Annotated in this window: 103 protein-coding genes, 1 tRNA gene and 1 pseudogene (1 of these 105 cut by a window edge); 51 read left to right on the top strand and 54 right to left on the bottom strand. The window is 69.3% G+C overall.

What is annotated here, in order from left to right; genetic code table 11:
* Positions 1-48 precede the first annotated feature (48 nt).
* The gene (locus ACFVBH_RS16470; protein ID WP_379002306.1) at positions 49-987 is read right to left on the bottom strand and encodes a 4-(cytidine 5'-diphospho)-2-C-methyl-D-erythritol kinase; all 939 of its coding nucleotides are present in this window, start codon (positions 985-987) and stop codon (positions 49-51) included.
* Positions 988-1,102: 115 nt separating this feature from the next.
* A complete protein-coding gene (locus ACFVBH_RS16475) occupies positions 1,103-1,855 on the bottom strand; it encodes an SDR family oxidoreductase (protein ID WP_379002307.1) in 753 nt (250 codons plus the stop codon).
* A gap of 81 nt (positions 1,856-1,936) precedes the next feature.
* Here ACFVBH_RS16475 and ACFVBH_RS16480 point away from each other — a divergent pair, with 81 nt between their 5' ends.
* From ACFVBH_RS16480 to ACFVBH_RS16500, 5 genes are all read left to right on the top strand, one after another.
* A complete protein-coding gene (locus ACFVBH_RS16480; protein WP_379002308.1) occupies positions 1,937-2,545 on the top strand; it encodes a TetR/AcrR family transcriptional regulator in 609 nt (202 codons plus the stop codon).
* A gap of 103 nt (positions 2,546-2,648) precedes the next feature.
* Entirely contained in the window at positions 2,649-2,855 is a 207-nt protein-coding gene (locus ACFVBH_RS16485) for a copper ion binding protein (protein WP_354985196.1), read from the top strand.
* A complete protein-coding gene (locus ACFVBH_RS16490) occupies positions 2,856-3,725 on the top strand; it encodes a hypothetical protein (RefSeq protein ID WP_354985197.1) in 870 nt (289 codons plus the stop codon).
* Positions 3,725-5,965, top strand: coding sequence for a heavy metal translocating P-type ATPase (locus tag ACFVBH_RS16495; protein ID WP_379002310.1), 2,241 nt, complete (start codon positions 3,725-3,727; stop codon positions 5,963-5,965). Before ACFVBH_RS16490 ends, ACFVBH_RS16495 begins: the two co-directional genes overlap by 1 nt.
* Before the next feature lie 372 nt (positions 5,966-6,337).
* Positions 6,338-6,835, top strand: coding sequence for an LpqN/LpqT family lipoprotein (locus ACFVBH_RS16500; RefSeq protein WP_379002311.1), 498 nt, complete (start codon positions 6,338-6,340; stop codon positions 6,833-6,835).
* 114 nt (positions 6,836-6,949) lie between these two features.
* Here ACFVBH_RS16500 and rsmA read toward each other — a convergent pair whose 3' ends face one another.
* Together rsmA and ACFVBH_RS16510 are read right to left on the bottom strand one after the other, a co-directional pair.
* On the bottom strand, positions 6,950-7,840 hold the full coding sequence (rsmA, locus tag ACFVBH_RS16505) for a 16S rRNA (adenine(1518)-N(6)/adenine(1519)-N(6))-dimethyltransferase RsmA (RefSeq protein WP_379002312.1): 891 nt from the start codon (positions 7,838-7,840) through the stop codon (positions 6,950-6,952).
* Between the two features lie 158 nt (positions 7,841-7,998).
* Entirely contained in the window at positions 7,999-9,159 is a 1,161-nt protein-coding gene (locus tag ACFVBH_RS16510) for an alpha/beta fold hydrolase (RefSeq protein WP_354985201.1), read from the bottom strand.
* Between the two features lie 184 nt (positions 9,160-9,343).
* On the opposite strand from ACFVBH_RS16510, the gene ACFVBH_RS16515 reads away from it, so the two are divergent.
* Positions 9,344-10,108, top strand: coding sequence for an SDR family NAD(P)-dependent oxidoreductase (locus ACFVBH_RS16515; protein ID WP_379002812.1), 765 nt, complete (start codon positions 9,344-9,346; stop codon positions 10,106-10,108).
* Between the two features lie 62 nt (positions 10,109-10,170).
* Here ACFVBH_RS16515 and ACFVBH_RS16520 read toward each other — a convergent pair whose 3' ends face one another.
* Together ACFVBH_RS16520 and ACFVBH_RS16525 are read right to left on the bottom strand one after the other, a co-directional pair.
* Positions 10,171-11,298 carry a transglycosylase family protein gene (locus tag ACFVBH_RS16520; RefSeq protein WP_354985202.1) on the bottom strand — a complete coding sequence of 376 codons (1,128 nt, stop codon included), beginning with the start codon at positions 11,296-11,298 and terminating at the stop codon, positions 10,171-10,173.
* A 165-nt stretch (positions 11,299-11,463) separates the two neighbouring features.
* The gene (locus ACFVBH_RS16525) at positions 11,464-12,291 is read right to left on the bottom strand and encodes a TatD family hydrolase (RefSeq protein WP_379002313.1); all 828 of its coding nucleotides are present in this window, start codon (positions 12,289-12,291) and stop codon (positions 11,464-11,466) included.
* Between the two features lie 68 nt (positions 12,292-12,359).
* On the opposite strand from ACFVBH_RS16525, the gene metG reads away from it, so the two are divergent.
* Complete coding sequence (metG, locus tag ACFVBH_RS16530; protein ID WP_379002315.1) at positions 12,360-13,919, top strand: methionine--tRNA ligase; 1,560 nt, start codon at positions 12,360-12,362, stop codon at positions 13,917-13,919.
* Positions 13,920-14,008: 89 nt separating this feature from the next.
* On the opposite strand, the gene ACFVBH_RS16535 is transcribed toward metG, so the two are convergent.
* Complete coding sequence (locus tag ACFVBH_RS16535) at positions 14,009-14,938, bottom strand: SMP-30/gluconolactonase/LRE family protein (RefSeq protein ID WP_379002316.1); 930 nt, start codon at positions 14,936-14,938, stop codon at positions 14,009-14,011.
* 286 nt (positions 14,939-15,224) lie between these two features.
* On the opposite strand from ACFVBH_RS16535, the gene ACFVBH_RS16540 reads away from it, so the two are divergent.
* The 7 genes from ACFVBH_RS16540 (at position 15,225) to ACFVBH_RS16570 (ending at position 23,788) form a co-directional block, all read left to right on the top strand.
* A complete protein-coding gene (locus tag ACFVBH_RS16540; RefSeq protein ID WP_354985295.1) occupies positions 15,225-16,277 on the top strand; it encodes a 3-oxoacyl-[acyl-carrier-protein] synthase III C-terminal domain-containing protein in 1,053 nt (350 codons plus the stop codon).
* A 1-nt stretch (position 16,278) separates the two neighbouring features.
* Positions 16,279-17,190, top strand: coding sequence for a hypothetical protein (locus ACFVBH_RS16545; protein ID WP_379002317.1), 912 nt, complete (start codon positions 16,279-16,281; stop codon positions 17,188-17,190).
* Entirely contained in the window at positions 17,187-19,001 is a 1,815-nt protein-coding gene (locus tag ACFVBH_RS16550; protein WP_379002318.1) for a fatty acid CoA ligase family protein, read from the top strand. Before ACFVBH_RS16545 ends, ACFVBH_RS16550 begins: the two co-directional genes overlap by 4 nt.
* Entirely contained in the window at positions 18,998-19,270 is a 273-nt protein-coding gene (locus ACFVBH_RS16555; protein WP_379002319.1) for a hypothetical protein, read from the top strand. The genes ACFVBH_RS16550 and ACFVBH_RS16555 overlap by 4 nt, the downstream gene beginning before the upstream one ends.
* Entirely contained in the window at positions 19,267-20,319 is a 1,053-nt protein-coding gene (locus tag ACFVBH_RS16560) for an NAD-dependent epimerase/dehydratase family protein (RefSeq protein WP_379002320.1), read from the top strand. The genes ACFVBH_RS16555 and ACFVBH_RS16560 overlap by 4 nt, the downstream gene beginning before the upstream one ends.
* A 34-nt stretch (positions 20,320-20,353) precedes the next feature.
* Positions 20,354-21,586 carry a peptide synthetase gene (locus ACFVBH_RS16565; protein ID WP_379002321.1) on the top strand — a complete coding sequence of 411 codons (1,233 nt, stop codon included), beginning with the start codon at positions 20,354-20,356 and terminating at the stop codon, positions 21,584-21,586.
* A gap of 66 nt (positions 21,587-21,652) precedes the next feature.
* The gene (locus ACFVBH_RS16570) at positions 21,653-23,788 is read left to right on the top strand and encodes an MMPL family transporter (protein ID WP_379002322.1); all 2,136 of its coding nucleotides are present in this window, start codon (positions 21,653-21,655) and stop codon (positions 23,786-23,788) included.
* Between the two features lie 432 nt (positions 23,789-24,220).
* Here the strand turns inward: ACFVBH_RS16570 and rsmI are convergent, their stop codons facing one another.
* Positions 24,221-25,075 (bottom strand): 16S rRNA (cytidine(1402)-2'-O)-methyltransferase, encoded by an 855-nt coding sequence (rsmI, locus tag ACFVBH_RS16575; protein ID WP_379002323.1) that lies wholly within the window; start codon positions 25,073-25,075, stop codon positions 24,221-24,223.
* A gap of 369 nt (positions 25,076-25,444) precedes the next feature.
* On the opposite strand from rsmI, the gene ACFVBH_RS16580 reads away from it, so the two are divergent.
* Positions 25,445-27,049, top strand: a complete 1,605-nt coding sequence (locus tag ACFVBH_RS16580; protein ID WP_354985213.1) for a phospholipid carrier-dependent glycosyltransferase — start codon at positions 25,445-25,447, stop codon at positions 27,047-27,049.
* Here ACFVBH_RS16580 and ACFVBH_RS16585 read toward each other — a convergent pair.
* A complete protein-coding gene (locus ACFVBH_RS16585) occupies positions 27,046-27,414 on the bottom strand; it encodes a GntR family transcriptional regulator (protein ID WP_354985214.1) in 369 nt (122 codons plus the stop codon). The two genes, ACFVBH_RS16580 and ACFVBH_RS16585, sit on opposite strands and share 4 nt — an antisense overlap.
* A 6-nt stretch (positions 27,415-27,420) precedes the next feature.
* Positions 27,421-28,647, bottom strand: a complete 1,227-nt coding sequence (gene arcA / locus ACFVBH_RS16590) for an arginine deiminase (protein WP_354985215.1) — start codon at positions 28,645-28,647, stop codon at positions 27,421-27,423.
* A gap of 75 nt (positions 28,648-28,722) precedes the next feature.
* Here arcA and soxR point away from each other — a divergent pair, with 75 nt between their 5' ends.
* A complete protein-coding gene (gene soxR / locus ACFVBH_RS16595; protein WP_354985216.1) occupies positions 28,723-29,253 on the top strand; it encodes a redox-sensitive transcriptional activator SoxR in 531 nt (176 codons plus the stop codon).
* On the opposite strand, the gene ACFVBH_RS16600 is transcribed toward soxR, so the two are convergent.
* From ACFVBH_RS16600 to ACFVBH_RS16630, 7 genes are all read right to left on the bottom strand, one after another.
* A complete protein-coding gene (locus ACFVBH_RS16600; RefSeq protein ID WP_354985217.1) occupies positions 29,228-30,079 on the bottom strand; it encodes an SDR family oxidoreductase in 852 nt (283 codons plus the stop codon). The two genes, soxR and ACFVBH_RS16600, sit on opposite strands and share 26 nt — an antisense overlap.
* A 105-nt stretch (positions 30,080-30,184) precedes the next feature.
* On the bottom strand, positions 30,185-32,050 hold the full coding sequence (locus ACFVBH_RS16605; RefSeq protein ID WP_379002324.1) for a putative bifunctional diguanylate cyclase/phosphodiesterase: 1,866 nt from the start codon (positions 32,048-32,050) through the stop codon (positions 30,185-30,187).
* Between the two features lie 16 nt (positions 32,051-32,066).
* On the bottom strand, positions 32,067-34,229 hold the full coding sequence (locus ACFVBH_RS16610; RefSeq protein WP_379002325.1) for an Rv1355c family protein: 2,163 nt from the start codon (positions 34,227-34,229) through the stop codon (positions 32,067-32,069).
* A 2-nt stretch (positions 34,230-34,231) separates the two neighbouring features.
* Positions 34,232-34,987, bottom strand: a complete 756-nt coding sequence (locus ACFVBH_RS16615; protein ID WP_354985220.1) for a hypothetical protein — start codon at positions 34,985-34,987, stop codon at positions 34,232-34,234.
* Between the two features lie 253 nt (positions 34,988-35,240).
* The gene (locus ACFVBH_RS16620) at positions 35,241-35,675 is read right to left on the bottom strand and encodes an effector binding domain-containing protein (RefSeq protein WP_354985221.1); all 435 of its coding nucleotides are present in this window, start codon (positions 35,673-35,675) and stop codon (positions 35,241-35,243) included.
* Positions 35,672-36,115: a GyrI-like domain-containing protein gene (locus tag ACFVBH_RS16625; protein WP_354985222.1), complete on the bottom strand. Its 444-nt coding sequence runs from the start codon at positions 36,113-36,115 to the stop codon at positions 35,672-35,674. Before ACFVBH_RS16625 ends, ACFVBH_RS16620 begins: the two co-directional genes overlap by 4 nt.
* A gap of 99 nt (positions 36,116-36,214) precedes the next feature.
* On the bottom strand, positions 36,215-36,877 hold the full coding sequence (locus tag ACFVBH_RS16630) for a trimeric intracellular cation channel family protein (RefSeq protein ID WP_379002326.1): 663 nt from the start codon (positions 36,875-36,877) through the stop codon (positions 36,215-36,217).
* A 113-nt stretch (positions 36,878-36,990) separates the two neighbouring features.
* Between ACFVBH_RS16630 and ACFVBH_RS16635 the strand changes: the two genes are divergently transcribed.
* The 5 genes from ACFVBH_RS16635 (at position 36,991) to ACFVBH_RS16655 (ending at position 41,053) form a co-directional block, all read left to right on the top strand.
* A complete protein-coding gene (locus ACFVBH_RS16635) occupies positions 36,991-37,719 on the top strand; it encodes a uracil-DNA glycosylase (protein ID WP_379002327.1) in 729 nt (242 codons plus the stop codon).
* 109 nt (positions 37,720-37,828) lie between these two features.
* Complete coding sequence (locus tag ACFVBH_RS16640; RefSeq protein WP_379002328.1) at positions 37,829-38,473, top strand: TetR/AcrR family transcriptional regulator; 645 nt, start codon at positions 37,829-37,831, stop codon at positions 38,471-38,473.
* Between the two features lie 831 nt (positions 38,474-39,304).
* Positions 39,305-39,377, top strand: a tRNA-Ala gene (locus ACFVBH_RS16645).
* A gap of 262 nt (positions 39,378-39,639) precedes the next feature.
* Positions 39,640-40,062 (top strand): DUF4189 domain-containing protein, encoded by a 423-nt coding sequence (locus tag ACFVBH_RS16650; protein WP_354985225.1) that lies wholly within the window; start codon positions 39,640-39,642, stop codon positions 40,060-40,062.
* 562 nt (positions 40,063-40,624) lie between these two features.
* Complete coding sequence (locus ACFVBH_RS16655; protein ID WP_379002329.1) at positions 40,625-41,053, top strand: nitroreductase/quinone reductase family protein; 429 nt, start codon at positions 40,625-40,627, stop codon at positions 41,051-41,053.
* A gap of 300 nt (positions 41,054-41,353) precedes the next feature.
* Here ACFVBH_RS16655 and ACFVBH_RS16660 read toward each other — a convergent pair whose 3' ends face one another.
* A complete protein-coding gene (locus ACFVBH_RS16660) occupies positions 41,354-42,664 on the bottom strand; it encodes an FAD-binding oxidoreductase (protein ID WP_379002330.1) in 1,311 nt (436 codons plus the stop codon).
* Between the two features lie 132 nt (positions 42,665-42,796).
* A complete protein-coding gene (locus ACFVBH_RS16665; protein ID WP_379002331.1) occupies positions 42,797-43,723 on the bottom strand; it encodes a TIGR03564 family F420-dependent LLM class oxidoreductase in 927 nt (308 codons plus the stop codon).
* 1,217 nt (positions 43,724-44,940) lie between these two features.
* Here ACFVBH_RS16665 and ACFVBH_RS16670 point away from each other — a divergent pair.
* Positions 44,941-46,530 (top strand): ArnT family glycosyltransferase, encoded by a 1,590-nt coding sequence (locus ACFVBH_RS16670; RefSeq protein WP_379002332.1) that lies wholly within the window; start codon positions 44,941-44,943, stop codon positions 46,528-46,530.
* A 229-nt stretch (positions 46,531-46,759) separates the two neighbouring features.
* The gene (locus ACFVBH_RS16675) at positions 46,760-47,929 is read left to right on the top strand and encodes an alanine--tRNA ligase-related protein (RefSeq protein WP_379002333.1); all 1,170 of its coding nucleotides are present in this window, start codon (positions 46,760-46,762) and stop codon (positions 47,927-47,929) included.
* Positions 47,930-48,047: 118 nt separating this feature from the next.
* Here the strand turns inward: ACFVBH_RS16675 and ACFVBH_RS16680 are convergent, their stop codons facing one another.
* Positions 48,048-49,301: a family 2 encapsulin nanocompartment cargo protein terpene cyclase gene (locus tag ACFVBH_RS16680; RefSeq protein ID WP_379002334.1), complete on the bottom strand. Its 1,254-nt coding sequence runs from the start codon at positions 49,299-49,301 to the stop codon at positions 48,048-48,050.
* Between the two features lie 204 nt (positions 49,302-49,505).
* Here ACFVBH_RS16680 and ACFVBH_RS16685 point away from each other — a divergent pair, with 204 nt between their 5' ends.
* Both ACFVBH_RS16685 and ACFVBH_RS16690 read left to right on the top strand, forming a co-directional pair.
* Complete coding sequence (locus ACFVBH_RS16685) at positions 49,506-50,213, top strand: helix-turn-helix domain-containing protein (protein ID WP_379002335.1); 708 nt, start codon at positions 49,506-49,508, stop codon at positions 50,211-50,213.
* A gap of 130 nt (positions 50,214-50,343) precedes the next feature.
* Positions 50,344-51,621 carry an APC family permease gene (locus ACFVBH_RS16690; protein WP_379002336.1) on the top strand — a complete coding sequence of 426 codons (1,278 nt, stop codon included), beginning with the start codon at positions 50,344-50,346 and terminating at the stop codon, positions 51,619-51,621.
* Positions 51,622-51,654: 33 nt separating this feature from the next.
* On the opposite strand, the gene ACFVBH_RS16695 is transcribed toward ACFVBH_RS16690, so the two are convergent.
* Entirely contained in the window at positions 51,655-53,196 is a 1,542-nt protein-coding gene (locus ACFVBH_RS16695) for a DUF4185 domain-containing protein (RefSeq protein WP_379002337.1), read from the bottom strand.
* 164 nt (positions 53,197-53,360) lie between these two features.
* Here ACFVBH_RS16695 and ACFVBH_RS16700 point away from each other — a divergent pair, with 164 nt between their 5' ends.
* Positions 53,361-54,035, top strand: a complete 675-nt coding sequence (locus tag ACFVBH_RS16700) for a DNA alkylation repair protein (RefSeq protein ID WP_379002338.1) — start codon at positions 53,361-53,363, stop codon at positions 54,033-54,035.
* Here ACFVBH_RS16700 and ACFVBH_RS16705 read toward each other — a convergent pair.
* Positions 54,026-54,742, bottom strand: a complete 717-nt coding sequence (locus ACFVBH_RS16705; RefSeq protein ID WP_379002339.1) for a hypothetical protein — start codon at positions 54,740-54,742, stop codon at positions 54,026-54,028. The genes ACFVBH_RS16700 and ACFVBH_RS16705 overlap by 10 nt on opposite strands.
* Before the next feature lie 230 nt (positions 54,743-54,972).
* On the opposite strand from ACFVBH_RS16705, the gene ACFVBH_RS16710 reads away from it, so the two are divergent.
* Complete coding sequence (locus ACFVBH_RS16710) at positions 54,973-56,157, top strand: 4-hydroxybenzoate 3-monooxygenase (RefSeq protein WP_379002340.1); 1,185 nt, start codon at positions 54,973-54,975, stop codon at positions 56,155-56,157.
* 13 nt (positions 56,158-56,170) lie between these two features.
* A complete protein-coding gene (locus tag ACFVBH_RS16715) occupies positions 56,171-57,856 on the top strand; it encodes a methyltransferase (RefSeq protein ID WP_379002341.1) in 1,686 nt (561 codons plus the stop codon).
* 115 nt (positions 57,857-57,971) lie between these two features.
* On the opposite strand, the gene ACFVBH_RS16720 is transcribed toward ACFVBH_RS16715, so the two are convergent.
* A complete protein-coding gene (locus ACFVBH_RS16720; protein WP_354985239.1) occupies positions 57,972-58,616 on the bottom strand; it encodes a nitroreductase family protein in 645 nt (214 codons plus the stop codon).
* A 117-nt stretch (positions 58,617-58,733) separates the two neighbouring features.
* Here ACFVBH_RS16720 and ACFVBH_RS16725 point away from each other — a divergent pair, with 117 nt between their 5' ends.
* Both ACFVBH_RS16725 and ACFVBH_RS16730 read left to right on the top strand, forming a co-directional pair.
* Entirely contained in the window at positions 58,734-59,192 is a 459-nt protein-coding gene (locus ACFVBH_RS16725; protein ID WP_379002342.1) for a MarR family winged helix-turn-helix transcriptional regulator, read from the top strand.
* Between the two features lie 101 nt (positions 59,193-59,293).
* Positions 59,294-59,662: a nuclear transport factor 2 family protein gene (locus ACFVBH_RS16730; protein WP_379002343.1), complete on the top strand. Its 369-nt coding sequence runs from the start codon at positions 59,294-59,296 to the stop codon at positions 59,660-59,662.
* Positions 59,663-59,858: 196 nt separating this feature from the next.
* Here ACFVBH_RS16730 and ACFVBH_RS16735 read toward each other — a convergent pair whose 3' ends face one another.
* The 4 genes from ACFVBH_RS16735 to ACFVBH_RS16750 form a co-directional block, all read right to left on the bottom strand.
* Positions 59,859-60,344: a peptidylprolyl isomerase gene (locus ACFVBH_RS16735; protein WP_354985242.1), complete on the bottom strand. Its 486-nt coding sequence runs from the start codon at positions 60,342-60,344 to the stop codon at positions 59,859-59,861.
* Between the two features lie 112 nt (positions 60,345-60,456).
* On the bottom strand, positions 60,457-61,347 hold the full coding sequence (locus ACFVBH_RS16740) for a DUF5995 family protein (RefSeq protein ID WP_379002344.1): 891 nt from the start codon (positions 61,345-61,347) through the stop codon (positions 60,457-60,459).
* A 235-nt stretch (positions 61,348-61,582) separates the two neighbouring features.
* Positions 61,583-62,752: an NADH:flavin oxidoreductase gene (locus tag ACFVBH_RS16745; protein WP_354985244.1), complete on the bottom strand. Its 1,170-nt coding sequence runs from the start codon at positions 62,750-62,752 to the stop codon at positions 61,583-61,585.
* On the bottom strand, positions 62,752-63,333 hold the full coding sequence (locus tag ACFVBH_RS16750; RefSeq protein WP_354985245.1) for a helix-turn-helix domain-containing protein: 582 nt from the start codon (positions 63,331-63,333) through the stop codon (positions 62,752-62,754). The genes ACFVBH_RS16745 and ACFVBH_RS16750 overlap by 1 nt, the downstream gene beginning before the upstream one ends.
* 159 nt (positions 63,334-63,492) lie before the next feature.
* Between ACFVBH_RS16750 and ACFVBH_RS16755 the strand changes: the two genes are divergently transcribed.
* Positions 63,493-64,368, top strand: a complete 876-nt coding sequence (locus tag ACFVBH_RS16755) for an alpha/beta fold hydrolase (protein WP_379002345.1) — start codon at positions 63,493-63,495, stop codon at positions 64,366-64,368.
* 11 nt (positions 64,369-64,379) lie between these two features.
* Here the strand turns inward: ACFVBH_RS16755 and ACFVBH_RS16760 are convergent, their stop codons facing one another.
* The 4 genes from ACFVBH_RS16760 to ACFVBH_RS16775 all read right to left on the bottom strand — a co-directional run bounded on the left by ACFVBH_RS16760 (position 64,380) and on the right by ACFVBH_RS16775 (position 67,925).
* Complete coding sequence (locus tag ACFVBH_RS16760) at positions 64,380-64,979, bottom strand: TetR/AcrR family transcriptional regulator (protein WP_354985247.1); 600 nt, start codon at positions 64,977-64,979, stop codon at positions 64,380-64,382.
* A complete protein-coding gene (locus ACFVBH_RS16765; protein ID WP_354985248.1) occupies positions 64,966-65,832 on the bottom strand; it encodes an alpha/beta hydrolase in 867 nt (288 codons plus the stop codon). Before ACFVBH_RS16765 ends, ACFVBH_RS16760 begins: the two co-directional genes overlap by 14 nt.
* A 139-nt stretch (positions 65,833-65,971) precedes the next feature.
* Positions 65,972-66,682: a helix-turn-helix domain-containing protein gene (locus ACFVBH_RS16770; protein WP_379002346.1), complete on the bottom strand. Its 711-nt coding sequence runs from the start codon at positions 66,680-66,682 to the stop codon at positions 65,972-65,974.
* A gap of 298 nt (positions 66,683-66,980) precedes the next feature.
* Positions 66,981-67,925: an SMP-30/gluconolactonase/LRE family protein gene (locus ACFVBH_RS16775; RefSeq protein ID WP_379002347.1), complete on the bottom strand. Its 945-nt coding sequence runs from the start codon at positions 67,923-67,925 to the stop codon at positions 66,981-66,983.
* 279 nt (positions 67,926-68,204) lie between these two features.
* Between ACFVBH_RS16775 and ACFVBH_RS16780 the strand changes: the two genes are divergently transcribed.
* The 3 genes from ACFVBH_RS16780 (at position 68,205) to ACFVBH_RS16790 (ending at position 72,111) form a co-directional block, all read left to right on the top strand.
* Positions 68,205-69,656 carry a family 20 glycosylhydrolase gene (locus ACFVBH_RS16780; RefSeq protein WP_379002348.1) on the top strand — a complete coding sequence of 484 codons (1,452 nt, stop codon included), beginning with the start codon at positions 68,205-68,207 and terminating at the stop codon, positions 69,654-69,656.
* Between the two features lie 161 nt (positions 69,657-69,817).
* Positions 69,818-70,564, top strand: coding sequence for a ParA family protein (locus ACFVBH_RS16785; RefSeq protein ID WP_354985251.1), 747 nt, complete (start codon positions 69,818-69,820; stop codon positions 70,562-70,564).
* Entirely contained in the window at positions 70,564-72,111 is a 1,548-nt protein-coding gene (locus ACFVBH_RS16790) for a hypothetical protein (RefSeq protein ID WP_379002349.1), read from the top strand. The genes ACFVBH_RS16785 and ACFVBH_RS16790 overlap by 1 nt, the downstream gene beginning before the upstream one ends.
* 1,120 nt (positions 72,112-73,231) lie before the next feature.
* Here the strand turns inward: ACFVBH_RS16790 and glpR are convergent.
* The 4 genes from glpR to ACFVBH_RS16810 form a co-directional block, all read right to left on the bottom strand.
* The gene (glpR, locus tag ACFVBH_RS16795) at positions 73,232-74,413 is read right to left on the bottom strand and encodes a gephyrin-like molybdotransferase receptor GlpR (protein WP_379002350.1); all 1,182 of its coding nucleotides are present in this window, start codon (positions 74,411-74,413) and stop codon (positions 73,232-73,234) included.
* Positions 74,414-74,652: 239 nt separating this feature from the next.
* Positions 74,653-75,303 carry a GNAT family protein gene (locus ACFVBH_RS16800; RefSeq protein WP_354985255.1) on the bottom strand — a complete coding sequence of 217 codons (651 nt, stop codon included), beginning with the start codon at positions 75,301-75,303 and terminating at the stop codon, positions 74,653-74,655.
* Between the two features lie 9 nt (positions 75,304-75,312).
* A complete protein-coding gene (glp, locus tag ACFVBH_RS16805; protein WP_354985256.1) occupies positions 75,313-76,572 on the bottom strand; it encodes a gephyrin-like molybdotransferase Glp in 1,260 nt (419 codons plus the stop codon).
* Positions 76,573-76,620: 48 nt separating this feature from the next.
* Complete coding sequence (locus ACFVBH_RS16810) at positions 76,621-77,559, bottom strand: UTP--glucose-1-phosphate uridylyltransferase (RefSeq protein WP_354985257.1); 939 nt, start codon at positions 77,557-77,559, stop codon at positions 76,621-76,623.
* A gap of 821 nt (positions 77,560-78,380) precedes the next feature.
* On the opposite strand from ACFVBH_RS16810, the gene ACFVBH_RS16815 reads away from it, so the two are divergent.
* The 4 genes from ACFVBH_RS16815 to mscL all read left to right on the top strand — a co-directional run bounded on the left by ACFVBH_RS16815 (position 78,381) and on the right by mscL (position 80,857).
* Positions 78,381-79,112, top strand: coding sequence for a 5-formyltetrahydrofolate cyclo-ligase (locus ACFVBH_RS16815; RefSeq protein WP_354985258.1), 732 nt, complete (start codon positions 78,381-78,383; stop codon positions 79,110-79,112).
* Between the two features lie 70 nt (positions 79,113-79,182).
* Positions 79,183-79,491, top strand: a complete 309-nt coding sequence (locus ACFVBH_RS16820; RefSeq protein WP_354985259.1) for an FmdB family zinc ribbon protein — start codon at positions 79,183-79,185, stop codon at positions 79,489-79,491.
* 143 nt (positions 79,492-79,634) lie between these two features.
* Complete coding sequence (locus ACFVBH_RS16825; protein ID WP_379002351.1) at positions 79,635-80,294, top strand: SAF domain-containing protein; 660 nt, start codon at positions 79,635-79,637, stop codon at positions 80,292-80,294.
* A 152-nt stretch (positions 80,295-80,446) separates the two neighbouring features.
* The gene (gene mscL / locus ACFVBH_RS16830) at positions 80,447-80,857 is read left to right on the top strand and encodes a large conductance mechanosensitive channel protein MscL (RefSeq protein ID WP_379002352.1); all 411 of its coding nucleotides are present in this window, start codon (positions 80,447-80,449) and stop codon (positions 80,855-80,857) included.
* A gap of 105 nt (positions 80,858-80,962) precedes the next feature.
* On the opposite strand, the gene ACFVBH_RS16835 is transcribed toward mscL, so the two are convergent.
* The 7 genes from ACFVBH_RS16835 to ACFVBH_RS16865 form a co-directional block, all read right to left on the bottom strand.
* The gene (locus ACFVBH_RS16835; protein WP_354985262.1) at positions 80,963-81,634 is read right to left on the bottom strand and encodes an MspA family porin; all 672 of its coding nucleotides are present in this window, start codon (positions 81,632-81,634) and stop codon (positions 80,963-80,965) included.
* A gap of 64 nt (positions 81,635-81,698) precedes the next feature.
* On the bottom strand, positions 81,699-82,379 hold the full coding sequence (locus tag ACFVBH_RS16840) for an MspA family porin (RefSeq protein WP_354985263.1): 681 nt from the start codon (positions 82,377-82,379) through the stop codon (positions 81,699-81,701).
* A gap of 777 nt (positions 82,380-83,156) precedes the next feature.
* Positions 83,157-83,372, bottom strand: a complete 216-nt coding sequence (locus ACFVBH_RS16845; protein ID WP_354985264.1) for a hypothetical protein — start codon at positions 83,370-83,372, stop codon at positions 83,157-83,159.
* The gene (locus tag ACFVBH_RS16850; protein ID WP_354985297.1) at positions 83,369-83,911 is read right to left on the bottom strand and encodes a MogA/MoaB family molybdenum cofactor biosynthesis protein; all 543 of its coding nucleotides are present in this window, start codon (positions 83,909-83,911) and stop codon (positions 83,369-83,371) included. The genes ACFVBH_RS16845 and ACFVBH_RS16850 overlap by 4 nt, the downstream gene beginning before the upstream one ends.
* A gap of 137 nt (positions 83,912-84,048) precedes the next feature.
* Positions 84,049-85,815 (bottom strand): trypsin-like peptidase domain-containing protein, encoded by a 1,767-nt coding sequence (locus tag ACFVBH_RS16855; RefSeq protein ID WP_379002353.1) that lies wholly within the window; start codon positions 85,813-85,815, stop codon positions 84,049-84,051.
* 151 nt (positions 85,816-85,966) lie between these two features.
* Complete coding sequence (locus ACFVBH_RS16860) at positions 85,967-87,358, bottom strand: HAMP domain-containing sensor histidine kinase (protein WP_354985299.1); 1,392 nt, start codon at positions 87,356-87,358, stop codon at positions 85,967-85,969.
* A 74-nt stretch (positions 87,359-87,432) separates the two neighbouring features.
* The gene (locus tag ACFVBH_RS16865) at positions 87,433-88,119 is read right to left on the bottom strand and encodes a response regulator transcription factor (protein ID WP_354985265.1); all 687 of its coding nucleotides are present in this window, start codon (positions 88,117-88,119) and stop codon (positions 87,433-87,435) included.
* 330 nt (positions 88,120-88,449) lie between these two features.
* Here ACFVBH_RS16865 and ACFVBH_RS16870 point away from each other — a divergent pair, with 330 nt between their 5' ends.
* The 6 genes from ACFVBH_RS16870 (at position 88,450) to ACFVBH_RS16895 (ending at position 95,045) form a co-directional block, all read left to right on the top strand.
* Positions 88,450-91,497, top strand: a complete 3,048-nt coding sequence (locus tag ACFVBH_RS16870; protein ID WP_354985266.1) for an ATP-binding protein — start codon at positions 88,450-88,452, stop codon at positions 91,495-91,497.
* Positions 91,494-91,901, top strand: a complete 408-nt coding sequence (locus ACFVBH_RS16875) for a roadblock/LC7 domain-containing protein (protein ID WP_354985267.1) — start codon at positions 91,494-91,496, stop codon at positions 91,899-91,901. The genes ACFVBH_RS16870 and ACFVBH_RS16875 overlap by 4 nt, the downstream gene beginning before the upstream one ends.
* 10 nt (positions 91,902-91,911) lie before the next feature.
* A complete protein-coding gene (locus ACFVBH_RS16880; protein ID WP_354985268.1) occupies positions 91,912-92,286 on the top strand; it encodes a DUF742 domain-containing protein in 375 nt (124 codons plus the stop codon).
* The gene (locus ACFVBH_RS16885) at positions 92,267-92,974 is read left to right on the top strand and encodes an ATP/GTP-binding protein (protein WP_354985269.1); all 708 of its coding nucleotides are present in this window, start codon (positions 92,267-92,269) and stop codon (positions 92,972-92,974) included. The genes ACFVBH_RS16880 and ACFVBH_RS16885 overlap by 20 nt, the downstream gene beginning before the upstream one ends.
* 39 nt (positions 92,975-93,013) lie before the next feature.
* A complete protein-coding gene (locus tag ACFVBH_RS16890) occupies positions 93,014-93,832 on the top strand; it encodes an MHYT domain-containing protein (RefSeq protein ID WP_354985270.1) in 819 nt (272 codons plus the stop codon).
* Positions 93,833-94,025: 193 nt separating this feature from the next.
* Entirely contained in the window at positions 94,026-95,045 is a 1,020-nt protein-coding gene (locus ACFVBH_RS16895; RefSeq protein ID WP_354985271.1) for a DUF1906 domain-containing protein, read from the top strand.
* Positions 95,046-95,280: 235 nt separating this feature from the next.
* Here ACFVBH_RS16895 and rpmF read toward each other — a convergent pair whose 3' ends face one another.
* The 3 genes from rpmF to mrf are packed head-to-tail and all read right to left on the bottom strand — an operon-like array spanning position 95,281 to position 97,094.
* The gene (rpmF, locus tag ACFVBH_RS16900) at positions 95,281-95,454 is read right to left on the bottom strand and encodes a 50S ribosomal protein L32 (protein ID WP_379002354.1); all 174 of its coding nucleotides are present in this window, start codon (positions 95,452-95,454) and stop codon (positions 95,281-95,283) included.
* Position 95,455: 1 nt separating this feature from the next.
* On the bottom strand, positions 95,456-95,731 hold the full coding sequence (locus ACFVBH_RS16905) for a type B 50S ribosomal protein L31 (RefSeq protein WP_379002355.1): 276 nt from the start codon (positions 95,729-95,731) through the stop codon (positions 95,456-95,458).
* A 4-nt stretch (positions 95,732-95,735) separates the two neighbouring features.
* Entirely contained in the window at positions 95,736-97,094 is a 1,359-nt protein-coding gene (gene mrf, locus ACFVBH_RS16910; protein ID WP_379002356.1) for a ribosome hibernation factor-recruiting GTPase MRF, read from the bottom strand.
* A gap of 127 nt (positions 97,095-97,221) precedes the next feature.
* On the opposite strand from mrf, the gene rpmB reads away from it, so the two are divergent.
* Genes rpmB through rpsR form a run of 4 tightly spaced genes read left to right on the top strand, consistent with a single transcriptional unit; the run spans position 97,222 to position 98,233 of the window.
* On the top strand, positions 97,222-97,458 hold the full coding sequence (gene rpmB / locus ACFVBH_RS16915; RefSeq protein ID WP_354985275.1) for a 50S ribosomal protein L28: 237 nt from the start codon (positions 97,222-97,224) through the stop codon (positions 97,456-97,458).
* 11 nt (positions 97,459-97,469) lie between these two features.
* Positions 97,470-97,640: a 50S ribosomal protein L33 gene (rpmG, locus tag ACFVBH_RS16920; protein ID WP_354985276.1), complete on the top strand. Its 171-nt coding sequence runs from the start codon at positions 97,470-97,472 to the stop codon at positions 97,638-97,640.
* Between the two features lies 1 nt (position 97,641).
* The gene (gene rpsN, locus ACFVBH_RS16925) at positions 97,642-97,947 is read left to right on the top strand and encodes a 30S ribosomal protein S14 (RefSeq protein WP_379002357.1); all 306 of its coding nucleotides are present in this window, start codon (positions 97,642-97,644) and stop codon (positions 97,945-97,947) included.
* A gap of 31 nt (positions 97,948-97,978) precedes the next feature.
* On the top strand, positions 97,979-98,233 hold the full coding sequence (gene rpsR / locus ACFVBH_RS16930) for a 30S ribosomal protein S18 (RefSeq protein WP_354985278.1): 255 nt from the start codon (positions 97,979-97,981) through the stop codon (positions 98,231-98,233).
* A gap of 330 nt (positions 98,234-98,563) precedes the next feature.
* Here the strand turns inward: rpsR and ACFVBH_RS16935 are convergent, their stop codons facing one another.
* Entirely contained in the window at positions 98,564-99,121 is a 558-nt protein-coding gene (locus tag ACFVBH_RS16935) for a LysM peptidoglycan-binding domain-containing protein (RefSeq protein WP_354985279.1), read from the bottom strand.
* A gap of 205 nt (positions 99,122-99,326) precedes the next feature.
* Here ACFVBH_RS16935 and ACFVBH_RS16940 point away from each other — a divergent pair, with 205 nt between their 5' ends.
* Positions 99,327-99,788 carry a hypothetical protein gene (locus ACFVBH_RS16940; protein ID WP_354985280.1) on the top strand — a complete coding sequence of 154 codons (462 nt, stop codon included), beginning with the start codon at positions 99,327-99,329 and terminating at the stop codon, positions 99,786-99,788.
* A gap of 127 nt (positions 99,789-99,915) precedes the next feature.
* Here ACFVBH_RS16940 and purH read toward each other — a convergent pair whose 3' ends face one another.
* The 6 genes from purH to sucC all read right to left on the bottom strand — a co-directional run bounded on the left by purH (position 99,916) and on the right by sucC (position 107,490).
* Entirely contained in the window at positions 99,916-101,499 is a 1,584-nt protein-coding gene (gene purH, locus ACFVBH_RS16945) for a bifunctional phosphoribosylaminoimidazolecarboxamide formyltransferase/IMP cyclohydrolase (RefSeq protein ID WP_354985281.1), read from the bottom strand.
* Complete coding sequence (gene purN / locus ACFVBH_RS16950; protein WP_379002818.1) at positions 101,496-102,179, bottom strand: phosphoribosylglycinamide formyltransferase; 684 nt, start codon at positions 102,177-102,179, stop codon at positions 101,496-101,498. Before purN ends, purH begins: the two co-directional genes overlap by 4 nt.
* A 49-nt stretch (positions 102,180-102,228) precedes the next feature.
* Positions 102,229-103,767, bottom strand: a complete 1,539-nt coding sequence (locus tag ACFVBH_RS16955; protein ID WP_379002358.1) for a DUF6350 family protein — start codon at positions 103,765-103,767, stop codon at positions 102,229-102,231.
* Between the two features lie 448 nt (positions 103,768-104,215).
* The gene (locus tag ACFVBH_RS16960; protein ID WP_354985283.1) at positions 104,216-105,208 is read right to left on the bottom strand and encodes a DUF5336 domain-containing protein; all 993 of its coding nucleotides are present in this window, start codon (positions 105,206-105,208) and stop codon (positions 104,216-104,218) included.
* 186 nt (positions 105,209-105,394) lie between these two features.
* Positions 105,395-106,309, bottom strand: coding sequence for a succinate--CoA ligase subunit alpha (sucD, locus tag ACFVBH_RS16965; RefSeq protein ID WP_354985284.1), 915 nt, complete (start codon positions 106,307-106,309; stop codon positions 105,395-105,397).
* Between the two features lie 14 nt (positions 106,310-106,323).
* Positions 106,324-107,490 (bottom strand): ADP-forming succinate--CoA ligase subunit beta, encoded by a 1,167-nt coding sequence (sucC, locus tag ACFVBH_RS16970; RefSeq protein WP_354985285.1) that lies wholly within the window; start codon positions 107,488-107,490, stop codon positions 106,324-106,326.
* A 1,164-nt stretch (positions 107,491-108,654) separates the two neighbouring features.
* Here sucC and ACFVBH_RS16975 point away from each other — a divergent pair.
* Positions 108,655-109,401: pseudogene (locus ACFVBH_RS16975) on the top strand (M23 family metallopeptidase); the annotation flags it as partial.
* A gap of 76 nt (positions 109,402-109,477) precedes the next feature.
* On the opposite strand, the gene pcrA reads toward ACFVBH_RS16975, so the two are convergent.
* Complete coding sequence (gene pcrA, locus ACFVBH_RS16980; protein ID WP_354985287.1) at positions 109,478-111,901, bottom strand: DNA helicase PcrA; 2,424 nt, start codon at positions 111,899-111,901, stop codon at positions 109,478-109,480.
* A 330-nt stretch (positions 111,902-112,231) separates the two neighbouring features.
* Between pcrA and ACFVBH_RS16985 the strand changes: the two genes are divergently transcribed.
* A complete protein-coding gene (locus tag ACFVBH_RS16985) occupies positions 112,232-112,582 on the top strand; it encodes a chorismate mutase (protein WP_354985288.1) in 351 nt (116 codons plus the stop codon).
* A gap of 355 nt (positions 112,583-112,937) precedes the next feature.
* Here ACFVBH_RS16985 and ACFVBH_RS16990 read toward each other — a convergent pair whose 3' ends face one another.
* Positions 112,938-113,682 carry the 3' portion of an NAD-dependent succinate-semialdehyde dehydrogenase gene (locus tag ACFVBH_RS16990; RefSeq protein WP_354985289.1) on the bottom strand. The gene runs 707 nt beyond the window's last position, so the window shows 745 of its 1,452 coding nt (coding positions 708-1,452); its start codon lies beyond the right edge, outside the window; the stop codon is at positions 112,938-112,940.

The following is a 113,682-nucleotide window of genomic DNA, read 5'->3' on the forward strand; positions in this document are numbered from 1 at the left end:
TGCCCCAACCCTATCGGTTCGGCCTCGCGGGCTGTCCGGCAGTGAGGTTCAGCGCCCGGGTGCGTTCAGGGAGCCGCTGAGAATGCGGGCGCCGGGAACCGGGCCGTACGCGGTGCGCACGCTACGGCACACACCCGCGCCGGAGAGTTCGGCGGCAACCTCCACGGCGGCCTCCTCGTTCTCGCACAGGAAGGCGCAGGTGGGGCCGGACCCGGACACGATGCCGGCCAGCGCGCCCGCGGACACGCCCGCGCGCAGGGTCCGCCGGAGTTCGGGCTTCAGCGAGAGCGCCGCGGCCTGCAGGTCGTTGCCGAGGAGCGGGGCGAGCTGGCGCGGATCGCCCGAGGCCAGCGCCTGCAGCAGCGCCTGCGGGCTGTCCAGGCGGGGCGGATCACCGGCCGCGCGCAGGCGATCGAGCTCGTGGAAGACCGCCGGGGTGGAGAGCCCGCCCTTGGCCAGCGCCAGCACCCAGTGGAAGGTATTGCGGCACAGCACCGGTAGCAGTTCCTCACCGCGGCCGCGGCCCAGCGCGGTGCCGCCGTGCAGGGCGAAGGGCACGTCGCTGCCGAGTTCGGCTGCGATGTCGAATAATTCGGTGCGGACCAGGCCGAGCTCCCAGAGCTCGTTCAGCCCGAGCAGCGCGGCGGCGGCGTCGGCGCTGCCGCCGGCCATGCCGCCCGCGACCGGAATGCCTTTGGCGATGGCCATTTCCACCAGCGGCGCGCGTTCGCCCAGATCGGCCAGTCGCACGGCGGCCTTCCACACCAGGTTGCCCTGATCGGTGGGCACCTGGTCGGCGCCTTCGCCGCTCACCGTCACCGCGAGGGCGGGGGCCGGGGCGATCTCCAGATCGTCACTGAGCGAAAGAGCTTGGAAGACCGTGGTGAGGTCGTGGTATCCGTCGGGACGGAGGTCGCCCACCCCGAGGTGCAGATTCACCTTCGAGGGCGCGCGCACGACGACGGGACGGGGAACGACAGACAGCACACTCTCAGCCTAATCGGGGAAACCGGGTCCGGGTGCGCGCAGGGTGCGGAGTTCACCGAAGTTCACCGGGACGTCGGGGCTCCGACGAACTCCGCACCCGAATGTCGCTGCGCCGTCACAGGAGTGCGCCGCCGGTGGCGTCTATCCACTGCCCGGTCACCCAGCGCGCGTCGTGCGAGGCGAGAAAGCCGACGATATCGGCGATTTCGGCGGGCTGGGCCACCCGGTTGAGCGGCGAGCGCGCGGCGGTGGCGGCGTGGCCCTCGGGGGTTCGCAGCCAGCCGGCGTTCATATCGGTGTCGACCGCGCCGGGCGCGACGGCGTTGACGGTGATGCCGCGCGCGCCGAGTTGCTTGGCCAGCGTGCCGGTCAGCGCGTCGATGGCGGCCTTGGTCATGGTGTAGGCGATCAGTTCGGGCAGGTGTGCGCCCCTGGTCAGGCCGGTGGAAACGTTGACGATGCGCCCACGGTCCCGCAGCCGGTCCAGGCCGAGCTTGGTGACGAAGAACGGCGATTTGGTGTTGACGGCGAATACCCGGTCGAAGGATTGCTCGTCGGTGCCGCCGATGGGTTCGCGGATGCCGTCGGTGCCCGCGTTGTTGACCAGGATGTCGAGCCCGTCGGCGTGCGCGTCGAAGGCGGTCCACAGCGCGTGCGCGTCGCCGGGCACCCCGAGCGGGGTCGCGATGGCGAAGGCCGTGCCCCCGGCCGCCTCGATGGCCGCGACGGTGTCCTTGGCCGCGTCGGCGTTGCTGTTGTAGTGCACCGCCACGCGGGCGCCGTCGCGGCCGAGGCGCAACGCGATGGCCCGGCCGATGCCGCGTCCGCCGCCGGTGACCAGTGCCGTCTTGCCGGTGAGTGCGCTCATGTCGCCCCATCCCTTTCTCTATCGATCGTTACAGAAAGGGACCGTAGCACATTATTTAGTGAGCGCTATAGAATAGTTTCCATGGCACCGCCCACCCGGGGACGCCCCCGCTCCTTCGATCGAGATGCCGCCCTGGACAAGGCTTTACGCCTTTTCTGGCGGCAGGGGTACGAGGCCACCTCGATCAGCGACCTCACCGGCGAGCTCGGCATCGGCGCGCCGAGCCTGTACGCCGCGTTCGGCGACAAGAAACAACTCTTCGACGAGACGGTCACCGCGTACGGCGCGCGCTACGGCGGGTTCGCCGCGCGCGCCCTGGCCGAGGAGCCGACGGCCCGGGCCGCGGTCGCCCGGACCCTGCGCGAGGCCGCGATCGAATACACGATCCCGGGACAGCCGGGCGGATGCATGGTGATCAGCGCCGGGATCAACACGACCAACGCCGAGGTCGCCGCCCGGCTCGAGCGCATGCGCAACGCCAACGTCGACGCCTTCGAGCAGCGCATTCGCGCCGACATGGCGGCCGGGACACTCCCCGCGCAGACGAACGCGGCCGCGCTGGCACGCTATGTCGGCACGGTCATGCAGGGCATGTCCCAGTCCGCGCGCGACGGCGCGGACCGCGCGGAACTGCTGACCGTGGCCGAGTTGGCCCTGCGGGCCTGGGACGAGCCGGCCGCCGGGGGCTGAGACCGCGGCCTCGAGGCACTTGCGCCAGGTACCCATGGGGGGTATGTTTTCGGTGTCGGGGATACCCCCACACCGTATGAAGCGCGAGCCGAGGAGTCGAATCATGGCCACCAGCACCTACACCGTCACCGGCATGACCTGCGGCCACTGCGTCGGGTCGGTCAAGAAGGAGATCGGCAAGATCGATGGTGTGACCAGCGTCGATGTCGACCTGGCCAGTGGCCGGGTACAGGTCGAGTCGGCCGCGCCGGTCGCCGACGCCGACATCGTGGCGGCCGTCGACGAAGCGGGCTACGAGGTGGCGGTCTAAATGAACGATCGCCTCAAGTTCGCGGCCTTCGGCGCCGGACTGGTCGTCCTGTTCGGCGCGGCGCTCGGCATCGGCGCCCTGGTCGGCGATCCGACCGGGTCCGGCTCCGGCGAGAGCGACGCGGCGAACGGGTTGCGGCAGAGCGAATCCGGCTACACGCTGAGCGAAATCGCCGCGCCCACCACCCCGAATCAGCCGGGCGCGCTGAGCTTCCGGGTCGACGGGCCGCAGGGCACGGTGACCGAGTTCGACACGCTGCACGAGCAGAAACTGCATCTGATCGTGGTGCGCTCGGACGCCACCCAGTACCGGCACGTACACCCGAAACTCGCCGGCGACGGCACCTGGTCCCTGGACTGGAAGTGGGCCGAGCCGGGCGCCTACCGGGTCTTCGCCGACTTCTCCCCCGCCGGCGGTCCCGGCGAGCTCGTGCTGAGCCGGACCGTGAACGTCGCCGGGGACGCGGCAGCGGTGCCGCTGCCGCCCGTATCCAAGACCGCGACGGTCGACGGCTACCGGGTCACCCTCACCGGTGATCTGACGACCGCGGGCAGCGAACTGAAGTTCGCCATCAGCCGCGACGGCAAGCCGGTCACCGATCTGCAGCCGTACCTGGGCGCGTACGCGCACCTGGTCGCGCTGCGAGCGAGCGATCTCGCCTACCTGCACGTGCATCCGCAGGGCGAGGTCGGCAAGACCCCGCCGGGACCGGACGTGTCGTTCCACGCCCAGGCGCCCAGCGACGGGAAATACCGTCTGTACCTGGATTTCTCGCACAACGGCTCGGTGCACACCGCCGAGTTCACCGATGAGACGGCACCGGCCGCATCCACCACGGGTGGGCCCGCGCAACACGGAGGAGGTCACTGATGAGCGCACCGGCACCGGCACGGTCGATCGAACTCGAGATCGGTGGCATGACCTGCGCCTCCTGCGCGTCCCGAATCGAGAAGAAGCTCAACAGAATCGACGGCGTCACCGCGACGGTCAACTACGCCACCGAGAAGGCGAAGGTCAGCTTCCCGGATTCGGTGACCGCCGGCGACCTCATCGCCAAGGTCGAGGACACCGGCTACACCGCCGCGGTCCACAGCCCTGAACCGGTGAAAACGGTTACCCCGGAGGGTGACTCGGCGCCGAGCGCGACCCAGCAGCTGCGTCATCGGCTACTGGTGAGCCTGGCGCTGGCCGTTCCCGTGGTCGCCATGGCCATGATCCCGGCGCTGCAATTCACCAATTGGCAGTGGCTTTCGCTGACCCTGACCGCGCCCATCGTGGTGTGGGGCGGGGCGCAGTTCCACCGCGCGGCCTGGGTCAACGCCAAACACGGTGCGGCGACCATGGATACGCTCATCTCGCTGGGCACCGCGGCCGCCTTCGGGTGGTCGGTGTACGCGCTGTTCTTCGGCGACGCCGGCATGGCGGGCATGAAGCACCCCTTCAGCCTGACCATCGCGCGCGGCGACTCGTCCTCGGCGCTGTACTTCGAGGTCGCGGCGACGCTGATCACCGCGATCCTGGCGGGCCGCTACTTCGAGACCAGATCCAAGGAGAAGGCCGGCTCGGCGTTGCGGGCGCTGCTCGAACTCGGCGCCAAGGATGTGGCGGTGCTGCGCGACGGCGTCGAGGTCCGCATCCCGGTCGGCGAACTCCGCGTCGGCGCCGAGTTCCGGGTGCGCCCGGGCGAGAAGGTGGCCACCGACGGCGTTGTCGTGCACGGCAGTTCGGCGCTCGATATGAGCATGCTTACCGGCGAATCGGTGCCGGTCGAGGTCGGGCCCGGCGATCAGGTCGTGGGCGCGACGGTGAACGCGGGCGGTCTGCTGACCGTGCGCGCCACCCGGGTCGGCTCCGACACCCAGTTGGCGCAGATGGCGTCGCTGGTGGAGGACGCGCAGAACGGCAAGGCCCCGGTGCAGCGGCTCGCCGATCGGGTGGCCGGGGTGTTCGTGCCCATCGTCATCGGGATTTCCGTTGCCGCCCTGGGTTTCTGGCTCGGCACCGGAGCGGCGGTCTCGACGGCGTTCGGCGCGGCGGTGGCGGTGCTGATCATCGCCTGCCCGTGCGCCCTGGGCCTGGCCACCCCGACCGCGCTGCTGGTCGGCACGGGTCGCGGTGCGCAGCTGGGGATTCTGATCAAGGGCCCGCAGGTGCTGGAGTCGACGCGGCGCATCGACACCGTGGTGCTGGACAAGACCGGCACCGTCACCACCGGGCGCATGTCGCTGGATCGGGAGATCACGGCCGGCGGCGTGGACGCGGCGGAACTGCTGGCGGTCGCGGCCGCGGTGGAGCACGGCTCCGAACACCCGGTGGCCAAGGCCGTGGTGAGCGGTGCGGCCGAGCGCGGGCTCACGCTCGAACCGGTCGAGCAGTTCGTCAGCCACGGCGGCAAGGGCGTGCAGGGTCTGGTCGGTGAGCGCGCGGTCGTCATCGGGCGCACCGAGTTGCTCGCGGACTGGTCCATCGCGCTCCCGGACGACCTGGCCGCGGCCAAGACCGAGGCCGAACAGCAGGGCAAGACCGCCATCGTGGTGGCGTGGGACGGAACGGCGCGCGGCGTGCTCGTCATCGCCGACGCCGTCAAACCCACCAGCGCGCAGGCGATCTCGGAGATGCGGGAGCTCGGGCTCACCCCGGTCCTGCTGACCGGCGACAACGCCGCGACCGCGCGGACGGTCGCCGACCAGGTCGGCATCGACGAGGTCATCGCCGAGGTGCTGCCCAGCGACAAGCTCGACGTGGTCAAGCGGTTGCAGGAGCAGGGCAAGGTGGTCGCCATGGTCGGCGACGGCGTCAACGACGCAGCCGCGCTGGCCCAGGCCGATCTGGGCCTGGCCATGGGCACCGGCACCGACGTGGCCATCCAGGCCGCCGATCTCACGCTGGTGCGCGACGATCTGCGGTCGGTGCCCACCGCCATCAAGCTGTCCCGGGCCACCCTGCGCACGATCAAGGGCAACCTGTTCTGGGCCTTCGGCTACAACGTGGCGGCGATTCCGCTGGCCGCGGCGGGCCTGCTGAATCCCATGCTCGCCGGCGCCGCCATGGCGCTGTCCAGCGTGTTCGTGGTCAGCAACAGTCTGCGGCTGCGCCGCTTCAAGGGCTGAGCCCGGTTGGGCGGCGGCCGAGATCGCCTACCGCACGGGGCCGTTCGGATCGGATGATCCGAACGGCCCTTTCGCATGCGCCCGCCCGAGCGCACGCGGGCGCGCTCCCGGGAGGGGCCGGCCGAGCGGAGCGGCTGACCGCAAGCACGGCACGAGAGTCGGTAGGGCGCACCGCCACCGGGGTCATCGGGCGGCGACCCACGCGATGGGCGGATCTCGATGCCGTCGAGCGGCGGCCGCGCGGTTCCGGCGCGAGCGGCCGGCGGGGCGACCGGATTACGCGGGTGGCTGGTCACCCGCGGGTGTGCTGGTGTTCAATGGCTGCGACCGCGGTGGGGACCGCCTCGCCCGTGATGCCGAGGAGCGCGTTTCGTGACGACGATTGCCGAGTATTTGGTCGGCGGGGATGTTCAGATCACCCCGGTGGCGGTGGGAGAGGCCGGGGCGCCGGAGATTTCGATCTCGGTGCCCGAGGACTGGCTCACCGTCGACACCGCCATGTTCCCGGGCGCGTACGGGGTGTGGACGCTGCCGCCGGAGGACGGCTGGGCCGACAACGCGGTGCTGCTGCTGGGCCGGCTCTCCAAGCCGGTCAACGCCGCCGAACTGCTCGAATGCTCCTTCTCCGATGCCCGCCAGCTGCCGCAGTGGCAGGAGACGGGCGCGGAAATCGGTGACTACCAGGGGTATCCGTCGGCTTCGGTCTCCGGCACCTACGCGGTCGAGACGCTCACCCTGTGGGTGCACACCCGCTACGTGCTGGTGGCCGTGGGCACCTACGAATACCTGGTGCAGTCCACCTTCACCGCCCGCGCCGACGGTCCGGGCATCGACCCGGCCACCATCGACAGCCTGAAGGTCACCGTCTGACATGTCGCGCGGGCCATCCGCCCGCGCCGCCGGGGCGGTACGACAGGTACTTCCCCGGCCGGTTTGTCCGCCGGAACGCCACGGCGAGCGCGCGATTGCGCGATCGCCCGAGCGTCACTCCGTGGGAGCCTGCTGGGCCAGGCGGACGAAGGCCGCGGTGTCCAGGGTCTCGCCGCGGGCCGTCGGCGCGATTCCCGCTGCCACCAGCCGCCTTTCGGCCTCGACCGGGGAACCGGCCCAGCCGGCCAGGGCGGCGCGCAGGGTTTTGCGGCGCTGGGCGAAGGCGGCGTCGACGACCTCGTAGACGCGTTTGCGATGGGATTCGTCCATGGGCCAGGGGGATTCGGTGTAGCGGTCGATGCGCACCAGACCGGATTCGACCTGCGGGACCGGCCAGAAGATCTGGCGGCCAACGGTTCCCGCGCGCTTCACGGTGCCGAAGAATCCGGCTTTCACGCTCGGCACGCCGTAGATACGGCCGCCGGGTACCGCGGCGAGCCGGTCCGCGACCTCGAGCTGCACCATGACGAGGGTGGTTCGGATGCTGGGCAATTCGGCGAGCAGGTGCAGCAGCACCGGCACCGCGACGTTGTAGGGCAGGTTCGCGACCAGGGCGGTGGGGGCGGCGGGCAGGTCGGCGGCCTGAACCCGCAGCGCGTCGGCCTGCACGACGGTGAGCCGGTCGGCCAGGGTCGGCGCGCGGTCCTTCACGGTCTGCGGCAGATGCTCGGCCAGGTTCGGGTCGATCTCCACGGCGATGACCCGGTCGGCCGCGTCGAGCAGGCCCAGGGTCAGCGAGCCGAGGCCGGGGCCGACCTCGAGCACCACGTCGTCGCGGCCGACGCTGCCCGCCGCGACGATGCGCCGCACGGTGTTTGCGTCGTGCACGAAGTTCTGTCCGAGCTGCTTGGTCGGGCGCACCCCGAATCGCTCCGCGAGCACCCGCACTTCGGCGGGCCCCAGCAGGGCGGCTTCTCCTCGACCGGCGTTCTCTGGTTCGGACACCCTGGGAAACCTATCAACCTGCCCCCGGTCACCGCCCCGACACCCCGGCGCGGGAACGGCCGGGACGCTGCCCGGCCGTCGCGGCGGTGCGGGACCGCGACAATCCGTGGTCGCGCGCGGCCGGTCGCTGCACCGGCCGCGGCGGGTCATCCCGCGCGTCAGGCTTGGGTCGGGGTGGCGAGCACGCGGGCGATGAAGGCGTCGATCGCGGCCCACATCGGCGGATTGAGTTCGGTGTGGCTGCCGGTGCCGGTCACGGTGGTGAAGTCGACGCCGTTGGCGGCGAACTGGCCGGCGAGGGCGACGTGCAGCGGGGACGGCACGGTGACGTCGGTGAGGTTGAGCAGCAGCAGGATCGGCTCGTCGTAGCCGTTCACCGGCACCGCCATGTAGTCGGTGATGGCCGCGCGGAAGCGCGGGTCGGTGAGCGGGCGGTTCAGCAGATCGCCGATGGAGAGGCCGTTGGTGATCTTCATGATGTCCATGAAGCAGAGGCTGCCCGCCTGGTCGAAGACCTCGCGCCCGCGCGGGGTGAGGTAGCTGTCCAGATCCAGGTCCGGCCGGGTCTCGCGCAGGCCGACGAGCATGCTGACGATGAAGGTGTCCACGGCGTTGCCGTTGTCCCCCGGGATGTCCGGCACGTACGGTCCAGCGAGCGGGACGAACTTCTCCACATCCGAGGCGGGATCAACGGCGATGGTGCCGCGGAAGTCCAATTCCGGTGCGCGCGTGGACTGCAGGTGCGCCGCGCCGAGCGCCGCGTGCCCGCCCTGCGAGAACCCGATCACCGACCAGGTGCGCGAGAGTTCGGGCCGCGCCGCGCGGGCGGCCTGCACCAGATCGATGGTGGCGGTCGCCTCGCTGCGCAGTTCGAGATAGGGGTGCGGGCCGGTCTCGAAACCGCCGAGCCCCAGGTAATCCGGTGCGACGACGGCGAAGCCCTTGGACACCAGGTACTGCAGGAACTGATCTTCCTTGGCGCGCTTGACCCGGGTCGTGTCGCTCTGGCCGCCGCAGTTGGGGCCGAGACCCGAGGTGCCGTGGTCGTAGGCCATGATCGGCCAGCCGCCCTCGGGGGCGGGGCCGTCGGGCAGGATGAGCGCGCCGCTGGCCTGCACGGGAGCGCCGTTGGAGCGTTCGGTCCAGTAGTTCACCGCGTAGCCGTGCGCGAGCCCGCGCCAGCCGGGAGCCTGTGCGGTGACATCGATCAGCGTGCCGCTGTCGGCCGCCTGTGCCGGGGCCATCGGCAGGGCGAGCAGGCCGCTCGCCACCACCACCGCGGCGGTGACAACTCGGGTACGCCAATCGAACAACCGCATGAAACCTCCATCAGATGGCCCTCTCGCGTGTGTCGCGCGCCGGAAAGCTTAGCCATCGAAACGAATAACGCGATTAAGAGAACTCTATGATCGGCGACCGCGCGCGAATTCGGGACAAATCGACCGGTCATCGGTACCGCCCGCCATTGACGCCAAGTGAAACTTGTTCTAATTTCCCGTCATGTTGCGTAGATACGACGGACGTCGAGTACTCGTCACCGGAGCCGGTTCGGGCATCGGCCAGGGCATCGCCCTGCGCCTGCTCTCCGAGGGAGCACAGCTGGTCGCCGCGGACATCAACGACGAGGGCCTGAAGACCACCATCGAGGCCGCCACCGAGGAGCAGCGCGCGCGGCTGCACACCCTGACCCTGGACGTCGCGGATCCGGAGTCGGTGAGCGCCACCGTGAGCGCGGCCGTCGAATTCCTCGGCGGCCTGGACGTTCTGGTGAACGCGGCGGGCATCATGCGCGCCGGGCACACCCACGAACTGCCGCTGGACGTCTGGAACAAGGTGCTCACGGTGAATCTCACCGGCACCTTCCTGGTGACCCAGCAGGCCCTGCCGCACCTCATCGAGACCCAGCGCGGCGTGGTGGTGAACTTCTCCTCCACCTCGGCGTTCGGCTCGGTGCCGTACATGTCGGCCTACGCCGCCTCCAAGGCCGGGGTGAACGCATTCACCCACGCCATCGCCCTGGAATACGTGAAACAGGGTCTGCGCGCGGTGAACATCGTGCCCGGCGGAATCGGCACCGGCCTGACCGCGGGCCTGGACCTGCCCGCCGACGCCGACTGGAGCCTGCTCGCCCGCCTCCCCGGCTGGATCGAAGGCGGCATGCTCGGCAAGCCCGAGGATGTGGCGGGCGCGGTGGCGATGGTGGCGTCCGATGACGGCCGCTACATCACCGGCACGGAGATCCGCGTGGACGGTGGGGCACTGATGTAAGGGCCCGCCCTTACAACCCCTGCGAGGGAACGGGTTCGGGGGGCGCGGCCCCCGAACCCCGTTCAGCTGATGCCGAGGCGGCTGGTGCAGGCCGGCCACGCGCCCCAGCCCTGACGGGCGCGGGTGACCTCGGCGATCGCGATCTGTTCCTCGCGGGTCGCGAGGTCGGCGCGAGGGGCATAGCGGAGGCCGCCCTGGCGGGCCCAGGTGCTGGCGTCGAACTGGATGCCGCCGTAGTAGCCGTTGCCGGTGTTGATCGCCCAGTTGCCGTTGGACTCGCACTTGGCCAGGGCGTCCCAGGTGTGCCCGTCCCGGACCTCGGGGACCTCGGTGCCGGGCTTGGTGCCCTTGCGGACGGTCTTGGGCGCGGCGGCGACGATGACGGTGTGGGTCACCGGATCCTTGGCCGCCTCATGGCCGTTCACGATCGAGACCGCGAAAGTCACGTCCTGGGTGCCGGGTACGCCCGGGTTCTCCACGACCGTTCGGCTCTGGTTGAGCGAGGGATCCTCGATGACGTTCTCTTCGGGCTCCAAAGGCAAGCGCTCGGTGCGCTTTTCGACGTACTTGCGGGTGACGACGATCTTCATGCCGTCGGTGAGCGCGGTGTCCGCGCCCGGCACGACCGAATCCTGATTCGCGAGCGGACGGCCCTGCTCCTCGAGCAGCTTCCCGACCGTCGGCGCGGCCAGGCGCACGAGACCGGGTGCGCCGCCGTTGTCGGCCAGTTCCACCGTGCGCGGATTGGTGATCAGCAGCGACGCGCCCTCGAGCGGCAGCGGCGACGGCCGCGCGGGCGAGGTGTACACGTCGCCCGGCAGATTCAGCTTCACGATGGCCTCGGCCACGGTGAGCGCGGTGGTCCACGCCTTGGACGGCCGGCCGTCCACGATCATGGCGACCTCGCGCGCGCGATTCAGCGTGATGGTCCCGCCGTCGCTGACTTTCGCACCGGCGGAAGGGGATACGTCGTCACGACCGCCGATCCCGTAGCCCGCGTCCTTGAGCACGCCGCGCACGTCGCCGTACATGGTGTGCTGGGTGATGGTCAGCCCGTCGACCACCACGGTGACCGTCTTCTTGTTCACGATCGCCACGCCCGCACCGACGATGAGCGTGACGAGCATCGCCGCGATAGCGCCGTACAGCAGCGGCGATCGCGACGAATTGATCTTCGTCAGTGGCTTCATCGATAGTCTCGGCATGGTCACAGTACGATAACGAGGGCATCGGAAATTGACAATGGAAACGGGGCGACCCGCGGTTGCGAATATTACGAAGTCGTATAGCGCCGCAGGTGGGTCACGGCGCGGCCCAATCATAGTGAGCGACGCCACACCTCGCGAATCGGGCGGTCAGATGCCGTAAACCCGCCTCGCATTGGCGGTCGTGATCTTGGCCAGCGTCAACGGATCCTGTTCGCGGATCTCCGCGAGCGCGCGCACGGTGTACGGCAGCATGTACGACTCGTTCGGTGCGCCGCGGAACGGATGCGGGGTCAGAAAGGGCGCGTCCGTTTCCACCAGAATCTGGTCGTCCGGAACGACTTTCGCCGCTTCCCGCAATTCGTGGGCGTTCTTGAAACTCACCGTGCCGGAGAAACTCAGCACGTACCCCTCGTCCACGCACGCCATGGCCATATTGGCGTCGGAGGAGAAGCAGTGGAAGATCACCGTCTCCGGCGCGCCCTCGTCCAGCAGCACGGTGAGCAAATCATGATCGGCTTCGCGATTGTGGATCATGAGCGGTTTGCCCAGCCGCTTGGCGAGATCGATGTGCCAGCGGAAACCCTCGACCTGCGTCTCGACATCCGCGCACCCGTCGAGCTTGCCCGGCCAGTAGTAATCGAGCCCGGTCTCCCCCACCGCGACCACCCGCGGGTCGGCGGCCAGGGCTTCGAGCTCGGCCTTGGCCGCCTCGTCCAGCGCGTTCGCCCGGGTCGGATGCAGCGCGACGGCCGCGTATACCCGCCTGTCCCAATTCGCCGCCCGGACCGCGAAGCGCGCGGCGTCGAGATCGTCGGCGATGGTCACCACTTCGCGCACACCCGCGGCTTCGGCCCGATCCACAATCGCGGCAACCGATTCCGCGTCGGTCGCACCGCACGCGTCCAAATGCGTATGCGCGTCGATGAGCGGGAACAGCGGCTGCGGCGGTTCGGGGGCCGGTCGGGTGTTACGCATGGTCGACACCTGCGACGGGGATATTCACGCGAGTGGCTGAAGGCACGCAGATTAGAGTAGTCACCACCATGAGTGCATCCGACCGCCCCGCCTTCTACGTGACCACGGCCATTGCGTACCCGAACGGTGCACCGCACATGGGTCACGCCTACGAATACATCTCCACCGATGCCCTGGCCCGCTTCAAGCGGCTGGACGGTTTCGATGTGTTCTTCATGACCGGCACCGACGAGCACGGGCAGAAGGTGCAGCAGGCCGCGAAGGCCGCCGGCGTTCCGGAGCAGGAGTACGCCGCGCGCAACTCCGACGTCTTCGAACGCCTGGACAAGGCCCTCGACGTCTCCTACGACCGGTTCATTCGCACCACCGACGCCGATCACCACGCCGCGTCCATCGCGCTCTGGGAGAAGATCGCCGCCAACGGCGACATCTACCTCGACACCTACGCCGGCTGGTACTCCGTGCGCGACGAGGCGTTCTACGCCGAGGACGAGACCACCGTCCTCGACGACGGCACGCGCGTGTCCACCGAGACCCGGACCCCGGTCGAGTGGACCGAGGAGTCGAACTACTTCTTCCGGCTGTCCAAGTACCAGGACCGGCTGCTCGAGCTGTTCGAGAAGGACCCCGAGTTCCTCGCGCCCGCGACCCGCCGCAACGAGATCGTCTCGTACGTGAAGTCGGGCCTGAAGGATCTGTCCATCTCGCGCACCACCTTCGACTGGGGCGTTCCGGTGCCCGGCGATCCGGCGCACGTGATGTACGTGTGGATGGACGCGCTCACCAACTACCTCACCGGCGCGGGCTTCCCGGACGTCGAGTCCGAGCGTTTCCGGAAGTTCTGGCCCGCGGACGTGCACATCATCGGCAAGGACATCACGCGCTTCCACGCCATCTACTGGCCCGCGTTCCTGATGTCGGCCGAAATCGCGCTGCCCAAGCGCATTTTCGCGCACGGGTTCCTGTACAACAAGGGCGAGAAGATGTCGAAGTCGACGGGCAACGTGGTCGACCCGATGGAACTGGTGGACACCTACGGCCTGGACGCCGTGCGTTTCTTCCTGCTGCGCGAGATCTCCTACGGGCAGGACGGCTCGTACAGCCACGAGGGCATCGTGAGCCGCATCAACACCGACCTGGCCAACGAGTACGGCAACCTCGCCCAGCGCTGCCTGAAGATGGTGCTGCGCGATTTCGGCGGCGTGGTCCCGGCGCCCGGCGATTTCACCGACGAGGACAAGGCGCTGCTGGAGCGCGCCAACGGCATGCCGGAGAAGGTGCGCGCCGAATTCGACCAGCAGCTCATCCATCTGGGCCTGGAGCACCTGTGGCTGACCCTCGGTGAGACCAACCGCTACTTCTCCGCGCAGGCCCCGTGGACGCTGGCGAAATCGGGTACCCCCGAGGACATCGCGCGCGAGGGCACCATCCTCTACGTGACGATGGAGGTGCTGCGCATCGTGACCCTGCTGGTGCAGCCGGTGATTCCGGCCGCCGCCGGCCGGATCCTGGATCTGCTGGGCCAGACCGATCGCGATTTCGCCGCCGTCGCCACCCCGCTGACCCCGGGCCTGGCCCTGCCCGAGCCGGAGGTCGTGTTCCCGAAGTACGTGGAGCCCAGGGCTTAACGAGAAATTCATGACGGCGGCCCCGCATCCGGATTCCGGATGCGGGGCCGCCGTTCTCGGCATGGTGCGCGCGCGTTGCCGGTGCGCGCTCAGGGCGCCAGGCGGGTCACCGCCCCCAGGAAGCCGGTGGCGTACAACGACTTCGGATCCCAGCCGGGTCCGGCGCCGAAGCGCACCGAGGTGACGAACGGCAGGTCCCGCGCGATGGTGCAGTAGGTCCCGGCCTCCGGATCCACGCGGACCACCGTGCCCGCGGTGTTGAGCGCCACGTAGACCGCGCCGTCCGGGCCGACCGTCAGGTCGTCCGCCGAGTTCAGCGGCCCGAAACCGGGCAGGGTGATGCGCGCCGGGGCGGCGTCGGGATGCTCGAGGTCCACCGCGGCGATGACGGTGGCCGCGTCGAACGTCGTGGAGACGAACAGCTTTCGGCGGCCCGGATCGTAGGCCAGGCCGTTGGTGGAGGTCAGCTCCGGCGCGAGGGTGTGCGCACCGGAACCGTCGGCGGCCACCCGGGTGAGGGTGGTCGCCCCGCCCACGTCCCGGCTCACCACGAAGCCGCCGTCCGGTAGCTGCGCCAGGCCGTTGGGCATGCGCAGGCCGGTGACGGCCGTGTGAACGGCGCCGGTGGCCAGATCGACGGCGACGATCGCGCCGTCGGGGGTGTCCGAGACGCCGCTGGCGAAGGTATTCCCGGTGTTCACGTACGCGGTGCCGCCGGACACCACCAGGCCACCCGGCGTTTCGACGGGGGCCACGGTGACGCGGCTACCGTCCGGCGTCAGGCGAACCAGCCCGCCGCCGGCGCCGCCGAACGAGGTCTCCGAGAGCAGCAGACCGCCGGTCCCGTCGAAGGCCAGGTTCTCCAGGACGCCGAAGCCGCTCGCGACGGTGGACGCGGAGCGGACCGCACAGCCTCCGACTTCGTTTGCGGCAGTGGCGATTCCATTCGCCCCGAGGGTCAGCAGCGCTATCGATTGAGCGGTGACCACCCCGCTCACGAGGGCCTTCGCAAAGTGCATGCGCCCAACCTAACCGGAGCCGACATTCGAAATCCAGTGCCGCTCAGACAGTTTCGTTACGACATAGATGTAACTGTCAGTTACATTTTTCGTCGGACGGGTGATCAGGTGAAGTCCCTCACAGCGAACCATTCGGTATCTATGTTCTCACCGGCGCAGATGGTCGACGAGGTCGGTGTCCCAGACAGCATCCGGCAAACGGAGCGGTCGCTCGCGTCATTACCGTCGGGTAGCCTCAATCCGTCACCGATTCAGATTGCTTTTCTTCGCACTTTCAGGAGTCCCTGTGCCGCATTCTCGATTCGAGTCGATCGGCGCTTATCTGCCGTCGAAACGCGTCACCACAGAAGAGCTGGTCGCGCAATTGAAGCAGGCCCCTCCATTCGATCTCGAAAGAATCACGGGCGTTCAGGAACGACGATTCCGCGACACCAGCCCGGAGAACACCGAAGACTCCTTCACGCTCGCGATGAACGCGGCGCAGGACTGTCTTTCCAGGTCACAGTATGCCGCCACCGACCTGGACGTGATCATCTCGACCTCGATCACGCGCAGCAAGGACGGCACCAAGATGTATATGGAGCCGTCCTTCGCCGGTTCCATCGCGCGCGAACTCGGCGCTCGCGAAGACACTATTTCGTTCGATCTCTCGAATGCGTGCGCGGGAATGATGACCGGCACCTACATTCTGGATCGCATGATTCGCTCCGGTGCTGTGCGCCGCGGAATGGTGGTGAGTGGCGAGGCCATCACCCCCATCGCGGAAACCGCTGTCACCGAAATCACCGAGAAATACGATCTGCAATTCGCGTCACTCACGGTGGGCGATTCGGGCGCGGCCGTGGTACTGGACGAAGCCGTCGACGACAACGACAAGATCCACTACATCGAGTTGATGACCGCCTCGGAGTTCTCGCACCTGTGCCTGGGCATGCCGAGCGAGAAGTCGCAGGGCGTCGCGCTCTACACCGATAACCGCAAGATGCACAACGAGTCGCGCTTCCTGCTGTGGACCGATTCGCAGCGCAACCACCTCGAGCAGCAGGGCAACACCTTCGCCGAGGAGAACTTCGACTACATGATCCATCACCAGTTCGGCGCGGGCGCGATTCCCTTCATGAACGCCATCGCCGAGCGCGAGTTCGGCAGCCCCATGCCGCCGGACCTGAACGTGATCGAGAAGTACGGAAACACCTCCACCACTTCGCACTTCATCGTGCTCCACGATCAGCTGAGCCAGGAGGCCATCCCGGCCGGCTCCAAGATCCTGATGGTCCCCGCCGCCTCCGGCGTCGTCGGGGGCTTCCTGTCCACCACGATTTCATCCCTGAAGGTCTGACATGGGCGTGCGCATCAAATCCACCGGAACCAGCCGGGCCGGAGACACTTTCAGCATCGTGGAGCTCAGCGGGCAGGCCGCGCGCCAGTCCATGGAGCGGGCCGGGGTACGCCCCGATCAGGTCGGCGTGCTCATCAACGCCGGCATCTTCCGGGACTCCAATACCGTGGAACCCGCTGTGTCCGCGCTGATTCAGAAGGCCGCCGGAATCGGGCTCGACTACGAGAAGAACGATCCGCGTTCGTTCTCCTTCGATCTCATGAACGCCGGCGTCGGATCGCTCAATGCGGTGCAGGTGGCCCAGTCGATTCTGGAAACCGGTAGCGCCGAGCACGTTCTCGTGGTCTCGGGCGACACCCATCCCTCCACCAAGCGGGGCGCGGCGGACGCCGAATTCCCGTACGCCACCACCGGTGCCGCGCTGTTGCTGGAGCGCACCGACGAGCCCGAGGGCTTCGGCCGGGTGCACACCGTCTCGGGCGCGGGCACACCCGTCATCGAGTCCTACGTGGATGTGGCCACGATGGGTACCCGGGGCCGCGACCTCATGACCGTGGTGCGCGAACCCGACGCCGAGGACCGGCTGCTGACCGTGGCCGCCGACGCGGCGCGGCTGGCGCTCTCGGACGGCGAGCCGGATCAGGCCCGCACCGCGCTCATCGCCTCCACCCCGACCGCCGGTTTCGGCGAGCGGCTGGCGGCCGAGCTGGGCATCGCCCCCAACGCGGTGCTGCTCCCGGATCTGTCGCAGGGCGACCCGCACACCGCGGCCCTGACCCTCGCGTACGACCTGGCGGCACAGCAGGATTCGCTCGGCGCGTTCACCCACGTGCTGTTCGTCGCCGCCGGCGCGGGCCCCTCGGCCGCGGCGGTGCTCTACCGACTGCCGGCCGTCGTCGGAGCCGCGGCGTGACGACCGCTACCTACTGGCAGGCCATCGACCGCTTCCGCGCGGTCGCGGCCGCGGAGCCCGACCGGGAAGTCGTGATCTTCCCGGCGGGCACGGCGGCCTCCGGACTTCCGGAGTACCGCCACCTGACCTATCGCGAACTGGACGAGTGGTCCGACTCCATCGCGGCGCACCTCGTCGCCGCCGGGGTGGGCCGGGGCACTCGCACCATCGTGCTGGTCCTGCCGAGCCCCGAGCTGTACGCGATCATGTTCGGGCTCTTGAAGATCGGCGCGGTCCCGGTCGTCATCGATCCGGGCATGGGACTGCGCAAGATGCTCAACTGCCTGCGCGCGGCCGACGCCGAGGCGTTCATCGGGATTCCGCAGGCGCATGCCGCGCGCGTGCTGTTCCGCAAGTACTTCCGCGGGATTCGCGTCCCGATCACGGTGGGGCCGCGCTGGTTCTGGGGTGGGGAGACACTGCAGAGCTGGGGCGGACCCGCGGCCGTGGCGGCGGGGGCCGCCCCGGCGGCCGAGTCCGGCCGCGGCGGCGCGGCCCGGGCACGTGTTCGGTCCCTGCGCGCCAGGGTGGCCGGCGCGCGCGCCGAATGGGAGCGCGGCTCGGCCTCGCTGCCCACCGCCTACACCGTGGTCCAGCGCACCCCCGCGCCCGCGGACGAGCTGCTGCTCATCGCCTTCACCACCGGCAGCACCGGACCGGCCAAGGCCGTGGAGATGACGCACGGGAACCTCTCGGCCATGGTCGATCAGGTCGACGCCGCCCGCGAGCGCGTCGCCCCCGGCACCTCGCTCATCACCCTGCCCCTGGTCGGCATCCTGGACATGCTGCTGGGCTCGAGATGCGTACTGCCGCCGCTGATTCCGAGCCAGGTCGGCTCCACCGACCCGGCGCACGTGGTGGACGCGATCAACCGGTTCGGGGTGCGGACCATGTTCGCCTCCCCCGCCGTGCTCATTCCGCTGCTGCGGCATCTGGAATCGGCCGGGGTGAAGATCCCCACGCTGCACAGCATCTACTCCGGCGGCGCACCCGTCCCGGACTGGTGCATCGCCGGCCTGCGCGAGGTGCTCGAGCCCGATGCCCAGGTGCACGCGGGCTACGGTTCGACCGAGGCCCTGCCCATGTCGACCATCGAATCCCGGGAACTGCTCGGCGGTCTGGTGGAACGCGCCCATCGCGGCGAGGGCACCTGCATCGGGCGTCCCGCGGAGAACGTGCGCGCCCGGCTGGTCGCCATCACCGATGATCCGCTGCCGGACTGGTCCGACGCACAGGCCCGCGCGGACGAACTGATCGCGACCCGCGGCATCGGCGAACTCGTGGTCGCGGGCCCGAACGTGAGCACCCGCTACTACTGGCCGCGCGAAGCCAATCGCGCGGGCAAGATCCGCGAGGACGGCGTGGTCTGGCACCGCACCGGTGATCTCGCGTGGATCGACGACGAGGGCCGGATCTGGTTCTGCGGGCGCAAGAGTCAGCGCGTGCACACCGCCGGCGGCCCCATGTTCAGCGTGCAGGTCGAACAGGTCTTCAACACCCTGCCCGGGGTGGCCAGGACCGCGCTGGTCGGCGTCGGCCCGCGCGGCGACCAGCAGCCCGTGCTGTGCGTGGAGGTCGAGGCCGGCGCGAACCCGCTGAGCCTGACCGCCGAACTGCGCGATCGCGCAGCCGAATTCGAGGTCACCGCACCCGTGCGGCACTTCCTTTTCCATCCGAAGTTCCCCGTGGACATCCGTCACAATGCCAAGATCGGCCGCGAGCAGCTGGCCGTCTGGGCAACCGAGCAGCTCGGAGAGGACAGGGCACGATGAAGGTGACCGTACTGCGGGCGATTCCGATCCTGGGCTGGCTGTATCTGGCCGCCGGGGTGCTGGCCGCTCTCACCGGCAGCGCGCCGGCCAACCGGTTCCTGCGGGCGATCTTCTGGATCGACGCCTTCCTCAGCATCGTGGTGCACGCGGCCCAGATTCCGGCTGCCCTGCGCGCGAGCGCGGGCACCGGTCGCTCCCCGGTCCAGACCGCGGTGCTGACCCAGATCTTCGGGCTCACCTGGTGGAAAACGCAGGGGGCCGCCCGATGAGCACCAAGAAGGCACTGGTCACCGGCGCGTCCGGCTTCCTGGGCGGCGCCATCGTGCGCCGCCTGCTCGCCGAGGGCGACTACCGGGTGGCGATCCTGGCGCGGCCCACCAGCAACCTGCGCGATCTGGACGCTGTCATCGATCGGGTGGAGATCGTCACCGGCGATCTCACCGATCCGGCATCGCTGGATCGCGCCACCCGCGGCGTGGACGCGGTCTTCCACAGCGCGGCCCGCGTCGACGAGCGCGGCACCCGCGCCCAGTTCGTGGCCGAGAACCTCACGGCCACCGAGCAATTGCTGGCCGCCGCGCGCCGCAACGGCGCCGGCCGTTTCGTGTTCATCTCCAGCCCCAGCGCGCTCATGGATCGCGACGGCGGCGACCAGGTGAACATCGACGAATCGGTGCCCTACCCGCACCGGTATCTGAACCTGTACTCCGAGACCAAGGCCGCCGCCGAACGCGCGGTACTGGCCGCCGACGCACCGGGTTTCACCACCTGCGCGCTGCGGCCCCGGGCCATCTGGGGCGCGGGCGACCGGTCCGGGCCGATCGTGCGGCTGCTGAGCCGGGCGGCAACCGGCTCGCTGCCGGATCTGTCGTACGGCAAGCAGGTGCTGGCCTCGCTGTGCCACGTCGACAACATCGCCGACGCCGCGGTCAAGGCGGCGAGCTCGGAAAAGGTCGGCGGCAAGGCGTATTTCATCGCCGATGCCGAGCAGACCGACGTGTGGGGCTTCCTGGGCGAGGTCGCCGAGGGCCTGGGGTACGAACGACCCAGCCGGCAGCCCAACCCCAAGGTGCTGAACGCCGCGGTCGCCGTCATCGACACCGTCTGGCGGATTCCCTACGTCGCCACCCGCTGGTCGCCGCCGCTGTCCCGCTACGTGGTGGCGCTCATGACCCGCACCGCCACCTACGACACCGGCGCCGCCGCAGCGGATTTCGAGTACCGGGCGGTCATCGACCGTGCGACCGGGCTCACCGAATTCCTGGCCTGGCTCGAAACCCAGGGCGGCGTTACCGAATTGACCAAGGACCTACGGTAAGCACGCCGGCGGTCCGCGCGCAGCAGAGGCAGTTATGAGCACCTTCCGCCGGCCCATCTCTCCCACCGAACTCATCTATTTCCCCATGCGGGACCTCGCGCCGCCGTTCCTGATGCAGTTGGCCATCGAGGGCGAGGGCAGCCTCGACGCCGAACGGCTGCGGCGCGCGGTCGCCATCGCGTCAGCGGCCAATCCCGGTGCGCGACTGGTGCGTGACGGCTCGTACTGGGTGGACAGCGGGGTCGCGCCAACCGTGCGCGAGGTGCACCACGCGCTGCGGTTCCCGGCTCTCGAGGCGGATCCCGTGCTCACCAGCCCGATCGGGCCGACGCCGGAGTCCACCACCGAGGTGCTGCTGCTGACCGCCGATCCGGTGACCATCGTGTTCCGCGTGTTCCACGGGGTCATGGACGGCATGGGCATGGTCATGTGGGCCACCGACATCCTGCGCGTGCTGCGCGGGCAGGAGCCCGTCGGCGCGGCCGATCCCGTGGCCGATGCCGAACTCGTCGCGAAGGTGGGCGCTCCGGGGAAGCCCGCGCTCATGGTGCCGCGCTTCGGATCCGCCCTCGGGCGCGGCCGCCAGGACGCGGGCGAGCACCGGCACCTGTTGCGGCACCGGACCATTCACGCCGCGGGTCCGGGTGCGCTCATGCGGGTCGCGGCCATTCTCGCGGACGAAGGCGGACCGCTCTCGCGCATCATGATTCCGGTCGATCTGCGGCGGCACGATCCGGCGCTGCGGTCCACCGGCAATCTGGCGCTGCCGCTGTTCCTGGACGCGCGGCCCGGCACGGACTGGAAGCAGCTCAACGCCGAGAAGCGCGCGGGCCTCGCCGAGGGCCGCGAACTCAACCAGATGGACAACACCGGGCTGACCAAGCTCCCGCCCGCGGCGGGCCGGGCACTGGCCCGCTCGCTCAACTGGGTGGGCGCGCGGCTGGGCCGGAACCTGGCCTCGGCCACCGTCTCCCACATGGGCCGCTACGACCTCGAAGCCCTGGCGGTGCCGGGTTTCGCACCCACCTCGGTCCGGGTGCTGCCCCAGCACAGCGTGGCCATGCCGATTCTCATGGGACTGACCGAGGGCGGCGGCCGCACCGAGCTGACGGTCTCGGTGCGCAGCGGGCGCGGTATCCCGGATCGGCTGGACGCACTGCTGGACCGGATCGTGCGCACCCTGGAAAGCGAACTGACACCGGCGGATTCGGCGCAATCCCGGACCGTCGCCCCTGGGACCGACGCGACGGGGACCGCCGGGCGATGACCGGAATCCGCCGGGTGCTTCGAGCGGCCACGAATCTCGGCACCACCGAAACGGAGTTGTGAACCGATGAACACCTGGGCGCGGCTGGTTGTTTCGTGGCCGAAGACTGTTCTTGCGGCGGCGATACTGTTCGCGCTCGCGTGCGGGCTCTTCGCGACCGGGCTGGCCGACAAGGTCAGTGCGGCCGGATTCAGCGATCCGGCAAGCGAATCCAGCGAGGTCGATCGCTGGGTGACAGAGCAGCTCGGACCGCAGAATCCGGACATCCTCGCCATCTACACCGCGCCGGAGGGGCAGACGCTGGCCGACATCGGCCCGCGCGTGCTCGAGTCGGTGCAGCGCATCGATCCGGCACTGCTGGATCGCCCGGTCGAAACCTACTGGAACAGCACGCGGCAGCAGTACCTGCGCTCGCCCGACGGGCGGCAGGCGGTGGCCGCGGTGTTCGCGGCCGGCGACGACAACCGGCGCATCGCGGTGTATCCCGATATCGCGGAACACCTTCGGGTACCGGGCGTCGAGACGCAGCTGACCGGCTACAGCGCGCTCGCGGACACCATCAGCAACCAGTCGCGCCGCGATCTCGTGATCGCCGAATCCATTTCGATTCCGCTCACCGCCATCGTGCTGGTGCTGGTCTTCGGCGGGGTGGTGGCCGCGCTGCTGCCGGTGCTGGTCGGCACGCTGGCCGTCATCGGCGCGCTCGGCGCGGTGGGGCTCATCGCCCGATTCACCGAGGTCAGCATCTTCGCCATGAACGTGGTGTCGCTGCTCGGGCTCGGATTGGCCATCGACTACGGGCTTTTCGTGGTCAGTCGCTTCCGCGAGGAACTGGCGGCGGGGCGCACCGTGCCCGAGGCGCTCACCCGCACACTTACCACCGCCGGGCGCACCGTGCTGTTCTCGGCGCTGCTGCTCATGTGCGCGTTCGCCGGCACCTTCGTCTTCCCGCAGGCGGTGCTGCGCTCACTCGGCTTCGGGGCCATGGCGGCGGTCGCCCTGGCCGCGCTGCTCTCGCTGACCGTGCTGCCCGCCATCCTGGTGCTGCTCGGCCCGCGCGTGGGCAAATGGAGCTGGCGCGCGGACGCTTTCGAGCACGCCGAGGCGCGCGCGCAGCGCTTCTGGGGCCGGGTCGTCACCGCCGTCATGCGCCGTCCCGGCACCGTCGCCATCGCCGTGGGCGCGCTGCTGCTCGTGCTGGCCGCGCCGCTGACCAGCGTGCGCCTGGGCGACATCGACCACACCGCGCTGCCCGCGGGCAACGAAACCCGCGTCGCGGTGGAGGAATTGGCGGCGAACTTTCCCGCCGCGAACAGCGGTGCGACCGTGCTGCTGCGCGAAACCGGCGGCGGGACACCCACTCCCGCGCACATCAGTGCCGCCCTGCGCGAGCTGAGCGCGGTTCCCGGTGTGCGCCAGGCACTGTCGCTGGGCACCCGCGAGGACGCGGCCATCATCCACACCGCGCTGGCCGCACCCGACCGCTCCCCCGCCGCGCAGGACATCGTGAAATCCATCCGGGAGATTCGCCTCGACGGCACGGAACTGCAGGTCGGCGGCGAAAGCGCGGTGACCGCGGACAGCGTCACCGCCGTGCTCTCCAAGCTCCCGCTGATGCTGGTGGTCATGGTGAGCGTGACGCTGCTGATGCTGGCGCTGGCCTTCCGCTCGGTGGTGCTGCCGGTCAAGGCGGTGCTCATGGCCTTCCTCAGTCTCGCGGCCACTTTCGGCGTGCTGACCTGGATATTCGATCAGGGCCACCTGGCAGATGCGCTACGCGTCAGTCCAGGGCCACTCTCGGCGGGGATGCTGGTGCTGATCATCGCGGTGGTCTTCGGCCTCTCCACCGACTACGAGGTCTTCCTGCTCTCACGCATGGTGGAGGCGCACGACGCCGGTGCGGACACCGAGGAAGCGGTACGCGTCGGCACGGTCCAGACGGCCCGCGTGATCACCGCCGCCGCAACACTTCTGGTGCTGATCACCGGCGCGTTCACGATCTCCCCGCTGACCCCCATGCGGTTCCTCGGCCTCGGCATGGTGATCGCCCTGGTCATCGACGCGACCCTGGTCCGCATGCTCCTGGTCCCCGCGCTGGTGAAGCTGATGGGACCGGCCAACTGGTGGACCCCGTTCCGCCCCGGCCCCCGCAGCACGGAGGTACAACCGCTCGTGAAAACCGAAGAGTCCAGGGCCGTCTGATCGCTCGCCGCTTCGTCCCGCGCGGCGTCTCCGGCGGATACCGCATCCGGGACAACAAGATTCGCCGCTGGTGGGGCGACCTCTACGAGCTGTGCCCGGACGAACTCGTGGCCGAGTTGAACGGCGCGAAACGCCCCGACCGGATCACCGAACTGACCAAACAGGCCCGCGCTCGCAAACGCTGAGCTCGCGTGGCCCGCCCGAACGTCACCGACTCCCCGCCGGCCCAGGTCCGAACCGGCCGGGCGCGAACCCGCTCACGCCCAACAGGAAACAGAGCCGCTTCCGGCGGCGGGCGACGAGAAGAAGACCGGCAATTGCCGGGGGCGGCGGCGGGGCGTGGGGCAGCGGCTCTCTCATCGGGCACGATGAATGGCCCGGCGAAGCGGGCCGGGGTGGCTCGCGCCGATCACTCGTGAGCTGGGCGCGTGGCTACTCCGCGGCGCGAGCGGCGAGTACCGCGTCGTACAGCGCCTTGCGGGCGGTGCCCGTGTTCTGGGACACCTCGGCGCAGGCGTCCTTCAGGCGCAGGCCGGCGGCGGCCAGGGCCTCCACCCGTTCCACCAGGTCGGCCGGGTCTATCGAAACCGGTTGTGCGCCTTCGAGTACCACGGTGATCTCGCCGCGCGCGCCCTCGACCGCCCAGCCCGCCAGCTCGGCCAGGGTGCCGCGCACGACCTCCTCGTAGGTCTTGGTGAGCTCGCGGCAGACCGCGCCGCGGCGGTCGGGGCCGAGCACCTCCACCGCGTCGGCCAGGCAGTCGGCCAGGCGGTGCGGGGCCTCGAAGAAGGCGCAGGCGCGGGACTCCGTCGCCAGGGTGCGCAGCCACTCCTTGCGCTGGCCGGACTTGCGCGGGGCGAAACCGTCGAAGCAGAAGCGCTCCACCGGCAGCCCGGACAGCGCCAGCGCGGTGGTCACCGCCGACGGGCCGGGCAGGCAGGTGATCGGCAGGTCGCGTTCCACGCAGGCCGCGACCATGCGGTAGCCGGGATCGCTCACCGACGGCATGCCCGCGTCGGTCACCAGCAGCACCGTGCGGCCCGACTCGATCTCCTCGAGCAGCATCGGGATGCGCGCGGTCTCGACATGGTCGTAGAAGCTGACCACCCGCCCGGTGATCTCCACCTCGAGCGCCTTGGCCAGCGACCGGGTCCGGCGGGTGTCCTCGGCGGCGACGATCTCCGCCGACCCCAGCGCGTCCCGCAGCCGCTGCGAGGCGTCACCGATGTCGCCCATGGGCGTGGCGGCGAGCACCAGCCGTCCGGCTCGGATCGGCTCCGCACTCATCGCACTCCCGTTCGTCGTGGTTCCGGCCGCCGAGCGAACGGCGGCGGGCAGCGCCCGAATCCCGGCGCCCGCCCAGCATACGGCGGGCCGCCGCACCGCCCGGGCGGCCGTGCGCCACCGCGGCGATCGACCGTCGGCGTGCGGCGAACCGCCCGGCGCGGGGCAGTTCCCGCATCACCGTGCCCAGCGCGGCGTGCGGGTGGCACGTACCCGGCGAGCGCCGGCCGACTACGAACCCGCCGAACCAGCGGCATCTCCGGCGACCCGGGTCGACGCGAGCCCGGCGGGATGGCGAACCGCCCGTGCGGGCGCGCCGCCGGACTCACCGGGGCGCGACCGGCCGGGCGGTGACCGCATAACATCGGGGGCGTGACCCAGGTGACCGAGGCGCGACCGCCAGCGAGTGAGGCGGGGGTGGCGTTGTCGAGTCCCGCGCCACTACGACCGTCAGCCGAATACGGGCCCACCGACTGGGCACGCGGCTGGGTCGTCACGATCGTGCTGACCACGGTGGCCGCGCTGACCCGCTTCATCATGCTGGGCTACCCCACCGACGCCAAGACCCCGGTCTTCGACGAGAAGCACTACGCCCCGCAGGGCTGGCAGGTCCTGACCGGCGGCGGCACCGAGGACAATCCCGGCTACGGGCTGGTCGTGCACCCGCCGGTGGGCAAGCAGATGATCGCCATCGGCGAGGCCATCTTCGGCTACAACGGCTGGGGCTGGCGCTTCACCGCCGCGATCTGCGGAACCATCCTGGTGCTCTTGGTGATTCGCATAACCCGGCGCATGACCCGCTCCACCCTGATCGGGGCGTTCGCGGGCATCCTGCTCATCGTCGACGGGGTCACCTTCGTCTCCTCCCGCCTGGGCATGCTCGACATCTTCCAGACGCTGTTCGTGGTGGCGGCCTTCGGCTGCCTCATCGTCGACCGCGACGAGATACGCGCGCGCATGGCCCTGGTCGCCGCCGAGGGCCGCCTGGACGACAGCGAGTACGGACCGCGATTCGGCGTGCGCTGGTGGCGATTCGGCGCGGGCGTCCTGCTCGGGCTCGCCTGCGGCACCAAATGGTCCGGCATCTACTTCGTGGTCGCCTTCGCCGCCCTGAGCCTGGCCTTCGACCTGTCCGCGCGCCGCGGGTACCGGGTCCGGCGCCCCTGGGCCGGCACCGCGGTCCGCGATCTCGGACCGGCCTTCTACGCCCTGGCCATCGTGCCGATCGCGGTCTACCTCATGACCTTCTGGGCCTGGTTCGCCAACGAGACCGGCTACGACCGGTACGCGGTCGGGGTGCGCGTCGGCAACGACGGCATGTTCTCCTGGGTGCCCGCCGCCCTGCGCTCGCTGTGGTTCTACGGCGGCGAGGTCCTGACCTTCCACAAGGAGCTCACCAACTCCGCGGGCAACCACCACCCGTGGGAATCCAAGCCGTGGACCTGGCCGATGGGCCTGCGCCCCATGCTCTACTACTACGCCGACACCAACGTGACCGGTTGCGACGCATCGCAATGCGTGAAGGCCGTCATGCTGATCGGCACGCCCGCGCTGTGGTGGCTGGCGCTGCCCATGCTCGCCTGGGCGCTGTGGCGCAGCATCGTGCGCCGCGACTGGCGCTACGCGGCCGTCCTGGTCGGCTACGGCGCGGGACTGCTGCCCTGGTTCCTGACCCTGGACCGGCAGATGTACTTCTTCTACGCGCTGCCGCTCGCGCCCTTCCTGGTGATGGGTGTGGCCCTGGCCCTGGGCGACATCCTCGGGCACGCCCCGCCCCGCGGCCGCAGGCTGTCCGGCTCGCCGCACTGGCAGCAGTTCACCCCGCCCAGCGAACGCCAGGGCCTGGGCCTGCTGCTGGTGTGCATCTATCTGGCGCTGGTGATCGCCAACTTCATCTGGCTGTGGCCGATCCTCACCGGTATGCCGATCACCCCGGCGGACTGGCACGACCGGCTCTGGCTGGACAGCTGGCGCTAGCCCCGGCTCTCCCCCAGCGCCGCACGCAGATACCGCACCGCGGCCTCGTCGTCGAGACCGAGGCGGCGGATGACCGCGACGTACTCGGTCGCCGCGCGCCCGGCCACATCGCGGGTCGGGTCACCCGAGGACGCGATGAAAGAGCCCAGCCTGCCCCGGGTTTCGAGCACCCCGTCCTGTTCCAGCTCCCGATAGGCGCGAGCCACCGTGTTGGGGGCCAGCTTCAGATGCGCGGCCAGTGCGCGCACCGTCGGTATCTTGGTTCCCGCCGCCAGCTCCCCGGAACGCACCCGGGCCACGATGCCCTGGCGCAGTTGCTCGTACGGCGGAACCGTCGAATGGTGGTCGACCGGTATGTCGAGCATGTCTTCTCACACCTCGTCACGCGACAGCGGGCAGGACAGGCACCGTGGTCCGCCCCGGCCCGAGCCCAGTTCGGATCCCGGAATGGGCAGCACCTCGATGCCGGCGTCGACCAGGCGCGCATTGGTCATCTCGTTGCGTTCGTAGGCGATCACCACGCCCGGCGCCAGGGCGAGGGTGTTGTTGCCGTCGTCCCATTGTTCGCGCTCGGCGGTGACCCCGTCGAGGCCGGTGTCGATGACGCGCAGCTTCTCGATCCCCATGGCCTCGGCGGCGGCGGGCAGGAACGGATCCGGGCCCAGCATGGTCACCGTCCCGTCCGCCTCCTTGCGAATGGTGAACGCGCACAGGGAATCCTGCACCGCCGGGTACATGACCACCGCGTCCACGTCGACCATGGTGCAGACGGTGTCCAGATGCATGGTGGCCCGGGTCTGGGCGATCGGCACCACCAGCACGGTGTGGGCCAGATCGTCCTCGAACAGGCTGCGCGCCAGCGCTTCCGCGCCCGCCGGGGTGGTGCGCTCGCCCACCCCCACCGCGACCACGCCCTTGGCCAGCAGCAGCACGTCGCCGCCCTCGATGGGCGCGGTGTGCGATTCGTAGGCCCGGCGCACGCCGAGGAAGCGGGGATGGAAGGCGTAGATGAGATCGGTCAGCGAGGTCTCGCGCGCCCGCGCGGGCAGGGCGAGCGATGTGATCGCCACCCGCCGCCCGACCCAGAACGAGGAGTCGCGGGTGAACAGCAGGTTGGGCAGCGGATCGATGACGAAGTCGTGCCCGTGGTGCATGCGCCGCACCAGCGAGGCGGTGTTCCCGAACGGCAGCTCGTCGAAGGTCATCCCGGACATCAGGATCTGCGCCAGCTCCGGCGCGGGCACGGTGCGCAGATAGGCGGCCAGCTCGTCGGCCAGGGCGTGGCCGAGCCGGCGCGCGTCCACCGCACCGGAGATGCCCTGGATGCGCGCGGCGCCGCTGACCCCGATGGTCTGGGTCAGCAGATCGGCCAGCAGCAACACCTCCACGCCACGACCGCGCAACACCTCGGCGAAGGTGTCGTGCTCCTGCTGCGCCCGCTCCACCCACGGGATGGCGTCGAAGAGCAGCTGATCGTTGTTGCGCGGGGTGAGACGGCGCAACTCGTCGCCGGGTCGATGCAGGAGCACCGTATGCAGTGCGCCGACCTCCGAGGTCACGGAAAGCGGTCGCGCCGGGGGCGCAGCCTTGATTCCCATGATCTGACGGTAGTTGCCCGGGACAGAGATGGCATGCAATTCGACGCCGGGAAAAACCTCGAGTAACCTTCAGCTATGCAGACCACCCCGTGGCAGGCGAAGGAGTTGACACCGGGCCAGCTGGCACAACGCGCCGGAGTTGCGGTGTCCGCCTTGCATTTCTACGAACGTGAGGGTTTGATCACAGCCCGCCGAACCAGTGGCAACCAGCGCCGCTACCCCCGGGAAACCCTGCGCCGGCTGGCCTTCATCCGCATCTCACAGCGTGTCGGAATTCCGCTCGGCGAAATCCGCGGCGCGCTGGACCGGCTGCCCGACGGCCGCACCCCCACCCGCCGCGACTGGGAGGCGCTGTCCACCGCCTGGCGCACCGATCTCGACGAGCGCATCGAGCAGCTGATTCGCTTGCGCGACAGTCTCACCGGCTGCATCGGCTGCGGCTGCCTGTCCCTGGGCACCTGCAAGATCGTCAACGCGCACGACCACATGGGCGACGACGGCCCGGGCGCGCGTGTGCTGGACGTGCACGTCACCGAGCCGCAGGCCGCCGAGCCGTGCGTCGACACCTCGACCGGCTGCGTCAGCCCCTTGGCAGAAACGTCGTGAACAGGCCGTTGGCCTTGCGCATGGCGAACTCGTAGGGCCAGGCGAACTTGCGCGCCCACCAGTAGCCGAACCGGATGTCGAACTGGGTGTGCACCAGGTAGCGGTTCTTCTCGACCCCGCGCAGAATCGACTTGGCCACGTCCTCCGGCGATTTCGCGTGCCGGCGAAAACGGCTGATCCACGCCTGAATTCGCGGGTCCTCCCGGTCGACGCCGACGATGTCGACGCTGTGCACCAGCGGGGTGTCCACCGCGCCCGGCACCACCAGGTGCACGGAGATGTCGTGCCGCTCCAGATCGAACCGCAGCACGTCCGAGACCCCGCGCAGGCCGAACTTGCTCGCGCTGTAGGCCGCGTGCCAGGGCAGCGCCAGCAGCCCGGCCGCGGAGGACACGTTGACCAGCGACCCGCCCCGCCCGGCCGCGACCATCGGCGGCACGAAATTCTCGATCACGTGGATGGGGCCCATGAGGTTGACGTCCACCATGCGCTTCCAGTGCTTGTGCTCGAGGTTCTCCACGGTCCCCCAGACCGAGACGCCCGCGACGTTCATGACCACGTCCATCGAATCGCCGACCCGCTCGCGCACCTGCCCGGCGAAAGCGGTGACCGCGTCGTAGTCGCTGACGTCCAGGGCCTGCGCGTAATCCACGATGCCGCCCTGCGCGCGGATGAGGGCCACGGTCGAGTCCAGCCCCTCGGCGTTCACGTCCGTGAGCACCAGGCGCGCCCCCCGGCTCGCCGCCGCGGTGGCCGTGGCACGACCGATGCCGCTGGCGGCCCCGGTAATCAGAGTCTTCTTGCCGCTGAAGCTTCGATCACGCACGCCGGTTCCCACATCCCTCGATGGATTGCCCCTGTTATTCCCCGCACGCTACTACGCGGTAGCGCGCTCCCGCGAGCATCGACGCCCAGAGCCCGCCCCCAATTTCTAGGGCGCGCCGGGACGCCCGGCGCCCGGAAGATCCAGGTCCAGCGCGATCCGGCCGGCCGCCAGATGCTCGGCCACCTCATCGGCCGGCATCGGCCGCGCGATCAGGAAGCCCTGTGCCCGATAGCATCCCAGCGCCACCAGGGTCCGGGCGGCGACCGTGGTCTCCACCCCTTCGCCGACCACCCCGAGCCCGAAGGAACCGGCCAGTCCCACAATGGATTTGACGATGGCCAGATCGTCGGCGCTGGCGCCGAGCCGCTGCACGAAACCACGGTCGATCTTGACCGCGTCCACCGGCAGCGCTTTGAGATGCGACAGCGAGGAATACCCCGTGCCGAAGTCGTCGATGGCGATCTGCACGCCCATGCGCTTGAGCCCGCGCAGGGTGACCTGGGTGCGCGCCAGATCCTGCACCACCACGTGCTCGGTGATCTCCAGGCAGACCGAACTGCCGTCGATGCCGTAGCGGCGCAGGATGCCCTCCATGGTCTCCACGAAGTCCAGGCTCACCAACTGCACCGGCGACACGTTGATGCGGATGACGACGTTCGAGGCCAGCCCGCGCTTGCGCCACTGCGCGAACTGCTCGCACGCCGACCGAATCACCCAGCGCCCCAGCTCACCCGCGAGGTTGGTGGCCTCCGCGACGCCGACGAACGCGCCCGGCGGGAGCAGTCCGCGGGTGGGGTGCTGCCAGCGCACCAGCGCCTCCAGGGCCACGACCCGGCCCGTGCGCAGATCCACTTCCGGCTGATAGTGCAGCAGCAGTGAGCCGTCCGAGACCGCACCGCGCAGGTTCAGCTCCACATCGTCCTGGAGTTCGAACTGCGCGCGCATGGCGTCGGTGAAGACCGCGACCCCGTTGCCGCCGCTGGACTTGGCCGACAGCAGCGCGTGATCGGCCCGGCGCAGCACGTCGGCGACCGTGGTCTCACCCGGAATACCCACCGCCACACCGACACTCGCGCCGCGGCTGACGGTCTCCCCGCCCACGGTGACCCGGCGCGCGATGAGCTGCTGGATGCGGGTGGCCTCGAGATCGGCGGCGACCGCGTCCATCGGCTTGGCCGGGACGATGACGAATTCGTCGCCGCCCAGGCGCGCGATCATGTCACCGCGATCGAGGTGATCGCGCAGCCGGGTGGCCAGGGTGCGGATGAAATTGTCGCCCGCGGTGTGGCCCAGGAAGTCGTTGAGCGCCTTGAGCCGATCCAGATCCAGGAAGAACGCGGCCACCGGCCCGGGACTGCCCGCGCGCAGCCTGTCCTCCATGTGCTCGAGCAGCGCCCGGCGATTGGCCAGCCCGGTCAGATCATCGTGCATGGCTATATAGCGCAGCCGCTCCTCGGCCACCACGCGCGCCTGCAGCTGCGCGAACAGCGCGGCAATCGCCTTGAGCACATTGAGTTCTCGCGTGCTCCACTCGCGGTCGCCCTCTTTGACGAAGCCGAGCACCCCGGTCGACTCGTCCCGCGAGACCAGCGGCACCGCGGCCATCGACACCTCCGGAATGCCGGAGGACAGGTGGATGGTCTGCTGGTAGTCCGCGTGCTCGGGAATGGGCCGCACGATGAGCGGCTCGGTGGCGTGCTCGAGCCGGGCGAAGACCGAGTCCGCGCTCTCGAAGTAGGTGACGCGCAGCGGATCCGGGTCGATGTTCACGGCGCGTCGCGGCCACTCCGCGATCAGTATGGAGGCACGGCGCTCCCGATCGGTGTGCCGTAGATAGCTGAAGTCGACATCGAAATGAGTGACAAGCCAGGACAGCACCCGCTCACTCGCCGCCACCATCGTGGTGGCGTCGACACCCATCAACTCGGAGGCAACCTGGGTTACCAGTGAGTCGAGCGTCTGCCGAGGCACCTTGTCTCCGATCCCATCAGCGGCTTTCCGCACCCGGTATCGGGAGCCGCCGGCTCCGGGCCGTGACCTCCGCCGCATAGCTCAGGCGAAGTACCAACGCCACGGTCTCGTGCTCGGGCACTCCCAACAGGTCCAGGAAACGGCCTTGAAGTGACGTTAGTGTATCGGCGAAGTCCGGGGAAACCGTGCGTAGATCCTCGGTTCGTCGGGCGAACAGGAACACCGGCGACATCGGCTGCACGGTCAGGCCGTGCCGCTGCGCCTCGATCCAGACCCGCTGCAGGGTCTCCCCGGCACGGGCGTAGGCGATCAATTCGGCCGGATCACCCAGGGATGGTGTGGGGAAGGTGACCGCCGCCAGGGCCGAGGCCGAGCGCACCCGATCGAGGGTCGGCTCGCCCAGCGCGACACCGCCGTTCCACTCCCGAATTCGATCCATCACATCGGCGCGGCGCGCTATGTCGAGCTTGGCGAATTCGTCCGGGGCCAACTCCATGGTGCGCAGGTCCAGACCCGTGCGCAGGTCGTCGGCCGGCCAGCGTAGCTCGGAGAACATCTCCGCGTGCAGGACCGGGGTGAGGTAGCGGTACTGGTCGGAGGCGGCCAGCAGGATCGCGGCGGTCTCCAGGTCGCCGGGATCGGCGATCCAGCGCAGCCCGCCCTCGGCCTTGGCGGCGGTGGTGGCCAGCTGATGCAGCACGCCCGGGTCGGCGGGCTCGCCCGTGCCCAGGCGCCGATTGGTCACGCGGGTGAGCAGATCCGGGTAGGCGCGGGCCAGCTCCGGTTCGCTCCAATCGCTGAAGTGCAGGACCGCGGTCAGCGGCGCGCGATCGATGCTGTGCCGGCCGGGGGCGCCGGCCCGCAGTTCCGATTCGCCGAGCAGGCCGCGCGCGGCCGCGGCGGCCCGCGCGTTGTACAGCGCCGCGCCGACCGCGACCGCGCTGCCGCGATAACCGATGTCCATGCCCGAGGACCGGGCGGGATCGAGTTCGATGACGACCGCGGCGGGCTCGCGGCGCAGCTTCCAGGGCTGCACGTTGCCGCCGGAGGGCGCGAGCTGCGCGCAGGCCAGCACGGCGTCCACGTCGGTCTGGGGCACCGCCCGGACGTCCTGTGCGGGCCAGACCAGCTCGGTGACGGGTTCGGGCTCGGCGATGGCGTCGAGGCTGGTGCTCAGGTCGACCCGGGTGCGGCCCGAGGGCAGCGCGCCGCCGAGCCCGAGCCGGCGGACGGCCGCGGCCACGGTCGCGCCGCCGAGCTGCACGTCGCCCGCGAGTTGCGGCCAGCTGTCCAGGGTTTGGTCGATTTCGACCAGGCTGGCGGCGAATCGGTCGGAGAGTCCGAAGGCGTCGAGAATGCGCACCACGTACGGGGCCTTGTCGCGGGTGCTGAGGCCGCGCAGATCCGCCCGGCCGACGCCGCCGAGCAGACCGTGAAAGGGTTCGCGCGTGGGCTCGAGGTCGAAGCGCTCGATATCGAGCAGGCCGCGGTCGCTGGTCTCCATCAACAGCGGAATCTCATAGCGCCGTGCGGCTTCGCGGACAGCGAGCTTGATATCGAGGGAGTCGCACTCCTCGACCACGATGGTGAGGCCCTCGAAGAAGGCGTCGACGTTCGCGTCGGTCAGACCGTCGGTGAAGACCTCGACCGGCAGGTAGGGATCGATCTCAGCAATCCTGCGCGCGGTGACCACGGCTTTGTTGACGCCGATATCGAAGAGGGAACCGGGAATTCGGTTCAGGTTCGCGAGCTCGATGGTGTCGAAGTCGGCCAGCTTGATTCGGCCGCAGCTACCTTCCATGGCGAGCGTGTGCGCAATGGCGTGTCCGACGCTCTGGCCGACGACTCCAATTGTCTGTTTCACGAGTTCTTGTTGTTCGACTCGCGTCAGTTTGTTGCGGTTTCGATCCAATCGAACCGTTCGTAGCAATTCCGGCCCGGGTAGTCCGACAACCGAATTGCGCCAGGGGTAGAAAACCCACCGATCCGCTTCCGGTCCTTCCGACAATTCGGGCGGCGCGACCAATTCCGCGAATTCCTTGCCGAGCGAATCCCGTAAATCCGTGAATTCGATTGTGGCGTCGGCCCGTAATTCGGCCAGCCGGCGCGCATCTCGCGCATCGGATTCATCGAAAAACTGCGGTCGATAGGACGCAACCGCGGCATTGTCGGGATTCATATCTAGGCGGTTCCTCCGATACCGGACAGATCGGCCGTCAGTTGGTCACCACCGGCCGAAAGGGCTATGTGTTCCGCATCGATCAGGGCGAGCTGCGACTCGTCAGCTACTGACCGGTAGGACTCCATGTCCCACCACAGTGGAATAGTCCGATAACGCTGGTCGGGGAACGGTACCGCCGGAATCCACCAGTCCGAACGCGCCCCGCTGGTGCGATAACCCGACGCGGCGTGCTCGCCGGCTGTGACGAAGCCGTACCGAGCGTCCAGCAGGTTGGTGACGTGCACAACGCACCGGTCCAGGGCGGCGCCGAGCGAGCGGCGCTGGATGCGGTCCAGAGACCGATCGGCCCACACAGCTTTCACCTCGACGACACCCTGCGGTATCCGATCGGCAACCCGTTTACGCAGTGCGGTTTCTCCGGGATGTCCGGACCAGGCGGAAAGTGCGTTGACCTCGTCCACATGGGTGTAAGGGCCCTGAACTCGCAAGCCCGCGACCACTTCTCCGAAAGCGTCGATTGCCGTGACGAAGAGTGCGCTGGAACGACCATCGGCAGTTTTGTCGTAATCGAGCGCGGCTTCGACTCCGTACCGCCGGTAAGCGCGCAGCGCACCCGCCATGTTCCGGCGCCACAGGCCGGGATGCGCGTGCGGTGTACCTATCCAGAAGGTGCACCCCGACGACGCATCCTGGAATCGCAGCAAGTCCTCATCGCCCAAATCCGACGGGACGACTGCGACTACTTCCACAGCCATACAGTTCCCTACTCCGTTGCTGCGCGGGCCCCCGCGCTACTCCCGAGCCCCCGACCGATACGGTCATGTATCAACCGCACCCGGTACAGGCACCTAGGGAGTATCCGCCAGCCGCAAGAAATTGTCCAGGCGTCCGGCAAATCTCCCGAAACCCGAATGGACGTCTAGAAATCACCCCTGGTCAAACCATTGCTATCAGTCATGTAACCCAATGACAAGACCGGTTGGTTCTCAATTGGCTAACAATCAGCAATCAGATCAGGATCGAGATGAAGAGCTCCAACTCGGCGGGGCCGGACCAGATCTCGATCTCCTCGCGGTAGGCACGGGTGATCTCCGCGGACGCCGTCGCGTCGTCTACCTGGGCCCATACGTCTTCGGCGGGGTCGTGGTAGTCGCCGTTGGGCTGGAATCGGGCGTACACGCCCTTGGGCACCCGGATCAGTACATCGCCCGCGGGCGCGTCATCGGGAGTGCGGTACTCGTAGGCGACGACAACGTTGTAATTCCCGGCCGGATCGGGCACGTAGACGGTCGCGAGGGGACGAGGATCACCATCACGATCGCGCAACCGGTCGCGCAGGAATTCGATGAGGTCGCTGTTGCTGACCTTGAACGACGGGCGTACCCGCGGCACCACGAGCCCGCCGTACACGCCACCGGGCCGGACAACGATCGAGTAGGTCACGAGGGCTCCACCGCCAGGTACAGCTCGATCTTGTAGGCGTGCGGGTACGTCTCGAAATCACCCGTGTGGGTGCGCCGGATGTACTTGTGTTCCTCGGCGAAGGCGATCTGCGTCCACAGATCCGTCATCACCTGCGGGAAACTGCCGACCGAGGAGAAGCGAGCGTAGGTGCCGCGCGGCAGCCTGGCCACGATGTGACCGCGGGTGACCTCGTCGAACGACTCGCACTGGTAGCCGACGATCTGGGTGTTGTAGGTGTTCAGATCGGCCGCGTAGTCGATGTACGCCGAGGCCAGCGGGCCGCCCAGCTCCTGATGCAGGACCGCGGCCCAGGCCACCTCGAGATCGTGATCACGCAGTTCGCCGAGGGCCCGTTTGGGGCTGCGCACCGGCAGTCCGGCGACCCACATCTCGTCGCGTTCGACGATCTCAAACCGCATTGGTAGGAACTCTCTCTGGGTGTGATGCACAGCCCGGCGGCCAACCTTCGCCATGCTATCAACCATGTTCGGGGTACTCGGGAGACACGACCGCCCCGCTCACGCCGCCTCGCGACGGCGATGCGGGCGGGCCAGCGGTGCGCGCCAGTGCCGCCACAATGCCAGCAGGCGCAGGGTCACCGCACCCACTCCCGCCAAACCACCTGTCAAGAACGTGTATTGGCCGTAGTGCAGCAGCAGCGCGGCCGCGACCGAGCCGAGCAGCGCGGGTACCGCGTACAGCTCGCCGTCGCTCAGGACGCTGGGGGTGACCCCGGCGAGCACGTCCCGGATCACACCGCCGCCGACCGCGGTGACCACGCCCAGGGCCGCGGAGGCGGTGGCCGAGAGCCCGGCCTCGTAGGCGGTGACGGTTCCGGTCACGCAGAACAGGCCGAGGCCGACGGCGTCGGTGACGAGCAGGGGCACGCGGATCAGCCGGCGCGGCGGATGCCAGAAGAAGATGACGACCGCGGCCAGCAGCGCGGTGGCGCCGTAGCTCAGGTGCACGAAGGCCGAGGGCGGGGTCTTGCCGATGATGAGATCGCGCAGGATGCCGCCGCCGGTGGCGGTGCACATGGCCAGGACCAGGATGCCGACCACGTCGAAGTTGCGGCGCACCGCCAGCAGCGCGCCCGACACCCCGAATGCGAACACGCCCAGGAGGTTTCCGATCGACTGGGCCTCGCTGACGGCGTTGCCCAGCTCGCCGATATCCGCCATCCGACCCGCGTCCTTCCCGTCGCAAACCCTCCGCTACCGGCTCACAGTATCCATCTTCGCCACGCCGGAGGGCTGCGGCCCGGTCGGAACGGGGATGTGCTTGAGTCACTCTCGTGTGCCGCACAATTGCCGAGCTGGACGACCGGCTCACGGCGTGTCGTGCCTGCCCGCGTCTGGTCGCGTGGCGGGAGCAGGTGGCGCGGGACAAACGCGCGGCGTTCCGCGACGAGAACTACTGGGGGAAGCCCGTTCCGGGGCTGGGCCCGGACGACGCCCGAGTACTGGTGGTGGGGCTGGCGCCGGCGGCGCACGGCGGCAATCGAACCGGGCGGATGTTCACCGGGGATCGCGCGGGCGACGTGCTGATCGCGGCCATGTACGCGGAGGGAATGAGCAATCAGCCCACCAGCGTCCGGCCCGGGGACGGGCTGCGGCTCATCGACACCAGGGTCACCGCGCCCGTGCACTGCGCGCCACCGGACAACAAGCCCACGCCGGACGAACGCGACAACTGCCGGCACTGGCTGGTCACCGAACTGGGCCTGCTCGCGCCGACGCTGCGGTCGATCGTCGTGCTGGGCGGCTGGGGCTGGCAGGCGCTGCTGCCCGCGCTGGCCGAATCCGGCTGGGCGGTACCGAAACCCAAGCCGCGCTTCGGGCACGGTGTGCGGTACGAACTGGTCGGGTCGCGGCCGGATCGGGCGCCGGTGCAGCTGTTCGGCTGCTATCACCCGAGCCAGCAGAACACCTTCACCGGGCGGCTCACGCCCGCGATGCTCGAGCAGGTGCTCGGCGCGGCGCGGGACGCGGGTGGCGGTGGGCGTGCGGGTGCTCGGCGCTAGCCGCGCGCGGTTCATCGGCCCGGGCCGCGCGCGGGTGTCTCGGCCCGGCCTTGACGCGCTGAGCTCCGGCGCGCATTCGCCGGGCGTGGCGCACCGGTACGATGCGGTCGTGAGCAGGGCCGATAGTGCGCCGGGGGGCGCGGAGACCACAGCGCCGACGAAGCGGCGGCGATCGCAGACCCGTCAGCGCCTGCTGGACGCGGCCTTCGACGCGTTCGCCGACGACGGGCTCGGCCGATGCACGGTCGAGCAGATCTGCGAGCGCGCCGGATTCACCCGGGGCGCGTTCTACTCCAACTTCACCTCCCTCGAGGAGCTGTTCCTGGCCATGTGGGAGCAGCGTTCGGCGGCCATGCTGGACCAGGTGCGCGCGGTGCTGGACGCGGACCTGGCGGTGACCGACCCGCGCGCGGTGATGGAACACGTGCTCGACGCGGTTCCGGTGGACGACAAGTGGTTTCGCATCACCTCCGAGTTCACCGCGCACGCGCTGCGAACCCCGCCGCTGCGCCGGTTGATGGTCGCCCGCGAGGCCGCCATCAGCGCGGCCCTGACGCCGGTGGTCAGCACGCTGCTGGAGCGCGCCGGCCGTCGTGTCACCGATCCGCCCGCCCTGGGCCGCGCCCTGATCGCGGTGCACGACGGCACGCTGGTGCAATGTCTGCTGGAGCCGGACAGCGCCGAGCTACGCGCCTATCGCCTGGACCTATTCCTGCGCGTTCTGGAGTCGTACACCGAACCCGTCGCGCACTGATCCGCACCGTCTCCCGAACCAGCACATAACCTCTCGCGCGCCAAGCCCCTGAAATTCGGCTATTTCACTTTCACCTCCGTCGAGATATCCCCGAGCGCCCCGCGCACACTTGCAATCCGCGTGCCCCGCGATGCAGGCTTCACCCCCGCCCCGGTACGGCAGTTCTATACGCCCCGAACGAATTCGACTCCTCACGGACCGGACACCCACGCCCCTTCCGCTCCCCCCTCACGGCAATCGATCTCTCCCCCAACCGAACCCACCCCCGTTCCCAGACCGACCAGTTTCCATTCATCCCCAATAGCGTCCGGAATCACCTGGGCCCGAACCATTCCCACCCCGCCATCGGGAAACTCTCCACACTTATCCACAACCTCCATCCCCACCCCCGCGCACTCCCCTCGAAAATACCGACGGCACCCGCCGAATTTCACGCCCTCACCAACTTCGCACCCCCACGCGCGCGTCCCCGCCCCCTCCCCGCCACCACCGAATTCGGAAACCCACGCTGTCACCCCGCGGACCGGTTCCCAACCTTCCCCACCCACCGAAACCGCGCACCCTCCCACCGCAGGCACGTTCCCGAGCTTTCCCAACCTCCGATCGGATCCACCCCACTCACACGGCCGGCCACCTCCCCCACCCTCACTCCCGTCCCGCCGGCATCGACACCTCTCCACCGAACCCGGCCGACCCCGCCACGCTCGCCGATTCCACCCGTCGCCCCCACCCGTTCTCCAACCCGAGAAACCCCCCGTAACCAGCCGATTCGTTGACCGGCCAACCGACCTGCTAAAGTCTTCCATCGCAAGCCGGAAACGGCGAGCGGCTGGGGCTATAGCGCAGTTGGTAGCGCGTCTCGTTCGCATCGAGAAGGTCAGGGGTTCGATTCCCCTTAGCTCCACAGCATCGGAAAGCCCGTGGTCTCCCGGAGACCGCGGGCTTTTCCCGTTCCACCCGGGCCGGGCGACGAGCCCGCCCGCCGACGGATGACCCGCTCGAAGAACCTCCGCGCGAGCGGCGGCGGCGTAGGTCGGGGCCCCGGCGCACACGCTCGGCAGGCCCGAACTCAAAGACATTGAGCCTCAGCGGAACTCGCGATTTTGAGACTCCGATCACATCGTGCATGATCGCCGGGTACGAATTCGATTTGGGGAGTTGTCAGAATGTCTTTCGCACGCAAGATCGCCGTGGGCGCCGCCGTCCTCGCTGCTTTCGCCACCACCACCGCGGTTGCCGGCACCGCCCACGCGGAGGGTGACTCCTTCGGCGCCCTGGCCGCGGTGATCGACGGCCCCACCGGCCAGATGGTCGGCTACGGCTGGGGCGTCGCCACCGACCCCGATTCCGCGTCGGCCACCGCACTGAACGAATGCGGTTCCTCGAACTGCAAGGTTGTCCTGACCTTCGTGAACGAGTGCGCCGCCATCGCCCGCTACAAGGGCCACCCCTCGATCTGGGCGGTGGGCCCGACCCGCGCCGACGCCGAACGCAACGCCGTAACCGCCCTCGGCCCCGACACCGGCTTCATGGGCGCCTTCAGCATCCCCCAGCTCGCGAAGTCGGCTTGCACGGCCAACACCCAGTAGTACTGCTCGATCGGTCCCCGGGCATCGCCCCGGGGACTTCGATCGAGTGGGGCGGCATCCGACATCCTGCCGCGTTCCCGAACCTCAGCACGCGGCTGCGGCACGCGTGCCACCGAACCTGTTGTACGACAAGACTTTCAGGGTGCGACAGCACGGCGGCACCGAACGCCGCCGGAGGCGCCCACCACCGCGCCGCCCTCGGCCGGCTGATACTCCAACGGTTCGGCATCGAACCACTCGAGCCATGCGACCCCAAGCTCGTGGCGTTGTCGAGCGATGCTCTATCTCCGCTGAACTCGATTGGGGGGCCGGTTGGCGAGCAGCACCGCGGCCGGGTTGCAGGAACGCCTCGGCGGGAGGTCAGGAGCTATGTCGAGGGTTCGGAGCACGCGGGACGGTTGGATCACGGGGCCGATCGAGGAAGTACGCGGGGACATAATCGCCGTGGGGGCCGCCTGCGGTCTTGATCCGGCGGGCGGCGGCCGACCCGGGACACGCGTGCCGACCTCCCACGACGTGCGGATCCGTGCCCGTGCCCGGCCGCGCCGGAAGAATCCGTGCCATGAGTGAGCCTCGTGACTGGAACAGCGAAATCATTGCCGAATTCCGGGAGAACCAGGGCCGGGTCGGGGGGCCTTTCGAGGGGGCGCCGATGGTGCTGGTCCACAACCGGGGGCGCAAGACCGGGCGAGAACTGGTGAGCCCCATGATGTATCTGGCCGACGCGGACGACGAGGCCGTCATCTACGTCTTCGCATCCAAGGCGGGAGCGCCCACCAACCCGGACTGGTACTACAACCTCACCACCGCGGGGACCGGGGAGGTCGAGGTCGGGACCGAGCGGTACCCGGTCACCGTCACCGAGATCACGGGGGCGGAGCGGGACCGGATCTACGCCGTGCAGGCCGGGCGCTACCCGGGATTCGCGGGGTACGAGGAGAAGACCGCGGGGATTCGTACCATCCCGGTGCTGGCACTGCGGCGAGCCTGAGCGGACCGCCCGCGGGAACGACGGCCGCCCAGCGCGATACCGGCACCGTAGCGAGTCCGTGTGTACTTTTCCGGCCAGCGTGCGGCGCACCGATGCCGAGAGAGTCCGCGCGGACTTCCCCGGCCAAGGTGCGGCGCATCGATGCCCAGAGAGTCCGCGCGGACTTCCCCCGCCGACCTGAGTGGCATCGATGCCGAGCCTCGGATCGCCGGCAGGCGCAGCCTGCTCACCTTTTCCAGCCGAAAAGCCGCCCCGACCCGAAAGTTTCAGGGCGGGGCGGCTTGCACGAACCGGCGCTGTTCAGTCGTTGATCGGGAAGTTGGCGCGGACCACGTTGTGGGGATCGCGAGCCTGCTTGATCTCGCGGAGGCGGGTCAGGGTCTCGGGACCGAAGGCGGCGGAGGCGGACTCGCCGGGGGCCAGGAAGGTGTAGGGCTTCGAGCCGGTGATGTGGTCGGACAGGGCGTCGGTGATTTCGGTGAAGCGGGTGCGGATGTCGTCGAGCAGGTGCGGCAGGCCCAGGCCCAGGAGGTAGAGGGCGTAGGGCTCGGTGACGGGGCCGCGTGCGCCGTCGTGGGGGCTCGCGGTGGTGAGGGCGCCGCCGAGGGCGCGGAGCTGGATGTTGAGCAGCGGGGCCGTCGGCGCTTCGATCAGGGTTTTGACCACCGCGTCGCCGAGGTCGGTGAGCAGCTCGCCGCGCGAGAGCGAAGGGCTGGGATCGGTTGGCTCGGCGGTGATTCGGCCGATCTCGGCCGGGGTGAGGGCGCCCCGGGTATCGGCGATCACACCGTCGATGCTGTCGAGCCGCTTCGTCAGTTCGCGGCCTTCGGCGGCGTCGCCGAGGTAGGCGAAGTCCAGCGCCACCGTGGGCGCGGCCCCGGGAATCTGGTAGCGCTGCAACCACACCGAGAGTTCGGCGGGCGCGTCCGCGGTGAGTTCGGCGAACAGGTCGAACGCCGCGGCGGTGCGGTCGGCGGACCACATCACCCGGCCGCCGTACAGCCGCGGCAGCGGGAACAGCTCGAACTCGAGGTCGGTGACGACCGCGAAATCGCCGCCGCCGCCACGCAGTGCCCAGAACAGGTCCGGATCGGAATCCGCGGTGACCCGGGTGCGCGCGCCGGAGGCGTCGGCGATGCCGAAGGCGCGCACCGCGTTCGAGGCCCAGCCGTACTTGCGGGCGAACCAGCCGAAGCCGCCGCCGAGGGTGTACCCGGGCACGCCGACCACCGGGTTGCTGCCGGCCAGTCCGGTCAGGCCGTGCGCGGCCGCGGCGGTCTGCACCGCGCCCCACTGCACGCCCGCGCCGACGCGCGCCACCCGGCGCTCGGCGTCGATCTCGATGTTGTTCAGGGCGGCGGTGCGCAGCAGGATCGCGTCCTCGATCCCGCCGGTCGCGCCGTGCCCGGTCGTCTGCGTCACCACCTGCCGCCCCGCGCCGGCGGCGTACCGCACGGCCTCGGCCGCGTCCTGCGCGTCCGATACGTTCACCACGGCCGACACCGGCTGTGTCACAGCGACGTTCCACGGCCGCGCCGCCTCGTCGAACCCCGCGTCGCCCGGCAGCAGCACGCCGCCGCGAATCAGTCCCCGCAGATCCTCGATACCCATTGCTCTGTCCTGTCTCGTGTCGACCGGTGCCGTTCTCGGCTTCACAGGGTTGACGACGTACGGCCGGCAAGTGTGACACGGCGGCGAGAACGGGCCGGGCGACCGCGATTCGGCAGGGCAGCGGCGGACGAGCTAGGCGGCGGGCACGCGGTCGGCGGCGAGCCGGCCGGCCAGCGCCCAGGTGCGCAGTTCGTCCTCGGGTGTACCGAGGTCGGTGCTGGTGAGCACCACTTCGGTGGCTCCGGCGTCGTAGTAGCGCTGGATCCCCGCCGCGACGGCCTCCTCGTCACCGATGAGCGCGAGATCGACCGCACGGTCGGCGCCCTCGAGGTCGATGACCCGGCGATAGGACGGAATCCCTTCGTAGAACGCGAGTTTGCCCACCGCGGCGGCCCGGAGCGCCTCGGGATCGGCGGTGACCACGGCCGGGACGAAGGCGACCACACGCTGCGGCTTGGCAGCTGCCCGGGTGAGCGCCGGGACGATGTGCTCGGCCAGGGTCCGCGGCCCGGCGAGATACGGCAGGATCCCGTCGGCCAGTTCACCGGTGACCCGCAGCGCCTGCGGACCCATGGCGGCCACCAGCACGGGCGTCCGCGACTCGGCTCCGGGCACGGCGGTCGGCAGAGCGGGTGTGGCGGTGAGGAATTCACCCGTGAACCCGGCCGGCTCGTTGCCGAGCAGGCCGGTCAGCGCGGTCAGGAATTCTCGCAGCACAGCGATGGGACGGTCGAACGGGACGCCGAAGGCGCCGGACACCAGCGTCGATCCCACGGCCAGTCCCAGGTGATACCGCCCGTGGGTGGCGGCCTGCGCGGTCTGGGCCTGCGCGGAGACGATCAGCGGGTGGCGGCCGGTGACCGGAATGGCCGAGGTGCCAACCTGCAGCCCGGGCACCTCCCGGCCGGTGACAGCGGCCAGCAACGGCGAGTCGTAGTCCATGCGCTGCCCGAACCAGACGGCGCCGACGCCGAGTTCGTGCACCGTCCGGGCACGGGCCACGATGGCATCCACATAGTTGTCCGCGTCGGTGGCGGCGAGTGCGATTCCGAGAGTCATACCCGGGGAACAGGACGGTGCGGCACACTGTTCCGCCGAGGCCCAAATGAAATCAGTTAGAACACAACTGTTTTCGCCGCAGCCTGCCTCTGGTCGAATCGGGAGGACCTGTGCGGTGCGCGATTCGGTTCGACACCGCCGTTCAACACCGCCGTCCGGGCAAGGGCAACAACCTGATCCCGCCCCCGACCGCGCCCCGCGCGGGAGACCGCCCCGCGACGTCCGATCGCGTCGTGTCCCATTGGCTCGCCGGCGACTGACGGAATCGAGCGGAACCCGTTCACGCGGAGCGATCCCGGCCCCAGAGCAGGCGGCGATCCCAATGCCGAGGCGGCGCAATCGTTCCCGCGCACCCCGGCCGCGCGGTGACCCCGGGGCGGGCGAGCGCCACGACCCCGGGCGAGTGCCGCCCGCGCGCACGGGCTCGGCTACTGTGAGAGGCGGATAGGGGGAATGAATCGGTCATCGTATCGGCCGGTGGGGGGCGTGATCGAGGAGCGGGTGTACGTTCGGACCGGCGAAGTGCGCCGTCCACTTCCGTTCGCACTCCGAGTGACCGGTTGAAGCTAAGACCGTCACCAATTCGGTGATGCCCGCATTTGCGTGGCAATTGAATGGGCAAGCCCCCAAAACCATGGGCTCAGGGTGAAACCTTGCAGATCACGGAACGAGCACGGCGACTTCCGGAGCGCCGTGCCGAAGCGGCATGCGCAATTCCCGGAAGTGAATAGATACTGGCGAGTAGGGGGATTCCCGGTTTCCGGGGCTTGAATCTTGGAGCGGTTGCTGTGGAACAGGCATGCGGGCGTCCGAGTGCGTTCTTCACCACACCACCGCCCCCGGTTCAGCACGCCCACCAGCCGAGTTCGAGCCGCTACCACACCGCGCCCCACTATTGCCAAATCATTGCTGATCAGGGCGGAATTTAGCAGAGGCATTCATCTCACGCGCCACTCATGACCCGGGTCACATTGGCAAGCCTGACCTACGCTACCAATTGAAAGCAATCCGCTATTGCCGCTATCGCCAGAGCATTTGCGCACTCTAGTGATAAGCACTAACGTTTCGCAAAACTGCGCAATCCGACAGGACCGCGAGCGCCCAGCGCTCACATTGTTCGCTGCCGGGAGGAATCGGTTCACCAGCGAACAGAGGGTGACGCCACCTGCGCAAGGTGACGTCGAGCGCGTCGATCGGAAAGTTGCAAGGGGAAGTACATGACAGCCGTACTTGCGGTTCATACCGAGCCGGAAGCAATTCCGGCTCCCCATCCGCGGTTCGCCTGGCGCGAAGTCGCGCTCGTCGCGACGCTCTCCGCGGTGGTGCTGACCGTGACAGCGGGCCGCTACGAGTTCTTCGGCGACGAGCTCTACTTCCTCTCGGCCGGGCGCAGGCTCGACTACACCTACGCCGATCAGGGCGTCGTGGTGCCGTTCTTCGCCTGGCTCGCCGACCTGGCCGCACCGGGATCGACGATCGCACTGCGCTTTCCCGCGGTGGTGATGTGCGTCGGCGCGATCGTCGTCTCGGCGCTGATCGCCTACGAGCTGCGGGCCGATCGCCGGATCCAGCTCGCCGCGGCCTTCACCTACGCGACCACCAGCCTGATCACCACCCAGGTCGCGCTGAGCACGTTCTCCTTCGACGCCACCCTCACCGCCGTGATCACCTGGCTCTTCGTGCGCTGGGTGCGCGTCCGGCAGGACTGGCTGATCGTGGCCGCGGGCCTGGTGGCCGCGCTGGACATGCAGGTCAAGTGGATGGTCCCGCTGGTCTGGGGTTGCCTGGGCCTGGGCGTCATCCTGTGCGGTCCGCGCGAGATCCTGCGCCGCCCCGCGCTGTGGGTGGCGACCGGCATCCTGGCCCTGTCGCTGGTGCCGATCCTCTACTGGCAGTCGCAGAACAACTGGCCGCAGCTGGCGATGGGCAAGATCATCGGCGCGGAGCAGGACGCCACGGGCTTCGGTCCGCTGGGCTTCATGCCGCAGTGGCTGGCACTGGCCGGCATGCTCGGCTCGGTGCTGATCGGCTTCGCGTTCTGGGGCGTGTGGAAGCAGGAATCGCTGCGCCCGTACCGCTTCGTCGTGGTGGCGCTGGTGATCATGACCACCTTCGTGATCGCCACGCACGGGCGGCCGTACTACCCGACCGGTTTCTTCCCGGCCATGTTCGCGATCGGCGCGGTCACCCTGTGGCAGTTCGACCGCAGGCGGTGGATGAACATGCTGCTGGTTCCGATCGTCGTGTTCTCCGCGCTGACCTACGTCCTGGCGCTCACCATGCTGCCGCTGTCGCCCTCGTGGCGCACCCAGACCGAGGACGCCATCGACCTGGGCGTGCGGTCCGGCCTGTTCGGCACCACCAACTGGACGACGCTGGTCGACACCGTCGCCGACGGGTACGAGACGCTGACGCCGCAGGAGAAGGAAGACGCGGTCATCGTCTCGCAGGGCTACTGGCAGGCCGGAGCCGTCGAGGAGTTCGGCGGCAAGCACAACCTGCCCGATGTCTACAGTCCCAGCCGGGGTTTCGGCTTCTTCGGCCCGCCGCCGGACTCGGCCACCACCGTGATCTACTTCGGGCTCAATACCGCCGAGGCCGATCTGCGCTCGCGGTTCGATCGGGTCGAGCGCGTGGCCGAACACGACGATCCCATGGGCATCCCGGGCATCGACCGCATGATCGCGGTCTGGAAGTGCAGCGGCCCGAAGCAGCCGTGGTCGTCCATGTGGGACACCATGACCACGCTCTACTTCGACCTGGGCCACTGGCAGGACCCCAACGCCACCACCCGTCCCATCCGCTGAGCGACCCCGCCGAAATTCGGTCGTCCCACCCGCGCGGTCGTTGCTACGGTGGGGCCATGCAGGTCAATCAACGCAGCGCTGTCGCGGCCGCACGAGCTTCCAGCTCGCCGGTCGCCGCTGCCTGACCTGATTCTCCCCGCCGCGCGACCGGAAACGGTCCGCTGTCGGTGTGCCTGCCGTACCTGGTATTCGGGTCGTTTCCGGTCGTCCTCACCTCGATGGAGCAACCGTGATCACGACCGATCAAACCGTCCGGACCTTTCTCGACTTCTTCCGCGACCGCGGGCACCGGTTCACACCGGGCGATTCGCTGGTGCCGCCGCCGGGTGATCCGGTGCTGTTCACCACCTCGGGCATGCATCCGCTGACCCCGTACCTGCGCGGCCGTCCGCATCCGCTGGGCCGGCGGCTCACCAATCTGCAACGGTGCCTGCGCACCACCGATCTCGACGAGGTCGGCGACGACACCCATCTGACCGTGTTCGAGATGCTCGGTTCCTGGTCGCTGGGCGACTACGACGGCTCGCGGAGCCTGCGCTGGGGGCTGGAACTGCTGCGCGACGGCTTCGGCATCGATCCCGGGCGGATGCACGTGACCGTGTTCGGCGGTGACGACGAGGTCGGGCCCGATCACGAATCCTGGGACACCTGGGGCGAACTCGGCCTGCCGGTGGAGCCGACCACGCGGGAGAACTGGTGGTCGGGGCCGACCGGGTTGTGCGGCCCCGATTCGGAGTTCTTCGTCTGGACCGGCGCGGGAACGCCGTGCGGGACACCGACCACCGACGACCGCTGGCTGGAGGTCTGGAATCACGTCATGATGCGCTACGTCCGGCATTCCGACGGGAGTCTGGAGCCGCTGGAGCGGCCCGGGGTCGACACCGGGCTGGGGTTGGAACGCCTGGTCCGGGTGCTGGGGCACAGCGATTCCGTCTACGGGATCGACCTGTTCCGGCCGTGGGTGCGCACGCTGCCACGACTCTGGGACACGCTGGACGAGCGGTCGGTGCGGGTGCTCTCGGACCATGTGCGCTCCAGCATCGTCATTCTCGGCGACGGGGTCGTTCCCTCCCCCACCCGGCGCGGTCATATTCTGCGGCGACTGCTGCGCCGCACCTTGACCACGCTGTGGCGGGACGATCCCACGCGCACGCTGTCCGATCTGCCCGTGGAGCTGATCGGCGGCACCCTGGATCATTTCGGGCAGTCGATGCGGCCGGACGATGTTCGCACCCTGCTGCTGAAGGAGGAGCGCGGGTTCGAGCTGCTGTTGCGGCGAGGGCGAAAAGTACTGTCCCACAGTCGCTTCGGCGAACAGCTGACCGAGGATGACTACCGGTATCTGCACGATACGCACGGGCTGCCCCGGGAGCTGGTGACCTATCTGAACGGCGAATGACGCACGGGGATTAAGAGATTCGGCAGCGCCACAGGTTCGCCCTGTTCGACAGGCCCGGGCTTCCCCTTGTCCGCACTGGAATCCGGTGCGGACGAAGGGTTTCCGTCGCCGCCCCGCCTCAGCGATACCGGGGATTCGTGTTGTGCCACTCGAAGGATCCGCCCATCCAATTGCGGACGCCGTGCAGGAACAGCTGCAGTTCCGGGGACGGAATCGCGCGCAGGGCAAGGTGTCCGGCCTCGAACTCGCGGACCATCCTGTTGTGCAGCTCCACGGTGATCTCCACGGCGGTCGCCACCGAGCAGGCGCGGTCGGCGGCTATCTGGAGCACCATGTTGCAGACGGGGTTCTCGTCGGCGGCGTCCTTCTTCACCGACAGCAGGTCGTTGACCAGGACCGCGATCGTCCCGGCCTGGAACGCGGCGCGGCGGACGCGGTCGTCGTAGAAGAGGTTGGCCGGGAGTTCGTAGCCCGCGACGGGGTCGATGAGGGTCATCGAGGTGTAGAAGCTGTCGTGCTGACGGGCGGCGAGATACTCCCAGGCCGTGGGTGATTGGCCGGTGTGCCGCCACGCGGCGTAGGCGGTCCAGGACACGAACATCGAGAAGGTGGCGTAGCAGGCGCGCTGCACCTGGTCGGGGGTGGCGTGCCTGCGCAGGTGCGAGACCGCGGAACCGAAGGCGCGCAGCACCTTGTCCTCGCGCAGCACCTCGTTCAGGGGCGTGCTGAACTCGCCGGCGTCCGGGACCGGATCCAGGGCCGCCATGGCCAGGGTGAGGCGCTGCGGGAGCCGGGTCGGTTCCGCGCCCAGGGCCGAATCGTCGGCATAGTAGTCGTCGGCCATCCACCACGCGGTGTTCATCTGCGCGGCGACGAGCAGGCGGTCCGGATCCTCGGAATCGGTGTGGGTCAGCGTGACCAGGCGGCCGTATCCGGTCCGGCGCAGCTTGCCGACCTCGTCCTCGGTGCAGCCGATCGACGCCGCCCAGGCGGCGAGGCGATCGTCGACCTCTGCGGCGAGGCGATCGTCGACGCGGGCCACCGGTGCGCAGTACAGCGGGGGGCCGGAGCCGTCGCCCCATTCGACCAGCCGATACGGTTCGATATCGGCGGTGGGGCGGCGCAGCGGGATGTGAAAGGCGCTCTCGCCCAGGCGTTGTGCGCCGGGTGCGCAGTGGTCGCCGGAAGCGGTTGCGGCGGTGGCGGGTTCGGTTTCGGCATCCGGGGGCCGTGGTGAGAATCGACGGGCGAGCTGGGTGCCGAGCCCGCTCGGCCCGTTCAGGATTCCGGGCGGAATCTCGCCGAGCGCATCCGCGGCCGCGCCCGCGGCGGGGGCGATCTCACCGGTCACTGCGTTATCAAGGCTTGTCATCGTGCTTCTCCCGCCGTGCGGATCATCAGGTGGCAAAGCGTTGGTAGTGGCATCTCGACTATCGGACCTCGGGCCACGCCGCGTGGGCGTTTTGCTCGGACGCGGGGCAGATGCCCGTGCGTCGCCGCGGCGGGGCGCGGTGGCGCTACCCTGGCGGAAGTGCGGATCGAACCGGTTAGCCCGGCGCGAACGCCGGTGGCATGGATGCGACCCGGGCATATCGGATACGTAGGACCGGATCTCGGGGTCGACCGGCATGCGCCCGCGGTCGCGATGCTGAGCGTCGGGCTGGACGCGCCACTGGAACTGCACACCGGCGCGCACGGGGTGATTCGCACGCGCAGCTCGTTCGCCCCGGCGCGCACGCCCCATCGCATCGTGGCCACCGCGGGCTGGATTCTCGCACTGTTCGTGGAGCCCGCCGGTATTCCGGCCATCACGGACGAGATGAACCGCACGGCAGGCCCTTTCGGCCTGCACCACCGCCGCGAGCGGGAGCTGATCCGGCTGTGCGCCGCCGAGCGCCCCGATCCGGATCGGATCTACCGGCTGGCGATCACGGGCGAGGCCCGGCCCGCCGATCCGCGAATCGAGGCGGTGGCGAACGCGATTCGCGCCCACCCCGCCCGCACGTTCCGCGCCGATCGGGTCGCCGCCGGCCTCGGCCTGTCCACCACGCACTTCCTGCGGCTGTTCGCCGAGCAGTACGGCACCACGTTCCGCGGTTACCAGCGCTGGGTTCGCATGTCCCGCACCATTCGCGACGCGATAACCGGCACCGACCTCACCCGCTCCGCGATCGACGCGGGCTTCGCAACCCCCTCCCACTTCAGCGAGACCTTCCGCGACCTGATCGGGCTGCCCGCCACCACCATGCTCCGCGCCGGAATCCGATTCGACCTCGGCGAATGATCGACCGGGGCGCGGCGGACCCGGGCCCGCCGGCGCCGCAGCGGCATCCGCCGACCGGGCCCACGACGGCGGCACCGGCCGGAGGGTCGCTCGGGGCGCGCGAGCTGCCGGTTTCGGCGAGACTCTTGGCATGGCGCCCAGTACTGCACCGACGCCCGCGAGCGGCGAACTGCGCCGCCGGTTGGGGTTGACCGACGCGGTCGTGATCGGACTCGGGTCGATGATCGGGGCGGGGATCTTCGCCGCGCTGGGGCCGGCGGCGCGGGCCGCGGGGTCGGGGGTGCTGCTCGGGCTCGGGATCGCGGCGGTGGTGGCGTACTGCAACGCGACCTCGTCGGCGCGGCTGGCGGCCCGGTATCCGGTGTCGGGCGGGGCGTACGTGTACGGACGGGAGCGGCTCGGCGAGTTCTGGGGCTTCCTGGCCGGCTGGTGTTTCGTGGTCGGCAAGACCGCGTCCTGTGCCGCAATGGCTTTGACGGTGGGCGCGTACGCCTGGCCGGAGCACGCGCACGTGATCGCGGTCGCGGCGGTGGTCGCGCTGACGGCGGTGAACTATCGCGGGGTCGAGAAGTCGGCGCTGGCGACCCGGATCATCGTGGCGGTCGTGCTGGCGGTGCTCGCGGCGGTGGTCGTCGCGGTGTTCGCCTCCGGTGCCGCGCACGCCGACCGCCTGGAGACCGACTCCGATCTGACCGTCCTGGGTGTGCTGCAGGCGGCGGGCCTGCTGTTCTTCGCCTTCGCGGGCTACGCCCGCATCGCCACCCTCGGCGAGGAGGTGCGCGACCCGGCCCGCACGATCCCGCGCGCGATTCCCCTCGCGCTGGGCATCACTTTGCTGGTGTACACGACCGTCGTCGTCGCCGCGCTGAGCGTTCTCGGCCCGCAGGGCCTGGCCACCGCGACCGCCCCGCTGACCGAGGTCGTCCACGCCGCCGGCGCATCGTGGCTCGCACCCGTGGTCCGCGCCGGCGCGGTGGTCGCCGCCCTCGGCACCCTACTGGCTCTGCTCCTCGGCGTCTCCCGCACGACCCTGGCCATGGCGCGGGACCGCTTCCTCCCCCACGCCCTGTCGGCCGTCCACCCCCGCTTCGGGGTCCCCCACCGCGCCGAACTGGCGATCGGCCTGCTGGTCGCCGCGACCGCCGCGACCGCCGATCTCCGCACCGCGATCGGCTTCTCGTCCTTCGGCGTCCTTCTCTACTACGCGATAGCCAACGCCGCGGCCTGGACCCTCACCCCCGCCGAAAACCGCCCGCCCCGAGCGCTTCCCGCGCTCGGCCTCCTGGGCTGTCTGACCCTGTCCTGCACCCTCCCCACCCCCGCGGTCCTGACCGGCGCGGCGGTGGTAACCGTCGGAGCCCTGCTGTACCTGATCCGAAAAGCTGTGCACACCAACGATTCCCACTGAGCGACCCGCGGCCGTCGAACCGGCCGCCGCGGGTCACTTCAGCGTCGCGTGCATCAGGTAGACGTTGTAGCTGTTCCAGGCGGACATCGTGAAGTAGAGGTCCTTCGCGGTCGACCAGGGGTGCAGGAAGCCACCGTAGGCGGTGGGATAGTCCTCGGTCGTCAGCAGCGTGGTGGGGGGTGACCAGGCGCCCTGGGGTTCGGCGGCGGTGCGCAAAACTATCGACTGGGTGGCCGAGTCCAGGTAGACCATCTGCCATCGGTCGGATTCGCGGTCGTAGCGGATCGAGAGCTCACTGGCGGTGCCGGAAACCAGTGGGGTGGCGCGGAACTCGTTCGCGCCGTCGGCCGCCACCCAGGTGCCGTCGATCCAGTACTGGTAGGCGGATTTGTTCAGGACCTGCGTCGCGGGGACGCGGCCGAGGCCGATCGTGCCGAATCGGCCGTTGGGCGTGCCGAACATGTAGACGTAATCGCCGTGCGGGACCATCGTCGCGACCTGGAAGCGGCCCGCGCCGAACAGGTTGTCCCAGCGCGCCCATTGGGATTTCGTCCAGGTGCGGCCGTTGTCGTCGGACCACGCGATGCCGCCGTGGTTGGTCCACCACATGCCAGGGATCTTGCTCCAGCGATTGATCGACATGTACGTCAGGTACTGGCGGTCGCCGACGGCGAACCCGGAGGTGGGAATGGTGGTGTGCTCGAAGTTCTTGATCTTGCGGCTGTCCAGGATCTCGGTCGCGTGGCAGCTGCTGTCCTGGACGAAATCGTCCAGGATCAGGCCGGCGGACAGGTCCGGGTTGCTGCTGTAACCGATGACGTTGCTGCGCCAGTCCTGCTGATCGGTGCCCGCGCCGATCGGTTTCCAGCCCCTGCCGAAGGTGTCGCCGAAGACGACCGCGACCTGGCCGGGCCTGGTCTCCCACATCAGTCCGAGATCGGTGCCGTCGACCGACCAGCGCATATCGGTGCGATTGGGCGACCCGTGCCCGGTCACCTGATTGACCAGCCGCACCGAGTCCAGCTGTGGCGCGGCCACCGGAGCGGCGGCGGGCGCGGGGGCGTCGGGCTGCCGGGCCGCGGCAGGCGGTTCCTGCGGCTCGGGGCCCTCCCCGCCCGGGACCGGAATCGGGATCGGCTCGGGATCGGGTTGAATCTCCACCCGCGGCAGGCTCGCCCCGCTCCCGCTGCCGGGATCCGTGGCCGGATTCGCGGGCGCGTCGGACCGGACCTCCGGGCACGGGTTCGCGCACGGGTCGGACGGCAGGGCCACCGGGTCGATGCGGGTGGCGTCCGGCTTCGGGCCGGGAATCTGCACGGGGACCAGCTGCGGCACCGGTACCGGGATCTTGATATCCGGTTGCGGCGTCACCGATCCGGGCTGCGGCTGCCGGGCGAGCGGGTCGAATCCCGTCTCCCCGCACTCGTTCACCGGCGGGGCGGCCCACGGCCGGGTCGGCGCCGCGAGGGCTGGCGCGGCCGGGACCAGCGCGACGCCCAGGGTGAGCACACCGGAGAACGACAGCGCCGCAACGACTTCAGGACGCGACAGCAATCGGCGAGGCCGGAATCCCATGGGCGCGCTTCTCCTAATCAAAGATCAAACCGCCCCACTCTATCCAGCCGCCCGCGAATGTTCAGCCCGGAACCGCCGCGAGTCCGCGAACACCGGGGCGCGCAGGTCACACGGGTGGGTTCGTAGGCTGGACCCGGTCGTACGTCGAGGAACAGGAGGCCGGGATGCCAGAGGTGACGGTGGCCGAGGTCGTGGCCGAACTGCGGGCGATGGACGAGCCGAAGGTCCGGGCCGTCAACGAGCGCCACGGTGACGATCACGGGGTGAACCTGACCAAGCTGCGGGCGGTCGCCAAGCGCCTGAAGACCCAGCCGGACCTGGCGCGGCAACTCTGGGACACCGGGGACGGCGCGGCGCGGCTGTTGAGCATCCTGATCTGCCGGCCCAAGGCCTTCGACCGCGACGAGCTCGACGTCATGCTGCGCGCGGCGCGGACGCCGAAGGTGCACGGGTGGCTGGTGAGCTACGTGGTGCAGAAGAGCCCGCACGCGGAGGAATTGCGGGTGGCGTGGCTGGCCGATCCGGACCCGGTGGTGGCGAGCGCGGGGTGGGCGCTGACGGTCGAGCGGGTGGCGAAGCGGCCCGCGGGACTGGATCTGCCCGGACTGCTCGATGTCATCGAGGCCGAGATGAAGGACGCGCCGGAACGCCTGCAGTGGGCCATGAATCACTGTCTGGCGCAGATCGGGATCGAGAGCCCGGAACTGCGCGCGCGAGCCGTGGACATCGGTGAGCGGCTCGAAGTGCTGAAGGACTACCCGACCGCACCGGGGTGCACCTCACCGTTCGCGCCCAGCTGGATCGGCGAGATGGTGCGCCGGAAGGCCGATCAGAAATAGACGCCGGGGAAGCAGTAGCCCGTGACGAGCTGGCGGTCGCCGTAGCGCACCGAGTTCGAATCCCAGTGCGCGCCCATGCTTTCCACGAAAGTCCGCGCAACATCGAGATCGGCGCGATCGGCGACCAGGATCAGCGTGCCGTCCTCGGTCAGGGAACCGCCGCCGAGGCGGTCGCGCGCCACCGGATCGGCGAGCAGCGCGTCGTGGAAACGGGCGAGGTCGACGCCGGGCACCCGGACCAGGAAGCCGTCCGCGCGTTCGTGATCGGCGGGCAGGAACTCGATCCCGAGCACCGCTTCCTGCCGGTACCGCACCTTCAGATCGTCGGCGATCCAGCAGAGGTTGTCGCGGCCGGTGCAGGCCAGCTCGAAGCGGCGGGCCGGCTCGTAGGTGATCCGCTGCGAATCCTGGGACCAGAAGACGCCGTCGACGGGTTCGGAGTGCACCGTCAGGCCGAGTTCCATTGCCGCGGTGAGGTTCACCTCGAGCTCGAACTGGGTCAGGGGGTCGTTCAGCCGCGGGTCGGCGGGATCGGTGATCGTGGCGGTGTTCCAGGTGCCGAACAGTTCGGCGGTGGGCCGCAACGGATCCGCGAGATCGCACGAGGCGGGCCCGTACGCCGCGGCGGTATCGGAGCCCGCGGTGAGCAGTCCCCCGGTGAGCGTGATGACGGCCGCGAGCGCGGCGGTGAATCTGGCAATGATCATTTCGGTCGTTACCCCTCTCGAGAGGGTCGAGACACGGCGTCTGCCTGAACGAACGAGAACACTCGAAGTGTATTGCGATGGGGCCGCCGCCATTCGAGAACGGCCGCGCCGACACACGATACGAACCGCTCGGTCGGGATTCCGTGCAGGTAGAAGGCTGGAATCACGCCGCGACACGCGGCACCACGCAGCACGGTCCAAGGGCCCGAGTTGATCTAGGCTCCGATCCCATGTCTGTGGGGCGGAGCGATCACACCACCGAGGTCCTCATCCTCGGAGCAGGGCCGGCCGGTCTGGTACTCGGCAATATCCTGCAGGCCGCCGGAATCACCACGGTGATCCTGGAGCGCGGCGGTCGCGCGCACATCGAGCAGCGTGCGCGTGCCGGATTCCTGGCCCCCGGCAGCGTCGCGGTGCTGAGCGCCCACGGCCTCGACGCCGGCCTGCGGGCGCGCGGGCGCACCCATGAGACCTGCGAATTCCGCAGCACCACCGATCGTTTCGAGCTGTCCTACGGGCAACTCGGACGGCGGGAAGTGCACACGGTGTATCCGCAACAGCAGCTTGTCACCGATCTGGTAGCAGAATATCTGCGACGCGGTGGAGAACTGCGTTGCGACACGACCGCGGAGCAGATTCTCGACCATCGCGGGGATCGGCCGCGCGTGCGAGCGCGCACGACCGACGGCGGCGAACTCCATTTCACCGCAAGCTACCTCGCGGGTTGCGACGGCGCGCGCGGCCTGGCCCGCGCGACCATCACCACGCCCCGGTCCACCTGCGAGTACGGCATCACCTGGCTGGCACTGCTGGCCGAGGCGCCCCCGACCAGCGACACCGTCATCTACGGCGTGCACCCCGACGGCTTCGCCGGGCAGATGCCGCGCAGCCCCGGCATCACCCGCTACTACCTGCAGTGCGCATCGAACGAGGAGCCGAATCAGTGGAGTGAGCAACGCATCTGGGAGTCGCTGGCCGCCCGGCTGGGCGCCGAGCGCTACGGGGCCCTGCGCGAGGGGCCGATCATCGAACGCGGGCTGGTCCGGCTGCGATCGGAGATCCTCGATCCGATTCAGCAGGGGCGACTGTTCCTGGTGGGCGACGCGGCCTCCTCGATCAGCCCGTCCGCCGCCAAGGGCGCCAATCTCGCGATTCTCGGTGCGCAGACCCTGGCCCGGGCGCTCACCGCGGCGTTGCGGTCCGCCGATGATTCGGCGCTGCAACGCTATTCGGACGACTGCGTACCGCGTATCCGGCGGGCGCACGAGTTCTCGCACTGGATGATCGGGCTGCTGCACCCGCCCACCGGACCCAATCCCGGTTTCGAACGCGAGCTACAGCGTGCCCGGTTGCACAGCCTGGCCGGCTCGAGAACACATCAGGACTTCTTCGCGGAGAACTACGTCGGCATTTGACACAGGAGGATGCGTGACCCGTTCGCTGGCAGTACCGTCCCGGATGGATTCGATCGACAGCGAACGCTTCGGCGCGGCTGTGCGATTCGTCAGAACCCATGACACCGCCGCGGTACTGGCCGAGATGTTGCCCGAACTGACCGCGGCCGAACACGCGGCGGTGGCGGGGCATTGCACATTCGCGCATACGGCGGTCCTGGTATTCCCCGAAGACGCGGGGGAACTCGACAAGTTGTTCACCGCGCACGGCCTCGTCCCCGTCGCCGACGGACCCAGCACCGTCGTACGGCGCAGACTAGCCGTGCGGCACGGCGTCCGGGACGACCGGTTGCCCGTCCGCATCGTCCGGGCGGACATTCCGGCTGCGGACGGAAATGATTGTGAGATAGAGGTTTTCGTGCTCATGGGCGAGCACGATCAGATCGCGGCGGCCGAGCGGGCCGACTCCGCCGAATCGCATCTCGCGCTCGCCACCGGCGAGATCGACGACATCACCCTCAACGGCCTGCGGGCCGTGCTGACCGGTCGCGGCAAGATGCGCTCGGACGGCGGCGGTTACAACCCGCACGAGGACGCGACGATTCTCTACTTCGCGTGTACGAGCGGGCGAGCGCTGTCCTACCGGCGGCTGGAACTGCATGTGGCGGGCCACCATCCGGAGGTGCTGGGCACGCATCTGGGCGAGACCCAGGAATCGGGCCATCGCCTGCTGCGCCTGCTGACCGGGGCGTGGACCACCCAGGCGCTGGCGGTCACCGCCGAACTCGGCATCGCCGACCGGCTCGCCGTCGCACCGGGGCTCCCCGTCGCCGAGCTGGCCACCCTGACCGGCACCGATTCCGACGCGCTCGGTCGTCTACTGCGATACCTGCACGATCTGGAGGTCGTCGAGCCCGCCGGGCCGGGGTTCGCGCTCACCGACACCGGGGCGCTGCTGGCGAATGAACGGGAACATTCGCTGCACGCGCTGGCCCGGTTGTACGGCGGAGCCTTCTACGAATCGTTCGGGGCGCTCGACTTCGCGGTGCGCACCGGGAACACCGCGTTCGACGAGCATTTCGGCAGGCACCATTTCGAGTACTTCGCCGCGGATCCGAAGCGGGCGGCGCTGTTCGACAGCGCGATGGCGGCCAGTGCGGCGATCTTCGGACGGGTCGGGCATCTCATCGATACCGCCGCGGCGCACACGGTGGTCGACGTGGGCGGCGGCAACGGTGAGCTGCTGGCGCGGGTGCTCTCGGTGAATCCCGAACTGCGCGGTGTGCTCTTCGAACGCGAGAGCACACTGGACCGCGCTCGCGTCACCTTCGAACGGGCGGATGTCGCGGGCCGGTGCGAGCTGGTCGCGGGCGACTTCTTCGGTACGGCCGTGCCTTCCGGGAGCGATATCTACCTGCTCTCGCGGGTGCTGCACGACTGGGCCGATGCCGAATGCGATGCGATCCTGCGCCGCTGCGCCGCCGCCATGACCGCGGACGCGCAGCTGTACATCATCGAAAGGCTGCTCCCCGAAGATGATTCACGGTCGTTGACGCCGGCCTGGGATCTGCACATGCTCTGCAATGTCGGCGGGCGCGAACGCACCACCACGCAGTTCCGGGAACTGCTGGGCGCGGTCGGCCTGGAAATCACCACCTGTGACGAGTTGCCACTGGGCTTCGCGCTGCTGCGCGTAAGGCACACTCGCACCGCTCGATAACCACCGGCTCCACCCCCGAAGTGCCGTGACAGCGATGCTCCCACCGGATTCCGGTCGGGGGCATTGTTGGTTTCGGGGCTCGGTGCGAGCGGCAGCGCACGGCCGCGCGTTCGGCTCACCAGGTGTTCCAGTGCAGCACCTCGTCCCGGGAAACACGTTGCGCCGGGCGAAAATCGGTGCCGACGGTGTACGCCAGCGGGATGAACGCGGCGAGCATGACCCGGTCGTGGTCGACCCCGAGAACCCCGGCCAGTTCCCGCTCCAGCGGCGCCTGCGCGGTGGTCCACACGGTGCCGAGGCCGCGGGCGCGCGCGGCGAGCATGAAGCTCCAGACCGCGGGCAGGATGGAACCCCAGGTCCCGGCCTGTTCGGTCACCGAGGTCCGGTCGGTGCGGCCCTCGACCGCGGGGATCACGATGGCGGGTACCCGATGGATGTGCCGGTACAGGTGGTCCACCCCTTCGGCGATCCGGGGCCAGGATCCGTGCGCGTTCATGCGATACACGTCGCGGGAGGTCAGGGGCATCCCCTCCGCGAGATGCACCGCCCTGCGGTAGATGTCGGCCACCGCCGCGCGCTGATCGCGATCGGTGACGACCAGGAAGTGCCACCGCTGGCGATTGCGCCCGGTGGGCGCCTGCGTCGCGAGGTCGACGCACTCCTCGATCAGCGCCCGTGGCACGGGCCGCGTGAGGTCGAGGCGGCGGCGCACGGCCCGGGTGGTGGACAGGACCTCATCGGCGGACAGGTTCAACGACATCGCATGCCTCAATTTCGTCTGCTCACAAATCATCTGCACCAAGACGATATGACCATAGGGCGGCGATCATCTGCCGTCAAATGATCTGCACACAGATGATTGCGTTAGAATGCGCCCATGGCCAGGACCGATCCGCGCGCACAGTCCCCGTACCTCCCCGAACTCGCGGCGGAACGACCGGATATCGCACTGTGCCGCGCCTCGGCGCTGGTGGCGCGGGCGGCCGAAGCCGCCGCCGCGCATACCGAACTGGGGGTGGGCCAGCACCTGGTGCTGAAGATGCTCGCCGCCGTCGGCCCTTCTTCCCAGCAGGCCCTGAGCGCCGAACTGCGCATCGACCGCAGCGTCATGGTCGGCATCGCCGACGACCTCGAGAAATCCGGATACGTTCGCCGCGAACGCGATCCCGCCGACCGCCGCGCCTACGCGGTGACGCTCACCGACCCCGGTCGTCGCGCCCTGGCCGCCGCCGAGCGCGAGATCCCCGGTTTCCTGGACGAGACCTTCGCCGCCCTGACCCCCGCCGAGCGGACGACCCTGACCGATCTGCTCACCAAAATCCTGTTCCCCGCCTGAGGAATTCGCGCGCGCCATCGAGGACCCGGAAACCGGAACGCGATTCGGACCGGGCGGTGGTGGGAGAATTCGGACGTACCTGCGAGCCCGAGGATGTCGACATGACCGAGCCCTCTTCAACTCTCGAACAGCTGGTGGACACCTACTGCACGGCGTGGAGCGATCCCGACCCGGCGCGGCGGCGCGAGATCCTGGCGCGGGTGTGGGGCGAGGGGGCGACGTACACCGACCCGCTGGTGCACGCGGCGGGGGCCGAAGAGCTGCTGGCGCACATCGATTCGGTGCTGACGCAGCGGCCGGGGGCGATCGTCATCCGGACCAGCCGGATCGACGGGCATCACGGGGTCGCTCGATTCGAGTGGCGGGTGGTCGAGGCCGACGGTAACCGGCTGCCGACCGGCATCGACTTCATCGAGGTCGACGCCGCGGGGCGGATCGCCCGGGTCGTCGGCTTCTTCGGGCCGCTCTGACGCCGAGACGCTCGTGCACGTCATCGCCGCGACCTGCTGGGCGGGCGGAATTCCGGGGTCATCGGCACGGTCCGCGACCTACTCGGGCGCGAACCCGTCGATGTCGCCGACTACGCCCGCGAGGCGGTCGCGGCCGGCGCGGGGCAGCGGAGCCGACCCGCGCCACGCGATCGGCGCGGCAGGTCGGCCGAGCCGATCAGTGGTGGTGGTCGTCGTCACCGTGCGGGTGGCCGTGGGCGAGCTCGTCCGCGCTGGCATCGCGAATGTCGACCACGCGGACCTCGAAGGTCAGGCGCTGCCCGGCCAGCGGGTGGTTGGCGTCGAGGGTCACCTCGTCACCGGCCACCTCGCGCACGGTGAGGATCTCCATCTCACCGTCGGGCGATTCGGCGGCCAGCTCCATGCCCACCTCGATCTCGTCCACGCCCTCGATGGCGCTGCGGTCCACGGTGCTCACCAGCTCGGCCAGGTACTCGCCGTAGCCGTCCTCCGGCTCGACGACGACCTTGACCTCGTCGCCGCTGGCCTTGCCCTCGAGCGCGCGCTCGAGTCCGGGCACGATGTTCTCCGCCCCGTGCAGGTACTCCAGGGGCGCGTCGCCGACGGACGTGTCGATGACCTCACCCTCGTCATCGGTCAGGGTGTACTCGATGGATACGACCTTGTTGGCGGCGATCGACATGGGAGTGACCCCTTTCGCATAGGAATACTGAACGAGCCAATCTATCCCCGCTCCCGATCTCCCGCCCGCCCGGCTGGCCAGGCGGGCGGTTACGAGATCGACGGACACCGGCTCAGGACGCCGGGCAGTGCGAGTGATGCGGAGCCGGGTCGGTGCGGGCGAACAGGCGCAGGATGATGTCGCCGAGCAGGTTGGAGAGGGCGTCTATCTGGTTCTCCACCTCCTGTTTCGCCGCCGGGGTCGGGGCCAGCAGCAGCTGTTCGGCTCCGCGCCAGGCGTATTCGCGCCAGATCTGGATCACCTGGCCGAACGCCACGGCGGTCAGGGGCTCGGTCTCGTAGGGCGCCGCCATCGCGGGATCCGCCGCGCCGTAGAGGACGGCCAGTTCCTGGACGGTGCCCTGTTCGGCCGCCGCGAGCAGCGCGTTGATCTTCTCGTGGTCGGGTTTGTAGGACGCGCCGTCGGGGGCGGTGACGCCCATTTCGGCGATCACGATGGGCAGATCGTGGGTGATGTGCGCGTTGTAGGCGGCGGCCACGTTGCCGAACACGGTGAGGGAGTGGTCATCCGAGGCGCGGAAGTTCTGCCGCCAGGATTCGGGAACCAGGTCGGGCCGGCCGTTGCGGTAGTAATTGTCGATGGCGTCGAAATAGTGGTGCGCGTAGCTGGTGGACCAATCGTTCACATGGGCCGGATACTGGAAACCGCCACTGGCCCTGGCGATTTCCCGCTCCCCCTTGGTCGTGTGCAAATAACTCAGCAGCAGCGGCGCGTTGTCGTCGCATTCCCGGCGCATGACCGCGGCACGGGCTTCCATCTCGGCGATCGTGTCGTCGATGCACTGATCCGAGCCGCTCGGGCAGACGCCGTGCGCGGGCGTGTGCGGAATCGGCGCCGGCGGCAGCTGATAGGTCCAGGGCAGGTAGGGACCGCCCTCGGGAAAGAGCTGCCGGGAGATCTGCAACAGCGCCTGCATCGGCGGGAGATGGGCCGCACCGAGCACGAGCCGCGAACCCGGTGAATCGTCGACCGGCGGTTGCGCCGCGGCCGGGACACCGAGGAGCGTTCCAGCCAGACAGGCGATCGATACGGAGAGAGCAGCCCAAATACGCCGTCGCGCCATGCAATTCTCCCAGCGTCACTAACCGAATTCGGATTCGAGCAGCACCCCGCCGGTGGAGCAGTCTATGTCGCGTTATCGGCCGTCGCCGATAACCGGGATTCCCGGGGTGTCGTTCTCACCCCGGCGTCGCGGCCAGAAAACAATGGGTCCCCGAGTAGATGGTGGGCATGCATTTGTTGCAGTGAATGCACAGGGAGGCGGTGCCCGGTTCGGCGCGCAGGCGGTTGGGCAGATCGGGTTCGCGCAACAGCGCGCGGGCCATGGCCACGAACGAGAAGCCCTCGCCGAGCGCCTGTTCGATGGTCTCGCGGCGGGTGATGCCGCCGAGCAGGATGAGCGGGAGTTTCGTCTCCGCGCGCACGCGCCGGGCCCGATCCAGCAGGTACGCCTCCCGAAAGGGATACTCGCGCAAGAACTGCCGGCCGGCCAGGCGCAACCCCCAGCTCATGGGCGGCGGGAAGGCGGCCGCGAATTCCCGGCGCGGCGCCTCGCCGGTGAAGATGTACATGGGATTGAGCAGGGAGCTGCCCGCGGTCAATTCCAGGGCATCGACGCTGCCGTCGGCCTCCAGCCATTGCGCCACCTGCACGGCGTCGTCGATGGCGAAACCGCCGGGCACGCCGTCGTCCATGCCGAGTTTGGCGGTGACCGCGATGGCATCGCCGACCGAATCACGCACCGCGCGTGCGATATCCAGCGCCAGCCGGGCGCGATTGCGCACGGAGCCGCCGTATTCGTCGCGGCGGCGATTCAAACGCGGGCTCAGGAACGAACTCACCAGATAGTTGTGCCCGAAATGTATTTCCACCGCGTCGAATCCGGACTCGATCGCCAGCCGCGCCGCGTCCGCGTGCGCGGTGACCACGCGTTGCAGATCGGACGCACTGGCGCGGCGCATCATTCGCATGCCCAGCGGACTCGGAATTCGATGCGGTGCGTACGCGGGCAGCCTATTGGACGCGGCGTTGGCCACCGGCCCGGCGTGGCCGAGCTGGGCGGATACCGCGGCTCCGGCGTTGTGCACCGCGTCGGTCAATTCCCGAAGGCCCGCAACGGCTTCGGGTCGCATGTAGATCTGGTGCCGGTCGGTGCGGCCCTCGGGCAGGACCGCGCAGTAGGCGACCGTGGTCATCCCCACCCCACCGCGCGCGTGCCGGACGTGGAAGTCGATGAGTTCGGGGGTGACCAGTGCGCGCGGGGTCGCGCCCTCGAAGGTCGCGGCCTTGATGATGCGGTTGGGCAGCAGCACCGGGCCCAGCCGGGCCGGTGCGAAGATCTCGGTCATCAGTGCGTAAGTCCTGCCACTACAAAGGTTTTCAGGGAGTCCACGGGGACCTGACGGGTGCGCGGCGCGGCCGAGAGCGGGTCGCCGAAGTACTCCAGGACCAGGGTGAAGGCCAGCCCCCAGCGGGCCGCGGCCGCGCGCGGGGACAGCTCGGGCCGGATGGCGCAGAGCAGATCGGCCCACGGTTCGAGCGCGAACCATTCGGCGCTCCACGCCTGTTCGCGACCGCCCAGCACGACGCGGGCCAGCAGGTGCAGGCGCAGCCTGCCGACCGGGTCGTCGGCGAGTTCGGCCAGCGGGTCCACCACCACGTCCACCAGCTCGGTGATCGCGGGCATCCAGCCCTGCGCCCGGCGCTCGCTCACCGCGTCGAGCTGCTGCCGCCAGATCGGCGCGAGCCGATCCTCCAGCAGCGCCGCGACCAGCGCCTCCTTGGAGCCGAAGTGGTAGTGCACCGAGGCCGGATTCATACCCGCCGCGGCATTCACCGCCCGCACCGACACCGCGTCGTACCCGGATTCCAGCAGCAGCCGCTCGGCGACGGCCAGCAGTTTCTGCCGCGTCGACAGATCATCGTTCACTCGGACCACCCGCCCAGTAGAACACGTTTCAATCGACGGTTCAATCACTGATTGAAAATCGGGGGCGAGCACGCTCACGACGCCCCGCGCTCGCGGTGACCGCATCGAGTCGGGCAGGATCGGAACGTCCGATGGCTTCGCAGTGCGGCAGGAGATCGTATGAGACCCGAACTCGTGGACTGGATCGAGCGCGGCGAGTATTTCGAGCACGGCGGCAACCGGATCTTCTACATCCGGGAGGGCAGCGGCCCCACCCTGCTGCTGGTGCACGGATACCCGTACAACTCCTATGACTGGCACCGCATCTGGCCCGAACTGACCGCGCACTACGACGTGATCGCGCCGGACATGCTGGGAATGGGCTTCTCCGACAAGCCCGTCCGGCACGGGTACAGCGTCCTGGACCACGCCGACATGCACGACGCGCTGCTCGCGCATCTGGGGGTGGAACACACCCTGATGCTGGCCCACGATCTGGGAGTCAGTGTGGCGCAGGAACTCCTGGCCCGCCGGAACGACGGGGTCCCGGCGGCCGGGATCGACGCGGTCGTCTTCCTCAACGGCGGGCTGTTCATCGAGGTCTACCGGCCCCGCCTGGTGCAGCGACTGCTGACCTCGCCGCTCGGGTACGTTCTCGGGCCGCTCATGACCGATTCCGTCGTGTCCGCGGCCACCCGCGAGATGTTCGGCCCGGACACCAAGCCCACCGACGACGAGATGCGGGTGCTGCTGGAGGTGCTGTTCCACAACCGCGGGCGCTTCGTCTCACACCTGGTGGGCCGATTCATCGAGGAGCGCAAGCAGTTCCGGGAGCGCTGGGTCGGGGCGCTGTTGCGGACGCCGGCCCCGCTGCGGCTGATCAACGGGCCGGTGGATCCCAATTCGGGTGCGCACATGGCCGCGCGCTATCGCGAGGTGATTCCGGACCCGGACGTGGTGAGCCTCGAGAACATCGGCCACTGGCCGCAGTTGGAAGCGCCGGACGCGGTGTTCACTGCCGCGCACGAATTCCTGCGACGGCACGCGACGACCTGATTCGACCGCGCTCAGGGGCGCAGGATGCCGGCGATCAAGAGCATGATCGAGTGCTGGGCCTGTGCCCGCGCGGTGTCGGGATCCGCCGCGTGCGCGACGATCAGCGACGCCTCGCTCAGCGCGCTGAGCAGCAGTTGCGCCAGGACCTGGACGGGGACGTCGCCGATCAGCCCGGCCGCGCGGGCGCGTTCGAGCTGCGTGGTGATCAGGCCCAGCCCGTGCGCGTTCTCGAACTCGCGCCACGCCTGCCAGCCGAGCACCGTCGGGGCGTCGATGAGCGCGATCCGCACCATGGCGGGCCGGGTGCAGATCTCCATGAACAGGCCGACGCCCACGGCCATGCCGCCCATCACATCCGCGGGATCGCCCGCGGCCATGGCGGTTTCGATCTCGGCCATGGCCTCGGCCTCGATCTGCTCCAGCACGGCCAGGAACAGCCCGCGCTTGTCGCCGTAGTGGTGGTGCAGCGCGCCGCGGGTGACGCCCGCGGCCGCCACCAGATCCGCGCCGGAGGTGCCCGCGAAGCCGCGCTCGATGAAGAGCCGGCGTCCGGCCTCCTCGAGCGCGGCCCGGGTGGCGCGCGAGCGATCCTCCTGGCTACGGCGTGGCATGCAGCCGAGTGAACTCCAGGATCGACCTGGTGAGCAACTCGGGCTGATCCTCGGGCAGGAAGGTGTAGGAGTCGTCGATCACCGTGAGGGTGGCATCGGGCAGGTCACGGACCAGATGTTCGGCGTCGGCGAGCGGGAAGAGCTTGTCCTCGCGCGCCCAGACCAGCAGCACCGGGACCTTCACCTCGGCGAATTCGGCGGCCGCGGCCAGGGTGTAGCTCTTGTTCAGCGTCCGGAGCACGCGCCGCAGGTCCCGGCGGATGTCCGCGGACCGGCGGCTGGGCAGCAGGTAGGAATCGCCGATCTCGGGCGGCACCGGCCGCTTGGCCACCCAGCCCAGTACCAAGGGCAGCCGATGCAGCGCCCGCCAGCGCAGCGCCTCGGTGAGCGGGCGAATCGACCCGGGCACCCGGGCGAGATAGGGCAGGATCTTGAACGGCTGCGGCGGGAAGTTGCCGTAGCTGTCCACGGCGGCCAGCACCACCCGGCCGATCCGGGAGCGATCCCGGGTCAGCAGAATCTGGGTGATGGCGCCGCCGGTGTCGTTGGCCACGATCGTCACATCGGTGAGGTCGAGCGCTTCGAGGAAGGCGGCGATCAGATCGGCGATCCCGGCCGGGGTGAGATCGGCTGCGGGCAGCGGAATCTCGTGTGCGCCGAAGGGCCAGTCCGGGGTCAGGCAGCGGTGGCCGGCCGCGGCGATGTCGGGCACGATCTTGCGCCACAGATCGGCGTTGACCAATAGGCCGTGCACGAATACGACGGGCGGCCCGTCACCGGTGTCGTGGTAGCGGACGCGGCCTCCGGGCAGGTCCACTTCGCGTGCGGGTCCGAGGGATGTACTGGTTGCCATGGTTCGTCTCCAATGCGGTCGGTACCGATCAACTTTTACATACATACCGTATGTATGTCTATGGGACACCGAACGACAGTGGAGCGCCGGCCGAAAGGAAGGGGTATCGGCCGACGCTCCAGCAGGACATACGCGCGAATCAGCGGGTGAGTTCAGCCCGCCAGCGATCGGCCGCGCGGGTGACGTCCAGCCCGACTTTCTCCAGGTACTCCCCCATGCCGAGCAGCCTGGCCCCGGCCGGCGTCTCCGTGCCGAGCGTGCCCGCCCCGGCGCGGGCGGTGGCGGCGAGCTGCTCATTGGCTCGCACCCCGGCGAGAGTGGCTCGATACCAGGCGGATTCGTCGATGAAGTAGCGGTCGCGACGGGTGCCCACGTCACGTTCGCGGCGGATGAGTTCGCGGCCTTCGAGGTCGCCGACCGCGGCGGAGATGGTCGCCGGGCTCACCCGCAGCCGGCGCACCAGCTCACCGGCGGTGACACTGCCGGAATCGGCCGCGTACAGGCAGGCGAGCACGGCCGCCGCCATTTTGGGGATGCCCGAGCGGACGAACAATTCCGCGAAGCGATCGCGGAAATCCGCGACGACGTCGGGATCGCGGCCGTATTCATCGGCCCCGGTGAGCTTTTCGATCGGCTTGGGCCGGATGACCCGGCGCCGGGAGCGAACCACGGTGGCGGCGTGCGCCAGGTCGGCGCGATAGTGGCCGGGCCCGCCGTTGCGGGTCACCTCGCGGCTGATCGTGGAGGTGGGGCGGCCGAGCCTGCGTGCGATCTCCGCGTAGCCGAGCCCCTGCGTCAAACCTGTTGCGATACGCCGACGGTCGTCCGGCGTGAGTCGTCCTCCGGGCATCGGGACACCTCCTTCATCGGTTGCGGCCGGTGGCGGAGACACTCGCCGCAGCCGGCACGCGCCCAGGGGGAGCCCGTCGGAAAAGCTCGTCGCAACCGCCTCTCCTATTGCAACACAGCGAAGCCCCGCGCGTAGGGGGCTGAACCGTACCGTCACCTTTACACTCGTATTAACCTGGTGTTATCCGCTTTTCGTGCGCATTACGCGATAGGCCCGGTTGCGAATGCAAAGTAGCGTTCGAGCTCTCCCGAACATACGCCGGGCCGGAAATCGAATCCCCGGCCCGAGGCACGAATGTTTACGGGGTCGCGGTCCGGGCGCCGGGATCGAACCCGCCGGGAATCTCGTAGATCACCCCGGTGAAAGTCGCGCCGAACAGCCGCCCGGCCGAGAACCCTTGGTCGCCACGGCCGTAACTCACCACGCTGGTCAGCGCTCCGCCGGTGCCGAGCACGCAGAACTGCCCGGGTGCGTCGATCCGCACCACCTGGCCGGACGGATTGAGCGGCACCACGGGGCGATCCGCGACGTCCAGGGTCAGGCCGTCCGGCGCGGCGAAATAGTCGGCGCCGCCCAGATCCAGCAGCGACTGCGGGGCCCAGGGCGCGGCGACCGGGATCCGGCTCACCCCGGGAGCGGCGAAAGTCCGCGAGACGTAGAGGAACTCGTCGTCGCTGCTCAGCACCGCGCCGTTGGCGCTGGGGAGTACGGCCCAATCCGGCTGCACGACGCCATCCGGGTACACCCGGCCCACCAGGGTGGCGAAATCATTGGTGGCGTAGACGATTCCGTCGCGGGAGACGTCCATGCCGTTGGCTGCGCTCAGGCCCGAGGCATAGGGGGCGGTCGCACCGGTGTCGGGATCGACCGTCACGATGCCGGCGTGCCGCAGGCTGTCACCGGCCACCACGCGCGCGTCCGCGCCGTAGCCGACGAGCAACCGCCCGTCCGGGGTCCAGGCCAGCGCGCCCGCGCCACCGCTGGGGACCGTGGCGATCGGCACCGCGGGTGCGCCCGGGGCGTCGATGCGGAAGACCCGGCCGGTCGTCAGATCGGTGGTGAAGGCGCGGCCGCGGGCATCGACCGTCAGCCCCTCGAGCGCGCCGCCCACGTTCGCCACGGTGAAGGTGGGCTGCCCCGCGCCGGCGCAGACCGGCGCGGCCTGGGCGGGCGCGGCGGCCACGGAAACGCCCGCGAAGGCGAGCGTCGCAACGGCCATGGCCATTGATTGCCATGTGGTCATTTCGCACCTCGAAATCGTTCCGGATGGAGTGGGATTGGAGTGGAATATCGGCTGACGCAGCATCAGTCTGCCATCGTCCTGGTAATTTGTGCCGGTCGCGACTCCGTACCGAAAGGGATCAGCGTGTTCGGTGGTTCGGCAACGGTCGGCGGGCAAATTCGCGGGGCGGGCAAACGCGGTGGATATTTCGCGATCCTGGTTGCCGCGGCGACCGCGATATCCTGGGCGATACCGAGTGCGGCAGCGAATCCTGTCGCGGCACAACAACTTTCGATCACGGTGCCGAGCATTCGAGAATGGACGCCGGGCGGAACGGGATTCGCGCTGAGTGCGGAGTCGCGCATTGTCGCCGCGGGCGAACTGTCCGAGGCCGCGCTGCTGCTCTCGGCGGATCTCGCCCGGGCCGGGCGCGTCGTACCCGTCGTGAGCGGCGGCGCCCGGACCGGCGATATCGTGCTGCGCGTCGCGGACGACGCACCCGAAGCCGCGGAGTCCTATCGGATTTCGGCCGGCGAGCAGCTGGACGTCACCGCCCGCGATCGACTCGGCGTACTACACGGAGCCCAGACCGTTCTGCAGTGGCTGCGCCGGCACACCGCCATTCCCGGTGGTATCGCGCAGGATTGGCCGCGGTATGCCGAACGCGGCCTCATGCTCGACACCGGGCGCGAATTCTTCTCCGTCGACTGGGTGAAGGCCCGCATTCGCGACGCCGCCTATCTGCGCATGAATATGGTGCAGCTGCACCTCTCGGACACCCAGGGGTTCCGGCTCGCCAGCCGGGTGCATCCGGAAATCACCTCGCCGCAGCACTACACCGCCGCCGACATTGCCGACATCGTGGACTACGCGGATTCCTACGGCATCGAGATCGTGCCGGAAATCGATATGCCCAGCCATATGAACGCCATTCTCGCCGAGCACCAGGATCTGGTCTTGCGGCCGCAGCGCACCGGACCGCAGGACGCCATTGCGGACAGCGTCATCGGCGGCGGCGTCGGCGGGCGCGTCGACCTGACCAACCCGGACGCCTACCGGCTGATCGAGGACATCCTGCGCGAATTCGTGCCGATGTTCCCCGGGCGGTACTGGCACATCGGCTGCGACGAGTACGTCGCCGACTACAGCCGCTATCCGCAATTGAGCGAATACGCCACGCGCGCCATCGGTCCCGGCGCGGCGGCCGGCGACGTGATCGTCGCCTTCGCCAACTGGGCCACCGGCATCGTCGAATCCTTCGGCAAGACCGCTCGGGCCTGGAACGACGGGTTCGACCACGCGAGCGTGCTCGCGCCCCGCCCCGGCATCGTCATGCAGTACTGGTCGTCGAGCGCCGGCGGGCTGCCGTGGCTGCCCGGGGGCCGCACGCCCGCGCAGCTCACCGCCGCCGGGCACCCGATTCTCAACGCGGCGTTCACGCCCACGTACTTCGCCTCGGGCGGGCCGTCCGCCGCGCTCAACGCGCCGCCGGAATTGCTGTATGCCTGGGACCCCGGGCTTTTCGTCAACGGTCAGCGCCTGCCCGACTCGGATCTGCCATTGTTGCGGGGGTCCATGGTGTTCCTGTGGTGCGATGACCCCGACGCGATGACGCCCGGAGAATTGATCGCACCGGTGCGTGCGCGGCTGCCCATCATGGCGCAGCACCTGTGGTCGGGCGCCAGCGGTGTTCCGTACGCGGAGTTCGTGAATCGCGCGGCAGCGGTCGGCTGGATTTCAACGGAATCGTAGCGTCGAAAACTGTATCCAATTGGACACAGTAATTTTCGCATGCCGATTCGGCGAATCGCGGGCGCGTTCCGCGACTCCGAAACACCAGCGTGTGAGACTGAAACGCGCACGGTGCGACCGTTGTACACACATGCCCTCCCCATTGGACCGGAGGATCTTTCATGACCGAATCCATTGTGCGGCCCGCCCTTCCCGAGCCCCTCGTGGTAACCCTGGGAAATCTCAAGGGCGGCGTCGGCAAGACCACCTCGGCCTTCTTTCTGGCCGCCTATTTCGCGACGGTGTACGAACTGCGGGTGCTGGTGATCGACGCGGACCCGCTCAGCCAGACCGGGTACTCCTGGTATCGGCGGCTGCGGAAGGAGAACATCTCGGTTCCCTTCGAGCTCATCGCCTTTCCGTCGCGGCACGTCGATGACTGCATCACCGACAACGCGGCCAAATACGACGTAATCATCGTGGACGCCGGCGGGGAATCGGCGGAGATCTTCAAGGCCGCGGTGCCCGAGACCGACGAACTGGTGCTGATCACCAGCGTGAGTCCCTCCGAGGTCAAGCGCGTGCCCAGCACCTACAAGGCCGCGGAGGAGGCCGCGGCGGGCAACGACCGGGCCATTCGGGTGCGGGTGCTGATGACCAAGGTTCCGGTGACCATGAAGAACGGGGTGAACGTCTCCACCGAGTACCGGACGCAGCGCGGCAATCTCGAAGGCGCGGGCTACGACGTCTTCGAATCCTGTGTGAGCGCGTGGAAGTGGTACCGCGAGGCCGCCGACGGCGAGGTCGGCGACGGCGCGGAGAACCCGCTCGCCGATCTCGGCGAATACCGGCAGGTGGGCGACGAGCTCATCGCGCCGTACCTGACCGACGACCTGAACACCCGGACCGCACTGGAGGTTTCCGCCTGATGCCACCGCAGCGACGCAAGAACACCATCGGCGGCGGAATCGCCGTCCCCGCGCGCAATCCGCTCGCGGACGAGGCCGAGCACACCCCGCCGGTGTCCCCGCTGCGCGACGCGCAATGGCGCGGCATGAACGGGCCCGTCCACCCGATGGAACCGATCCCGGCCCGCCCGGTCGATCCGGCCGCCACCCGCGCGACGGAAACCAGCGCCACGAAGACGGCGAAGGCCGTGCAGGCCGCGGTGGCCGCGAAATCCCGCGCCGCCGCGCCGCATTCGCGCACGGCGGTGATCAAGCCCCGCATACCGGCCCCGAAGATCGACCCGGATGCCGCGACCGGGACCGGCGCACAACCGGCCCTGGAGAGCCGGACCGGCAGGACCGCCGCCGCGGGAACCCCGGTGGTCGTCCCACGGAAGCCGGTCACCGCCCCGGCCACGCCCACCGCGCCGCCCGCCCCGGTGACTTCCACAGCCGCGCGGCCCGCGACGACGCCGCCGGCGAATACCACGCTCTCGGGCACCAAGGCCGCCAAGGTCGCGACGCGGGTCGCGGATTCCCTGGGAAAGCCGGCCGGAAACACCACGGGCGCCGACATCGTGGTCGGTCCGGCCACGCCCGCCGATATCGTGGTCGGTCCCGCCACGGCCACGGGTGGCAAGCCGGCCGAGCAGGTGGGCGGGCAACCGACGGCGGCCGAGACCTACGGTGGCACGGTCGCACCCGTCCGGTCGACGGGCGAGGGCGCGGGCGGCGGTGAATCACGCGGCCGTATGCCCGCGAACCGTGCGGTCGATGCGGCCGACGCGGGCGGTACGGCCGATGCGACCGGCGCGGCCGGTGCGGCCGGTGCGGGGAGCGTGCTCAGCATGGAGCTACCCGAGGCCGGGGACGGTCCGCTCAGCAGCGGCGAGCTCGCACAGCTCGAAGCGTGCGAGAGCTCCATCGACGCGTTGCGGGTGGCGTTCTGGACCGCCGGGCGGGCGCTGCAGATCGTGCGGGACGGACGGCTCTACCGGGCCGACCACGCCAATTTCGACGACTACGTCGAGAAGCGCTGGGACATGCAGCGGTCTTACGCGCACAAGCTGATCCGCGCGTGGCCGCTGGCGGCGCGGCTGCACCCGGTGGCGCCGTCCATCAACGAGGGCCAGATCCGGGAGCTGCTGCCCATCGCCGTCGCGCACGGCGAGGACGCGGCGGTCACCGTTTACACCACCCTCGCGGCCGACGTGAAGGTCACCGCCAACAAGCTCCGCGAAGCCCTCGCCGTGCTGCCCGCCCACTACGACGAGACCGAGGCCGTCGAACGCCTGCAGGCGTGGCTCCGCGGCGACCTGAGTGGCCTGCCGCCCCGCAACCCGAACGTCTTCAGCACCGCCGAGACCCGCCTGGCGGTCCTGACCCGCCGCCTGGTCAAGGGTTCGAGCCGCGACCCCCTGGCCGCCCGCGACTTCGCCGCCAAACTCCGCGGCCTGGCCGAACTGATAGAGCAACAGATCCCCGCCTCCGACCGCGCCCCCGCCGACCCCGCCGCGCCACCCAACTAGCGGTTCCCCCACACTCCCGAGGGCTCGGCCACGGCCGGGCCCTCACCCATATCCGACCGGCCCGCACACCCCCATGGCCGCCCGGCCCCCGGCGCGACCGAGCGCCACAGACCCAGCTGCTATCACCGATCGGATCGCACCGATTGAGCACCGCAGACGGATTCCCGCCGCCGCGCGGCCCAGGCCACGGCCGGCACACTCTCGTGCCCGACGCGCGCGGAACTCCCGCCGCGTGTATCGGCAACCGCTCGACGATCGGACCTCCACTGCAGCGCGGTCGCGTCGACGGCCTGGGTTGCTGCCCGCTCGCCTCAGGACTCAGCATCCGGTGTCGATTGTAGCGAATCCTTTTGTGCCACTGTATGTTTCATGAGTTTTGCAATGCTACACATTCTCGTCAGTGCATGTCGCTGAGATTCGTTGCAGCCCAACATAGTTGGATGAACCGACTCGGATTCGGCAGCGAGGCGGTAACCGGCGGCTGGGTTGGGCCTCTTAGCCTCGCCCAGAGCCGGACGAGTGACTGTAGGTACAGCACTCACACCTGTGTGGGCGCACCTCCGGCGCCGCAGGCCCCGCACTCGTACGCGTTGTGGCGGTGGTTCCGGCGGCATTTGGATTCGCGGCTGTAGTGACCAATCGGACGCTTGTGCCTGGGAGAGCTAGCCGCCGTGCCGGGGATGTTCGACCGTCCGTCGCGCAATCGGCGTGCACGCTCCCATCCATCCGCACAGGCATATCTCGGCGCAGGTTCAGCGGGCTGCTGCTCTCCGCGGTGCAACAGCGGGAGATCTTCGACCCCGAGTGGGAGCCGGACCGTGTCGGGCAGGCGGGGCGGCGCTGAGGGAAGGGCGCACAGGGCATTGACGGATGCGAAGGGCCTGCCGGGCATACAAGTCCGTTTGGGTGCACATGCCCGGCTACATGCAAGCCGTTTGCGCGTGCAAGGTCAGCTGGGCAGGCAAGTCCAGTTGGGCGGGCAAGTCCGGTTGGGCGGGCAAGTCCAGTTGGGCGCACCGGCATCCGGTTGGGCGCACCGGCATTGCGGGTTGGGGAAACGGCCCGGATGCGCAGCCGGCCCCGGTTGGCGTGCCAACCGGGGCCGGGCGGAAACGTTCGGTTACTCGCCTACCGCCGCGTGGCGGACGCGGTTGCCGGAGGCGCGGGCGCGGACCGCGCGGGCCGTCGCGGCGTCGAAGAGCTCCAGGTTCTCGAAGACGGGGTCCTCGTCGTCGGGTTCCACCAGGACCGCGCGGCGGAGCTGGCTGCGGGTCGTATCGCGGTCGGGGCGGGGGCGTTCGGGCTCGCGGTCGAACTCCTCCTCCTCGTCGTGGTCGCGGGTGCGGCCACCGAGGCGGGACATGCGGCGGCGGCGGATGTCCTCTTCGATCCGCACCTGGCGGCGCAGGTAGGCCAGGTAGGCCACGAGCACCGCGCCGGACAGACCAGCGAGGCCCCACAGGCCGGAGGACACGGCCACGCCGGCCGCGGCCAGGGCCAGGGTTGTGAGCAGCAGGCCGAGCACCGCGCGCTGGCGGAAGGTGTAGCGGGCGGCGCGGGCGATCGCGTCGGCCTCGGGGTCGTAGCCGCCGCGCCCGCGCCGCGAGGGCACGAAATCCGAGTCCTCGGAATCGGATTCGTCGGCTTCCCGATCCAGATCCTCGTCACGCAGTGCGGGGACCCGCGAACGCGCCGTCTCGTCCCGGGTGCGCATGGTGTCGGCCCGGCCGCGGGGCCTGGGCTCCGCGTCGTCGTAGCCGGACTCGTCGGACGTCTCGGACGCGCGTTCGCCCGCGTACTCGTCCCGGTCGTCGAATTCGGCGGCCACGTCCTCGGATTCCGCTGTCTCGTGCTCGTTTTCGGCGCGCGGGTGCTCCTGGTCCGCGACGTCGAGGTCATTGTCTGCCGGATCCTGCTCGGATGCGGCCGTTTCGGCGGCATCGCCACTCGGCTCGGTCACCGCGGTCGCCGAAGGCGCTTTCGCGGAGTCACGTTCACGGTCGGTGTCGAAATCCTCGTCGTCCGATCCAGCTGTGGTGCTGTCGTCCGATCTGGTCATCCGATCCTCCGGATCATCGCTGTGGTGATGCTTCCTGCGAACCGGCACGTAGTCCGGGTCGGTCTCGTGCCCGGTGGCCGGACCTTTTCTGGCGAGGGGCTTGGCATCCCCGCGATGCAGCACCCGCGTCGAGAGCGCGGCGTCGGTGTGCTGGCGAATGCGCGGATGCCGGGAGGTCAGCATGGGGAAAACGACGAAAATCCAGAGCACGACCAGCCCGATCCACAAGATCGAATTCGGCATGCGCTCACCTCCGTCCCCGCCTGGCCCATTTTCCCTTCGACGTGCACCGTGGCACCTATCGGCGATACAAAGGCGCACCACCGACGTCCGTAGGCTAATTCGACACCTCAGGAATGGCCCGCAGGCGCGCCGTCAACACCTGCCACAGTAGTCACACAAGTTAGTGGCCGTACGGATCCGCGAGCTACGCCCGAGCGACCGGCGCACGGCCGCGCTTTCCCCGCCGGAGCGCCCCGGACTTACTGCTGCGCGACCCGCCCCGCGCGAATCAGCCTGTCCACCACCGTGCCCGAGACTTCCTCCACGGTCATCGCCACCAGCAAATGGTCGCGCCAGCCCCCGTCCACATCCAGGTAGCGCTCGAGCAGACCCTCCTGACGGAAGCCCACATTGCGCAATACCGCCTGGCTGGCAAGGTTTTCCGGCCGCACGGTCGCCTCCACCCGGTGCAGGCCCACCTCGCTGAAACAGTGATCGAGCCCCAGCGCCAGCGCGGCGGTCGCCACCCCCTGACCGCTCACGTCCTTGGCGACCCAGTAACCGATCCAGGCCGAACGCAACGCCCCGCGCACGATGTTGCCGATCGTCAACTGCCCGCTGAACGTGCCGTTCACCTCGATGACGAGCGGAATCATGGCCCCGCGCCGGGCTTCCGCCTTCAGGCTCGACCACAGCGACGGCCAGTTCCCGGCGTGATTGCGCGCCTCCCACGCCCCGCGCCCGGTCGGCTCCCACTGCTCCAGATACGCGCGATCACGGGTGCGGATCCGCGACCACGCCGCGGCATCGCGTAACCGGATGGGCCGCAGCGTCACCTGGCCCGCCGCCACCCGCACCGGGCCCAGATGCGCCGGCCAGCCCGGATGCTGGGTGGCCCGGAAGACATTCATGTCCACGCCTCAGCCTCGCTGCGCGAGGAAAGCGACCCGAACCTCGTCACCGGTGCGCACCTCGGTCACATCCGGGTCGATCACGATGAGGCTGTTGGCCTCGGCCATCGTGGCCAGCAGATGCGAGGACGCGCCGTTGGGACCGCCCAGCGGCTGCACCAGATAGTCGCCGGTCTGCTCGTCGCGCATGAGCTGCGCGCGCAGATAGCCCCGGCGACCGGGAATGGAGGCGATCGGCAGAATCGTGCGCGCCCGGACCACCCGCCGCATGGGCTGGCGGCGGCCCAGCGCGATGCGGATCAACGGCCGCACCATGACCTCGAAAACCACAAGCGCGCCAACGGGATTGGACGGCAGCAGGAAGGTAGGCACCTCGTCGCGGCCGAGCAGGCCGAAACCCTGCACCGACCCCGGGTGCATGGCCACCCTCGTGATCTCCAACTCCCCCAGGCCCTCCAGGGCCTCGCGCACCTGCTCCGAGGCCCAGCCGCCGACCGCGCCCGCGATCACCACGACCTCCGAGCGAACCAGCTGCCCTTCCACCACGTCGCGCAACCGCTTGGCATCGCCGCTGACGATGCCGACCCGATTCACATCGGCGCCCGCGTCCCGCGCGGCGGCGGCCAGCGCGTAGGAATTCACGTCGTAGACCTGACCGGGACCCGGCGTGCGATCGATGTCGACCAGTTCGCCGCCGACCGAGAGCACCGACAGTCTCGGGCGCGGATGCACCAGCACCTTGTCCCGCCCGACCGCCGCGAGCAGACCCACCTGGGCCGGGCCGATGATCGTGCCCGCGCGCACCGCGAGATCGCCGGGCTGCACATCGTCGCCGATGCGGCGCACGTAATCACCCGAGCGCACCGGCTCGTAGACCTTCACCTTGGCGCGGCCGCCGTCGGTGAAATCGAGCGGCAGCACCGCGTCGGCGAGGGTCGGCAGCGGGGCGCCGGTGTCCACGCGCACGGTCTGGCGCGGTTGCAGCCGAATGGGCTGGCGCGAACCGGCCGCGACCTCGCCCACCACGGGGAGCATCAGATCGACGGCCTCGCCGTCCTCACCGCGGATATCCGCGCCCGCGGCGGCGACATCCACGCTGCGTACGGCGTAACCGTCGATGGCGGCCTGATCGAACCCGGGCAGCGGACGCTCGGTGACCACGTCCTCGGCGCACAGCAGGCCCTGGGCCTCCGAGATCGCGACCCGGACGGGCCGCGGCGCGACAGCCGCCGCGGTCACCTTGATCTGCTGATCCTCAACCGAGCGCATGCCGCCCTTCCCTGGTATCGCGCACTGCCCACACCGTCCCGGCTGCTGTCACTCGTACGAGGTGAGCTGCGGATTCCAGCCCGGTCCGAGCCGATGCTCGAGCCACTCGCGCAGCGCCGGACCGTATTCCTCTCGTTCCAAAGCGAAATCGACCGCTGCACGAAGATAACCGCCCGGGTTGCCCAGATCGTGCCGCGACCCACGGTGCACCACGACGTGAACGGGATGACCCTCCGCGATCAGCAGCGCGATGGCGTCGGTCAGCTGCAGTTCGCCGCCCGCGCCGGGGGTGATCCGGCGCAGCGCGTCGAAGATGGCCCGGTCCAACAGGTATCGGCCGGCGGCCGCGTAGGTCGAGGGCGCCTCGTCCAGGGCCGGCTTCTCCACCATGCCGTTGACCTTGAGGACATCGGCGGGCGAGCCGGGCAACTGCTCGACGTCGAAGACGCCGTACGCGCTGACCTGGTCTTTGGGCACATCGATGGCGCACAGCACCGAACCGCCGTAGGTCTCGCGCACCCGGGCCATGACCGTCAGCACGCCGCTGGGCAGCACCAGATCATCGGGGAGCAGCACGGCCAGCGCGCTCTCGTCCGCGTCCAGGGCCGATTCCGCCTGCGCCACCGCGTGACCCAGGCCGAGCGGCTCCTCCTGCACGACCGAGGTCACGTCCAGCAGGCCCGGGGCCTTGCGCACCTTCTCGAGCAGGTGGAACTTGCCGCGCTCCTCGAGCGTGCCCTCCAGCACCAGATCCTCGACGAAATGCGCTACCACGCCGTCTTTTCCGGGCGAGGTCACGATCACCAGCCGGCTCGCGCCGGAATCGGCGGCCTCCGCGGCGACCAATTCGATGCCCGGGGTGTCCACCACGGGGAGCAGCTCCTTGGGCACCGTCTTGGTCGCCGGCAGGAATCGCGTACCGAGCCCCGCCGCGGGCACCACCGCGGTGCGGAAGCACGCCGGTGCCCCGCTGCCAATAGCCGTCATGAACTCACCCTATCCATCCGTCTCACCCACCGGGGCGGCCACGAACCGTCCCGATATCCACGAGAGCCTAAGGGTCCCGGAGCAACCGAGCCCACCGAACGCCTTTGTCATGCGATAACCGCTGGACGATGACACAAACCGTGCAAAATGACACAGTCGAGATACGAGAAAGGCCTCTGTCGCCCACCGGACGACCGAATCGGCACGGCATCGCGACCCGGCCCGCCACCGCGGCCGACAACCCCACCGAAACACGCGAACACCCCACACGCGGCGCACGGAAAAAGCTCTCTCCCAGCCGATTTCAGCCGCGGCCCGTCGACAGGGATTCGGCACCATCCGCACCGCGGATGCCCGGCCGTCCGGAGCCGCGTCAATTGACCGAATGCCGAGGATCCCGCCGCCGATCCGCGCCGGCCGCCTCCGAACTCACGCCGACGCACGAACACTCGACGCCACGACCTGCCCCGATGCCACCCCGGGAACGTGAAGGCCGCCGAGTTCCGAAGCAGTGGCGCAGGTCTCAGCACGCGGTCCGCCGGACACGACCCACTTCGCAACACCCCGGCGCGTGAACGCCCGGACCGGTATCCGCGGCAGCGGCACGTTCCCAGCCGTCGCACCGCCGGACACGGCACCACCCCTCCACACACGAGACGGGTGACATCCGGGGTGCGTGCGCCCAGCCGGTGTCCGCCACGGACACGTCTGGCGGGCGGTGGCGTGTAGCGGGTGCAGGGGGTGCCGTTGCGCGCGGCCGAACACGCCTTCCGTGGCCGAGACGTTGACGACCGCCTCGTTCACGCACCTATCGTGGGGGCGTGGATGCGCGGGCGTGGGGAAAGAAGGAGTGGCGGGCGGAGATCCTCGGACGGCGAGCGCGGGTGGCGGCGGACGAGCGGGATCGGGAGGCCGCCGGGCTCGCGGCGAGCATGGGTGCGGTGCTCGAGCTGGCATGCCGAGGCGCGAGTGGGCCGGTCGCGGCACCGAGCGCAGCCGATCCCCGGGACTCGGCCCGGAATACATCGACGAGCACGTCCATCCCACCGGCGCCGGCCGGCGGCACCATCGCCGGGAACAGCGCGGGGTCCGATGACCCGTGGATCTGCGCGTACGTTCCGGTGGGCGGCGAGCCGGGGTCGGCGGCGATGCTGGACGCGCTGCGAGCGGGCGGGGCGCGAGTGTTGTTGCCGGTCACCGGGGATCCCGGGGCATTGGAGTGGGCCGAATACACCGGGGCGGCGGGGCTGGTCCGGGGGCGCTTCGGGTTGCGCGAGCCGAATGGTGACCGAATCCCGGACGCGATCGGACTGGCGCGGGTCGTGCTCGTGCCCGCGGTGGCGGTGGACCGGCGCGGGGTGCGGCTGGGGCGGGGAGCCGGTTACTACGATCGGAGCCTCGGCGCGTGCCGGGCCGACGTGCGACTCGTGGCCGTGGTGCGCGACGACGAGGTGGTCGCCGAACTGCCGGAAGAGGCGCACGACCATCGCATGGGCTGGGCGCTCACGCCGTTCGGCGGGCTGCGGCGGCTGGGCGACACGGGCGGGAATTGACACCCGATTGGCAGTGTTGGCACTGTCGTCTGTAGAGTGCTGGACCGACGGAGACCGTGGAGGATTTGCGATGCCAACTTACTCGTATGCGTGTACCGAGTGCGACAACAAGTTCGACATCGTGCAGTCTTTCTCCGATGACGCGCTGACCACTTGCGATCGCTGCAACGGAAAGCTGCGCAAGCTCTTCAACTCGGTCGGCATCGTCTTCAAGGGCAGCGGCTTCTACCGCACCGACAGCCGCAACGGCAGCACGTCGAGCGAGCCCGCCAAGCCCTCGACCAGCACCGACGGCGGCTCGAGCACGGCGAGCGCCCCCAGCGCCCCGGCGAGCACCGCCGCCGCCCCCAGCACCCCGTCGAGCACTTCCGCGGCCTGAACCGTACCGCGCTCTCCCGAATCCCCGGCCCCTGACGGCCGGGGATTTCTGGTTCCGGGACAGGTTGTCCACAGGCTCCCGGTTATCCACAGCACGCCCTCGGACGAGCGGCCGTAACCACCGGCGCCCCTAGGCTTTTCGCCATGCATCGATTGCGCGCGGGATGGCCGGGCGAGCTCGGGCTCCCCCTGTGGGCGGACGGGGTGCTGATCCGCCGGATCGCGGCGGCGGCACTGTTCGCGCTCGCCGCGGCACTCGCCCTGCGGGCCGATCCCGGCGGGCGGCACACCGAGGTCGTGGTCGCGGCCCGCGAACTGCCGCCGGGCCACGTGCTCGGCGCGGACGACGTGGTGCGGGCGCCACGCGATTCGGCCGGACTGCCGGCGGGGACGCTGCGCGACCCGGGCGCGCTCGTGGGATCCACGCTCGGCGGCGGCGTCACGACGGGTGAGATTCTCACCGAACTGCGCGTGCTCGGCCCCCGGCTGGCCACGGTGGCCGCCCGTTCCCCCGATGCTCGCATCGTTCCGATTCGTTTGGCGGACAACGGCGTTGCCGAGGTACTGCGCCCGGGCGACCGGGTCGACGTGGTGGCCGCCGCGGACACCGGCGGCGCGGGCCGCCCCGCCCGGCTGCTGGCGTCCGACGCCGCGGTCGTGCTCGTGTCCGGCGGATCCGCCGGGGGCGGGCCGAGCGCGCGCGGGCGTGACGAGCCGCTGGTGCTGGTGGCCCTGGACGCCCGGCACGCCACCGTCATCGCCGCGGCCTCACTGCGCACCGCCCTCACCGTGGTCGTGCGCTGACCCGCCTGGGCGCTTCGCTTCCGGGGTCGCGGACCCCGGGTGAACTAGCATTCCGATACCGCAATACCCCATCCCGCATCACCCGGACCAGCCGTCCGACACTCGCTAACCGGGCCGCCGCACGCGCCCATCACGCAGAGGAGTTTTCGGCAATGCTCAAGGGTTTCAAGGAGTTTCTGCTACGCGGCAATGTCGTCGACCTGGCGGTGGCGGTGGTGCTCGGCACCGCATTCGTCGCCATCGTCACCGCATTCAGCGAGGGCGTGATCAATCCGCTGCTGGCGATGTTCGGCGGTAACAACCCCATCGGGCTCGGATTCCAATTGATCGCCGACAAACCGGCGACCTTCGTGGCGATCGGCCCCATCATCACCGCGGGGCTCAACTTCCTGATCATCGCGACGCTGTTGTACTTCGTGCTGGTGGTTCCGGCCACCCGGGCCAAGGCACGCTGGGGCAATGCCGATGACGCACTCACCGAAATCGATCTGCTGCATCAGATTCGGGATCTGCTCGCCGAGGATCGCGCGAACGGCCCCGGCGGCGGCCGGCACGAAAGCTGATCGCCGGCAAGCATTCTCGAATTCCGGATAGAGACGGCGAACGGGCCCGGCGCGAAATGCGCCGGGCCCGTTCAGCTGATGAAAACGCGGATCAGAGGTGACCGATCAGCCGAGGCTGAAAGGCTGGCCCCACAGGGTGATCCAGGTGACCACGTTCTCGGTCTCGATCTCGACGCTCACGAAGGCACGCGCCTGGGCGTAGCCACCGCAACCGCTGAGGCCGATGGTCGAGTCGGCCCAGGTGACCGAACCGTTCGAACCGCTGAACTTGTTGCGGACCTTGTGCGCCTCGGAACCGAAGTCGTCGGCCTCTTCGATGTCCAGGATGTAGAAGGACTTCGCCTGGCCGGGGCCCAGGGTCAGGTTGCCGCCGCCGCCACCGGACGCGCTCGGGCTGCCGTCTTCCCAGGTGACACCGGCCGACGCGTCGCCGCTCACGCCGCCGCCGGCGATGTTGACCTGGCAACCGACCTGGTAGCCGGGGAAGATCTTGCCGCCGACATCGGTGTTATTGCCGGAGATCTCGACCTGCGCCGAGGCCGACACCCAGGCGTTGCGGTGGACGGGGGTGGCGCCCATCGAACCGGAGATGTTGGCGGACTCGCCGACCAGCTTCACGGTGACGACGGTGCCGTCGGACAGGGTCTTGACGATTTCGCCGCCCGGCAGCGGAACGAAGGTATCGGCGTTGGCGGCGCCGGTGGAGAACAGGCCCAGGGCGGCGGTCGCGACAGCGCCGGTCGCGGCCATCCGTGCCACGGTCTTACGGAGGTTCATGCTCTTTTTCCCTCAGGGTATGAGTTCGCTTGCGCGAGAAAGTATTTGGCGGGGAGGACCACTATCAGCCGAGGCTGAACGGCTGACCGTAGAGGGTGGTCTTCGAGTAGTGGTCGCCGATGACCTCGACGACGGTGTACGCCCGCGCCTGGGCGTAACCCGCGCAACCTTCGATACCGATCTCGGCATCCTGGTACTCGACGGAGTAGGTGCCCGCCTTGAGGATGTCCTTGTAATCGATCTGCACGAACTTGACTTCACCCGGGCCGAGGTTGATGCCGATGGACCCACCGATGGAGCCGTCGCTCAGCGAGACGCCGGCGGACACGCCCGCGGAGATGGCATCCTCGCCGATGCTGACCTGGCAGCCGACGATGTAGCCGGTGCTCAGCTGCGACGCGCCGTGGGTGGAAGAGTTGTTGGACCCATTCCCGTTGGCGGGTCCATTGTTCGGGCCGACTTCGCCTTCGGGAGTGACGGTGACTTCAGCGGTCGCATTGCCGCTGACCCACACGACGCGGCCCGCGCCATTGGCGGACAGCGACGGCGAAATGATGGCGCGCTCGCCCGTACGGGTGATGGTGACAGCTCCACTCGGAGCGACCTTCTGACCGTCCGGCAACGGTACGAAGGTATCGGCATTTGCGGCGCCAGTGGAAAAAAGTCCCATGGCCACGGCCGCCGCCGCGCCTGCACCCGCAATACGGGCACCGCGACGAAGACCGTTGGTCCGGTTCTCGCTCATACTTCCCCTCATCAGGTTTCTAGCGTCAGCCTCGACCACCGAGGCTGAATTGGGTCCTCGCGAACCCAGGTAAGTTTGTCGCCACATTGTTGCCGCTGTGTTACTGCTAACAAATTCTTAATGTGATGCGACGCAGGGCACTTTACATCACCGCTCTGGCCTTTGAGGTGTGAGAGAAGAGGATCCGGTGCAACATGCAGGCCTTCCCGCACATATGTCGGGAAGGCTATGAATAGCAAAAGAGGCCCGGCGCTAATCGCGCCGAGCCTCTTCGGGTTCCGCTTGCCGGGACGAATCAGCCGAGGCCGAAGGGCTGCCCCCCAGCGGGTGACCGCGGTGCGGCTTCCCGATCGAGCAGGCGGAAGACCCTGTCCCGCCCCGGGTCCGACGTCAGGGTTGCCGCCGTCGACGCGGGCGCGCCCGAGAGCTTGCCGGCTGCCGACCTCGGCGCCACCCGCACCGTCGGCGCCGCCGCCGATGTCGACCCGGCGACCGACGATGTAGCCGGCCGCCCGCGCACACGGCGAACCAGGCAAAACTCGAGCAGTCGGAGAAAACCTGTTGGACAAGCGACTTTCTCAAATTGCCGGGGACGATAGCCACAACAGCAATCGAGTGGCAACAGCACCGATTAATGCGAATACGGAATGAATCACGGACACCGTGATTCGAGCCCGCCGAGCGTCGGACGAGGAATTATGAGTGCGGTCGCTCGCGAGTGAGCACGGTCGCGCAGTGCTCTCCAACTCCAATTCCCGGAGTTATGCGAAAAATGAATTACCCGTGGTGCGGGGGTACCTGCGAGCGCAGCCAATCGTCACCGGAGGAACCGGATTCGGGCTCCGGCGCGCGTTCGTCATTGGTGGTCGCGGGCAAGGCGTCACCGAAAACGCGAGCCAGCTTCTCGCGATCGGCGGCCGTCAGACGGCGAGACCCCGCCCGGCGCGCGGCCGGACGGGGTTCGTCGGAATTGCTGTCGGGCGTCGAACTCATTCCGCCAGACCGGAGAGCTCATCGATGACCCGGCTCGCCAGCGGGCCCAGGGTCGCCATGCCGTCGCGGATCGCGGCCCGCGAGCCCGGCAGGTTCACCACCAGCGTGCTGCCCGACACACCGGCCAGCCCGCGCGAGAGACCCGCGTCCAGCGAGCCCGAGGACAGGCCCGAGGCGCGCAGCGCCTCGCTGATACCGGGCAGCACCCGATCCAGCACCTCCTCGGTTGCCTCCGGGGTCACATCGCGCGGCGACATGCCCGTGCCGCCGACGGAGATCACCAGGTCGACGCCGCCGATGACGGCCGTGTTGAGCGCATTGCGGATGTCGACCTCGTCGGCCTGCACCGAGACCGAGGCGTCCACCAGAAACCCGGCCTCGGTGAGTAGTTCGGTCACCAGCGGACCCAGCGAATCCACTCCGCCGTGTGCGGTTCGGTCGTCGACGACCACGACAAGAGCACGGCCCGCAACAGCGGCATCGATTTCCATGCTGCTCACCGTAGCGCCCCGGACGGACATCGCCGCGGTCTTGTTCATCTCACCTTCGAGCAGGGCCGCACCCTCGAGCACCGCCACCCGATCGAGCACTGCGCCATTGCCGGACAACACCTCCCAGCCGCCGTCGGGTGTCACCCGGATCGCGGGGGTGGATTTCTTGTTGTCTGTACGTCGCATCATCGGCCGCCCTCCGCAGCTGCTTCGCCGAGGGTGAGCTCCACTGTCTTCTGGTTGTTGCCCTGCTCGTCGGTGTACGTCACCTTGACCTTGTCGCCGGGCCGGTGCGACCGCACCGCCGCGATGAGCGCGTTGCCCGAATCGATCACCTGGTCATCGAGTTTGGTGACGATGGCCCCGTTGGGCAGACCCGCCTTGGCCGCCGGGCCGTCGGGGGTCACCTCGAGCACCCGTGCGCCGTTGACGTCGTCCTGTCCACGCACCTTCACGCCGATCTGGGCGTAGGTCGCGCGGCCGTTCTTGATCAGCTCGTCGGCCACCCGCCGCGCCTGATCCACCGGAATGGCGAATCCGAGTCCGATGGAACCACTCTGGCCGCCCGCGGACTCCGAGACGCCCAGGGTGGCGATGGCGGTGTTGATGCCGATCAGCTTGCCGTTCATGTCGACCAGCGCGCCACCGGAGTTGCCGGGGTTGATGGCCGCGTCGGTCTGCACGGCGTTGATGACCGCGCCCTGCGAGTTGGCCTCACCGCTGGTGGATACCGGCCGGTTGAGCGCGGAGACGATACCGGTGGTCACCGTGCCCGCCAGGCCCAGCGGCGAGCCGATCGCCACCACGGACTGTCCGACCTGCAGGTTCGACGACGCGCCCAATTCGATGGGCACCAGGCCCTTCTTGTCCGTCACCTTGATGACCGCCAGATCCGAGACCGGGTCCGCGCCGATGAGCGTCGCGGGCGCGGTGCTGCCGTCGCTGAAGGCGACCTCCATGCGCGCGTTCGGGCCCGCACCACTGACCACGTGGTTGTTGGTGAGGATCTTGCCGTCGGTGGACAGGACCACGCCCGAGCCCTCGCCCTCGGCCTGATTGCCCTGGACGCGGATCATGACCACGCTGGGCAGCACTTTCTGCGCCACCGCCTGGACCGAACCGGCCGGGGCATTGGCCACCTCGTTGACCTGACGCGGGGCGTCCAGCGCATTGGTGATCGTGGTGCCGCCGTCGTCCGAGCGGGTGGCCAGCGCGCCGACCGCACCGCCGATGCCGCCGCTGAACAGGGCCAGCGCGACCGCGCCCGCCACCAGGCCGGTGCGCGCGGACCGCTTGGGAGCCGGGCCGCCCGGATACCCGCCGGGCTGTCCGGGACCGCCGGGGCCGATCGGGCCGCCGGGGCCGCCGAACATCGGCTCGGTGTGCGATCCGGCCGGACCGTATCCGGCCCCCGACGCCGCATACGCCGGGCCGTAGCCGCCGGCCGGAAGTTGTTCGGTGGCAGGGCCGTTCGCGGCCGCCGCGTATCCGGCGCCGGTGTAGGGCTGCGCGCCGTGCGGCGCGTTCGGGTAGGCCGCGAACGAACCGGTATGTCCCGCAACGCCTCCCGGCTGGCCGACTGTGCCGCCGTGCTGTCCCGGCCCGGTTCCGGGGCCGCCGAAGCCATGCCCGGCGTAGCCGGGGGCCGCGGGGCCGCCGGGTGCGTATCCCGGCTGCGGGCGGTCGTGCCCGCCCTCGACGGGGCGGGCGTAGGGGTCGCGCGGTGGAACGGATCCGGCGGGTTCGGCCGAACCGGGCGCCGGGGCGCCGCCGTGAGCCGAGGACGCCTGTCCGCCGAAACCGGCCCGATCGGGCTGCGGCGCGGCCGGCCCGGCGGGATCGTGCGCGCCCGGCGCGCCGGGGTTCGGCACGGCCTGCGCGCCGGAGTTCGGCACGGCGTCCGCGCCGGAGGTGGGCTCGGTGCCCCGCGGGTCCTGCGAATCCTCGGTCATGTTTCTCGTTTCTCCTCGAGTCTCGTAGCCAAGCGTGGCGGTGACGACTGAGAGCGGACTGAGACCGTGCTTGCTTTTTCCGGAGCTTTCCGGAGCTTTCCGGAAGATGCCGGTCGCGCCGCCGGGCAGACCCGGTCGCGCGGCCGGCGAGCTAGGTTTCGGTACCCACGAACGGTGCGCTTTCTCCGGGTAGCACGATACGGATCAGAGCGCCGCCGCGTTCGGACGAGTCGATGGTGATGGTGCCGCCGTGCTTGGTGACCACCTGCTTCACGATGGCCAGGCCCAGGCCGGAGCCGGGCATGGACCGCGAGGCGGTGGTGCGATAGAAGCGCTCGAAGACCAGTTCGCGCTCGTTGGGCGGGATGCCGGAACCGGCGTCGTCCACGGTGAGCTCGAGCAGGCCGCGGCCGTTCTCGCGCATGGCCACCTGCACGCTGCTGCCGGCCGGGCTCCATTTGGCGGCGTTGTCGAGCACGTTGAGGATGGCGCGTTCGAGTCCGGCCTCGTGGCCGTAGACGAACCAGGGCCGCAGCTGGGCGTCGAATTCGATGCCGCTGCGCCGCCGCCGGGCCCGTTCCAGCGCCCGCTCGACCACCTCACCGATGTCGACCTGCTCGTAGACGGTGTCGGGGGCGTCCTCGCGCGCCAGATCCACCAGATCGCCCACCAGGGTGGACAACTCCTCGATCTGCGCCATGACGTCCGAGCGCAGTTCGGCCATGTCCTCGTCCGGGATGCGCGGGGCGCCGGGCCGGGAGGAGGCGATGAGCAGTTCCATGTTGGTGCGCAGCGAGGTGAGCGGGGTCTTGAGTTCGTGGCCCGCGTCGGCCACCAGCCGCCGCTGCCGCTCCCGGGATTCGGCCAGCGCGCGCAGCATGGTGTTGAAACTCTCGGTGAGCCTGGCGAGTTCGTCGTCACCGGTCACCGGAATGGGTGTCAGGTCGTCGGTGCGGGCCACCCGTTCGGTGGCCGCGGTGAGCCGGGCGATGGGCCGCAATCCGGTGCGGCCCACGGCTGTTCCGGCCGCGGCGGCCAGCATGACGCCGCAGCCGCCGACCACGAACAGCAGCCACGCCAGCCGGTCCAGCACCTCGCGGGTGGGCTGCAGGCGCTGCGAGACCACCAGAGTAGAACCGGAATGCGTGCGCCGGGCCAGCACGCGCTGGTTGTCGACGGTGCGCAGCGAGAAGCCGATCTCCCCGCGCGCGACCGCCAATTCCTGGCTGCCCACGGGCGGATTGGTGGTCTGCGGCGGCACGTACGGCGACAGGTCCGGGAAGATCAGCGCCACGCCGACGTCGCTGGAGTAGAGGCCCGCCAGCACGATCGACTGGAAGCCGAGGCTGTCGAAGTTGTTGTCGATCATCAGCGACGCGCGGGCGCGCAGCTGCGAATCCACATCCGCGTACAGCGAACGGGCCACCATCGCGTAGGCGGCGATGGAGGTGAAGGCGACGGCCACGGCCACGACGGACGCGGCCAGCAGGGTCACCCGCCAGCGCAGCGACACCGACCGCGTGAGCGGGGTCGGTGGGCGCATGTCGGCGTCCGGCCGTTGCGCGAGTCCGGCGACCACGGGCCGCCGCGGCACTGATCTAGCCACGGATCCGGCTCCTACGGCGGGGTCTCGCGCAGCACGTACCCGACGCCGCGCACGGTGTGGATGAGTCGTGGCTCACCTTCGGCCTCGGTCTTGCGGCGCAGATAGCCGATGTACACCTCGAGCGCGTTGCCGGAGGTCGGAAAGTCGTAGCCCCACACCTCTTCCAGAATGCGACTGCGGGTGAGCACGCGGCGCGGATTGGCCATCAGCATTTCCAGGAGCGAGAATTCGGTGCGCGTCAGGCTGATCTGCCGATCGCCGCGCAACACTTCGCGCGTCACCGGATCCAGGGACAGATCCGCGAAGCTCATCATCTCCGAGGCCTCGGAATTGTCGACCGTGGTGCGGCGCAGCAGCGCGCGCAAACGGGCGAGCAATTCCTCGAGCGCGAACGGCTTGGGCAGATAGTCGTCGGCTCCGGCGTCCAGGCCCGCGACGCGCTCGGAGACCGAATCCCGTGCTGTGAGTACCAGAATCGGCAGATCGTCGCCGGTGCTGCGGAGCCGGCGGCACACCTCGAGGCCGTCCATCCGCGGCATCATCACGTCCAGGACCAGAGCGTCGGGGCGCTGACTGGCGGTCTTCTCGAGGGCGTCGAGCCCGTCGACGGCGAGCTCGACGGTGTAGCCGTTGAAGGTCAATGAACGACGCAGCGATTCCCGGACCGCGCGGTCGTCGTCGACTACCAGAATGCGCATGGGCTCCAGTCTGCCCACAGCGACTGAGAGGCGACTGAGAAGGCCGCCTTCGACACGCCGGACGACCCGAGCGGGTGACCAGCGATTTTTAGAAACAGCTTACGCGCGGCCACCCTACCCGCTCATTTCGATATGCGAAAGACGTTGCGCGCGGCTGCATTCGGAGTCATGTACAACGAGTTGCTCGAATTGCCGTTACCCAGCTCACGCGGTATGTTGCAGGCCGTACAAAAAGACCTCTAGTTGGTTCTGCGCGGGTTCAGGCCCCAACGCCGTACAACCGCATAAGACCCGGGGTCAACTCTTGAAAGCGGAGGCGACGGAAGCGGGATGGAAGCGACACCCCGGTCCTGGCAATTCAGCCTGTCCAACTGGCCCGTCACACGCAAGGTCGGCATCGTCCTGGTGCTCCCGGTGTTGCTCGCGTCGACCTTCGCGGTCCTGCGCATCAACTCGGAGCTGCAGACGATCAACAACCTGAGCGCCGGTTCCGAACAGGCCGCCGTCATGGGCCCCACAATCAGGTACGAGAGCGCCACACAGGAACTCGCGATTTCCGCAATCTCCGGTTGGGGCAACCCCGACCGCGACGCGGCGCTGGACACCGCGACGATGAAATTCGATCAGACGGTTGCCGATCTCGAGACGCTGCTGCGCGCGTCCAAGGTCGAGGCCGACGTCATCCAGGGGATGAACGAGGCCATCGCGATCGGCAAGACCATGCGCAACAGTCTGCGCAACGGCTCGGTCGCGACCGTCGCCGAGCAGGCTTCGGCGGTGTCCGCCAAGATCCAGGGCGCGCTGACCAATTCGCAGTCGCTCAGCGATCTGCGAGTGCAGCAGCTGTTCCTGCAGCTGGGTACGGTCATGACCTCGACCCGCCTGCTCACGCAGGAGCGCACCCTGCTGATCGACCCCACGATCGACACCAACCCGGCGATGAAGATCCGGCTGCTCACCGCGATCGGCGCCGAGATCACCATGATCGAGGTGTACAAGGGCATCCTGCCGACCGAGGCGCAGAACTACGCCACGCTCAAGGACGCCGCGGGCGCGCGCATCGGCATCCTCGCGTCCGGCGCGCCGGACCCGGCGAGTCTGCCGCCCATGCAGGCCTCCATCGCCACCAGCATCGAGGCCTACCGGCTGGAGAGCGAGGCCATCGAGGCCGCGCTGACCAACAAGCTCGCCGAGCTCACCACCGAAGCCCGCAACACGGTGCTGCGTGATACATCCGTCGTCATCGGGATGCTGCTCGCGGGCCTGGCGCTCGCGCTGGTCGTGGCGCGCACCCTGGTCGTCCCCGTGCGCCGCCTGCGCCGGGACGCCCTGCAGGTCGCGCACATCGACCTGCCCGCCGAGCTCGACGTCGTGCGCTCGGGCGGCGCGATCCCCGAGATCACCCCGGTCGACGTGCACACCACCGAGGAGATCGGCCAGCTCGCCCGAGCCGTCGACGACATCCACACCCAGGCGCTGCACCTGGCCGCCGAACAGGCCCGGCTGCGACTGCAGATCGGCAACATGTTCGAAACCCTCTCGCGGCGTAGCCAATCGCTGGTGGAGCAGCAGCTCAGCCTGATCGAGGAACTCGAGCGCGACGAGGACGACTCCGAACGGCTGCAGAGCCTGTTCCGCCTCGACCACCTCGCGACGCGCATGCGCCGCAACGGTGACAACCTGCTGGTGCTGGCCGGAACGGCGCTGCGCCGCGGCCACCTCGCGCCGGTTCCGCTCTCGGACATGCTGTGGTCCTCGGTCTCGCAGGTGGAGGACTACCAGCGCGTCGAGATCGGCACCGTGCCCGACGGCATCGTCGCGGGCGAACCCGCGGTCGACATCGAACATCTGCTGGCCGAGCTCATCGACAACGCACTGCGGTATTCGCCGCCGTCCACGCCCGTGGCGGTCTCGGTGGCACGCGCCGTGGACGGGGGCTACCTCATCGAGATCACCGACCGCGGCCTGGGCATGAATGCCGAAGACCTGCAGTCCATCAACGATCGCCTCGCCTCCGGCGGCGAGGTCAACGTCGAGACCGCACGCCGCATGGGCCTGTTCGTGGTCGGCCGACTGGCCAAGCGCCACAACATCACCGTGAGCCTGCGCCGGACCTCGGCCATGGTGCAGCAGCCGGGCATCACCGCCAGCGTGCACCTGCCGGGCACCCTGGTCTCGCCCGCGCCCGAGCGCAACAACGGCAGCGACACCGGGCAGTTCCCGGTGACCGCCGCGCTGCCGGTCGCGCCGCAGCACGGCGCGCCGCTGGTCATGGCCTCCGCTCCGGCGGCGCTGACCCCGGTGCCGCCACTGGCCCCGGCCACGCCGTTCGCGCCGATCTCGGCGCCGCAGCCGGTCATCACCCCGCCGCGGCTCACGCCGGTCCCGAATCCGCCGGCCGATCCGCCCGCGCGCTTCGGGGTGACCAGTACCGGTCTGCCGCAGCGCCGCACGCCCGGCCTCGACACCGGTGAACAGCCGGTGTTCGGCGGTGGCTACCCGGCCGAGCCGTCCCAGGACAGCTTCTCCGACGCCTTCGCCGCCCAGCGGCCCGAACCGGTGGCGCCGCAGGCCCGGCAGGTCGATTTCTGGGGTGAGGCACCCGCGCCCGAGGCGCCGCAGCGGCCCGAACCGGTACAGCCGGTCTCCGCCGGCGGCAGCGGTTTCGGTGCACCCGGCGGCTTCGGCGGCGGCGGTACCGGCGGTTTCGGTGGCGCAGGCGGCGGTTTCGGCGGCGGCAGCGGCAGCGGTCCCGCGGACAACGACGGCGGCTTCTTCTCCAGTGATTACAGCGGTTTCGGCAATGCGCCCGAGCCCGCTCCCGCGGGAGCCGACGCCAACGGCAAGAACGGCGCGGGTATTGGCAACGGCGCCAATGCGAACGGCGCCAACGGCAAGAGCAACGGATCCAACGGCAATGGCGCGAACAGCGTCGGAGCAGGTGGCAATGGTGCGAACACGGTCGCGAACCCCGGCGGCACTCTCACCGCGGGCAACCCAGCGGCGGACCGCAAGCCCATCGGTAGTGCCGGTGGGGGCAACGGCGGCGGCAGTCCGATCTACCAGCGGATGGTCTCGGAGTGGCTGGTCGAGCCCGCTGCGGGCGGGCAGTCCCCGATGAGCACCGAATGGTCATCCAACGCCGACGCCGGCTGGGCCGCGGCGGAAGAGGCCGCGAACCCCACCAGCAGCTCCAAGACCCAGGGTGGTCTGCCGATCCGGCGGCCCGGCGCACAGCTGGTGCCCGGCGCCGCGGCGCAGGAGGACGAGGGCGGCGCGCGTAACCCCGACGAGATCCGCAACAGCCTGACCAGGCATCTCAGCGGCGTCCGCTCCGGGCGAGCCGACTCGCAGTACAACGACGGAGGGCATGCATGACCGACACCCAGCGCACCCAGACCGATGAGAATCTGAACTGGCTGGTCACCCGCTTCACCCGAGAGGTGCCGGGCGTCTCGCACGCCGTGCTGGTCTCGGCCGACGGTCTGCTGCAGGCGACCAGCCCGCATCTGCCCTCCGATCGCGGCGAGCAGCTCGCGGCCGTCACCGCCGGTCTGGCCAGCCTGTCCGCGGGTGCGGCGCAGCTGTTCGACGGCGGCAAGGTCATGCAGTCCATCGTCGAGATGCAGCGCGGCTACCTGCTCGTCATGAGCGTCGGCAACGGCTCGCATCTCGCGGTACTGGCCAACAAGCAGCACGACATCGGCCGCATCGGCTACGAGATGGCACTGCTGGTGGACCGGGTCGGATCCGTGGTGCAGGCCACGGCCCGCACTGCGTGATGGGTCGACCATGACAATTTCAAACGGGGGCGGCGGCGCTCGGCCCACCAGCCGTGTCCGCCCGTACGCATTGACCTCCGGCCGCACCGAACCGGCAGTGGATCTGCCGCTCGAGGCGGTCGTGGAAACACTGTCCTTCACAGCCCATTTCGATTGGCCCGCCGGTGACATTCGAACCGAGATCCTGCGGTTGGGCACGGCCCGGCTCTCGGTCGCCGAGATCGCGGCGCACCTGCAGCGGCCACTGGGCATGATCCGGGTCGTGATCGGCGATCTCGTCGTCGCCGGGACCCTCCGCGTGCATTCGACTCTGAGCGACCAGGCGACCTACGACGAGCGCCGATCTTTGATGGAGAGGACCCTGCATGGACTCCGCGCCCTTTGACGGCGGGAGCTACAACGGCGGTGCGCCCCAGTACCCCAATGGCGGACCACAGTTTCCGGGCGCGAACCCGGGTGTAGCGCAGCAGTATCCGCCCCGTCCGGGCGAGGAGTTCCGGACCGTCGCGTCGACCAAGATCGTGGTCGCGGGCGGTTTCGGCGCGGGCAAAACCACATTCGTCGGCGCGGTCTCGGAGATCGTGCCCCTTCGCACCGAGGCCATGGTGACCGCCGTGTCGGACGGGGTGGACGACCTCGCCGCCACGCCCGGCAAGGAAACCACCACCGTGGCCATGGATTTCGGGCGCATCATCCTGCCCGGCAATCTGGTGCTCTACCTGTTCGGCACGCCCGGGCAGCGCCGCTTCTGGTTCATGTGGGACGACCTCATCAAGGGCGCCATCGGCGCCGTGGTGCTGGTCGACACCCGCCGGATCGAGGACAGCTTCGCGGCGGTCGACTTCTTCGAAGCCAAATCGCTGCCCTTCCTCATCGCGGTGAACCGCTTCCCGGACGCCCCCCGTTTCCCGGTCGCCGAACTGCGCGAGGCGCTCAGCGTCCGCGAAGGCGTTCCGATCGTCGACATCGACGCCCGCGACCCGGGCGAGGTCCGGCGATCACTGGCCGCCGTCACCGAGTACGCCATCGAACGTCTGATGGCGGCGCAACGCGAAACTGCTCGCCGCGGCTAGCGATCAGCGCGCGGAGAGATACGAAAGCAGGGGTTCAGGGTGATCTATTTCTCTATGGGCTACTGGGTGATCGGCCTGACACTGATCGTGTCGGTCGCCGGTGCCGCCTGTGGCCTGGCGTGTATTCGCCAGTCCACCAAGTCGGTGACGGCGCGGTTCCGCCTGGTGTGGCTGTTCGTCGCGGCCAGCTCCATCGGCGGCGTCGGCGTGGCGCTGTCGGTGTTCGTCTCCATGCTCGGGTTCGAGGTCAAGGGCGGTCAGATCCGCTACGACACCACCCTGACCACGCTGTTCTCGGCGCTGTCCGGCTTCGTGGTGTTCGCGGCGCTGGTGATCGCGGGCAAGACCCTGAGCTGGTGGCGGATCACGCTCGGTGCGCTGGTCATGGCCGCCGGGCTCGGGACCGTGCACCTGCTGCTGCTGTCGGCCATCCGGGTGCGCGGCACCATCGATCGCGGGCTGGTGTCGATCATCGCGGTGTACGTCATCGCCGCGCTGATGTCCGGGCTGCTGCTGTGGTTCATGCTGTGGGCGCAGTCGGTGCCGGTGCTGATGGCCGGGTCTCTGGCCTACGCGATCATGGTGACCGGCATGCACTACGCCGGGCTGACCGGAGTGACCGCGCATCTGGACCCGGCGGCCGTACCGCCGCCGGGCGACGAGCTGTTCAACTTCTTCGTGCCGTTCTTCATCATCGGCTCACTGTCGCTGGCCATTCCGATCACCGCGATCCTGGTCGCGCCGGACCGGCGTGAGGCCCGGCAGCAGTCCGCGACCGTGGATCCGGATCTCGCGCACAGCCCGTCGCTGGCCGTGGCCTCGAGCCAGTCGGGACCGCGCAGCGTGCTGCCGCACTGATTCATCGCGGCGCACAACAACTTCCGGGCCGGGTCGCGGGCAGCGACCCGGCCCGACCCGTGTCCGGGCCGCCGAACGCGGCGGGAATGCGGCGCGGACCGGGTGGCCGGCGCCGACGGGACGAGCGTCGCGTTCCGGACGGACTTCGGGATTGCCGTATCGTCGGCGCGCCCCCCGAATTACGATGAGTGTCATGCGTTTCGGGCTGGATTACGCCGCGGGTCGGCCCGGCGCGAGCGCCATTCGCGCGGCCGGGTTCGACTTCGTCGTCCGCTATCTCTCCAGCGGCGGGCCGTCGCTGCCGGGCAAGCTGCTCACCCCGGCCGAGGCCGAAGACCTACGCGCGCACGGTGTCTCGATCGTCTCGAACTGGGAGACCACCGCGGCGCGCATGCTGGACGGCTACGGCGCGGGCGTCACCGACGCGCGCACCGCCCTGGCGCAGGTGCTGCGCTGCGGCGGCCGACCGGACCGGCCCATCTACTTCTCCGCCGATTTCGATGCGACCCCGCAGCAGCAGGGGGCCATCAACGCCTATCTCGAAGGCGCCGCGACCGTGCTCGGCGGCGCGAATGTCGGTATCTACGGCGGGTATTGGCCGGTGACGCGGGCCCTGGACGCCGGGGTCGCCGATTGGGCCTGGCAGACGGTGGCCTGGTCGGGGAGCAATCGCGAGCCGCGGGCGCAGCTGTTGCAGACCGGGGAGCAGGTCTACGTCAACGGCGTGCAGTGCGATGTGAACGAGACCGACCGAATCGACTTCGGTCAGTGGGATTTCGAACAGGAGGAACAGGACTTGACGCCCGAACAGGACCAAATTCTGCGCGACATCCAGACCCAGTTGCGCGGGCCCGGACTGGCGGGCTGGCCGCAATTGGGCGACGACCCGCAGGGCAATCACCGCACGGTGGTCGACGCCCTGGCCGCGGCGCTCACCCGGATCGACGAATTGCGCACCGAGATCAGTGAACTGGAGGCCACCACCGCCGAACTCTCCGAGGAGGTGGAGCGGATGTCCGGGCATCACTGGCCGTTCCCGTTCTCCCTCCTGGAAGGGCCGGCGACCGTGGTGGCCGAACAATTGGCCAGACTGGAGCAGTTGCTGCCGGATCTGCCGCTGCCGGGCTGGGGCGACGGTCCGCAAAGCGGACCGAACAGACAAAACGGCGATTCGAAGGATCGAATTTCGGCCACTCCCGGCCAGATCGACTGAGTGCCGGGCGGATGCCGGTAATTGTCAGTCGAATTGACTTCTTTGCCGGCATTTCTACGGCGACCGCCGTGTGCGAACTCCCCCGAAAGTGGCGATGAGCGGGTTCTTCTGTCACCAGAAGAACCCGCCCTCGGCCATGAGAATACCGTCGCAAGAGCACGGATTCACAACTTTGAGAAGACTTTTTAGATCCTCTCGGACAAAGTCCGCCGGGCGCATCCGCGGCGTGCCCGGCTCAGAGATCGGCGGGGTTCACCAGGCCGAGCGTCACCGCGCGCACCAAACGGCGCGGAACCCGGTGCACCACACCGGCAACGGTGACCGGCACCAGATCCGGCGGGGTGGCCTTCCACTGCGAGCGCCGGCTGCGGGTATTGGATCGCGACATCCGCCGCTTCGGAACCGCCATGTCAGCTCTCCTTACCGGTGTCGCCGCCGCGCACCCGCTTGCCGTAACGGCGCTCGAACTTCTCGACCCGGCCCGCGGTGTCGAGCAGGCGCTGCGCGCCGGTCCAGAACGGGTGCGAATCGGAGGTCACGTCGACCACGATCAGCGGATAGGTCTGTCCGTCTTCCCATTCCACGGTGCGATCCGAGGTGACGGTGGAACGCGTGATGAAACGCTTTCCGGTGCCCGAGTCCTCGAAGACCACCGGGTGGTAGTCGGGATGGATTCCTGCTTTCATCACTTCACCTTTCGTTCTGGCGGGAACCGCCGTCGCCGGAGACCGGCGTGGATCTGGTTGTGTCGCACGGCTCCTCGTGCTGATCTCCGAACGGGTCCGCCCAGGCGGCCACCCGTTCCGGCGCGAAGCGCACCTGCCGCAGCTCGTCCTCGTCGACCAGCGCCCAGTGCAGGGCGTGCCGGATCTCCTCGGCCTCGGCCTCGTGCACCAGGATCACCAGCGCGGTGTGCCGGTCGCCGAAATGCTCGTGCCAGCGCATCGAGGCCATGATGCGACGCTCGGGATCGACCTGTTCGATCTCCTCGGAAGTCATGGCGGCCAGCCACTTTCCGGCGCCGCCCACCCGCAGGCCGCCACCCGCGGACTCCAGCCAGACCACCTCGTCCGGCTGGGTCGCGAGCCAGACCCGCCCGCGTGCGCTCACCACGCCCTCGAGCAGGACGTCGATGGCCGTGTGCAGGCGTTCGGGGTGGAAGGGCCGATCGGTGCCGAACTCGAGCAGCTCCACCCCGCAGTCCGGTTCCAGCGGCGGCTCACCGCGCAGCAGCGCGGCGTGCGGATCGAAGGCGTGACCGCGGCGCGCGGTGGCCGGAACCCGGTCCAGCAGACCGTAGAGCGCGTCGGCGCGCAGCATGCCCGACGATTCCCGCGCGTCCAGCGCGGCGGGTTCGGGCAGCCACCGCACCGGCGCCAGCGGAGCCAGGCGGGCCAGCACCGCGGCCGTGCGCAGCCGGTCCGCCGGATCCACCCCGCCGTCGAATGCCAGTAGGGCATCGGCGAATTCGACCTGGCCGACCGCGAGCTGAGCCACGGTGCGATCGTCGTCGGCGGTGGCGTGGCCGCGTTCGGCCAGGGTGTCGTCACCGGTGGCGTCGGCGAGCCAGTCAGCCGCGTCCAGGCAGGTGAGCACCGATTCGATGCGCACGCTGCGCCCGGCCGGGCCGTCGACCCGGCCCACCACGTCACTGACCACGACGTGCCGGATGGCCTGGCACACCGCCTCGGCCTCGAAGGCCGGATCCAGCGCCAGCACGATGCGGCGCACCGAGTCGCGGGCGGCGAGCAGGCACAGGTACGGCAGCAGGTCCTTGCGCAGCGTGCACGAGACGCAGCCGTGCGCGAGTTCGAGCACCGAGACGTCCTCGCGACCGTTCAGCCGGACGATACGGCGCACCACGCCCTCGTGCAGTTCGCTCAGGTCGTGGCGGACCACGATGGTGCCGGGCTCGGCGCCCAGCGCCCGGGCGGCCCTGTGCACGCCGTCCGCGGCGCGGCCGGGCAGCCCCGCGATCACGAGCACGGGCGTGCGGCCCTCGCGCTCGGACTGGGCGGGCTGGCCGCCGCTGGCTCCGGTATCGGACACCGCCGTACCCCTTTCGACAACGATTTTCATTTACCGAGGGCTCAGCGTACATTGGAATAAACCCGTTGTCGAAAACGATTGTCATCTGCATGTAGAACCGGGGCAGTATGACGCGAAGGGAGCGACCATGTCGGCCATCTGCCAGGTCACCGGGCGTAAGCCGGGCTTCGGCAAGTCCGTCTCGCACTCACACGTGCGAACCAACCGGCGCTGGGATCCCAACATCCAGCGCAAGACCTACTTCCTGCCCAGCGAGGGCCGGCGCGTCACGCTGACCCTCTCCGCCAAGGGCATCAAAACCATCGACCGCGACGGCATCGAAGCGGTCGTGGCCCGGCTGCGCGCCGCAGGCCAGAAGATCTGACAGGAAACCAGATGGCATCGAAATCGACCGAACTCCGGCCCATCGTCAAACTCGTCTCCACGGCCGGAACCGGGTACACCTACGTCACCCGCAAGAACAAGCGCAACGACCCGGATCGCCTGACACTGCGCAAATACGACCCCGTCGTGCGCAGGCACGTCGACTTCCGCGAGGGCCGCTGACATGGCCAAGAAGTCGAAGATCATGAAAAACGAAGTGCGCAAAGAGATCGTCGCGCGCTACGCCGAGCGGCGCGCGGAGCTCAAGGAGATCATCCGCAAGCCGTCCTTCTCCCCGCAGGAGAAGGCGGCCGCGCAGTCCGCCCTGGGGCGGCTGCCGCGCGATGCCAGTCCGGTACGCTTGCGCAATCGGGACGCCGCGGACGGTCGCCCGCGTGGTCACCTTCGGAAGTTCGGTCTCTCGCGGATTCGGGTGCGAGAGATGGCTCACCGGGGTGAACTGCCCGGTGTACGCAAATCGAGCTGGTAAACCGAAGATCTCGTGAGAAGGAACCGCTGACATGGCAGTGAAGCGAGCACCCTCGAAGAAGGTTCGCGCCGAACAGGGCCGCAAGCCCAAGAAGAATCCCCTCATCGCCGCCGGCGTGGAATACGTCGACTACAAGGACGTGAACCTGCTCCGCACGTTCATCTCCGACCGCGGCAAAATCCGCAGCCGCCGCGTGACGGGCCTGACCCCGCAGCAGCAGCGCCAGGTCGCCATCGCGGTGAAGAACGCACGCGAGATGGCATTGCTGCCGTTCACGAGCCGGTAGTACCGGCTCGTCCCCTGGAGGGAAAGACCAAGCGCCCCTGATGCATTCGCATCAGGGGCGCTGTGTATGTAGTAGAGATGGGATGGCGCCCCGATTCGGGGCGCCGGTGCCGGGCGCGGATGTGGCTGTGACGCACCGCGAGTGGGACCGCTCGCGCACAGCGCGTGACGGGACCGCGTACGCACCGCGAGTGCGCGACGGGAGTGGTGGCGCGCCCCGAGCGCAGAACGGGACCGGCCGCGTGCGACTGAACCGGCGGCGCACCCCGAGCACGAAACGGCCCCGGTGCGAGAGCACCGGGGCCGTCGGGAAATCCGTGGGGCGTGCGCCTTACGGGATGGTCAGGACCTGGCCGGGGTTGATGAGGTCCGGGTTGTCGATGCCGCTGGCTGCGGCGATGTCGCCGTAGCGGTTGCCGTCGCCGTAGTACTGCTCCGCGATGGCCCACAGGGTCTCGCCGGGGGCGACGGTGTGGGTGCGGGCGGCGGGCGGGGCCTCGGCCGGCGGCGGGGTGTCGACCGCGGCGGCGACCGTCTCCTCTTCGACCACGATGGGGTTGTCGGTGTTGGTGCCGGTGGACCAGACGGCGCCGTCGGCGCCGTAGAGCACGACGTTGCGGTCGGGCTGCACCACGAGGCGATCCACGGACTTGCCGTTGGTCTCGGTGGACCACTCGGCGCCGTCGTCCTTGTAGAGCACGAAGTTGCCATCGGCCTGCAGCGCCGCGCGCTTGACGCCCTTGCCGTTGGTGCCCGTGGCCCAGACGACGTTGCCGTCCGGCTCCGTCAGCACCAGGTTGCCGTCTTCTTGCAGGGTCAGCGAGTATGCGCCGCCCTTGAGCGACTGACCGAGACCAAGTTCTTCGCCAACCTTCAATGCGTCGCCCACGGCATGTCCTTTCGGGAGGAGGAGATCATGAGATAAGTCGATGGCGCGTAAGTGCATTCGCACATCTGCCATCGAGGCTACTGCTATCCCGACGAACCGCGCAGAGAATACGCGCCGAGTCATCGGATAATTTGGCTCACTGTCGCTGGATATTCGCCACCCGGTCACATCCGCCCCGACCGGTCGGACCGTTAGGCTGGCGCTCATGTACGGGAATTGGGGACGCCGCCTCCTCGCCTCCGCCGCCGCCGGGCTGCTCTGCCTCGGCGTCGCGGCCTGCGGGAACACCGAAAGCTCCGACGACAGTCCGCAGTCCGGCGTCACCACGAGTGCGGGGCTCGGCACTCCGGTCGAGGCCACGCCCGGCCAGATCGGCCGGCCGTTCACCGCCGACCCGGCCATCGTGAACCCGCATCCCCTGGAGTTCGACAGCTGGACCCGCTTGGACGGCAACAAGATCTCGGTCAACTTCCAGACCGGCGCCCCCGAGTGCTACGGGGTGGACGCCACCGTCACCGAAACCGACAAAACAGTCACTGTGGCTTTGCGTTCGGGCACCCGCCCCGACGCCGTCGGCAAGATGTGCACCATGATCATGGTGTTCGGCAGCCTCGACCTGGAGCTGAAGTCCCCGCTGGGCGATCGAACCGTCCTCAGCGTCAAGTAATTACAGCGACCGGACCGCACCGGGCCCCGAAAAACGAAGAGCCGGTTGCGAATCGCCATGACGAATCGCAACCGGCCTCGAATGGCCCCGGGCCGCAACGCGCACGCGCGGCCCGGAACCGGAATACTCAGTGCGCGAAGTGCCGTGCACCCGTCAGGTAGAGGGTCACTCCGGCCGCCCTGCACAGTTCGACGGTGTCGCTGTCGCGAATCGAACCGCCCGGCTGCACGATCGCGCGCACGCCCGCCGCGACCAGGATCTCCGGGCCGTCGGAGAAGGGGAAGAACGCGTCGGACGCGGCGACCGAGCCCGCGGCCCGCTCCCCCGCCCGGTCGACCGCCAGCTTGCACGAGTCGACACGATTGACCTGTCCCATGCCCACGCCGACGGCCGCGCCGTCGTTCGCCAGCAGGATGGCGTTGGACTTCACCGCGCGGCAAGCGCGCCAGGCGAATTCGAGGTCGGCCAGGGTCGCCGCATCGGCGGGCGCGCCGGCCGCGAGGGTCCAGTTGGCCGGGTCGTCGCCCTCGGCGTCGAGCACGTCGCGCTCCTGCAGCAGCACGCCGCCGCTGATCGGGCGCAGTTCCGGGCCCTGCCGCTGCGGCGGGACAGCGACCAGCACGCGCACGTTCTTCTTGCGCTGCAACACTTCCACCGCGCCGGGCGCGTAGGCCGGGGCCACGATGACCTCGGTGAAGATCTCGGCGACCTGTTCGGCCATCTCCACGCTCACCTCGCGGTTGGCCGCGATCACGCCGCCGTACGCGCTCACCGGATCGGTGGCGTGCGCCCGGCGGTGCGCCTCGGCGATATCCGCGCCGACCGCGATGCCACAGGGGTTGGCGTGCTTGATGACCGCGACGGCGGGCGCCTCGAAATCGAAGGCGGCGCGCCAGGCCGCATCGGCGTCGGTGTAGTTGTTGAACGACATTTCCTTGCCGTGCAACTGCGTGGCCTGCGCCAGGCCGGCCGGACCCGCCTCGGCGCCGTAGACCGCCGCGCCCTGATGCGGGTTCTCGCCGTAGCGCAGCACGTCGTCCCGAATCCAGGTCGCGCCGATCCACTCCGGGAAGCGCTGCGGCGCTTCGGCTTCGGAATCCTCGGCGGCCGCGGACGGCGCGGCCACGCTGGTCATCCAGCTGGCCACCGCCACGTCGTAGGACGCGGTGTGCTGGAAAGCCTTGGCCGCCAGCGCGGTTCGCTCGGCGAAGGTGAAACCGCCGTCCTGCACCGCCTTCAGCACGCGGTCGTACGCGGCGGTGTCCACCACCACGGCGACCGACGGGTGGTTCTTGGCGGCGGCGCGCACCATGGACGGCCCGCCGATGTCGATCTGCTCGACGCTCTCGTCGATGCTCGCGCCCGCGGCCACGGTCTGGGTGAACGGGTACAGGTTCACCACGACGAGCTGGAACGCCTCGACGCCGAGCTCGACGAGCTGATCGACGTGCTCGTTCTTGCGGGTGTCGGCCAGGATGCCGGCGTGCACGCGCGGGTGCAGGGTCTTGACCCGCCCGTCCAGGGTCTCCGGAAAACCGGTCAGGTCTTCCACCTTGGTGACCGGGATGCCGGCTTCGGCGATCTTGCCCGCGGTCGAACCGGTCGAGACCAGCTCCACGCCGGCCTGGTGCAGACCGGTGGCCAGCTCGATCAGGCCGGTCTTGTCGTAGACGCTCACGAGCGCCCGCTTGATGGGCTTGCGCTCACTCACCGGAGAACCTCATCTGGGATAACTGCCTTTCGTCCATCGGAGACAATGCCTCGGTTCGCGACGGCGGCGACGACCTCCGCCAGCAGCCGCCGCTCCACGATCTTGATGCGTTCGTGCAGGGAGCCCTCGTCGTCGGAGGGCAGCACCGGCACGGGCTCCTGCGCGAGAATCGGCCCGGTGTCGACCCCGGCATCGACCAGGTGCACGGTGGAACCGGTGACCCGCACCCCGTAGGCCAGTGCGTCCCGCACCCCGTGCGCGCCCGGGAAGGCGGGCAGCAGCGCGGGGTGGGTGTTCAGGACGCGGCCGCCGAAACGCGCCAGGAAGGCCGGTCCCAGGATCCGCATGAATCCGGCGGAGACCACGAGGTCCGGCTGGAAGGCGTCGACGATCTCGGTCAGCGCCTGATCCCACTGCGCGCGATTCTCGAAATCACCCGGCTCGACCATGAACGAGGAGACGTCGAATTCCTCGGCGTGCGCGGCTGCGGCGCAGTCGCGATCCACGCCGACGGCGACGATCCGGGCCGGATAGCCCGGCTCCCGCGTCGCTTCGAGCAGTGAACGCAATAGCGAGCCGGTGCCGGAGGCGAGCACGACGACGGTCGCGGGCGCGGACGGCGGTAGCAGCTGGGCGGGCGTGGAACTCAGCGCACTACTCCCTGTGTCGGGGGTGGAAATGGAGACGGCGGGGGCGGGACCGCCACCCCAGAGCCTAACGACCGCCCACCTACGACTTGTCCGGCAGGTCTCCCTCTACCACTTCCGCGTCGACGATGTCGGCGTTCTCCTCGGATTCGGCCTCGGGTTCGATATCGAGCGCGAGCGGTTCGTCGACCAGTTCGCCGTCGATCTCGTCGGTGTCGCGCCCGGTCCCGTAGTCGTCGTAGTACTCGTCGTCGTAGTACTCGCCGTCGTCGTACCGGTCGTCCTCGTCGTCGTACTCGGACTCGGACTCGTCGTAGTAGTCGTCCTCGTACTCGGCGTCGTCGTACTCGGCCGTGTCGTAGTCGTCGTAGACCGCCGCGGCCACCGCGCTCGCCGCCGGGACCGCGAACCAGCGCGCGCCGAACAGTCCCAGGTAGCCGCCGGCCGCGAACCAGGCCAGAGCCAGCGCCGCCGACACTCCGGTACTCGGCCCGAGCCGGCCGAAGGTACCCAGCTCGCCGCCCGCGGGCAGCGCCACCAGGGTGAACAGCGCCGCGACTACCCCTGCCGCGGTGAGCGTGGCCCAGGGCGCGGCGGCCCGATCATCGCTGGTGCGAGCACAATCCACGCCGCACAGCACGGCGACCGCCGCCGGGGCCAGCAGCAGTGCGAACCACCAGCCCGCCGCCGGCCCCGTCGGCACGGCCGCGGCCAGCGGCACCGCCGGAACCGGCGCACCTTCGATGCCGAACAGGCTCAGTGAACCCGGGCCGATGGTGAGCTGACCGCCCAGCAGCACGCTGACCGTGTCGATGATCGCGTTGGGCAGATACGCCAGCGACAACAGCGTCAAACCCAGTACGCCCACGAAGTTTCCGGCCGTGGCGTAGGTGTCGCCGATCGAGGAGAAGTGCACGAGGAACGAGACCAGCGCGATCACCCCCGCCACCGCCGCCAGCCGCCACGCCGCGCGGAAGCCCGCGAGCACGCCCGGAACCACCCAGGGCGGCACCGGAATCGGGGCCAACTCCGCGAAATCGCGCCAGTGCCGCGCGCCCACCCCGAACAGCACGGCCAGCAGGTGCAGGCCGATCACCCAGCCGAAGGCGGACAGGGTGTTCGGCGGTTGCAGCGGCACCACGGCCGCCGCGTCGTCGGCCACCGCCAGGCAGATCGCGGTGATCAGTAGCGGCCCGCCGACAGCGGCGCCGGCGATCCAGGCCAGATCGACCGGGGTACACCGATTCTCGTCGCGATCGTCCGAACCGGCGTACTGCTCGGCGGCGCTCGCGCAGTCGCGCGCGGCCAGCCACAGCAGGAATCCGGTCGGCAGCAGCGGCCACAGCCCGATCGCGGTCTTGCCGATCGTCAGGGGAACCTGATGCACCGCGAGCCAGCTCGCGGCGATGGCGCCCGAGGCCCCCGAGTAGCCGCTGCCCGCGGCCGCCAGCGTCCCGAACACCAGCCCGAAGATGATCAGCAGCGTCACGCTCGAGGCGCGGGTCGCGACGATCAACAGCACCCTGGCCCGTTCCGGGGTCAGCGAGCCGAACCCGCCCCCGAAACCCCCACCCGGCCGGACCGAACCACGCGGCACAGCCCGCACATCCTCATCGGTCACCCGAGCCAGGGTAGTTCTCGGAGCACTCATGGAAAACCAGCGTGGCAGCTTCGGACACGCTGAACACTCAGGCGCGCCGAGTGGTTCGCCCCCGGCGAGTCCCCACACACGGTCCCCCGCGCCCCGGCGCCACCCGCCCCGACGGCCCGGGTCACGCCCGCCCGGCCGGGGCCTGACCGGCGACAACCAACCCGGATCACGAACAAGCCGGACACGCCGCGCGCGGGCTGCGCCCCGGTCTCGTCGACGCCCTGTTCGGGTCGGCCACGTGCAGCCCTCGTCCACCCGGCCGGACACTTCCATCGGGTTGCGTCCGATCAGCCCGGGCGACGCGACTCCTGATCGGCCCGACGGGCGCGGGAATCGCATCGCGAGACTCCCCCTGGCCGAAACGGCAACGGCCCCCGGGTTTCCCCGGGGGCCGTTGTGCGTACTAATTCCCAGCGGACTACTTGTCGTCCTGGCCCGGGCGGAACGCGCGGGTGGCGTCCGCGGCCGGATCGGCGTTCTGCTCGCCGCCGAAGGGCTGCGCCGGACGGGGATTCGCGCCGCCGAAGTGCTGGGTGGCGTCGGCGCTGCCCGCGGGCTGGCCGAACTGCTGGCCCGGCTGGCCGTAGCTCTGCTGACCCGGCTGCTGGCCGTAGGCCGGCGGCTGCCCGTAGGTCGGCTGCGAACCGGTGCCGTATCCGGCGGGCTGCTGGCTGTACCCCTGCTGCTGGTACTGCGGGCCGGTGCCGTAGCCCGGCTGCTGACCCTGCTGGGCGGGCTGGCCGAACTGCTGACCCGGCTGCTGGCCGTAGCTCTGCTGGCCCGGCTGCTGACCGTAACCCTGCTGACCGTAGCCGCCACCCTGACCGAAGCCGGGCTGACCGCCGAAGCCCTGCGGCGCAGCCGGTTTCGGGGCCGGCGGCTTGATCACGCCGAGCTCGAAGAGCAGCGCGAGCACGGCCACGGCCGCCTGCACCAGCGCCAGCACGAGCAGTGCCCAGGCGGCGCCGGCCGGATCCAGGAAGCTCGACAGCGTGAACACCTGGAACAGCAGCGTCAGGAAACCGGTCACCGACACGGCGGCGACGATGCCGGTCTGCTTGGTCTGCTTGGGCAGCAACGAGAATCCGGCGATGACCGCGGCCAGCAGCAGCAGCGCCACCGGCGCCGAGCCGCCGGCGCTGAGCAGACCGCCACCGAAGGCGTCGTTCTCACTGGAGTCGGCGAGAGCGGACTTGTCCACCTTCGCGAAATCCAGCAGGCCGAGCAGGAAGTTGATGGCGCCGAGGGCGATGACGCCCACGGTCAGGAAGAAAGGCAGGCCCTTGGCCGAAGCCGCCGTCGTACTCGACCCTGCTGCGGGACCGCCCGTGGGCTGCGAGCCGTAGCCGGGTGCGTTGGAAGGCGTCGGCGCGGGCCCGTTGTATCCCGAGCCCCCGGTCGGGTATGACATGTCGTCGCTCCTATCGAGTCGTTCACGAACTCCTACCGACGCTACTGCACTCGACGACGAGGGTCATCACGTAGTGCCGCGCGGCCCGCCCGCAATATCCGAATTTTCCGCGGCGAACCCGGCCCGCCCGAACGGCGAAGGCCGCCTTCCCCGTACGGGGAAGGCGGCCTTCGTGCGATCCGGGGATCAGGCGGTGATGGAAGCCTTCTCCAGGATTTCGCGCGCCAGGGCGGCGGTCTCGGACGGCGTCTTGCCGACCTTGACGCCGGCGGCCTCGAGGGCCTCCTTCTTGCCCTGCGCGGTGCCCGCGCCGTCGGAGACGATGGCGCCGGCGTGGCCCATGGTCTTGCCCTCGGGAGCGGTGAAGCCCGCGACGTAGCCGACGACCGGCTTGGTGACGTTGGCCTGGATGTAGGCCGCCGCACGCTCTTCGGCGTCGCCGCCGATCTCGCCGATCATGACGATGAGCTTGGTCTCGGGATCCTTCTCGAACGCCTCGATGGCGTCGATGTGGGTGGTGCCGATGACCGGGTCGCCGCCGATGCCGATGGCGGTGGAGAAACCGAAGTCCCGCAGCTCGAACATCATCTGGTAGGTCAGGGTGCCGGACTTGGAGACCAGGCCGATCGGGCCCTTGCCCGCGATGGTGGCCGGGGTGATGCCGACCAGCGACTCACCCGGGGTGATGATGCCGGGGCAGTTCGGGCCGATGATGCGGGTCTTGGTGCCCTTCTCCACGTTGTAGGCCCACGCGTACGCGGAGTCCTGCACGGGGATGCCCTCGGTGATGACCACGAGCAGCGGGATCTCCGCGTCGATGGCCTCGATGATGGCGTCCTTGGAGAAGGCGGGCGGCACGAAGGCGATCGAGGTGTCGGCCCCGGTCTTCTCCATGGCCTCGGCGACGGTCGCGAAGACCGGCAGCTCGACGGCGTTGCCGTCCTTGTCCACGTGCGACACGGTGGTGCCGGCCTTGCGGGCGTTGACGCCGCCGACGACGTTGGTGCCCGCCTTCAGCATCAGCGCGGTGTGCTTGGTGCCCTCGCCGCCGGTGATGCCCTGGACGATGACCTTGTTGTCCTTGTTCAGGAAGATAGACATGTTGGTTCGTGTCCTTACTTGGCCGCAGCCAGCTCGGCGGCCTTGTCGGCGCCTTCGTCCATGGTCTGGGCGAGGGTGACCAGGGGGTGGTTGAAGTCGGCGAGGATCTTGCGACCCTCCTCGACCTTGTTGCCGTCGAGACGGACGACCAGCGGCTTGTTGGCCTCGGCGCCCAGGGTCTCCAGCGCGCCCACGATGCCGTTCGCGACCGCGTCACAGGCGGTGATGCCGCCGAAGACGTTCACGAACACGGACTTGACCTGGGCGTCGCCCAGGATGACGTCGAGACCGGCGGCCATGACGGCAGCCGAGGCGCCGCCACCGATGTCGAGGAAGTTGGCCGGCTTCACGCCGTTGTGGTTCTCACCGGCGTACGCGACCACGTCCAGGGTCGACATGACCAGACCGGCGCCGTTGCCGATGATGCCGACCTCACCGTCGAGCTTGACGTAGTTGAGGTCGTTCTCCTTGGCCTTGAGCTCGAGCGGGTCGGTGGCCTCGATGTCGGCGAAGGCCGCGTGGTCCGCGTGGCGGAACTCGGCGTTCTCGTCGAGGGTGACCTTGCCGTCCAGGGCCAGGATCTCGTTGTCGGGGGTGCGCACCAGCGGGTTGACCTCGACCAGGGTGGCGTCTTCACCGATGAAGACCTCCCACAGCTTCTGGATGGTCACGGCCGCGGCGTCGAGCACGTCGGCGGGCAGGTGGCCCTGCTCGGCGATGGAACGGGCGAAGGCCAGGTCGACACCCTTGACGGCGTCGACGGCGACCTTGGCCAGACGATCGGGGGTGTTGGCCGCGACCTCTTCGATCTCCATGCCGCCCTCGACCGAGCACATGGCCAGGTAGCTGCGGTTGGAACGATCGAGCAGGAAGGAGATGTAGTACTCCTCCGCGATGTCCTTGGCCTCGGCGACCAGGACCTTCTTGGTGATGTGACCCTTGATGTCCAGGCCCAGGATGTTGGTCGCGTGAGTGAACGCGTCGTCGGCGGTGGCGGCGTACTTCACGCCACCGGCCTTGCCGCGGCCGCCGACCTTGACCTGGGACTTGATCATGACCGGCTTGCCGATTTCTTCGGCGATCGCACGCGCTTCCTCGGCCGTGTCCGCGACGCGGCCCTCCGACGAAGGCACTCCGTGCTTCACGAAGAGTTCCTTCGCCTGATATTCGAAGAGATCCATGTACTCACCGTCTCGTCTGCGTTGTGGTGACAACGTCTGTGTTGGCGTCCCGCGGTCGGCCCTAGCGACTGCTTGCAGATCGCTCGAGGCCAGTGGGTCGGGTCGGACTCTAATCAGTCGAACGGAGCCGAAATCAGCCGCATACAGCCTAAGTGGCGCAGGTCACGGTGCTGTCTCCGCTCCCGCAAAACCGCACGAAATTGCTACTCGCCGGTAGCTTGTTGACGGTCCGCCAGGTAGGACCCGCGAATCCCGGAGACCGGTATCGGCTACTACAAAACGTAGTGACGATGGCTCACTGGGTTACCCCGAGCACAGTGAGGAAATTCCGGCCTCTAGAGTGATGAATGTCACACCGGTGCGTCGAACCATGTCCATCGCTTGCTGACCCGCAATCGTTTCGTTACCGTCGATGCGGTCGATGTCACAACCCGGTCACGACAGGAGGACGGCAGGCTTGACGAAGCACAACGCTCCGCAGGTAGAGCTCCGCTCCGCAGGCACTCCGTCAGCATCGCGGCACATCCCGGACCAGCGCCGATGAGCGCCGATTCCTTCGCCACGCGACATCGGGCCAAACACGGCCATCGATACCGCGACGACAGCGACAACGCCTTCGAAGCTCCGCAGCCCGCGAACACGCAGGTCTCGCACGGTGATTGGGGATCCAGGGAGTCCTGGGCCGCCCCCGCCGGAGACTGGAACGCCGGTGCGAACGACTGGAACGCGGGCGCCGACGCCTGGAACGCCGCCGAGAGTTGGGGCGAGGCCGCCGCTCGGCAGCCACAGCCCGATTGGCAGGCCGCCCAGTCCGATTGGAACGCGCAGCCGCGCTGGGAGAACGCCGCGGCGTGGAACGAGCAGTCCGCGTGGAACTCCGGCGCCGCCGAGCAGCCCGCCTGGGACGAGCAGAATTCCGACTGGCACGGCGGTGCGACCGCCGACGGCTGGAACGCCCCCGACGCGAATGACTGGGGCGCACAGGGACACGGCACTTGGGACGACGCCGACCCGGCCCCCTCCGGTGAACACCGCCCGGTCTACAGCTTCCGCACCGCCTCCGGTGCCCGCCTCGAATTCTCCGGTGACGGCGCGCGCGTCGATCAGCAAGAGTCCGAGGATGATTCCGCCGCTGCCCGGCCCACCCGCGCCGGTGGCCGCCGCCGCGCGGCCGGCGCGCATCGCCTGCCCGCCCCGCCCGCCGCGCTCAAGGGCCGTGCCGCCGTGGTGGCCGTGGCCGCCGGTGCGGTCGTGGCCGCGGGTCAGGCCGGCATGGAGTCGGTGACCACCCCCGTCGCCGACACCGTGGATTACCAAGCGGCCGCGCAGGTTCGGGAGGTCTCCTCCAACGAGACCCTGGACGGCGGCGTGATCGAGGCCGCCAGCGGTTCCCCCCAGGTGCTCGGCGCCGGATCGCCCGCCGACCTGAATCAGTTCAACGACATTCTCGCCAAGGGTGCGCAGTACGCCGCGGATCTGGCCGAGGCCGAGGCCGCCAAGCTGCGCCCGATCTTCGCCAAGTTCTTCGCGGCGGGCAATTACACCTCCGGCTTCGGCAGCCGCTGGGGTGTGCAGCACACCGGCGTCGACGTGGCCGCCCCGATCGGCACCCCGCTCTACGCGGTGGCCGACGGCACGGTCCTCGAGGCCGGTCCCGCTTCGGGTTTCGGCATGTGGGTCCGCCTCCTGCACGACGACGGCACCGTGACCATCTACGGCCACATCGACACCGCCACCGTCTCCCAGGGCCAGCGCGTCATGGCCGGCGATCAGATCGCCACGATCGGCAATCGCGGGTTCTCCACCGGCCCGCACTGCCACTTCGAGGTCTGGCTCAACGGCTCCGACAAGATCGACCCCCTCCCCTGGCTCGCCTCCCGCGGCATCTCGCTCGGCGTCCAGAGGGACTGAGGAACAAGAGCACTGCGAGAATCGCCCACCCGATCCGATCGGGTGGGCGATTCTCGTGTTCGGGGAGCCGGACCGGTCAGAGCTTGGTGATCGTGCGGCTGTACTGGGGGATCAGGCGGACCTTGCCGGAGGTGCCGAAGTCGATCGTCACCGTGGCCAGGGAGCCGAAGCCTTCGGCGGCGACCACCTTGCCCATGCCGTACTTGTCGTCGGTGACGCGGTCGCCGACGGCCAGCACCAGGCCGGTGTTGTTGCGCTTGCCCGCGGGCGTGCTCGACGGGGACGGTCGGCGATCGCCGCGGATGCCGGGGCGGGGCTCGTTCCAGTTCTCCCGGCTGGTCCAGTCGCGGTCGAAGCCCGAGCTCTCCTCGCGGCGGCGCAGGCCGCGGGACTGCGCGGCGGTGGGCTCGAGGCGCTGCCAGTCCATGAGGTGCTGCGGAATCTCGTCCAGGAAGCGGGATTGCGGGTTCGAGACGGGCTGACCCCAGCCCGAGCGGATGACCGCGCGCGAGAGGTACAGGCGCTGGCGGGCGCGGGTGATGCCGACGTACGCCAGGCGGCGTTCCTCGGCGAGTTCGGCGGGGTCGCCCAGGGCGCGCATGTGCGGGAACTGGCCGTCCTCCCAGCCGGTCACGAAGACGACCGGGAACTCCAGGCCCTTGGCGGTGTGCAGGGTCATCATGGTGACCACGCCGGTGCCCTCGTCCGGGATCTGATCGCTGTCCGCGACGAGGGAGACCCGTTCCAGGAACGCGGCCAGCGAGCCCGGTTCCGGTTCGCCCTCGGCGGGTTCGAGGATGATGCCCTCGGCGATGGAGGCTTCGACACTGTTGCGCGCCTCGGAGCTGAATTCGCGGGCGACGCTGACCAATTCGTGCAGGTTGTCCAGCCGCGCGCCGTCCTGCGGATCGTCGGACGCCTCGAGTTCGGCGCGGTATCCGGTGCGGTCGAGCACGGCCTGCACGACATTGCCGACGTCGGGGAAGTCGAGGTTCTCCTGCACGCCCGCGGCGCGAATCTCGTCCAGCAGATCCAGGAAGCCCGCGATCGCGCGCTGGGCACGGGTGTTGAGCAGGGCCACCTTGTTGTCCGCGGCGTCGCGCAGGGCCTGGGCGAAACCGATGCCGCGCTGCTCGGCGTGCACGGCCACGCAGGCCTCGGCGCGGTCGCCGATGCCGCGGCGGGGCGTGTTGAGGACGCGGCGCAGGCTCACCGCGTCGTCCGGGTTCTCCAGCACGCGCAGGTAGGCCACGATGTCGCGGACCTCCTTGCGCTCGTAGAACCGCACGCCGCCGACGACCTTGTAGGGCAGCCCCATGCGGATGAAGATCTCTTCCAGCGCGCGGGAGTTGTTGTTGGTGCGGTAGAAGACCGCGACGTCGTTGTAGTTGGCGTCGCCGGAGTCGACCAGCCGGTCGATCTCGCGGGCCACGAACGAGGCCTCGTCGTGCTCGTTGTCCGCGACGTATCCGACGATCAGGTCGCCGTCGCCCTGATCGGTCCACAGCTTCTTCTCGCGCCGGTTCTCGTTGCGCGCGATCACCGCGTTGGCGGCGGTCAGGATGTGCTGGGTGGAGCGGTAGTTCTGTTCCAGCAGAATGGTTTCCGCATCGGGGAAATCGCGCTCGAACTCCTCGATATTGCGGATGGTCGCGCCGCGGAAGGCGTAGATGGACTGATCCGCGTCACCCACCACCACCAGCTCGCTGGGCGGTACGCGGTCCTCGGAGTCCTTGGGCAGGTGGTACCCGACCAGCTCGCGCACCAGCACGTACTGCGCGTGGTTGGTGTCCTGGTACTCGTCGACCATGATGTGCCGGAAGCGCCGCCGGTAGTACTCGGCCACCTGCGGGTGCCGCTGCAGCAGGGTGACCGTCTCGCCGATGAGATCGTCGAAGTCCAGGGCGTTGGCCGCGCGCAGCCGGCGCTGGTACTCGCCGTAGACGCGGGCGACGAGTTTGGGCAGCTCGGTGTCGTCGGTCGCGGCGTCGGCCTCGGCCCGGTCCGGGTCGATGAGCTCGTTCTTGAGGTTGGAGATGGCGGTGGCCAGCAGGCGCGGCGTGTACTTCTTGGCGTCGATCTCGAAATCGCGGCTGACCATGGCGAGCAGCCGCCGCGAGTCGTCGGCGTCGTAGATCGAGAAGTTGGAGTTGAGCCCGCCGACCAACCCGGCCTGGGTGCGCAGGATGCGGACGCAGCTGGAGTGGAAGGTGGACACCCACATGCCGGCCGCGCGCGGGCCGACGAGCCCGCCGACGCGTTCGCGCATCTCGGCGGCGGCCTTGTTGGTGAAGGTGATCGCCAGGATTTCGCCGGGCCGCGCGCCGCCGGCGAGCAGATAGGCGATGCGGCGGGTCAGAACGGCCGTTTTTCCGGATCCGGCGCCCGCCACGATCAGCAACGGGGAGCCGGTGTGCGTCACCGCGGCGCGCTGTTGTGGGTTCAGCCCTTCGAGCAACTGCTCGGTCTTCTGCTCGTCCTGTGCCACCGTCGTCTTCATCGCCCATCCACGCTACCGGCGGGCACCGACAGGTGAACAGCCCGGCGTCCGAGGTGTCCGATAAGTGCCGGTCCACCCGCTACGCGGGGTGTGGTGGGCAGCCCCACAAACCCCACAAACACTCAGCAGATTCACAAATGAACCTGTTTTGGTTTGTACCTGGCACATGGCAGACTGGCCAATGACCGGCGCCCAGGTGACAGCCCGCGACTGAGCCCGCCGCCGGGGGGACAATAGAGGCCCACAAGTCTGAGTTTTTGGTTGTAGGACCGATCGGTAACGGGTCGGGGCCGCCCACCGATCGACGTTCTGGACCACGAGGAGTGAAGTATGAGCATCTCGACGACGGGACAATCCGAGCCTGCTACCGGGGCGGAGTCCGTCCTGCCCGCTGCGGCGTTGCCCGAGGACCTCGAGGCGACCGGGACCCTGCCCTCCGAGGCGGAGATCGACAAGCTGCGCAAGGAAATCGACAAACTCGACGCCGAGATCCTGGCCGCCATCAAACGCCGCACCGAAGTCTCGCGCATCATCGGCCGCACCCGCATGGCCAACGGCGGGCCCAAGCTGGTGCACTCGCGCGAAATGAAAGTTCTCGAGCGCTTCAGCGAGCTGGGCCAGGAGGGCCACACCCTGGCCATGCTCCTGCTCCGCCTCGGCCGCGGCCGCCTGGGCCACTGAATTTTCTGCCTCCGCAATATCTGCCTCCGCTCCGCTACGGCGGGTTCGCGGCCCCTTTGGCCCGGTTCTTCCCTCCCTCCGCTCCTCCGCTTCGCTCCCCCGCTCCACTCAGTCCAGAACCGGGCGGGCCGCGAACTTCGGGGCGGGGGCGGGCGGTAGCCGAATCACACGTCGGCGACTTTTTTTCGATGGGTGGTAACGCGCGGTAGGGCGGGAACCGATACAACGTTCGGTGCCGGACGACGGTTACCGCACAGACCACGCGGCGCTCGTGCGAACGGGTAACGCTTTCCAGAGGCCGCCCCGGGTGTCTTACCCCGGGGCGGTTCTTCATTTCCGGGTGGATCACCCCCGCTCAGGGCAGGGCGATGTACTTGGTGTTCAGGTACTCCTCGATGCCTTCGAAACCGCCCTCACGACCGAAGCCGGACTCCTTGACCCCGCCGAAGGGCGCGGCCGGATCGGAGATCACGCCGCGGTTCACCCCGACCATGCCGGTCTCCAGCCCCTCCGCGATGCGCAGCGCCCGGTCCAGATTCTGGGTGAAAACGTATGCGACCAGGCCGAATTCGGTGTTGTTCGCGGCCGCCAGACCCTCTTCCTCGGTGTCGAACCCGACGATCGGGGCGACCGGGCCGAAGACCTCCTCGCGCAGGATGCGAGCCTGCGGCGGTAGGTCGGTGAGCACGGTAGCGGGGTAGAACCAGCCGGGACCGCCGGGCGCCTTGCCGCCCAATTCGACTCGGGCGCCGGCGGCTACGGCGTCGTCCACCAGTTCGGTGACGGTCTCCAGTTGTTCCTCGTTGATGAGCGGGCCCAGGGTGGTGTCCGGGTCGGTGCCCGGCCCGAGCCGGTATTCGGCCATGGCCGCCACCAGCTTTCGGGTGAACTCCGCGCGCACGGAGTTCTGCACGTGGAAGCGATTGGCGGCGGTGCAGGCCTCACCGCCGTTGCGCAGCTTGGCCAGTACCGCGTTCTTGACCGCGGCGTCGATGTCGGCGTCGTCGAACACCACGAAGGGCGCGTTGCCGCCGAGTTCCATCGAGGTGCGCAGCAGACCGTGCGCGGACTGCTCCACGAGCTTCTTACCGACCGGGGTG

Source organism: Nocardia sp. NPDC057668, assembly GCF_042799795.1.
Lineage (GTDB): Bacteria > Actinomycetota > Actinomycetes > Mycobacteriales > Mycobacteriaceae > Nocardia.

Excerpts from the sequence above, each read along its gene's own strand:
- ACFVBH_RS16475 (WP_379002307.1), bottom strand. The coding sequence starts at position 1,855 with ATGAGCGCACTCACCGGCAAGACGGCACTGGTCACCGGCGGCGGACGC.
- ACFVBH_RS16480 (WP_379002308.1), top strand. The coding sequence starts at position 1,937 with ATGGCACCGCCCACCCGGGGACGCCCCCGCTCCTTCGATCGAGATGCC.
- ACFVBH_RS16485 (WP_354985196.1), top strand. The coding sequence starts at position 2,649 with ATGGCCACCAGCACCTACACCGTCACCGGCATGACCTGCGGCCACTGC.
- ACFVBH_RS16490 (WP_354985197.1), top strand. The coding sequence starts at position 2,856 with ATGAACGATCGCCTCAAGTTCGCGGCCTTCGGCGCCGGACTGGTCGTC.
- ACFVBH_RS16495 (WP_379002310.1), top strand. The coding sequence starts at position 3,725 with ATGAGCGCACCGGCACCGGCACGGTCGATCGAACTCGAGATCGGTGGC.
- ACFVBH_RS16510 (WP_354985201.1), bottom strand. The coding sequence starts at position 9,159 with ATGCGGTTGTTCGATTGGCGTACCCGAGTTGTCACCGCCGCGGTGGTG.
- ACFVBH_RS16520 (WP_354985202.1), bottom strand. The coding sequence starts at position 11,298 with ATGAAGCCACTGACGAAGATCAATTCGTCGCGATCGCCGCTGCTGTAC.
- ACFVBH_RS16525 (WP_379002313.1), bottom strand. The coding sequence starts at position 12,291 with ATGCGTAACACCCGACCGGCCCCCGAACCGCCGCAGCCGCTGTTCCCG.
- metG (WP_379002315.1), top strand. The coding sequence starts at position 12,360 with ATGAGTGCATCCGACCGCCCCGCCTTCTACGTGACCACGGCCATTGCG.
- ACFVBH_RS16535 (WP_379002316.1), bottom strand. The coding sequence starts at position 14,938 with ATGCACTTTGCGAAGGCCCTCGTGAGCGGGGTGGTCACCGCTCAATCG.
- ACFVBH_RS16545 (WP_379002317.1), top strand. The coding sequence starts at position 16,279 with ATGGGCGTGCGCATCAAATCCACCGGAACCAGCCGGGCCGGAGACACT.
- ACFVBH_RS16555 (WP_379002319.1), top strand. The coding sequence starts at position 18,998 with ATGAAGGTGACCGTACTGCGGGCGATTCCGATCCTGGGCTGGCTGTAT.
- ACFVBH_RS16560 (WP_379002320.1), top strand. The coding sequence starts at position 19,267 with ATGAGCACCAAGAAGGCACTGGTCACCGGCGCGTCCGGCTTCCTGGGC.
- ACFVBH_RS16565 (WP_379002321.1), top strand. The coding sequence starts at position 20,354 with ATGAGCACCTTCCGCCGGCCCATCTCTCCCACCGAACTCATCTATTTC.
- ACFVBH_RS16570 (WP_379002322.1), top strand. The coding sequence starts at position 21,653 with ATGAACACCTGGGCGCGGCTGGTTGTTTCGTGGCCGAAGACTGTTCTT.
- rsmI (WP_379002323.1), bottom strand. The coding sequence starts at position 25,075 with ATGAGTGCGGAGCCGATCCGAGCCGGACGGCTGGTGCTCGCCGCCACG.
- ACFVBH_RS16585 (WP_354985214.1), bottom strand. The coding sequence starts at position 27,414 with ATGCTCGACATACCGGTCGACCACCATTCGACGGTTCCGCCGTACGAG.
- arcA (WP_354985215.1), bottom strand. The coding sequence starts at position 28,647 with ATGGGAATCAAGGCTGCGCCCCCGGCGCGACCGCTTTCCGTGACCTCG.
- soxR (WP_354985216.1), top strand. The coding sequence starts at position 28,723 with ATGCAGACCACCCCGTGGCAGGCGAAGGAGTTGACACCGGGCCAGCTG.
- ACFVBH_RS16610 (WP_379002325.1), bottom strand. The coding sequence starts at position 34,229 with ATGAATCCCGACAATGCCGCGGTTGCGTCCTATCGACCGCAGTTTTTC.
- ACFVBH_RS16615 (WP_354985220.1), bottom strand. The coding sequence starts at position 34,987 with ATGGCTGTGGAAGTAGTCGCAGTCGTCCCGTCGGATTTGGGCGATGAG.
- ACFVBH_RS16625 (WP_354985222.1), bottom strand. The coding sequence starts at position 36,115 with ATGCGGTTTGAGATCGTCGAACGCGACGAGATGTGGGTCGCCGGACTG.
- ACFVBH_RS16630 (WP_379002326.1), bottom strand. The coding sequence starts at position 36,877 with ATGGCGGATATCGGCGAGCTGGGCAACGCCGTCAGCGAGGCCCAGTCG.
- ACFVBH_RS16650 (WP_354985225.1), top strand. The coding sequence starts at position 39,640 with ATGTCTTTCGCACGCAAGATCGCCGTGGGCGCCGCCGTCCTCGCTGCT.
- ACFVBH_RS16655 (WP_379002329.1), top strand. The coding sequence starts at position 40,625 with ATGAGTGAGCCTCGTGACTGGAACAGCGAAATCATTGCCGAATTCCGG.
- ACFVBH_RS16660 (WP_379002330.1), bottom strand. The coding sequence starts at position 42,664 with ATGGGTATCGAGGATCTGCGGGGACTGATTCGCGGCGGCGTGCTGCTG.
- ACFVBH_RS16665 (WP_379002331.1), bottom strand. The coding sequence starts at position 43,723 with ATGACTCTCGGAATCGCACTCGCCGCCACCGACGCGGACAACTATGTG.
- ACFVBH_RS16670 (WP_379002332.1), top strand. The coding sequence starts at position 44,941 with ATGACAGCCGTACTTGCGGTTCATACCGAGCCGGAAGCAATTCCGGCT.
- ACFVBH_RS16680 (WP_379002334.1), bottom strand. The coding sequence starts at position 49,301 with ATGACAAGCCTTGATAACGCAGTGACCGGTGAGATCGCCCCCGCCGCG.
- ACFVBH_RS16685 (WP_379002335.1), top strand. The coding sequence starts at position 49,506 with ATGCGACCCGGGCATATCGGATACGTAGGACCGGATCTCGGGGTCGAC.
- ACFVBH_RS16690 (WP_379002336.1), top strand. The coding sequence starts at position 50,344 with ATGGCGCCCAGTACTGCACCGACGCCCGCGAGCGGCGAACTGCGCCGC.
- ACFVBH_RS16695 (WP_379002337.1), bottom strand. The coding sequence starts at position 53,196 with ATGGGATTCCGGCCTCGCCGATTGCTGTCGCGTCCTGAAGTCGTTGCG.
- ACFVBH_RS16700 (WP_379002338.1), top strand. The coding sequence starts at position 53,361 with ATGCCAGAGGTGACGGTGGCCGAGGTCGTGGCCGAACTGCGGGCGATG.
- ACFVBH_RS16705 (WP_379002339.1), bottom strand. The coding sequence starts at position 54,742 with ATGATCATTGCCAGATTCACCGCCGCGCTCGCGGCCGTCATCACGCTC.
- ACFVBH_RS16710 (WP_379002340.1), top strand. The coding sequence starts at position 54,973 with ATGTCTGTGGGGCGGAGCGATCACACCACCGAGGTCCTCATCCTCGGA.
- ACFVBH_RS16720 (WP_354985239.1), bottom strand. The coding sequence starts at position 58,616 with ATGTCGTTGAACCTGTCCGCCGATGAGGTCCTGTCCACCACCCGGGCC.
- ACFVBH_RS16725 (WP_379002342.1), top strand. The coding sequence starts at position 58,734 with ATGGCCAGGACCGATCCGCGCGCACAGTCCCCGTACCTCCCCGAACTC.
- ACFVBH_RS16730 (WP_379002343.1), top strand. The coding sequence starts at position 59,294 with ATGACCGAGCCCTCTTCAACTCTCGAACAGCTGGTGGACACCTACTGC.
- ACFVBH_RS16735 (WP_354985242.1), bottom strand. The coding sequence starts at position 60,344 with ATGTCGATCGCCGCCAACAAGGTCGTATCCATCGAGTACACCCTGACC.
- ACFVBH_RS16745 (WP_354985244.1), bottom strand. The coding sequence starts at position 62,752 with ATGACCGAGATCTTCGCACCGGCCCGGCTGGGCCCGGTGCTGCTGCCC.
- ACFVBH_RS16755 (WP_379002345.1), top strand. The coding sequence starts at position 63,493 with ATGAGACCCGAACTCGTGGACTGGATCGAGCGCGGCGAGTATTTCGAG.
- ACFVBH_RS16760 (WP_354985247.1), bottom strand. The coding sequence starts at position 64,979 with ATGCCACGCCGTAGCCAGGAGGATCGCTCGCGCGCCACCCGGGCCGCG.
- ACFVBH_RS16765 (WP_354985248.1), bottom strand. The coding sequence starts at position 65,832 with ATGGCAACCAGTACATCCCTCGGACCCGCACGCGAAGTGGACCTGCCC.
- ACFVBH_RS16770 (WP_379002346.1), bottom strand. The coding sequence starts at position 66,682 with ATGCCCGGAGGACGACTCACGCCGGACGACCGTCGGCGTATCGCAACA.
- ACFVBH_RS16775 (WP_379002347.1), bottom strand. The coding sequence starts at position 67,925 with ATGACCACATGGCAATCAATGGCCATGGCCGTTGCGACGCTCGCCTTC.
- ACFVBH_RS16785 (WP_354985251.1), top strand. The coding sequence starts at position 69,818 with ATGACCGAATCCATTGTGCGGCCCGCCCTTCCCGAGCCCCTCGTGGTA.
- ACFVBH_RS16790 (WP_379002349.1), top strand. The coding sequence starts at position 70,564 with ATGCCACCGCAGCGACGCAAGAACACCATCGGCGGCGGAATCGCCGTC.
- glpR (WP_379002350.1), bottom strand. The coding sequence starts at position 74,413 with ATGCCGAATTCGATCTTGTGGATCGGGCTGGTCGTGCTCTGGATTTTC.
- ACFVBH_RS16800 (WP_354985255.1), bottom strand. The coding sequence starts at position 75,303 with ATGAATGTCTTCCGGGCCACCCAGCATCCGGGCTGGCCGGCGCATCTG.
- glp (WP_354985256.1), bottom strand. The coding sequence starts at position 76,572 with ATGCGCTCGGTTGAGGATCAGCAGATCAAGGTGACCGCGGCGGCTGTC.
- ACFVBH_RS16810 (WP_354985257.1), bottom strand. The coding sequence starts at position 77,559 with ATGACGGCTATTGGCAGCGGGGCACCGGCGTGCTTCCGCACCGCGGTG.
- ACFVBH_RS16820 (WP_354985259.1), top strand. The coding sequence starts at position 79,183 with ATGCCAACTTACTCGTATGCGTGTACCGAGTGCGACAACAAGTTCGAC.
- ACFVBH_RS16825 (WP_379002351.1), top strand. The coding sequence starts at position 79,635 with ATGCATCGATTGCGCGCGGGATGGCCGGGCGAGCTCGGGCTCCCCCTG.
- mscL (WP_379002352.1), top strand. The coding sequence starts at position 80,447 with ATGCTCAAGGGTTTCAAGGAGTTTCTGCTACGCGGCAATGTCGTCGAC.
- ACFVBH_RS16835 (WP_354985262.1), bottom strand. The coding sequence starts at position 81,634 with ATGAACCTCCGTAAGACCGTGGCACGGATGGCCGCGACCGGCGCTGTC.
- ACFVBH_RS16840 (WP_354985263.1), bottom strand. The coding sequence starts at position 82,379 with ATGAGCGAGAACCGGACCAACGGTCTTCGTCGCGGTGCCCGTATTGCG.
- ACFVBH_RS16845 (WP_354985264.1), bottom strand. The coding sequence starts at position 83,372 with ATGAGTTCGACGCCCGACAGCAATTCCGACGAACCCCGTCCGGCCGCG.
- ACFVBH_RS16850 (WP_354985297.1), bottom strand. The coding sequence starts at position 83,911 with ATGAACAAGACCGCGGCGATGTCCGTCCGGGGCGCTACGGTGAGCAGC.
- ACFVBH_RS16855 (WP_379002353.1), bottom strand. The coding sequence starts at position 85,815 with ATGACCGAGGATTCGCAGGACCCGCGGGGCACCGAGCCCACCTCCGGC.
- ACFVBH_RS16860 (WP_354985299.1), bottom strand. The coding sequence starts at position 87,358 with ATGCGCCCACCGACCCCGCTCACGCGGTCGGTGTCGCTGCGCTGGCGG.
- ACFVBH_RS16865 (WP_354985265.1), bottom strand. The coding sequence starts at position 88,119 with ATGCGCATTCTGGTAGTCGACGACGACCGCGCGGTCCGGGAATCGCTG.
- ACFVBH_RS16870 (WP_354985266.1), top strand. The coding sequence starts at position 88,450 with ATGGAAGCGACACCCCGGTCCTGGCAATTCAGCCTGTCCAACTGGCCC.
- ACFVBH_RS16875 (WP_354985267.1), top strand. The coding sequence starts at position 91,494 with ATGACCGACACCCAGCGCACCCAGACCGATGAGAATCTGAACTGGCTG.
- ACFVBH_RS16880 (WP_354985268.1), top strand. The coding sequence starts at position 91,912 with ATGACAATTTCAAACGGGGGCGGCGGCGCTCGGCCCACCAGCCGTGTC.
- ACFVBH_RS16885 (WP_354985269.1), top strand. The coding sequence starts at position 92,267 with ATGGACTCCGCGCCCTTTGACGGCGGGAGCTACAACGGCGGTGCGCCC.
- ACFVBH_RS16895 (WP_354985271.1), top strand. The coding sequence starts at position 94,026 with ATGCGTTTCGGGCTGGATTACGCCGCGGGTCGGCCCGGCGCGAGCGCC.
- rpmF (WP_379002354.1), bottom strand. The coding sequence starts at position 95,454 with ATGGCGGTTCCGAAGCGGCGGATGTCGCGATCCAATACCCGCAGCCGG.
- ACFVBH_RS16905 (WP_379002355.1), bottom strand. The coding sequence starts at position 95,731 with ATGAAAGCAGGAATCCATCCCGACTACCACCCGGTGGTCTTCGAGGAC.
- rpmB (WP_354985275.1), top strand. The coding sequence starts at position 97,222 with ATGTCGGCCATCTGCCAGGTCACCGGGCGTAAGCCGGGCTTCGGCAAG.
- rpmG (WP_354985276.1), top strand. The coding sequence starts at position 97,470 with ATGGCATCGAAATCGACCGAACTCCGGCCCATCGTCAAACTCGTCTCC.
- rpsN (WP_379002357.1), top strand. The coding sequence starts at position 97,642 with ATGGCCAAGAAGTCGAAGATCATGAAAAACGAAGTGCGCAAAGAGATC.
- rpsR (WP_354985278.1), top strand. The coding sequence starts at position 97,979 with ATGGCAGTGAAGCGAGCACCCTCGAAGAAGGTTCGCGCCGAACAGGGC.
- ACFVBH_RS16940 (WP_354985280.1), top strand. The coding sequence starts at position 99,327 with ATGTACGGGAATTGGGGACGCCGCCTCCTCGCCTCCGCCGCCGCCGGG.
- ACFVBH_RS16960 (WP_354985283.1), bottom strand. The coding sequence starts at position 105,208 with ATGTCATACCCGACCGGGGGCTCGGGATACAACGGGCCCGCGCCGACG.
- sucD (WP_354985284.1), bottom strand. The coding sequence starts at position 106,309 with ATGTCTATCTTCCTGAACAAGGACAACAAGGTCATCGTCCAGGGCATC.
- sucC (WP_354985285.1), bottom strand. The coding sequence starts at position 107,490 with ATGGATCTCTTCGAATATCAGGCGAAGGAACTCTTCGTGAAGCACGGA.
- pcrA (WP_354985287.1), bottom strand. The coding sequence starts at position 111,901 with ATGAAGACGACGGTGGCACAGGACGAGCAGAAGACCGAGCAGTTGCTC.
- ACFVBH_RS16985 (WP_354985288.1), top strand. The coding sequence starts at position 112,232 with ATGAGCATCTCGACGACGGGACAATCCGAGCCTGCTACCGGGGCGGAG.